A 115,343-nucleotide genomic window follows, 5' to 3' on the forward strand; every position below is an offset into this window, starting at 1 on the left:
CTCATCGTATAGGAACGGCCTGCCCACCCGAAGTGCTCCCCAGTGCCCCATGTCCCGGATGGTCACACCATACGCTCAAACCGCTCGGCGCGGGAACGCGAGGCACCGGCTATATCATGCCGGTTACTAACGGCACAGTTGTGCCGTTGAGCACAAGTTGTCCACCTGGACACGTTTCGCTTCAGCTTTATCGGAAATTGGCTGTACGTTTGAAGGTTTGGTTCGCGGTGGCAATCGACCGCGATTCGACGCGAAAAAGCCGACCCAGTGGGTCGGCTTTTTCGTTTCTGATAAATCGGCATGCCCAGTTCAGTCCGGGCACCTTCTAGCCCCTCTGACGTCTGTCCATGATGCCTCGGATGCCGGTCATGGCCTCACGGGCATCCGGGTTGAACGACTGCGCCGGCGACCGATCGACCGGCACGCAGCAGTTGCTCGACGATGGCCGTTTTCAGGGCGACGTTGTTCGGGTCGTACAGGCCTGCGACGGCGTGCACCCGCCAGCGCAATCGTAGACGCCCGTGTTGCCTTTGTCGGTCGACGAGCAGGTGGCCGTGTTGCACGAGCGGGCAAACGGCGGCATCGCGTGGCCGTTCAGGATTGAGGTGTTGCCTTCGCCGGTCAGCGGGATATGGCTGGCGTTGCGTGCACCGGCGCGCCGAAGTTCAGGCAGTCGACGGCGCCGTCCTTGGCGTAGTCGGCCGGGTTCGGACTAAAGAAGACCGTGCAGTTCGCGCTCAGGTGAAAAGTCGACGTTCGTCCGGTTGCGTATCGAAATCGTTGTCGGTCACTGCTGTCTCTGTCCTGGTCTTGTGATCGTGTCGATGAGGCGATACCATCGGCAGGATTGATGTTATACGATGACACGATGATATTATCGCTGAATGCACCAGCGTTCCCGCCAGTGTCTGGCAGAGAACAAGCCGTCATACTGCGCTTACACGCGGTATATAAGGTTATTTTGGTTGCAGGTGTACTTTTGGCTCGCCTCAAAAGGCAGGAATTTCCTATGGGGCAGCGCAAAAATCCTGTATAGAAAGTACGATGTCATACGTTAAAATGCGCGACCGATGCGTCGGGCGCCACGTAACACACTCAATCCGCCCAAAAATGCCCGGAACGTACAGGCCCGATGCCCGGGACGTCCCACGACATGCCGTCAAGCGGCCAATGACCAAGCAGAGACAGGAAAGCAAGATGCGCAACATGACGGTACGAGCCAGCCTGCTCGTGGCACTGACGATGTTTGGGGTGGTGATCGTGATTGGCGGCATCGCCGGCGTCGTGTCGCTGCGGATGGCCAATGCGAACGCGCAGCGCCTGCACGAGATTGCGCGGCAAACCATCCTCGTCAACGACGCCTACAAGGACAGCACCCGCACGCGTTCGGCGCTGGTGCGCGCCTATAGCGCGCTGAAAGAGCGTAACGACACGGCGACGCGCGATTCGGCCTTGCAGAGCGCGAACCGCACCTTGGAACGCTCCGCGAGCGAAACCCGCGCGTATCGCGACGCAAGTGCGTTCGACGGCATGGATGCGGAGCTCAAGCGCCGGCTCGTGGCGTCGTCGGACGGGCTCGCCGCGCTGCTCGCGCGCGCGGCCGACGCGCTGCGCAATAACGACACTGCCGCCTACGTGACCATCAATGACCGCGACGTCACCCGCGCGGGCATGGTGTACTCGCAAAACGTCGAGAAGCTGCAGACACTCGCGAACACCCTCACCGAACAGGCGCTCAACGACGGCAACGCGCGCTACCAGTGGATTGTGGGCTTCGTGGTGGTCGGCGTCGGGCTGGCGCTTGCGCTGGTGGTCGTCGCGCACGTCGCGCTCGCGCGCATCGTGACGCGCCCGCTCGGCGAAGCGGTGGCGGTGCTCGACCGCATCGCGTCGAACGATTTGACCGTGCGTGTGCCGGAGGCGGGCCGCAACGAAATCGGCCTGCTTTTCGCGGCCATGCGGCGCATGCTCGACGGACTCTCGCGCACCGTGAGCGGCGTGCGAGACAGCTGCGACGCGATCCACACTGCCGCGCGCGAGATCGCCGCCGGCAATCTCGATCTGTCGAGCCGCACGGAGCAGCAATCGGCGTCGCTCGAGGAAACCGCCGCGAGCATGGAGGAACTGACCTCGACGGTCAGACAGAACGCGGCGAACGCCACCGAGGCGAGCACGCTCGCGACCGGCACGGCGGACCTCGCGCGCCGGGGAGGCGACGTGGTCGGCCGCGTGGTCCGGACCATGCAGGACATCAGCGCAAGCGCGCTCAAGATCGCCGAGATCACGAACATGATCGACAGCATCGCGTTCCAGACCAACATTCTCGCGCTGAACGCGGCCGTCGAATCGGCGCGCGCGGGCGAACAGGGGCGTGGCTTCGCGGTGGTCGCGGGCGAGGTGCGAACGCTCGCGCAGCGCAGCGCGAACGCCGCGCGCGAGATCAAGGAACTGATCGGCGCCTCGATGAACGAGGTGCAAAACGGCAACGCGCTCGCGGCCGAAGCGGGCGCGGCGATGGAGGAGATCGTGGGCGCCGTGCGCAACGTGGCGACCATCTTGGTGGAAATGACGTCGGCCACGAGCGAGCAGAGCGCCGGCATACAGCAGGTGGGCATCGCCGTGAGCCAGATGGATCAAGTCACGCAGCAGAATGCGGCGCTCGTCGAGCAGGCCGCCGCCGCCGCGGATGCGCTGGAGCATCAGGCGCAATCGATGAAGGATGCCGTGGCGGTATTCCGCCTCGGCGAAGCTTGACGGGTTTTACCAACGATAAAAAAGGACGAACGGTGGAGCGCCGCCGCGTGGCGCTGGCACTCTCGGGCAACTGCTCGATGCAGCGGGCGAGCAGCCCGAACGCTGCATGCACGAGCATCGCTTTTGTCTCGTCGACGGAGGTGTGTCGACGGACGCTCTCATGTCGAATAGTGACAGTGCTTCCACCTCGACTTCACCTGCTGCGCTTGCTCCATGCCACCGCTTCTCGATTCCATGAAACAGCAGCTTCGTCCACCGATCACGCGCTCGTCGTGATCGCGCGTCCTGGATGGTCTGTGGCACCTCAGCATGTCGATGCCCGACGGAGTGCCCGATTCATTGGCCGCACGAATTCTGAAGGATGTGTTTGCGCCGATGTTGCGTCGCGGCGTCGCCTGACCGGTCTTCGCGACGAACGAGATGCCGATGCAGGCCCGCCGCCGATCGTCGCAGTATCCGTCCACATCTCTGCGAACCCCGGAAGCATCGCGGCGAGGCCTGACTATCGAGCCGCCATCGTCAGCGCCAGAATTGCTCCACCCATTGGCAAACACGCTGCCACTCGGCCGTGCGCATGTACGCCTGGGTTTCCTTCTCCAGCTCCGGCGCCTTATGCCAGTCGTCGAGGCCGATGAATTGACTGAGCACGAAATTGCCGCGCTGGTAGTTGGCGTTCAGGATCTGCCCGGCCTGTTGTGCGGCGACCATCGCCGTCGTATCCATCGTCAGCCCGAGCAGCGCGGCTGCCGGTACGTTCCCGCTTTCGGCCGGCCACAGCCATGTCGAAACGCCCCAGTCCAACGGGTTGCCGACCGCACTCGGCGGAATGCCCGCCGGGCTGGTTCCGGTGCCGAGCGACAGCAGGCGCATGTCGTCGAGACTGCCTGCGCGACGGCTGGCCAGCGCCTCGGCGATCGCCGACAAAGAAGGATTGTTGGCGAACACGCCGCCATCGGCGAAATAGCCGAGCCCGGCGATTTCGTACGGCGGGAAATAGGTCGGTGCAGCCGACGTGGCAAGAGCGGCATCGAACAGGCTGACATTGCGATAGGTGTTGCCGTTTCCGTTGGACAGCGTGCACGGCGCCCAGCTCTTGACTGACGGATCCCACAGGCGTGCCGAGTTGATTGCGACGAAGCGCGACAGATCGGCCAGCCTGCCGTTGCCCACCAGCGATCTGGCGATCTGCTGCAGCCCGGTGTTGACATACTGGCATTGGAAGAAGCCGGGTCCGGCGAAGACCGTGCCCTGTTCGACGGCTTGCTTTTGTGCGAGCCATGCGTCGTTTTCCTGAAAGATCACCGAACCCTTCGTCCTGTAGATGTCGACGATCTCGGAAATGGATACGCCGTTCGCGAGCCCGAGGGCGATCAGGCCGCCCGTCGAGGTGCCGGCAAAGCCGTCGGCGCGCGCGATGATCTGACTGCGCCGGTCGAGATCCTGGATGAGCAGGGCAGTGATCAATCCCCGGATACCGCCACCATCGCAACTGAGAATCTTGAAGGTCATGGTGTTGCCTTTTTCGATCGTGAGATGAATGTGAACGGCGCAACCCGGCGGGCGTCCCGCCCGTGTCGCCGGGCGGGCGCCTGCTTCCTGCGCTGGGTCGAAGCCGGAAATTCGAGCAAACGGACGAAGCGTTCTGCGTTATTGCTCGTCGAACTTCACATCGAGCACGGTGTACGCGTCCCACGCATATAAATACGCGTTGTCCTTCGAATAGATCGAGAGTTTCTGATGATTGAAATCGGAAATCAAAACCGAGCCTTGCCGCGTCCAGCCGCGCGCGCCGATCCAGTTATAAAAACCGACGTAGGCATTGTTGCTGACCGACATATACCGGCTGGTGCCGAGGATCCGGTAATACGTCACGCCGTTATAAGGGTACTGTTCGAGCGTCAGCGCTTTCGCGGCGGAATCGACCAGAATGGCCCATTCGCCGCTGTTTTGCCCCAGCCAGCCCAACTGCACGCCATCGTGATAGAGCGCCATTTTGAATGTATCGACGGCGCGGGCAGAAACAGGGACGGTATTGGCGAATTCGGCAAAGGTCCCGTGCGGCTGGTTTTCAATCGGATTGAGGTTCATTTTTTCACCTTGAAGAGGTTGGATGCTTCCCCGTGCCTTCGAGAACAGCTGCATGCGCCGCGGACGCATGCGCGCCGGCATCGTCAAAGGCCGCGATTCCGGCGAATTTCGTGGTGCTCCGATCTGGCTCGGCAATAGCGGATCGACCATGGCGGCGGACGACGCCGATGCTCACGTCCGCGACGGCGGGACATGCGGGAGCATGGCTTCATGGAAGGCCCAGGATTCGATTTCCTTCTGTGTGGTGGTCTCGGGTATCGCTGTTTTATTGTCGATCGATTTGATACCAGTGATTTATAGGAAATGAAATGCCGGATGACAAGGTGTGCAAAAGAGGAAAATCCAATCGAAATTAAAACAATGCCGATCGAATTGCGTATATCTGAAACATTCGAACCTGGCCGGCTTATCGGTGGTTGGGCATGCTTGGGATGATCGAGGTGCGATGAAATCGCTCGCGTTCGGAGGCGGACGGAATTCTGTCCGCTTGGCCTTAGCTATCCTGCTTGTGGTTCGAGGTGCAGACGAATCTCGGCCCCGAAATTCCCGTTTCAGAAATCGGTATCGCCCGATCAGTTTTCCCGATCGCGAACACAGGTGTTGCCCTGCGCGTGGAACGCGGGCGGACATTCGGGGGCGGCGAGCGTGCCGGTCCTGCCGTTGCATCCGAGGCGGTCGACGCCTGCGGGACAGGTGATCGCCGACGTGGCCGGCGCGGCCATCGCGGCGACGACCGCAACGGGCGCGCGCATCTCGTCCGCGCGCGTGCGCGCCGCTGTTGCCATATCGTTCGGCGAAGCCGACGCCACCGGTGCGCGCGATTCATGCGCGGCCTGCCGCACGGCACCGTGGCGCTCGCTGCGCGGCGCCTTCGCCGGCGCACGTGCCGTGTGTCCGACCGGCTGCGACGCCGCTGTGGGCGTCGCAGCGACGGTGGCGGCCCGATGCCGATGGGCGGCCGCATAGGCGATGGCGGCTGCGGCGATCGCCACCGACGCATAGCGCAGCACGGTGCGGCGCCGTTTCGGTCGCCGCGCGATTGCGTCGCCGGAGCCGAACGGCGTGTGTCCGCCGGTGCGCGCCGTCGCCAACGGCGCGTGCCGCGCGGTGTCCTGCGAGACGTGGCCGCGCTCGGCTGCCGGCCGCGGCGCGACGGTGAACGTTGTGTTTTCGTCGGCTGCCCGCGACGCGGGCCGCACCGGTGCAGGTGCGCGCGATGATGCCGGCTCAGCGGCTTCCACCACTTCGGCTGCCTTTACGATGCTCGCGACCGGCATCGCGACCACCTCCCAAGTCGGCGCGCTGGCGCGCTCGACGGTTCGCGCGGCCGTGGCGCCCGGTATCGCCCGCGGAATCAGCTCGCGCTCGTGCGCGAACGCACGCAGCCACGCCAGCGGCCACGGTTCGCGGCCGCGCGTCGACAGCAGGAGCTCGAGCGCGTCGGCGCCGCAGATCTCGACGCGCGGATCGACGCGAATGTGCAGATTCGATCCCGGCGGGATTTCCGGTTCGAACAACACCGCGCCTTTCGGATAGGAGACCGCTTCGCCGTCGGGCCGATGTTCCGACATCGCGTTGCGCAATGCCTGGTTGTTGCGCAGCGCCTGCAGGTAACCATTGCCCACGCGCCTGGTCGATCCGTCGGCATAGTTAAGCGTCCATTCGCCGTTTTCCTGACCGGTGACGGGCGCGCGGAAGCCTTTGACTTCGAGTTGCAACGTCGTCGTCTCGGTGCCGACGAGGATGTCGACCTGTCGCCCGTTGACCGAGATGTCGCAGAGGATGACCGCCGCCTGTTCGCGTTCCGCGAGCCAGCGAACGACGCGCTCGAGCGCCTGCTGCTCCGACGAATTCAGTTCCTCGGTGCTGCCGAAATAAAGTTCGATATTGTGCATTGTCGATTCGATCGCGCGGCAGCATTTGCTGCCGCTGAACGGTTGGCCCCGGACCGTATTCAAGCACGATTCGCGGGATCGGCGGCGGCTCGCCGCGCGCGGCCGCCACCGCATCCGCTGGCAACGTTTCCATCGAGAAATGTCGGGAGCGGCGCGATCGCAATCAAGTATCCTGTGACGCAGCCGGCGCCGCGTTTCATCCGTCAGCCGGAACAAACACAAACCGATTTCGCCCGACGGCGGGCGTCCATCATGACCATGCTGCGTTCGTGGGGTGCGATTCTCTCGTTGCTGATGCTTGCCGCGTGCGCGAGCCTGCCGCCGCAGGTCGACCGCACGCCGACGCATGCCTACACCGATACCGGCAACACGCGCCTCGGCGTCGCGTTCCGCGCGCAGGCCGCCACCCACCCTGGGCAGGACGCGTTTCATCTGCTCAGCGATCCGGTCGACGCACTCGATGCGCGCGTGCTGCTCGCCGATCGTGCCGATCGTTCGCTCGACCTTCAGTACTACATCTGGCACGACGATCTGACCGGTCACGCGCTCGCGGACGCGATCATCCGGGCCGCCGATCGCGGCGTGCGCGTGCGTGTGCTGCTCGACGATCTCGGCACCAACGCCGACGACCGCAAGCTGCTCGAAATCAGCTCGCATCCGCACATCGAGATCCGTCTGTTCAATCCGGTCGCGACGCGCGAGTTCAAGAAGATCGGCACGGTGCTCGAATTCTCGCGGGTCAACCGGCGCATGCACAACAAGGCGATGATCGCCGACAACCAGGCGGCGATCATCGGCGGCCGCAATATCGGCGACGAGTATTTCGGCGCGTCGTCGATGCTCGAGTTCGGCGATCTCGACGTGGTCGTGCATGGCCGCGTGGTCAACGACATCTCGACCGAGTTCGATACGTTCTGGAATTCGCCGTATGCGTATTCCGTCGGCGCGCTGGTCGGGCACGACGCGACGCCGGGCAGCCTCGATCGCGAGCGCGAGCGGCTGCGCGATTATCTGCGCGCGATGGAGGACAACCCGTACGTGCTCGAAGCGCGCGAGCGGCTCGACCGGATCGTGCATGGCGAAGGCACGGAGCTGTCGTGGGGACGCGCGACCGTGCTGTATGACGATCCGGCGAAGATCGCACGCGCGCCGAACGACAGCGAAGGGCACCTGCTGCCGCAGCTGCGCGCGCTGGCGCTGCGGCCCGAGCACGAGCTGTTGATCGTGTCGCCGTATCTGGTGCCGGGCGCGGCGATGATCGAACGGCTGCGCGCGCTCACCGCGCGCGGCGTCCGCGTGACGATCCTGACCAACTCGCTCGCATCGACCGACGTCGCGGCCGTACACGCCGGTTACCGGCGCTATCGACGCGAGCTGGTGGAAGCGGGCGTGCGGCTGTACGAGCGCCGGCCGTCAGGCGACAAGAGCATTTCGAAGCGGCTGATCATCGGCTCGTCGCGCGCGTCGCTGCATGCGAAGACCTATGTGTTCGATCGCAAGAGCGTGTTCATCGGCTCGATGAATCTCGACCCGCGCTCGCTGAGGCTCAATACCGAGATCGGCGTTTACTGCGAGAGCCCGGCGCTCGCGGCACAAGTCGCGGCGGACCTGGAGCCGCGGCTCGATCGCATCGCGTGGCGGGTCGAAGCGACGACCGATCCGTCCGGCACACGGCGCCTCGAGTGGATTCAGACCGACGAGGACGGCAAGGTGACCGAATTCGACCACGAGCCGGAAGTGTCGACGGCACGACGCGTCGAGGTGTGGTTTCTCGGCTTGTTCCCGATCGAATCGCAGCTGTGACGCGGCGTGCGTGAAACGTGCACGGACAGCCGGCTCGGCCAAGTGCCGGGCGGAACGGCGCGCATCCGGGCACGCGCGCGTCGCGCCCGGCGCGGATCACTGCGGTGCGGGCCGCGGCGGCGGATTGACCGCTGCCGATGGGGCGGCAGCCGTATCCGGGCCTTCGGCGCCTTCAGCGCCACCGTGTTGTGCGCCCGCGTCATACGCGACGACGCTGCGCTGCGGGTTCGCAATGCGGATGCCGCGTTCGCGGAACAGCACCGCGATGCGCCGGTTGAACTCGCGCTGCACGCCCCAGCGTGCCGAATCCTTGCACTGGATCTGCCCGGCGAGCGTGACGGTCGCGCCATCGACCTGATCGACGCCCCAGTAGCTGAAATCCGACAGAATGCCGTCCTTGTAGTTCGGATCGTCGCGCAGCGCGGCGCCGATCTCCTTCAGCGTCGCGATTGCCGGATCGATGTCCTGGCCGTACGCGATGCTGACCTTGACGGCCGCGTTGCCGAGCCCGCGATTCGTATTGTTGACGGTCGTGACCGAACTGAACGGGATCGTGTACAGCGAGCCGTCGCCGCCGCGCAGCCGCACGGTGCGGATCGACAGGTATTCGACCGTACCCGATACGCCGGCGAGCGTGACCCAGTCGCCCACCTGCATCGCGTTCTCCATCAGCAGAAAGATACCGGTGATGAAGTCCTGCACGAGCTTCTGCGAGCCGAAGCCGAGCGCGACGCCGAAGATGCTGGCGCCGGCGAGCAGCGGGCCGATGTTCACGCCGATCTGGCTGAGGCCGGTCAGCACGACGACCAGCGCGATCATGATCAACAGCAGCGAGCGCAGCATCGGCAGCAGCGTGCGCAGCCGCGCGGCGCGCACGAGATTGCCTTCCCGCGTCCACTGCTGCAGGCGGCGCTCGATCGCGATGTTGGCGGCCTCCCAGACGAACAGCGCGACGAGCGCCGCGATCGCGATCGTCATCAGCGCGGACGCCAGCCGATGGCCGATCGTGCCGGTCTTGAACGCATGGAAGATCGGCACGCCCCAGATCTGCAGCAGCAGCACGACGGTCACGATCGCAATCACCGTCGACACGATCCTGCGCAGCAGCGGGTAGTAGCGGTACGCGTGCAAATGGACGAGCGTACGGTCGTCGTCGCGGCGCTGGAACAGCCGCGCGAGCGCGCCGAACACGACGATCGATACGATCCGCATGCCGATCATCACCGCGATCGAGCGGCCGCCGAGCGCGATCAGCACGCGGTAGCCGTTGTGGACGTCGAGCGCCCACACGAACCACAGTGCCATCACGGCGAACACCGCGACGGGCGCCCACGCGTCGGCGAGCGCGTGGGAGAACATCGCGAACGCGCGGTGCTCGTCGCCGGTCGCACGGATGCGCGCGGCGACCGGCTGCCGGCATCGCAGGATCAGCGCGGAGATCATCAGGTGGCCGACGAGCGCGACCGCTTTCAGCAGCGCGACGTGGCCGGCCTCGCTGAGGCCGAAGCTCGCGGCGAGCTCGATCGCGGCCGTACAGATGCCGACGACGATCGCGATTCGCGCGATCGCGCGCTGCGCGTACGCGGCCCACGCGTCGCTGATGTGCAGCAGCCGCAGTTGTCGCGCATCGGGCTGGAAAAACAAGCGACTGACGATCGTCACGAGACGGCAGATCACGTAGATGTCGATCAGCGAGCCGAGCGCGGTGTCGGTCGGCGTGCCGTCGCCGTCGAGCACCGACATCGTCAGGCTCGCGACGCCGGCGAACACCAGCAGCGGCACCGCGCGCACCACCAGACTGACCAGCGCGCGCGGCATCCGGTGCAGCAGCGTCGTATGGCGCCGCGCGTGGCCGCGGCTTTGCGTCTCGGGCGTGGCGGACGTGCTCGATACGCTCGAGGCGCTCGGGGTGCCGGCCGCGAGCGGTGTCGACGCGGCGGGGTCGATCGACTCGGGCAACTCGGTCGACTCGGGCGGCTCCGTGTCGGACGGCGCGGCGTCGGCCCGTCGCGACGACTCCGCGCGACGCGCGCCCAATGCGCGCAGCGTGCGTCGCAGCAGCCTTCTCGCGAGCCATTCGGCGCCCAATGCCGGCACGAGCACGGCGACGATGGTCAGGAGCGCGTGCAGCAGGTCCGCACGTTCGTCGGCGCGTACCATCCGTTCGTGCCACCAGTTGCCGACCGAAGCGACGTCGAGCAGCGAGCGCAGCGATTCGTTCAGCGCGCCGCCGATTTCGCCGGCCCAGCGCGAGCCCTGGCGCACCAGCATCGACGCGAGCCCGTTGGTCGTGAGCGCGGCGGGCGCGGCCGCCGACGCAGCGCTGGCCGGCGCCGCCGCGCTCGCCGGCAACGCTGGCGTGCTCAGTACGCCGACGGCGGCGATCGCGCGCAGCGTCGTTTCGACCTGTTCGCGCTCGCGCGGGTTTTGCAGCACGGAGAGCGCCTGTTGCGCCTGTTGCGGCGTCAACGCAGGCACGGCGCCCGACGCGGCGGACGCGGCAGCGGGAGCCGAGGCCGGGGCGGCCGCATGGGCAATGGAGACGACGGCGGCGAGCAGCCAGCCGAGCAGGAAATGTCGCATGGATGGGCATGCGGGCGCGCATTCGGATGCGGCCCGGCGGTCTGGACGATGGACGGACGTTAACATGATCGCGACCGGAACCGAATAGTTCCATCGGCGGCGAGCGGGCGCGAATGGGGCAACCCAGGCGGCGCATGCGAGCGCATCGGCTCAGGCGATGAAAGCGTCGCGGTGCGGCCCGCGCGCTCGATCGTTGCGCGACCATGGGGTTCATCCGCCGGGAATGCAACGTGCTGCGCGGCACTTCCCGGATCACTGACGAATCATTCGCGACCGTCGTGAAAAACCGGCAGCACGTGTTCCGCGATTTCCTCGACGACTTCGCGCACCGGGCGCGCCGAGCCGAGGTTCAGCGTCACGTGATGCGTGCCGGCTGCGCGCATGCGTTGCAGGACCTCGATCAGCGCCGCGCGTCCGGTTGCGTAACCGAGCGGCAGGGCGGTGGCGGGCGCAGCGCGGTTCGCATCGAGATCGAGCCGCATCGCCACGCCGAACGCGCGAAACGCCGGTTGTGCCAGCCGCTCGACGGCCGCTCGCCACATCGAATGACGCGCATGCTGCGTCTCCGGATCGCGGTGATACGTCATCCAGCCGATCGCGTTGCGCGCGATCCAGTCCACGCTTTGTCCTCCCGAGCCGACCGCGAGCATCGGCACCGCGGCGTCGCCGTGCGGCAGCAGCGCGAACGCCGGCGCGCCGGGCGGCGTCTCGTCGGGCGGCACGCGCGACGGAACGTCGAGCCCCGCCGCGACGACTTCCCAATGGCGGCGATAGCGGTCGCGCCGCGTTTGCGCGTCGACGCCGAACGCCGCATATTCGGACGGCCGGTCGCCGGAGCCGAGGCCGAGGACGAAGCGCCCGCCGGACAGCGCGGCCACCGACAGCGTGCCCTTCGCGATGTGCAGAGGATGCCGCAGCGGCAGCACGATCGCACCGCTCGCAAGGACGATCCGGCGCGTGCGCGACGCGAGCGCGCCGAGCAGCACCCACGGGTCGAGATGTCCGACCGGGTCGGGATAGTCGGCACTGTTCAGCGGCACGTCGCGCACCCACAGCGCGCGAAAGCCGAGCGCGTCGGCCAGGGCGGCGAGTTCGAGTTGTTCGTTGAAATCCGCGACGCTGTCGCCGGCGCGCAGCAGCGGCAGCGTCAGGCCGATCGACAGCCGCTCGTCCGAGAAGACCCGGCTCGCGGCGCCGGTGCGGTCGGTAGCGGTCGGCGGCATGGTCATTCCTCGAATGAGTGGACGAAGCGGACACGCGTGCGGCCGTGTCCGGGGTTGGCGATGTACCGACGGGCATCGCGTTGAGCACGCATCGTGCATCGTGCGTCGGGCCGGCTGCGGAGCGCGCCGCGCGATTCGTGCTGCCGCGGCGACGATCGCAGGATTGTAAGCGGATCGTCGGTATCGCGTCGGCACCGGTGAACCGCGCCCGCCAACGCGAACGATCGCCACGACAGTGCGGTCACCGTCCGCCGCTCGCGCGGACGGCCTCGCTGTTTCATTTTCGAATCATTCACGCGTTGGCGTCGCTGCGCGCATTGCATCGCCGCGATATCGGGGCCCGTGCAGCCTTGCGCCGCGCAGCATGGTGCGCTCCTTGCATGTCTTGTGCACGCCAAAAGTGCGCGCGCCGCCGCCGTGGCGCGCGGCCTTCGCTTCAGCGGGTCGGACGCATCGAACACGGGGACAAGACAATGAGAACAGATCGAAGCGCAACCTGTCGTGTTGCAAACATGAATCGCAGTCCTGTCCGTGATCGTGCACGCGCGTCGCCGCTGCTGGTGGCGACGTAGGCGCGCGCCCGTCCGTTCCGTCCGGACGCACGCCGACAGCCAGTGTGCAGGCGTGACGCACGGGATCGACCGCTGCCGGCCGGCATGACCCGCGGCGGCATGCTGCGGGACGACCGACGGCAGCGAAGCGTCGTCGTGCCGCCCGCCGCGCGCAGCAGGCGCGAGCCGGACGCCACGCGCTCGCTGCGGCGCGGCGAATCGCCAAAAACCGCGAAGTGTGGACGCGCAGGCCGCCACGCCATACCGGGAAATCGCAGGTGCAGTTCAGGGGTAGGGTTCGCCGGCCGAGCAGCGGCGGATCCGACGAGTTTGTGCTGTCAGTTGATCCACTACCCCGATGGATCAATTGTTGGAGCGCCCATCGCCATGTGGCCGATGGGCGTCTTTTTTTGCGCCATCGCGGTCGTGTGCCGGCCTCCGGCCGGATCGCGCAGCGTTCTGTATCATGTGCTGGCGTGCTGGAGCGCCGCTGCGGGGCGCACGACGTTCCGGCGCGCCCCATCACGTTCGATCACGCTCGATCCCGCCCGCCGACATGAACGACACCCGCCTGCACGATCCCGACCAGCACGACCTGTACGACCCGCCATCTGCCGGCATCGACCCGGCCGCGCTCGATGCGCTGCATACCTTCGTCGAGCGCCATCCGCGGCTGCTCGTGCTGACCGGCGCGGGCATCAGCACCGATTCCGGCATTCCCGGCTATCGCGACCGCGACGGCAAATGGATGCGCTCGCCGCCGATCCAGCTGCAGGACTTTCTCGGCTCCGACGCCGCGCGCCGGCGCTACTGGGCGCGCAGCATGATCGGCTGGCCGGTGGTCGGCCGCGCGCAGCCGAACGCGTCGCATCGCGCGCTCGCGCGGCTCGGCGCAGCCGGCCGGATCGAGCGCCTCGTCACGCAGAACGTCGACGGCCTGCACCAGCGCGCGGGCAGCGCCGACGTGATCGAACTGCATGGCGGCATCAACGGCGTGATGTGTCTTGATTGCGGCGCCGATCATGCGCGCGCGACGATCCAGACCATCCTCGAAACGGACAACCCCGAACTGCTCGGCGCACGGGCGGAGCCGGCCGCCGACGGCGACGCGCATCTCGAATGGACCGCGCTCGATACGTTCCGCGTGCCGGCGTGCCCAGCGTGCGGCGGGCTGCTGAAGCCCGCGGTGGTGTTCTTCGGCGAAAACGTGCCGCGCGAGCGCGTCGCGCTGGCGTCGCAGGCGCTCGATGCGGCCGATGCGCTGCTCGTGGTCGGCTCGTCGCTGATGGTGTACTCGGGCTATCGCTTCTGCGTGTGGGCGCACGCGCAGCACAAGCCGGTAGCCGCGCTGAATCTCGGCCACACGCGTGCCGATCCGATGCTGACGCTGAAAGTCGAGGCGCATTGCGCGCCCGCGCTCGACGCGTTGAATACGCGGCTCGGCATTGCGGCCGGCGTGCCGGAGCGTGCAGCGTGAGCGGGCCGACGGCATCGCCCGATCCGGCCGAACGGTTGTCGGCGCCGGCCGCCGAGCGCAACCGCGGACCGATTCTCGACGTGCTGCGCCGCGTGCTGCCGGCGCACGGCAGCGTGCTGGAGATCGCGAGCGGCACGGGGCAGCATGCGGTGCATTTCGCGCAGGCGATGCCGGGGCTGCGCTGGCAGCCGAGCGATCCCGATCCACGGGCGCGCCGCTCGATCGCCGCGTGGGCCGCGCATGCGGGCGTCGCGAACCTCGCCGAGCCGCTCGCGTTCGACGTGCGCGACGCGTCGTGGCCGGCCGATGCGCTCGACGCCGTCGTCTGCATCAACATGATCCATATCTCGCCGTGGGCGTGCACCGCCGCGCTGTTCGCCGGCGCGGCGCGCGCGCTGCGCACGGGCGGCGTGCTGTTCCTGTACGGTCCGTATCGGCGCGAAGGCCGTCACACCGCGCCGTCCAACGAAGCGTTCGACCGGCAGCTGCGCGAGCGCGACGCGTCGTGGGGCGTGCGCGATCTGGAGGCCGTCGTCGCACTCGGGCTCGATTGCGGGCTCGACTGCGTCGAGGTCGTCGAAATGCCGGCGAACAATCTGAGCGTCGTGTTCCGGCGCTTGCCGCACGCGGAGCAATGACACGTCGTCGCGCATCGCGACCGGGTTTCCACTATCCTTTCGCCTGTGCGCGCGGCCCGATTCGGGCCGCGCACCGTTTTTTCCGGAGAATTGACTAATGGGCAAACAAGCAATCGGTGTGATCGGGCTCGCGGTGATGGGGCGCAATCTCGCACTCAATATCGAGAGCCGCGGTTACGCGGTGTCGGTGTACAACCGCAGCCGCGAGAAAACCGACGAACTGATCGCCGAATTCCCGGGTCGCAATCTGGTCCCGACCTATACGCTCGAGGAATTCGTCGCGTCGCTCGAAACGCCGCGCCGGATCCTGATGATGGTGAAGGCCGGCGAAGCAACCGATGCGACCATCGCGTCGCTCAAGCCGCTGCTCGAGAAGGGCGACGTGCTGATCGACGGCGGCAACACCCACTTCACCGACACGATCCGCCGCAACCAGGAGCTCGCGCAATCGGGCCTGCACTTCATCGGCACCGGCGTGTCGGGCGGCGAGGAGGGCGCGCTGCGCGGCCCGTCGATCATGCCGGGCGGCCAGCGCGACGCGTACGACCTGGTCGAGCCGATCCTCAAGCAGATCGCCGCGAAGGCGCCGTCGGACGGCGAGCCGTGCGTCGCGTACATGGGGCCGGACGGAGCGGGCCACTACGTGAAGATGGTTCACAACGGGATCGAATACGGCGACATGCAGCTGATCGCCGAGAGCTACGCGGTGCTGAAGGACGTCGCGGGCCTGACGAACGACGAGCTCGGCGCGGTGTACACCGAGTGGAACCAGGGCGAGCTCGACAGCTACCTGATCGAGATCACGTCGAAGATCTTCGGCAAGAAGGACGACGAAACCGGCAAGCAGCTCGTCGACGTGATCCTCGATCGCGCCGCGCAGAAGGGCACCGGCAAGTGGACGAGCCAGAACGCGCTGGATCTCGGCGTGCCGCTGCCGCTGATCACCGAGTCGGTGTTCGCGCGCGTGCTGTCGTCGCTGAAGACCGAGCGCGTCGCGGCCAGCAAGATCCTGTCGGGGCCGGCTGCCGCGCCGTTCGACGGCGATCGGGCCGCGTTCGTCGAAGCCGTGCGCCGCGCGCTGTACTTGAGCAAGGTGATCTCGTATGCGCAGGGCTTCGCGCAGCTGCGCACCGCATCCGAGGAGTACGGCTGGAATCTCGATCTCGGCACGATCGCGAAGATTTTCCGCGCGGGCTGCATCATCCGCGCGCGCTTCCTGCAGAAGATCACCGACGCCTACGCGAAGGATCCGGCGCTCGCGAACCTGTTGCTCGACCCGTACTTCAAGGACATCGCCGCCAACTACCAGACCGCGCTGCGCGACGTCGTGGTGGCCGCGGTGAAGGCCGGGGTGCCGGTGCCGGCGTTCGCGTCGGCGGTCGCGTACTTCGACAGCTATCGTTCCGAGCGGCTGCCGGCGAACCTCGTGCAGGCGCAGCGGGACTTCTTCGGCGCGCATACGTTCGAGCGGACCGACCGCCCCGGCAGCTTCCACGCGAACTGGTCCTGAGGGAGGCGGCGAGCCGCGATTGTTGCGAAATTCTATTCTTTGAGTAGGGTTTTTGGTTCCAGATCCCGGGATTGTTGGCGTCACGGAAACAGTGTTTTCGTTCTTTCATGGTTTTCCCTAGGTGCTCGCCGGACTAAACTTGGTTCCATCGCTGCAGACATGGTGTGTGCGGCGGAGCAAAAAAATTCCGGAGGTAATCATGAAATCGCTGATCGCAACGTTCGCTGCAGCTGCCGTTCTCGCCGTCCCCGCCGTGTCGTTCGCCCAACAGAATGCGCCGGTCACCCGTGCGCAAGTGAAGGCCGAGCTGGTCCAACTGCAACAGGCCGGCTACAAGCTGGGCAGCGACCGGACCGACTACCCGGTCGGCATCCAGGCAGCTGAAGCGCGTGTGAACCCGCAACAGAACGTCGCCGCTGCCGATACCAGCGGCTACGGCGCGCAACCGGCCGGCCAGCAAGAGTCGGGTGCACCGGTAGCCAAGACCGGCTGGCAAGTGAAGCGCGTGTCGGACGGCGCACCGATCTACAAGGGTCGTTGATCGCCGACGGTCGGCGGGCCGCTACCGCGGCCCGCGTTGACCGATCTCAGGCAGTACGAACAGCCCGCCGTTCCGCATCCCGGAACGGCGGGCTGTTTTCATGGGCTGCACCGGTCGCGAGCGGGCGGCGGCAGCCGCAAGATTGTTGCGGGATCGGCTACGGGTCGCGGGCATGGGCGCGACCAATGGTATCTTTGCCGGGCGGGACGACGCGAAAAAGGGGCCGATGAGCCCATTCGCGCCGACGTTCCGCAGTGGAAACTGCCGGCCGCGCCAGCGGTCGGATACTGGTTGGTCCGGCCGTGCGGCCGGACATCGTGCGTCGCATGCCGGAGGGCGGTGGGCGGCGCAACGACGCAAACCCCGGAGGACCCTTGAGAGAAACGATTCCGATCCACGAGGCGCTGACGCGCTGGCTGCCGCAGGCGGCGTTGGTCGTCGCGGCCGCGGCGCTGTCGGGCTGTACGATGACGCCGTGGACCGACAGCTGGCAGCCGATGCGATCGTCGACGCCGATGTCGGCCGCGACGCCCGGCGTGATCGCCGGCTATTACCGCGTCAACCCGGGCGACACGCTCGCGAGCGTCGCGGCTGCCTACGGGCAGCGCGTGCAGGACGTCGCGAGCTGGAACCACATGTCGCCCAACGACGCGCTGTCGCCCGGCCAGGTGCTGCGCGTCGCGCCGCCGCCGGCCGCGACGTCGCTCACGCAGGCGCCGTCCGCCTCCGCGCAGCCGGGCTCGCTGGCATGGCCGGCTACCGGCATCGTCGCGATGCCGTTCTCGGCCGGCAAGACGCGCGGCATCGTGATTGCCGCGTCGGGGCCCGATCATTCGGTGCGCGCCGCGGCGAACGGGCGCGTGGTTTATGCCGGGACGGGCGTCAAGGCATATGGGCCGCTCGTGATCCTGAAGCATGAAAACGGCCTGATCACCGCGTACGGGCACAACGGCAAGCTGCTCGTGAACGAAGGCGACGCGGTGCGCACGGGGCAGCCGATCGCCGAGATGGGCACCGATCCGAGCGGACGCGCGACGTTCGAGTTCGAAGTTCGCCAGAACGGCAAGGTCGCCGATCCGATGAACTTCCTGGCGCGCAACGGCGGCTGACGCCATCGCATGACGACGTGTGCGCCGCGCGGCGCACACGTTCCCGCCTTCACCCGTCCTCGAGCTGCGCGGCGCCGAGCCGCGCCGGACGATTGCCGAGCCAGCGAATCCCCAGCGCGAGCGCCGCGGCGCCGAGCGCGATCAGCGAACACTGAACGGCGACCGGCAGGTAGCCGTGCGGCCGCGGATCGACGAACGGATACGGGTACCAGTTTTCCAGTGCGCCGCGCACGAGCGTATAGCCGAGATAGACGACCGGAAAGCCGAGCCACGCGACTGTGCTGCGGCGCGGAATCGGCGAGCGCGGCCCCACGTACAGCCAGTCGCACAGCACGACGAGCGGCACGATCCGGTGCAGCACCCAGTTGTTCAGGGGTGGCGTGACGTGACGCAACGCATCGAGCCGCGCGAGCAGCAGCTCGTAGACGATCGCGGTGATCAGCACGTACAGCACCGCCGCGCCGCGCATCGACTCGTAGCGCGCGGAGCCCGTGCGCGGAATGCGCGACAGCCCCGCGATCAGCATCGCCGCCGCGTACAGACTGCTCAGTTGTGTGAAATAGCTGAGATAGTTGCCGAGATGAAAACTGGGCATGCCCCAGCGGCCGGCGACGCTGTGCAGCGTGGTGGACACCGCGAGCAGCGCGGCGACGAGCCGGTAGGCCGCAACGAAGAACGCTTTGCTCATGATGCCTGCGCAACGTCGCACCAAAGCTTCATCGTGCCACAGCCGCGCACGCGCGCGATGCGGACTTTCCATATGGCCGCCATGCCGCCGCGCCGCTCCGATTCGTCGGATATTTGATCCAGTCGTGCAACACCCGCTGCCCGCGACGCTACAATCGCGACAGCCGCCGCGCGCCGGGCAGCCGCGGCCCGTGCCGGCCGCGCATACTCCACGAGCAACATGAGAGCAACGATGAAAAACATAATCGCGAAACAGTCGCGCTACAGCACGCCGGCTATCTTTTTCCACTGGGCCGTGTTCCTGCTGGTGGCGCTGACTTATCTGGCGATCGAGGTTCGCGGCCCCAAAGGCAGCGACAGCCGCGCGTTCTGGATGAACGTGCATTTGACTGCGGGCACGTTCGTGCTCGTCCTGTCGGTGCTGCGCGTGGTGTGGCGCATGGTGAGCCGCGCGCCGGACGCGATCATGCAGGCGCCGTTGCTGAAGTGGCTGTCGACGCTCGCGCATCTGGCGCTGTACGTGTTCATCGTCGCGCAGCCGCTGCTCGGCATCATGATGGTCAACATGGGCGGCAAGCCGGTGTCGCTCGACTGGCTCGGCGTGTCGTTCACGCTGTTCGGCCCGGACAAGGCGCTGCGGCCCACGATCAAGGAAGCGCACGAGCTGATCGGCAACGCCTTCTACTTCGTGATCGGGCTGCATGCACTGGCAGCGCTTTATCATCATTTCGTCCGGCGTGACGACGTGCTGCGTCGCATGATGCCGTAATCCGCACAGGTTCGACGCGCGCACGCTGCAGGGGCGCATGGTTGTCGATACAACCATGCGCCCCTGCGTCGTTTACGGCCGCGCTCGGCTGGCCAGCGCGCTGAACATTCTGTAACATCGCGGCTGCTTTTACATTCCGTTTACGCACTGCCGCGCATGCTGCATCGACATCGTCATCTGACCGCCTGGCTCGGCGTGTTCGCGATCTGGCTCGCGATCGCCGCGCCGCTGGTATCGCAGTGGCGTATCGCGCAGGCCGCATCGCCCGATGCGGTCGTCTGCGGCACCGGGCACGGCGCACATCTGGCGCGGGCGGCGCAGCAGACGCACGATCACGCGGCGCATCTCGACGCCTGCGGCTATTGCGGCTTCTTCGCGCACGTTCCCGCGATCGGCGGCCCCGTCGCCGCGTCGATCGCCTTCATCCCCGCCGTGTTCGCGGGCGCTGCCGCACCGCGCACGCTTGCGGCTGCCACACGACGCTATCCGCGCGCGTATCCACGCGCACCGCCCGAGCGCGCCTGACGCGCAGTCTTCCGTCTCTTTCATCGCCGCTATCCGTGCAGTCCGTCGAGGCTGCGTGGAGGGCGTCACTCGGGCTTACTCATGACTAATTTTTCGTCGCGCGCGCCGAACGCGTCGCGCCATCCCGATGCACGGCGCGTGCCGCGCGTGCTCACTCTCACCGTTCCCGCGCTGGCCGTCAGCGCGATGACCGCCGCCGTCGCGGCCGAACCCGTGCGCGTCGCCGGCGCGCCGCCGGACGACGCAGCGTGGCTGTTGCCGCCCGTCGAAGTCGTCGCGTCGCCGCTGACGACGCCGCTCGTCGTCGTCACCGATCCGAAGACGCCGCGTCAGCCGCTCCCGGCAAGCGACGGCGCCGATTATCTGAAGACGATCCCCGGTTTCACGTCGATCCGCAGCGGCGGCACCAACGGCGACCCCGTGTTGCGCGGGATGTTCGGCTCGCGGTTGAACATCCTGGCGAACGGGCTGCCGACGCTCGGCGCCTGCCCGAACCGGATGGACGCGCCGACCTCGTACATCGCGCCGGAGAGCTATGACAAGGTCACCGTCGTGAAGGGGCCGCAGACGGTGCTGTACGGGCCGGGCGCGTCGGCCGGCACCGTGCTGTTCGAGCGCGTGACGCCGCGTTTCGAGCGGCCGGGCATGCGCTTCGACGGCAGCGTGGTCGGCGGCTCGTTCGGCCGCAACGACCAGAACGTCGACGTGACGGCCGGCACGCCGGACGTCTACGGCCGCGTGATCGCGAATCACGCGCACGCGCAGGACTACCAGGACGGCAACGGCAATACCGTGCCGTCGCAATGGGACAAGTGGAACGCGGACGCCGCGCTCGGCTGGACGCCCGACGACCATACGCGAGTCGAGCTGACGGCGGGCACCGGCGACGGCTACGCCCGCTACGCGGGGCGCGGAATGGACGGCGCGCATTTTCGCCGCGAAACGTTCGGCCTGTCGTTCGACAAGCGGCATCTCGGCGACGTGCTCGAGCGGATCGAGGCGCGGGTGTACTACAACGAAGCCGATCACGTGATGGACAACTACACGTTGCGTCAGCCGGATCCGACCAGCAGCATGCCGATGCGGATGGCCTCCGAGGTGCGGCGCCGCACGTTCGGCGCGCGCGCGGCGGCGACGCTCCGGTTCGGCGACGACTTCAAGCTCGTGACCGGCGTCGACGCGCAGTCGAACCGGCTCGATTCGCGCTCGGCGATGGGACGGCAGAACTACGGCGACCAGCCTTGGGACCCGCAGGCGACGATGTGGAATGCCGGCGCGTTCGGCGAGCTGACGTGGTTCGCGAGCGATGCGGCGCGCGTGATCGGCGGCGCGCGGATCGACTACGCGAGCGCGCGCGACAAGCGTGCGGCGACGAGCGGGATGATGACGAGCAAGCCGAATCCCACGTTCGACGACGACCGCGCACGCGTGCTGCCGAGCGTCTTCGTGCGCTATGAACGCGACCTCGCGTCGCTGCCGCTCACGTGGTACGCCGGTATCGGCCACGCGCAACGCTTCCCCGACTATTGGGAGCTGTTCTCCGCGACCCGCGGCCCGGCGGGCTCGATCAACGCGTTCTCGGCGGTGCGGCCGGAGAAGACCACGCAGCTCGACATCGGCGCGCAGTACAAGAGCGACCGGTTCGATGCGTGGGTGTCGGCCTACGCGGGCTACGTACAGGACTACATCCTGTTCGACTACTCGCCCGGAATGATGGGCGCGACCACGCGGGCGACCAACGTCAACGCGCAGATCATGGGCGGCGAAGCGGGCGTGTCGTGGCGGCCCGTCGCGCCGCTGCGCGTCGAGACGTCGCTCGCGTATGCATGGGGGCGCAACGCGACGAGCGGCGATCCGTTGCCGCAGATGCCGCCGCTCGACGCGCGCTTCGGGCTCGAATACACCCGTGGCGCCTGGTCGGCCGGTGGCCTGTGGCGAGTCGTTGCGGCGCAGCATCGCTATGCGTTGAACCAGGGCAACGTGGTCGGCAAGGACTTCGGTCCGAGCAGCGGGTTCGGCGTGCTGTCGCTCCATGCGCAATACAACGTCAGCAAGAAGGTGCAGATCTCGGTCGGCGTCGACAACGTGCTGAACAAGGCCTACACCGAGCATCTGAACCTCGCGGGCAACGCGGGCTTCGGTTATTCGGCGAACGCGCCGGTGATGGAGCCCGGGCGTACCGCGTGGGTGCGCGTCAGCGCGAAGCTGTAACGCGCAGCGCGTGTGCGATGCAGCATGCGCGCGCAGCGGCGCGCCCCCGCCCGAAGCGGCGGGGCGCGTCAAGCGATTAGAGAACCGTATCTAGTCGGGACCCAACGTTCGCCACTCGTGATTCACTCCCGCATTCGATGCACATGCCGGCTGCGTTCGAGGCAACGGGCAATGTGCATCGATCCGATCTTATTCGCACCAGAATCACAATAATCAGGAGAACATAGATGGTCAGATCGATGCGTTCCAGGGTGGTGGCAGCGGCAGTGGCATGCGCGATGAGCGGCGCGCAGTTCGCGGGGACGACCGCAGTGATGACGCTCGCGACGACGCACGCGGCGACCGCGGCAACCGCGGCCACGGACGACTACGCGGCGACGCGCTATCCGGTCATCCTCGTGCACGGCCTTACCGGCACCGACAAGTACGCAGGCGTGCTCGAGTACTGGTACGGCATCCAGGAGGATCTGCAGCGGCACGGCGCGACCGTCTATGTCGCGAATCTGTCCGGTTTCCAGAGCGACGACGGTCCGAACGGGCGCGGCGAGCAGCTGCTCGCTTACGTGAAGACGGTGCTCGCCGCGACCGGCGCGACCAAGGTGAACCTGATCGGTCACAGCCAGGGTGGCCTCACGTCGCGCTATGTCGCGGCGGTCGCGCCCGATCTGGTCGCATCGGTGACGACGATCGGCACGCCGCACCGCGGCTCCGAGTTCGCGGACTTCGTGCAGAGCGTGCTCGCCTACGACCCGACGGGGTTGTCGTCGTCGGTGATTGCAACCTTCTTCAACGTTTTTGGCATCCTGACGAGCAGCAGCAACAACACGAACCAGGACGCGCTCGCCGCGCTGAAAACGCTGACGACTTCGCAGGCCGCTGCATACAACCAGAACTATCCGAGCGCGGGTCTCGGCGCGCCGGGCAACTGCCAGACGGGTGCGCCGACGGAGACGGTCGGCGGCAATACGCACCTGCTGTACTCGTGGGCCGGCACCGCGATTCAGCCCACCGTGTCGATGTTCGGCGTCACCGGCGCGAAGGACGTCAGCACGATTCCGGTGATCGATCCAGCCAACGCGCTCGACCTGTCCACGCTTGCGCTGCTGGGCACCGGCACGGTGATGATCAACCGCGGCGCCGGGCAGAACGACGGCCTCGTGTCGAAGTGCAGCGCACTGTACGGGCAGGTGCTGGGCACGCGCTACAAGTGGAACCACCTCGACGAAATCAACCAGTTGCTCGGCGTGCGCGGCGCGTATGCGGAGGATCCGGTCGCGGTCATCCGCACGCATGCGAACCGGCTGAAACTCGCGGGTGTGTGACCTCCGCTCGCGCGCAACGCGACGCGCGTCGCGTTGCGTCGCGGGACGTGTCGACCACTCGGCGAACGGTCTCGCGGGGTGGTCAAACCTTCGCGGTTTGTGATTCACTCTCGGCCTCGACGCGCACGCCGGTACCGTTGTCTGCAACGGCGCGTGCGCGTCGCCGACGCGTGTTCGCAACGGCAACGCAATGGCCGGCGGCACGCCTTTGAGGACGATGAATTCGGGGGTGTACACATGACTAAATCGATGCGTTCCAGGGTGATGGCGGGTGCAGCGGCATGCGCGATGAGCGCTGCGCCGTTCGCGGGAGCGACTGCCGTGATGGCGCTCGCGACGACGCGCACGGCCGTGGCGGCAACCGCGCCATCGGACACTTACGCGGCGACGCGTTATCCGCTCGTTTTCGTGCACGGCATCAACGGCAACGAGAAAATCGGCGGCGCGATCGATCAGTGGTACGGCATACGTGGCGATCTGCAGCAGCACGGCGCGAGCGTCTATGTCGCGAATCTGTCGGCGTTCCAGAGCGACGACGGTCCGAACGGGCGCGGCGAACAGCTGCTCGCTTACGTCAAGCGGGTGCTCGCCGCGAGCGGTGCGACGCGGGTGAACCTGGTCGGTCACAGCCAGGGCGGCCTCACGTCGCGCTATGTCGCGGCGGTCGCGCCGGAACTCGTCGCATCGGTGACGACGATCGGCACGCCGCACCGCGGCTCCGAGTTCGCGGACTTCGTGCAGCGCGTGCTCGCCTACGACCCGACGGGGCTGTCGTCGGCGGTGATCGCGAAGTTCGTCAATCTGATGGCATTCCTGACGAGCACCAACTTCAACCTGAAGCAGGACGCATTGGCCGCGCTGCAGACGCTGACCACGTCGCAGGCCGCCGTCTACAACGTCAACTATCCGAGCGCGGGCCTCGGCGCGCCGGGCAGCTGCGAGACGGGCGCGTCGACCGAGACGATCGGCGGCCATACGCATCTGCTGTACTCGTGGACGGGCACCGCGATTCGGCCGGCCTTTTCGCTATCCGGCGTCATGCTCGCGAAGGATGTCAGCACGATTCCGTTGATCGATCCCGCGTACAAGGACGACTCTTCGACGCTTGCGATGCTCGCCACCGGCACGGTGATGATCAATCGCGGCTCGGGGCGCAACGACGGGCTCGTGTCGAAATGCAGCGCGCTGTACGGGCAGGTGCTGGGCACGCACTACAAGTGGAATCACGTCGACGAGATCAATCAGACGCTCGGCGTGCACGGTGCGTTTGCGGAGGACCCGGTCGCGGTCATCCGCACGCATGCGAACCGGCTGAAACTCGCGGGTGTGTGATCGATGAGTGCACAACAAACACGCGCACCGCTGCTGCGTCGGATCGCGCCATACGGTGCGGCGGGGCTGGCCGCGATCGTCGGCGTCGCGATCTGGAGCGGCACGGGATCGCAGAGCGGCGCTGATGCGTCGCGCACGCCAGCCAATGCGGTCGCGGCCGACGGCGCGAGCGCCGCAGTTCGTCAGGCCGCGCTGCCGGCGAGCGCCGCATTGCCGGCGCCACTGGTCGGCTCCAGCGCGCCGCGGTTGCCGCTCGATTCGGGCGGGCATCTCGCGAAGGTGCGCGCGGTGCGTGACTTCTTCGATTACTGCCTGACCGCGCGCAGCGAGCTCACTGCGGCCGCGCTCGACGCATTGGTCGCACGCGAGATCGCCGCGCAGCTCGATGCAACGCCCGCGCAGCCCGAGGCGCTCGACGTGTGGCGCCGCTACCGTGCGTATCTCGACGCGCTCGAGAAGCTGCCGGACGGCGGCGCGGTCGACAAGATCGATCCCGAGGCGCTGCAGCGCGCGCTCGACCAGCGCGCGTCGATCGCGCACCGGACGCTCGGCGACTGGAGCCAGCCGTTCTTCGGTGCCGAGCAATCGCAGCAGCGCTACGATCTCGCACGGCTCAGGATCGTGCAGGACCGCACGCTGACCGATGCGCAGAAAGCGGAGCGGCTCGCGGCGCTCGACCAGCAGATGCCGGCCGACGAGCGTGCCGCGCGCGCGCCGGCCGAGCGGCAGCGCGCGGCGCTCGACCAGATCGCGCAATTGCAGAAGAGCGGCGCGACGCCGGACGCGGTGCGCGCACAACTGACGCAGTCGCTCGGTGCGGACGTGGCCGCGCGCGTCGTGCAGATGCAGCAGGACGACGCGTCGTGGCAAAGCCGTTACGCGGATTATGCGGCGCAGCGCGCGCAGATCGATGCGGCCGGGTTGTCGCAGCAGGATCGCGATGCGCAGATCGCGGCGCTGCGGCAGCGGATCTTCACGAAGCCGGGCGAAGCGGTGCGCGCCGCGGCGTTCGATCGCAGCGCGGCCGGCACGCGGTAACCGCACGCGCCAACGCCACGCGCTGACGCCCGTGCGCTACGCCGCGTGCGTGAAATGCCGCGGCAGATGCTGTTCGATCGTTGCCGCGAGCGTATCGAACGCCGGCCCGATGCGCTCGTGCGCGACGCATGCATAGCCGAGCAGCAACCCGGGCCGTGCGGTGGCCTCGCTGCTGTAGTAACTGGTGAGCGGGCGCACGATCACTCCGGCGTCGAACGCGCTTTGCGTGACCGCGTGATCGTCGCATCCTTCGGGCAGACCGAGCACCAGATGCAGGCCGGCCTCGTCGCCCATCACCGGCAGCGCGTCGCCGAAGCGCGCATGGATCGCATCGATCAGCAATTGCCGACGCTCGCCGTACAGCGTGCGCATGCGCCGCACGTGCGACGTCAGGTGACCATCCATGATGAATTCCGCGAGCACGGCCTGCTGTATCAGCTGGCCTTCGCGGTACAGCTCCGACAGCCCGGTGCGAAACGTGTCGACGAGATGCTCGGGCACGACCATGTAGCCCATCCGCAAGCCGGGGAACAGCATCTTGCCGAGGCTGCCGACGTAGATCACGCGGCCGCCGTCGTCGAGGCCCTGCAGCGACGCGAGCGGCCGGCTGCCGTAGCGGAATTCGCTGTCGTAGTCGTCCTCGATGATCCAGCAGCGATGCTGACGCGCGTATTCGAGCAGCATCCGGCGCCGCGCGAGGCTCATCACCATCCCGAGCGGATACTGGTGCGACGGCGTGACGAGCACGAGCCGCGGCGGATGCTGCATGTCGCTCGTGCGCGGATCCAGCCCTTCCTGATCGACCGCCACCGGCGCGAGCGTCAGGCCGGCCGCCTGCAGCACGCTGCGCACGCCCCAGTAGCACGGCTCCTCGACCCATGCGCGATCGCCGATGTCCGACAGCAGCCGCACCGCGAGATCAATCGACTGATGAATGCCGGTCGTGATGATGACCTGGTCGGGCGAGCATTTGACCGAACGCGCGACGCGCAGGTAGTCGGCGAGCGCGCGGCGCAGCGGCCGGTAGCCGCCGCCCGGCGCATAGGTCAGCAGCTCCGGGTTGGCTTCCTTCCACAGCCGCGCCTGGAGGCGGCTCCAGGTCCGGCTCGGGAATTCCGCCACGTCCGGCACGCCGGGCATGAACGCGCCCCACTGGCGCCGCGACACGCCCGCATGCTCGATCAATTGCCGGCCGCGCATCGACAGGTCGCGGCGCGTGTCCTGCTGCGGCGCCGCATCGGCTTCGCACGACGGCTGCGCGGCGCCCGGCACGCGGATCGCCGCGGCGTCCGGTCGCGTGTCGGCCACGTAGGTGCCGCTGCCGGTGGTCGTCAGCACGTAGCCCTCGGCGGTGAGCTGATCGTATACGTGAAGCACCGTATTGCGCGCGATCGACAGATCGGCTGCGAGCGTGCGCGAGCTCGGCAGCTTGGTGCCCGGCGCCAGTTCCCCGGTGAGGATCGCCTGCTGCATCTGCTGCAGAAGCTGCCGGTACATCGGCTCGGACGAACTGCGGTCGAGGCGGGCGGACAGCCAGTCGGCCAGGATCACGGTATCCAAAGTGGTCCCACTAGGAATATTGAAATGGTTCCCTATTGTAGAACCGTACGCGCCGTATAGTAGTTCGCATGTCAAAAACATTTGTCGCGCAGCAAGGGGACCACCACGATGAAGTCCGATGATGTGATCGTCAGCTTTCGCGGCGTGCGAAAGACCTACGACGGCGAGACGCTGGTCGTCAAATCGCTCGACCTCGACATCAAGCGCGGGGAATTCCTGACGCTGCTCGGGCCGTCCGGATCGGGCAAGACCACCTGCCTGATGATGCTGGCGGGCTTCGAGTTCCCGACGGGCGGCGAGATCCGTCTCGACGGCGAGCTGCTGAACACCGTGCCGCCGCACAAGCGCAACATCGGCATGGTGTTCCAGAACTACGCGCTGTTTCCGCACCTCACGGTCGAACAGAACGTCGCGTATCCGCTGACGGTGCGCAAGCTCGGCGCCGCCGAGCGCGCCGAGCGCGTCGCGCATGCGCTGAAGATGGTGCAGATGGAGCGCTTCGCGAAGCGCTATCCCGCGCAGCTGTCGGGCGGCCAGCAGCAGCGTATCGCGCTGGCGCGTGCGCTCGTGTTCGAGCCGAAGCTCGTGCTGATGGACGAGCCGCTCGGCGCGCTCGACAAGCAGCTGCGCGAACACATGCAGTACGAACTGAAGGCGCTGCACGAGAAGCTCGGCGTCACGTTCGTCTACGTGACGCACGACCAGGGCGAGGCGCTGACGATGTCCGATCGCGTCGCCGTGTTCGACAAGGGCATCGTGCAGCAGCTCGACACCGTCGACCGCCTGTACGAATCGCCGTGCAACGAATTCGTCGCGAACTTCATCGGCGACAGCAACCGTCTGCGCGGCACCATCGCGCGCGTCGACGGCGAATTCTGCGAGTTCCGTCTCGACGACGGCACGCAACTCGTCGGCCGCCGCATCGGCGATGCGGTCGAAGGTGCGCCGGCCGTCGCTTGCATCCGCCCCGAGCGCATGAGCCTCGCGAACGGTCAGGCAAGCAGCCCGGCCAACTGCGTGACCGGCGAGGCGCGCAGCCTCATCTATTTCGGCGATCACGTGCGCATGCGCTGCGCGCTGCCGGGCCAGGACGAATGCTTCGTGAAGGTGCCGCTCGGAACGGGCGCGCTCGACACGTTCTCGCCCGGCGCGCCGATATCGCTCGCATTTGCACCCGAGCACCTGCGCGTGTTCGCGTGACGCCGGGTTCATCCGCTTTTCCGCAGTACGACGTCAACAACAACTGCCTCACTTCCACCACGAGAGGAACCATCATGAACGGAGCAAGCACTACCGCGCGTCGCACCGCGCTCGCCCTGGCACTCGCCGTCGTCGGCGCATCGGCCACCGCGGCCGAACTCACGGTCGTCAACTTCGGCGGCGCGAACGGCGACGCTCAGAAGGCCGCGTTCAACCAGCCGTTCGAGAAGGCGTCCGGCAACAAGGTCACGGCCGTCGAGTACAACGGCGAACAGGCCAAGGTCAAGGCGATGGTCGAGGCCAAGCACGTGAGCTGGGACGTCGTCGAAGTCGAATCGGGCGACCTGAACCGCGGCTGCGACGAAGGGCTGTACGAGAAGCTCGACTGGTCGAAGATCGCGAAGAAGTCCGATCTGATTCCGGAAGCACCGCAGACCTGCGGCGTCGGCTTCTTCGTGTGGTCGACGGCGCTGTCCTACAACGCGGACAAGCTGAAGAGCGCACCGACCGGCTGGGCCGATTTCTGGAACGTGAAGAAATTCCCGGGCAAGCGCGGGATGCGCAAGGGCGCGCGCTACAACCTCGAGTTCGCGCTGATGGCCGACGGCGTCCCGACCAAGGACGTGTACAAGGTGCTCAGCACGAAGGCGGGCCAGGATCGCGCGTTCAAGAAGCTCGACGAGCTCAAGCCGTACATCCAGTGGTGGGAAGCGGGCGCGCAGCCGCCGCAGTTCCTCGTGGCCGGCGACGTCGTGATGTCGACCGCGTACAACGGCCGCATCGACGCCGCGCAGAAGGAAGGCAAGAACCTGAAGGTCGTGTGGAACGGCAGCATCTACGACCTCGACTACTGGGCGATTCCGAAGGGCACGCCGAACAAGGCGCTGGCCGAGCAGTACATCGCGTACACGCTGACGCCGAAGGCGCAGCAGGCGTATGCGCAGCACATCGCGTACGGCCCGTCGAACGTCGTGGCGATCAAGTCTCTCGATGCGAAGACGCTCGCGAACCTGCCGAACTCGCCGGCCAACGGCAAGAACGCAGTGCTGGAAGACATCGGCTTCTGGACCGACCACAGCGACGAGCTCGAGCAGCGCTTCGCCGCATGGGCGACGAAGTAACGGCCGTTCAGCTGTCCTGATGCAACCCGCCGCGCGGCGCGTCGAGCGCGCCGCGCGGCATTCCACCGGATCGAGCCCGGCCGGAGAGAACCGTTGAACACGATGACGATCGCCCCCTCTTCACCGTCGACCGCCGCGCTCAAGCGCGAGCTGAAGTCCGCCGAGGCCCGCAAGCGCACGATGGCGTTGCTGCTGATCGCGCCGCTCGCGATTTTCCTGCTGCTCGTGTTCGTCGTGCCGATCGGCACGCTGCTCACGCGCGCGGTGCAGAACCCCGAGATCGCGACCGCGCTGCCGAACACGATCGCCGCGCTGTCGGCCTGGGACCGCAAGGCGCCGCCCGCCGATGCCGCCTACGTCGCACTCGCGGCCGACATGGCGAAGGTCGCCGACAGCGAGGCGATGGGCGCACTCGCACGGCGCCTGAACACCGAAATTCCCGGCTATCGCTCGCTGGTGGCGAAGACGGCCCGCGCGATGCCGCTGAAGGGCGACAACGATGCGGCGCTCACGCCTGCGCAAACGCGTGCGAAGCTGATCGAGCTCGACTCGCGCTGGGGCGAGCTGCCTTACTGGCAGTCGATCGCGAAGAACGGCAGCCAGTTGTCGCCGTTCTACCTGCTCGCGTCGCTCGACCACAAGCAGGACGGTTTCGGCAACATCGTGCAGGCCGACCCCGATCAGTCGATCTACCTCGCGATCTTCGGCCGCACGTTCGTGATCGGCGTCGCGGTCACGCTGTTCGCGCTGCTGCTCGGCTATCCGCTCGCCTACTGGATCTCGACGCTGTCCGAGCGTCGCGCGAACCTCGTGATGATCCTCGTGCTGATTCCGTTCTGGACCTCGGTGCTGGTGCGCGTCGCCGCGTGGATCGTGCTGCTGCAGAGCGAAGGGCTCATCAACAGCGCGCTGATCGGCAGCGGGCTGATCTCGCATCCGTTGAGCCTGCTGTTCAACCGCGTCGGCGTGTACATCTCGATGACGCACATCCTGCTGCCGTTCATGATCCTGCCGCTGTACAGCGTGATGAAGTCGATTCCGCCGACTTACCAGCGCGCGGCCGTGTCGCTCGGCAGCCATCCGTTCGCCGCGTTCTGGCGCGTGTACGTGCCGCAGACCTACCCGGGCATCGGCGCCGGCGCGCTGCTGGTGTTCATTCTCGCGATCGGCTACTACATCACGCCGGCGCTGCTCGGCGGGCCGAACGACCAGATGGTCAGCTACTACGTCGCGTACTTCACCAACGTGACGATCAACTGGGGCATGGCGTGTGCGCTCGGCGGGCTGCTGCTCGCGGCGACGCTGGTGCTGTATGCGGTATACGGGCGCTTCACGCGCACCAACGTGAGCCTCGGCTGAGCCGGGCACAGGGAAACGGGAAGGGAGTCCGACCATGAAACTCGCCAGGCCGCTGTTCGCGCCGCACATGTCGTTCGTCGAACGCGCGTGGTACGTCGCGCTGCGCGTACTCGTCGTGCTGACGCTGCTGTATTTGATCCTGCCGGTGCTCGCGATCGTGCCGCTGTCGTTTTCGTCGAGCACGTTCCTCGTCTATCCGATTCCGGGCTTCTCGATGCGCTGGTACGAGAACCTGCTCGCGTCGGACGAGTGGCGCATGGCCGCGAAGAACAGCTTCATCGTCGCGCCGGCGGCCACCATCGTCGCGACCGTGCTCGGCACGCTCGCCGCGATCGGCCTCACGAAGGCCGACTTCCGCGGCAAGGCGCTGCTGATGGCGATCCTGCTGTCGCCGATGATCGTGCCGGTGGTGGTGGTCGGCGTCGGCATGTACCTGTTCTTCGCGCCGCTCGGGCTCGCGAACACCTACACGGGGCTGATCGCCGCACACGCGGCGCTCGGCGTGCCGTTCGTCGTGACGACGGTGGCCGCGACGCTGCAGGGCTTCAACTACAACCTGGTGCGCGCGAGCCTGTCGCTCGGCGCGAATCCGGTCACGACGTTTTTCCGCGTGACGCTGCCGGTGATCGCGCCGGGCGTGATGTCGGGCGCGCTGTTCGCGTTCGCGACGTCGTTCGACGAAGTCGTGGTCACGCTGTTCCTCGCCGGCGCCGATCAGACGACGCTGCCGCGCCAGATGTTCACCGGCATCCGCGAGAACATCAGCCCGACGATCGCGGCGCTCGCGACGATCCTGATCATCTTCTCGACGAGCCTGCTGCTCGCGCTCGAATGGCTGCGCGGCCGCAATGCGCGGCGCGCGGTGTCCTGACGGCGAGCGCTTCGCCGGCCGGCGCGCCGCCATCGGCGCGCGCCGGCCTTCACGCGACGCTCAGAAGCCGCCCGACTGGATCAGCTTGTTGAGGTTCGTGACGTTCAGGCTGCCGAAGCCGGTCGGGTAATCCCAGCCGGTGCCTGCCGTGTAGCCATACCCCTGATAGCCGTTGTTGCCCGACACCACGTCGTAGCGCACCAGCGACGGATTCGACGGAATGCGCGCATAGAACCTGGCGGCCGGGAAGCCGAGCCCGGTGCCGTTTGCCGCGAGCAGCCGCGCCCAGAAGCCGGTGAAGATCGGCGCGGCGAGGCTGGTGCCGCCGATCTGCTGCAACTGGCCGTAGTTGTAGATGTACGCGCCGGTGCTCTGCGCGGCGTCGAACGACACGTCCGGCAAGCGGCGGTTGCTGCCCGACTGCCACGCCGGCGCCGGCAGGATCGTGCTGACGCCGCCGCCCGTCGCCCACAGCTTGCCGTTGCCGTCGAGGCCTTCGTTCCACACCGTCTCGTTCGAGAACGCACCGGCCGACGTCGTGTACAGCGTCGTGCCGCCGATCGCGAGCACGTGCGGCGACGCGGCCGGCCACGACACCGTGTAGTTCGAGCCGTCCGGATAGCCGCGGTTGTTGCATTCGTACACGCCTTCGTCGCCCGACGACACCGAGAACGTCTGGCCCTGCGCCGCGGCGGTCGTGAAGATCTGCTCCTCGGCGTCGAGCGTGCCGTCCGCGTTCGCGTCGGTCTCGCACCAGCCGAGCGACACGTTGATCACCTTCGCCGTGTTGTCCGACACCACGCGGTTGAACGCCTGCGTGAGCCCGGTGTTGCCGGCCGCGTTCAGGTCGGCCATGTAGAACACCAGCTTGCCGACCTGGCCGCCCGCCGAGCCGACGATCGACTGGCTGTCGAGATCCCATTCGCCCTGGCCGTCCTGGTCGTCGCTGTAGCTGCCCGACGTGCCGGTGCCGTTGGTCTTCACGGCCTGGGTCGTGACCGTGCCGTAGCCGTTGCTCGACGTGAACTGCTTCAGGTCCCGCAGCGTTTGCGACACGCCGCCGATCGTCACGATCCCCACCGTCACGCCGGCCGCCGTCGGCACGCCGGTCGCGTTGTAGAGGCCGGGGAATTCCTTCGGATAGTGGCCGGTAGCCGTGCCGGCCGCGAGCGTCTGCGGCTTCGCGACGTTGCCGATGCGCAGCATCGGGCGCGCGCGTGCGACGTTCTGCAAGCCGAGCACCGAGCCGACGACGTCGCCGAGCGCGCGCGGCACCTGCGCCGTCGACGCGTTCGCGAACCCGGCGCGGCCCGCGTACTGGAAGTGCACGAGCGACGTGTTGAACGCGGTCTTCACGGTGCCCGCCGTGCCGTGCGCCGACACCAGCAGCCGGTTCGGCGCGACCTCGATGTTCACGAACCCGCTCTTGCGCAGATAGTCGACGACCGACTTCACCTGCGCTTCGGTCGGCGCGTAGTCCGCGAGGAACTGCTCGTGCGTCAGGTACTGGCCGTAATGCGCGTTGCCGGGCCGGTTCACGTCGCGGGCGAGCTGCTTGAGCTGCGCCGCGTTGCGCAGCTTCAGGCTGACGACGATGTCGGCCGTCTCGCCGGCCGCGAGTTCGAGCGACGGCGCCGTGCTGCGCGCCATCAGCTGCGGGCCGGTCAGAAAGGCCTTCGTGTGGGTATCGACCCAGTCCGTGCTCGCATGCGCCGCACCGGCGGCGAACACGAGCGGCCACGCGCACGCGAGGCGGCGGGGCGACGGGAGGGATAGGGCGAACCGCGCGTTCCTTTTCATCGGGAATCCTTTTTCGGGAGAGACGACGTTGCTGGAAGCCGCAACCCTTGTGGGGCTGCGAGCGGTGACGAGCGTAGGGTGTCGGGGTCGTTCAGGTAGCTGGCAGTTTCCATAGCTGTCAGTTCTGACACCGACGTGCCGCGCGCGGGCACTGCGTTGGGTGCGCGCGCAACGGCATGCGCGGACGGACGGAACCGGTTTGCGGCGCGCCGGTGCGACCGTCCGCGCCGTTCGAGCGCATGACGCGTTCGTTGCGGTATCGGAATGTGCGCAATTGCGCGGCGCTGCCGTGCGCGCACGCGTCGTTCGCCTCCGCGCCGGAATGCGGCGCGCGTCGCACTATGTGGGCGCGCGACGGCGCGGGGCCGGGACGCGTGCAGCGCGAGCCGCGACGGCGGGAATTCTCGACCCGTTCGGACGTGCCGGTTTCCCGAACTGTGGAACGTCGCATCGCCGAGCCTTGCAGCGTCCTTTCGGTTCGCGAAGCGCGCGAGCCGATTAGAGGAATTGCTCGAACGCATCCGGATGCCGGGTTCGGCCGAGCGTCCGATGTCCACGGCGCGCCGGTGCGGCGGCGTTTGCGCGCATTCGGTCTACCCGGCTTGCGCGTGCCCCGCGCGACATCCGATCGCAACCAATGTTTGACGCGCGCCGTCCCCGAGCTATTCTCCAATCCATAACCACGAAGTTATTGATTCCAGCATGCAAAGCCCGCACGACCTGCTGTTCAGAACACTTGCCGATCCGACGCGCCGCGCGCTGTTCGAGCGACTGTGTGCGGAAGGCGAGCTGACGGTCGCCGCGCTGACGGCCCGCGCCGGCGTGTCGCAGCCGGCCGTGTCGAAGCATCTGGGTGTACTGAAGCAGGCCGGGCTCGTGAGCGACCGTCACGCGGGCCGGCAGACGCACTACAGCGCGCAGCCGCAGGCGCTGACTCCGTTGCTCGACTGGGCCGGCCAGATGACCGCCTTCTGGCAGAACCGGTTCGATGCGCTCGAAGATCTGCTCAGGAGAATGGACCAATGAACCCCAACCCCGCCGCAACCCGTACCGTCGTCGTCGAACGGGAGCTGTCGCATCCGCCCGAGAAGATCTGGCGTGCGCTCACGCAACCGCATCTGCTCGACGCGTGGCTGATGCAGAGCGATTTCGAACCGGTGGCGGGCCGCGCGTTCAGTTTTCGCGCCGACTGGGGTTCGGTCGACTGCACCGTGCTGACGATCGAGCCGCACCGCGCGCTGTCGTACACGTGGGCCGCTCATGGCCTCGAAAGCGTCGTCACATGGACGCTCACGCCCACGCCGCACGGCACGCTGCTGCGAATGGAGCAAAGCGGCTTCCGCACCGACCAGGAGCAGGCGTACCGTGGCGCGCAGCACGGCTGGCCGCAGTTCTTCGCGTCGCTCGAACAGCTGCTCGCGCGCCCGGACGAGGGCGGGGAGGCCGACGCATGAGCGCCGCCGGGCACGACCTGACGCCGTCCGCGCGCATCGACGCGCTGATCGCCGGAATCGCCGACTGGCGCCGCGACGTCTTTGCCGAGCTGCGCGCGACGATCCTCGCGGCCGACGCCGGCATCGTCGAGGAATGGAAGTGGATGGGCAGCCCCGTCTGGTCGTGCGACGGGATGATCGCGGTCGCGAACGCGCACAAGGGCAAGGTCAAGCTCACGTTCATGCACGGCGCGCAGCTGGCCGATCCCGATGGGCTGTTCAACGCGGGCCTCGACGGCAACGCGCGCCGCGCGATCGACTTCATGGAAGGCGACAAGCTCGACCGGCGCGCGCTGCAGCGCCTGATTCGCGCGGCGATCGACTACAACCGCGCGCATCTGAAGAAGAACGCACGCGCCGCTGCGGGTGCGAAGGCGCGCGGCGGCAAGCAAGCCTAGCGCCGCCGGCCGCTGCGTCGCGCGCCTTTGTACAGACGAAAAAAACCCGACACGAGGTCGGGTATCCAAATCGGCCGCAACCGCCGCGAGGCGGCTGCGGCACCTGCAAAAGCAGGGCGCTTACGCTGCGAGCAGCGAGCGCAGCACGAACGGCAGGATCCCGCCGTGCTTGTAGTAGTCGACTTCGATCGGCGTATCGATGCGCAGCAGCACCGGTACGCGGGTCGTTTCGCCGTTCTTGCGGTGGATCACCAGCGTGACGTCCTGCTGCGGCTTGAAGTCGTCGCCGAGGCCTTCGATGTCGTAGGTCTCTTCGCCGGTGATGCCGAGCGACTGCACGCTGTCCGCGCCCTTGAACTGCAGCGGCAGCACGCCCATGCCGACCAGGTTCGAGCGGTGGATGCGCTCGAAGCTGCGGGCGATCACGGCCTTCACGCCGAGCAGCTGGGTGCCCTTCGCGGCCCAGTCGCGCGACGAGCCCGTGCCGTACTCTTCGCCCGCGAACACGACGGTCGGCGTGCCGGCGCCGACGTACTTCATCGCCGCATCGTAGATCGACAGCTGTTCGCCGCTCGGCTGGTGGATCGTCAGACCGCCTTCGACGCGCGTGCCGTCGGCCTTCGCCGGGATCATCAGGTTCTTGATGCGGACGTTCGCGAACGTGCCGCGCATCATCACGTCATGGTTGCCGCGGCGCGAGCCGTAGCTGTTGAAGTCGGCCTTCTGCACGCCGTTCTCCTTCAGCCACTTGCCTGCCGGCGAGTCTTCCTTGATCGAGCCTGCCGGGCTGATGTGGTCGGTCGTCACCGAATCGCCGAAGATGCCCAGTGCGCGCGCGCCCTGGACGGTCGGGATCGACGCGGCCGGCTCCATCGAGAAGTCGTGGCCGAAGAACGGCGGCTCGGCGATGTAGGTCGACTTCGGCCAGTCGTAGACCTGGCCCGTTTCGCCCTCGATCTTGCTCCACAGGTCGCCCTTCTTCGTGAGCTTCGAGTAGTTGTCCTCGAACTTCTTCGGGTCCAGCGCGAACTTCAGCAGCGCGTGGATTTCGTCGCTGGTCGGCCAGATGTCGCCGAGGTAGATGTCGTAGCCGTCCTTGCCCTTGCCGACCGGCTCCGTCATCAGGTCGCGCGTGATGTTGCCGGCGATCGCGTAGGCGACGACGAGCGGCGGCGACGCGAGGAAGTTCGCGCGGATGTTCGGGTGGATGCGCGCCTCGAAGTTACGGTTGCCCGACAGCACGGCCGCCGCGACGATGTCGTTCTTCGTGATCGCTTCGTTCAGCTCCGGCGTCAGGTCGCCCGCGTTGCCGATGCAGGTCGTGCAGCCGTACGCGGCGACTTCGAAGCCGAGCTTCGCGAGGTACGGCAGCAGGCCCGTCTTCGTCAGGTATTCGGTGACGATGCGCGATCCCGGCGCGAGCGACGTCTTGATGTGCGGCGCGACCGTCAGGCCGGCTTCCACGGCCTTCTTCGCGAGCAGGCCGGCGGCCAGCAGCACGCTCGGGTTCGACGTGTTCGTGCACGACGTGATCGCGGCGATCAGCACGTCGCCGTTCTTCACGTCGACGCCGTTGCTCGTCGTGTACTGCGCGTTCAGGTCCTCGGCCTTCTTCGCGAAGCCGTTTTCGGCGACCGGCTTCGAGAACAGCTCGGTGAACGTCGACTTCACGTTGCCGATTTCGATGCGGTCCTGCGGGCGCTTCGGGCCGGCCAGCGACGGCGCGACCGTCGCGAGGTCGAGCGTGACCGTCTTCGTGTAGTCGATGTCGCCTGCCTTCGGGATGCCGAACAGCTTCTGCGCCTTGAAGTAGTTCTCGAACGCGGCGATTTCGGCCTTCGTGCGGCCCGTGCCTTCGAAGTACTCGATCGTCTTTTCGTCGACCGGGAAGAAGCCCATCGTCGCGCCGTATTCCGGCGCCATGTTGCCGATCGTCGCGCGGTCCGGCAACGACAGCGACTTCGTGCCTTCGCCGAAGAACTCGACGAACTTGCCGACGACCTTCTCCTTGCGCAGCATTTCGGTGATCGTCAGCACCAGGTCGGTGGCCGTCACGCCTTCGCGCAGCTTGCCCTTCAGCTCGACGCCGACGACGTCCGGCGTCAGGAAGTACACCGGCTGGCCGAGCATGCCGGCTTCCGCTTCGATGCCGCCCACGCCCCAGCCGACCACGCCGATGCCGTTGATCATCGTCGTGTGGCTGTCGGTGCCGACGAGGGTGTCCGGGTAGTACACGGTGTCGCCGCCGTCGGCCTTCTTGTGCACGCCGCGCGCGAGGTATTCCAGGTTCACCTGGTGGACGATGCCGACGCCCGGCGGCACGACCTTGAACGTGTCGAACGCCTGCATGCCCCACTTCATGAACTGGTAGCGCTCGTTGTTGCGCTGGAATTCCAGCTTCATGTTCAGGTCGAGCGCGTCCTTCTGACGGAAGTAGTCGATCTGCACCGAGTGGTCGACGACGAGATCGACCGGCACCAGCGGCTCGATCTTCTTCGGATCCTTGCCCGAACGCTGCGCGACACCGCGCATGGCCGCGATATCGGCGAGCAGCGGCACGCCGGTGAAGTCCTGCAGCACGACGCGCGACACCACGAACGGAATCTCGTCGACCCGCTTCGCGGTCGGCTGCCAGTTCGCGAGCTGCTCGATGTGTTCTTCGGTGATCTTCTTGCCGTCGTAGTTGCGCAGCACGGACTCGAGCACGATGCGGATCGACACCGGCAGGCGTTCGATCTTCGTCTTCAGTTCCTTGCCGAGCTGCGGCAGCGAGTAGAACTTGCCTTTGCCGGAACCGCTGTCGAATTCCTTGAGGGTCTTGTGGAGATTGTGGGCCATGGTGATTTTCCTGGGTTTAAGGCTAGGAAACAAAGAGTCCTGTATCTGACGGCTAGATCATATACAGATCGACGTACTCATTGACCGGCATCGCATCGAGCTTTGCCTGGTCCAGCGACACGTCGAGAATCGCTTGTTGCTGCTTTGCCGGGAAACGGCGGGCAAGGTTGGTCCGGAATTTCTCGATCAGCAGCGGGATGCCGTCGGCACGGCGTCGCTGATGGCCGATCGGATATTCGACCGTCACCTCGGCAAGCGTCGACCTGTCCGCGAATTCGATCGTCAGCGCGTTCGCGATCGAGCGCTTGGCCGGGTCGTGGTAGTCCTTCGTGAACTGCGGATCCTCGACGCACACGGTCTTCGCGCGCAGCGCGTCGATGCGCGGATCGGCGGCGGTCGCGTCTTCGTAGTCGGCCGCGCTCAGCCGGCCGAACAGCAGCGGCACGGCCACCATGTACTGGATGCAGTGGTCGCGGTCGGCCGGATTGGCGAGGGGCCCCTGCTTGTCGATGATGCGGATCGCGGCCGCGTGCGTGCGGATCGTGATGCGGCTGATCTCGTCGGTCGTGCGGCCGGCCGCGGCGAGCCGCGCGTGCAGCTGCAGCGCGGCCTCGACGGCCGTCTGCGCATGGAATTCGGCGGGGAACGCGATCTTGAACAGCACGTTCTCCATCACGTAGGTGCCGTACGGGCGCTGGAAGCGGAACGGCTGCCCGCGGAACAGCACGTCGTAGAAGCCCCAGGTCTTCGCGGTCAGCGCGGACGGGTAGCCCATCTCGCCGGTCTTCGCGATCAGCGCGAGGCGCACCGCGCGCGACGTCGCGTCGCCGGCCGCCCACGACTTGCGCGAGCCGGTGTTCGGCGCATGGCGGTAGGTGCGCAACGCGTGGCCGTCGACGAACGCGTTCGACACCGCATTGAGCAGCTCGTCGCGCGTGAGCCCGAGCAGGCGGCCGACCACGGCGGTCGACGCGACCTTGACCAGCAGCACGTGGTCGAGCCCGACGGCGTTGAAGGAATTCTCGAGTGCGAGGCAGCCCTGGATCTCGTGGGCCTGAATCATCGCGACGAGCACGTCGCGCATCGCGAGCGGCTTCCTGCCGGCCGCGACGGCCGTGCGGGACAGCCAGTCGGCCGTCGCCAGGATCCCGCCGAGGTTGTCGGACGGATGACCCCATTCGGCGGCGAGCCAGGTGTCGTTGAAGTCCAGCCAGCGGATCATCGCGCCGATGTCGAACGCGGCCTGTACGGGATCGAGCTGGAAGGACGTGCCGGGCACCTTCGCGCCGTTCGGCACGATCGTGCCCGGCACGACGGGGCCGAGCAGCTTGGTGCAGGCAGGGTAGGAGAGCGCCTCGAGTCCGCATCCGAGCGTGTCGATCAGGCAATGACGCGCCGTCTCCAGCGCGAGCGCGCTGTCGATGCCGGTGTCGAGCACGTAGTCGACGATGTCGACGAGTACCGAATCCGGCGCAGGGCGGACGTTGGAGACCGGGGCGGACATCGAGGGCCTGGGCGCGCTTAGTTCGTCGCCGGCTTCAGCTCGTTGGACTGCGTCGGTGCGGCGCCGCCTTGCGCCATTTCCGGCGTCACGCATTCGTCGGCGAGACGCTCGCCGCCGTTCGCGTCGCTGAACAGCATCGCCTTGGTCGGGATCACGACCAGCTTGAAGCCGGCGGCCGGATCGTAGAACGTGTCGGCGCCGGTCGTCGTGGCCTGACGCGGCAGCTTGTAGTTCTTCTTCGCCCAGTGGACCGTGACCAGCTGGTCGCGCTTCATGTCGCCGGCGAGGTCGAACGACAGGCCGTCCTTGCACGCCCACTTCACTGCGCCGTCCGGTACCGGATCGACCTTCGCCGCGGCACGCGCGAGGGACTTCTTGCTGCGCGGAATCAGGCGCTTGGCCGGTGCCGGGCGCTTGGCCGTCTTCTTCGCAGTCGTGGCCGTACCCTGGGCGAACGCGCTCGGCGCCGACACCAGCAGCGTGGCGGACAACGCGCCGATGGCGGTAGCGATCAGGAGTTTCTTCATGGAGTCAGAACCTTTCGATTATCAGTTGACAAGGGCCGGCTGCTGACGCCGCCGGCCGGTTTGAAACTGCACGCGCCCCCGGAAGCGCGCAGCGGCCGCTATTTTGACCTATTTGGCTGCGCATATTTCAGGTTTTCGGGCTCGGTTACGTTTTTTGTCGTTTCGCAAACCTGTGTCGCGTTCGCGCGCCGGAGATTCGATGAAATCCGCATGTCGGCGGCTCGGCCGGCTTAACCGGCGCCTGCGCCGGCCGGCCCGAACAGCGGCGCGGCTTCGCGCGGCACGGCCTGGCCAGTCGCCTTCGCGCGGCGCAGCACCGACCAGTAATAGCGGTAGCTCGCGCGGTCGTGCAGCGTGTCGCCGTGGCGCGTCGGGCCCCAGTCGGCGGCCTGCGCGGCCAGCAGGATCTCGGCGGCCAGCGCGACCTCGTCGGTGCGCGGCGCGAATGCGTCGACGATCGGACGGATCTGCGCCGGATGGATGCTCCACATCCGCGTGAAGGCGAATTCGTCGCGCGCGCGGCGCGCATCGCCGGCCACGACGCTCATGTCGCGCACGTCGGTCGTGACGTTGTGCGACGGCGTCTTGCCGTGCGCGTGGCAGGCCGCGGCGATCTCCAGCTTCGCGCGGCGCACGACCGGGTGATCGAACTGGCCCGGCGAGCGCATCGCCGCATCGGGAATCGCGCCGTGATGGGCGGACACGAAATCCATCAGCCCGAAGCTCAGCGTGCCGACCAGCGGCAGCGCGGCGAGCGTCGCGGCCTGCGCGAGCGCGCCGTGCGTCTCGACCAGCACGTCGACCGGAATCGGCTGCGCGAGCCCGAGCTCGCAGCGCGTGCCTTCGATGAACGCGATCATCTCGGCCGCATCGGCGGCGCCGGCGACCTTCGGCAGCGTGACGTAGGCGGGCGCGCGCGCGGCGCGCAGCACGATGCGCACGTCGTCGCGCCAGTGCGGATGGGAAAAGTCGTGAATGCGGACGCCGACGCGTCCGAAGCGGTTCTCGGCGCTGCCGAGGAATTCGGCGACGAGCTGTGCGTGGGCGGCTTCCTGGCCGACGGCCGCGCCGTCCTCGCAGTCGAGCGTGATGTCGAACACCGGGCCGAGTTCGGCCTGGAGCGCGAGCGATTTGCGCATCAGCTTCTCGCTGCCCGCGTAGTGATCGCAGCAGGGCAGGATCGCGGGCGGCGACGCCCCGTCGTACAGCACTTGTGCAGGAGTGAGCGCGGACATCTCTTCTACGCCAGGGAAGCGGATCATCGGGGAGAAATCGGATCCGGCCACGTTCTGGGCCGGCACGCGCTGCGCGCCGGCGGCAAAACGTGCCCGGATCGGATCGGGCGGCGCGGCTGGCTGCGCGCCGGCCGCCCGTGCCGTGGCCGGGCCGCCCGCGGGCGGCCCGGCCACGCAGCCTGCTTAGTTCTTCAGCAGGTGTGCGACGCCGTCGCGCTCTTCCAGCAGCTCGGCGAGCGTGCCGTCCATCTTCTCGCGCGAGAACGCATCGATCTCGAGGCCTTCGACGCGCTTGTATTCGCCGTTTTCGCAGGTGACCGGCACGCCGTAGATGATGTCTTCGGGGATGCCGTACGAGCCGTCCGACGGGATGCCCATCGTGACCCACTTGCCGTTCGTGCCGAGCACCCAGTCACGCACGTGGTCGATCGCCGCATTGGCTGCCGACGCTGCCGACGACAGGCCGCGCGCTTCGATGATCGCCGCGCCGCGCTTGCCGACGGTCGGGATGAACGTTTCGCGGTTCCACACGTCGTCGTTGACGAGCTTCAGCATCGACTCGCCTTCGGCGGTCGCGAAGCGGAAGTCGGGGTACATCGTCGGCGAGTGGTTGCCCCACACGGCGAGCTTCTCGATCGATGCGACCGGCTTGCCCGTCTTCGCTGCGAGTTGCGACAGCGCGCGGTTGTGGTCGAGGCGCAGCATGGCCGTGAAGTTCTTCTTCGGCAGATCCGGCGCCGACTTCATCGCGATGTAGGCGTTCGTGTTAGCCGGGTTGCCGACCACCAGCACCTTGACGTCGCGGCTCGCGACTTCGTTCAGCGCGGCGCCCTGGACCGTGAAGATCTCGGCGTTGGCCGACAGCAGGTCCTTGCGCTCCATGCCCTTCGAGCGCGGACGTGCGCCGACGAGCAGTGCGACGTCTGCATCCTTGAATGCAACCTTCGGATCGTCGGTGATCACGACGCCCGCGAGCAGCGGGAACGCGCAATCTTCGAGTTCCATCACGACGCCTTTGACGGCGGCTTGGGCTTGCGGGAGGTCGAGCAGTTGCAGGATGACCGGCTGGTCCTTGCCGAGCAGGTCGCCGTTCGCGATGCGGAACAGCAGGGAGTAAGCGATTTGACCTGCGGCGCCGGTGACGGCAACGCGCTTTGCGGGCTTAGCCATTGAAAATCTCCAGGACGGGATGAAGCGATGGACGCTAGGCAAAACGCCATTCTATGCGCGTTACGCGTAGCGTTGCAGTGAAGCAAGGCGGAGGACTCGCGAAAGGCAGACGCGGTGAACCTGGAGACGGCCGTGGCACGTAGCCGGGGACGCGTTTTGCACCCGCGAACCCTTGCTCGACCGGGAGTGTAGGAGCGGGCGTGGCCAAAGTCAAACGGTATCATATGTCTTATATAAGACAGATGTTTTGCTGAATTTGAGTGGACGGAAAAGCGCGGTTTGTGATGAAATGCGCGCCATGACATCGAACCAGGCGAACAACGCGAATCCGACCGGCGCAGGCAGCCCAGGGCAGCCGGGCGCGGGCGATTCCGTGCCGGCGCCTGCCGCGCCGTCGCCGACTTTCAGTCCGTTATATCAGCAGATCAAGTCGTTGATCACGCAGAGTCTGGAATCGGGCGAATGGAAGCCGGGCGAGATCATCCCGAGCGAGGTGGAGCTCGCGGCCCGTTACAAGGTCAGCCAGGGCACCGTGCGCAAGGCGATCGACGAACTGGCCGCCGAGAATCTCGTCGTCAGGCGGCAGGGCAAGGGTACGTTTGTTGCAACGCACAACGAAGACCGCGCGCAGTTCCGCTTTCTGCGGCTGCTCGCCGACGACGGCGCCGAGCATCCGCACGTGAGTCGCGTGCTCGAATGCCGGCGCTTGCGGGCGCCGGCCGAGATCGCGCGGCAGCTCGACCTGAAGCCGGCCGACCCGGTGGTGCAGGTGCGCCGGCTGCTGGCGTTCGAGGGCGACGCGACGGTGCTCGACGAGATCTGGCTGCCCGGCGCGATGTTCCGCGGGCTGTCGTTCGAGCGTTTGAGCGAATACAAGGGGCCGCTCTACGCGATGTTCGAGACGGAGTTCGGCACGCGCATGATTCGCGCGACGGAAAAGATCCGGGCGGTGGCGGCGGAGCCGGCGGTTGCCGATCTGCTGCGCGTGCCGGCGGGTTTTCCGTTGCTGTCGGTGGAGCGGGTGTCCTATACGTACGGCGATCGGCCGGTGGAAGTGCGGCGCGGCTGGTATGTCACAACCGGGTATTACTATCACAATGACTTGAGCTGACGACGTATCGGCCAAGCTGCGGGCGCGCGTTCTCCCCACGTTCGCGTAGCACGTATCGGGCCGCCTTTTGTTCGCGTTTGCGTAACGATCCAGAGCAGACTTTCGCTGCAGCGCGATATAAAAAGGCGCTAAAATCGCGGATTAGTGTGACAACATAGTAGGGGTCTAGCATGACTGACGCAGTAAGAAAGCCGAGGCCGGAATACCGGAACATCGGATTCGGCGACATCACGATGAAATATCGCATGCCTGCGGCAGCGATATTGTCGATTCTCCATCGAATCAGCGGCGCGCTGCTGTTCCTGTTCCTGCCGTTCCTGCTGTTCCTCTTCGATCAGAGCCTCACGTCGGAGCTCAGCTTCGAAGTCTTCAAGTCTTTCCTCTCCAACATCGTCGTCAAGCTGATCGTCCTCGCGTTGTCCTGGGCGTTCCTCCACCATTTCTGCGCCGGCATTCGCCACCTGTTGATGGACGTCAACCATGACGCCGTCTCGAAGGAAGGCGGCAAGCGTACGGCCGTGGTCGTGTTTGTCGTCTCGATCGCGCTGACGATCGCCATGGCACTCAAACTGTTCGGAGCATTCTAAGAAAATGGCAGCCAACAACCGAATCGGCTCGAAGCGCCTCGTCGTCGGCGCTCACTACGGCCTGCGCGACTGGCTCGCGCAGCGCGTCACCGCCACGATCATGGCGGTCTACACGGTCATTCTGCTCGTCCTGTTTTTCGGCGCGCATGACTTCTCGTACGAAGGCTGGGCATCGATCTTCTCCGCGCAATGGATGAAGCTCGCGACCTTCGTGACGCTGCTTTCCCTCTTCTACCACGCATGGGTCGGCGTGCGCGACATCTGGATGGACTACGTGAAGCCCGTCGGTGTGCGCCTGCTGCTGCAATCGCTGACCATCGTCTGGCTGCTCGCATGTGCGGGCTACGCCGCGCAGATTCTCTGGAGAGTGTAAAGAATGGCTGCAATCAAAACTTCCCTGCCGCGCCGCAAGTTCGACGTGGTGATCGTCGGCGCGGGCGGCTCGGGCTTGCGCGCAGCGCTGCAACTGTCGCGTGCGGGCCTGTCGGTCGGCGTGCTGTCGAAGGTGTTCCCGACCCGTTCGCACACGGTCGCGGCACAAGGCGGCATCGGCGCGTCGCTCGGCAACATGAGCGAAGACAACTGGCACTTCCATTTCTACGACACGATCAAGGGTTCCGACTGGCTCGGCGACCAGGACGCGATCGAGTTCATGTGCCGTGAAGCGCCGAACGTCGTGTACGAGCTCGAGCACTTCGGCATGCCGTTCGACCGCAACGCGGACGGCACGATCTACCAGCGCCCGTTCGGCGGCCACACCGCGAACTACGGCGAGAAGCCGGTGCAGCGCGCTTGCGCGGCCGCCGACCGTACCGGTCACGCGCTGCTGCACACACTGTACCAGCAGAACGTCGAGGCGAAGACGCAGTTCTTCGTCGAATGGATGGCGCTCGACCTGATCCGCGACGCGGACGGCGACGTGCTCGGCGTGACGGCCCTCGAGATGGAGACGGGCGACGTCTACATCATGGAAGGCAAGACGACGCTGTTCGCGACGGGCGGCGCTGGCCGGATCTTCGCGGCATCGACGAACGCGTTCATCAACACGGGCGACGGGCTGGGCATGGCCGCTCGCTCGGGCATCGCGCTGCAGGACATGGAGTTCTGGCAGTTCCACCCGACCGGCGTGGCCGGCGCGGGCGTGCTGATCACGGAAGGCGTGCGCGGCGAAGGCGGCATTCTGCGCAACTCGAACGGCGAGCGCTTCATGGAGCGCTATGCGCCGACGCTGAAGGATCTGGCGCCGCGTGACTTCGTGTCGCGCTCGATGGACCAGGAAATCAAGGAAGGCCGCGGCGTCGGTCCGAACAAGGACCACGTGCTGCTGGATCTGTCGCACATCGGCGCGGAGACGATCATGAAGCGTCTGCCGTCGATCCGCGAGATCGCGCTGCGGTTCGCGAACGTCGACTGCATCAAGGAACCGATCCCGGTCGTGCCGACGATCCACTACCAGATGGGCGGCATTCCGACCAACATCCACGGTCAGGTCGTGGGCACGTCGCGCGATCACAAGGAGCCGGTCAACGGCTTCTACGCGGTCGGCGAATGCTCGTGCGTGTCGGTGCACGGCGCGAACCGCCTGGGCACGAACTCGCTGCTCGACCTGGTGGTGTTCGGCCGCGCGGCCGGCAACCACATCGTCCAGCACGTGAAGAACCAGCGCGACCACAAGCCGCTGCCGGCCGACGCGGGCGAATACTCGCTGGCACGTCTGGCGAAGCTCGAGAAGTCGACGTCGGGCGAATACACCCAAGACGTCGCGAACGACATCCGCTCGACGATGCAGAAGCATGCGGGCGTGTTCCGTACCTCGGCGCTGCTGAAGGAAGGCGTGGACCAGATGGCCGGCCTGAAGGAGCGGGTGGAAAACATCCACCTGAAGGACAAGTCGAAGGTGTTCAACACCGCGCGCATCGAAGCGCTCGAGCTGGAGAACCTGATCGAAGTGGCCCGTGCGACGATGGTGTCGGCCGAAGCGCGCAAGGAAAGCCGCGGCGCACACGCGCACAGCGACTACGAGCACCGCGACGACGACAACTGGCTGCGCCACACGCTGTGGTACAGCGAAGGCGATCGCCTCGACTACAAGCCGGTTCAAATGAAGCCGCTGACGGTCGACTCCGTGCCGCCGAAGCCGCGCACGTTCTAAGCCGAGTCAAAGGAATCCGAAATGGCAAAACGCATTTTTGAACTCTATCGCTACGATCCGGACAAGGACGCGGCGCCGCGCATGCAGACGTACGAGCTCGAGATCCAGCATGAGCGCATGCTGCTCGACGCGCTGGTGAAGCTGAAGGCCGTGGACGAGACGCTGTCGTTCCGCCGCTCGTGCCGCGAAGGCGTGTGCGGCTCGGACGCGATGAACATCAACGGCAAGAACGGTCTCGCGTGCCTGACGAACCTGAACGATCTGCCGCAGAAGATCGTGCTGCGTCCGCTGCCGGGGCTGCCGGTGGTGCGCGACCTGATCGTCGACATGACGCACTTCTTCAACCAGTATCACTCGATCAAGCCGTACCTGATCAACGACGCGCCGCCGCCGGAGAAGGAACGCCTGCAGTCGCCGGAAGAGCGCGACGAGCTCGACGGCGTGTACGAGTGCATTCTGTGTGCGAGCTGCTCGACGTCGTGCCCGAGCTTCTGGTGGAACCCGGACAAGTTCGTGGGCCCGGCGGGCCTGCTGCAGGCTTACCGGTTCATCGCCGACAGCCGCGACACCGCCACCGGCGAGCGTCTCGACAATCTGGAAGATCCGTACCGTCTGTTCCGTTGCCATACGATCATGAACTGCGTCGACGTGTGCCCGAAGGGCCTGAATCCGACGAAGGCGATCGGCAAGATCAAGGAACTGATGGTTCGCCGCGCGGTTTAAGGTTGAAATGAGCGACGACTCGCATCAATCCGACCCGCACCGTCGCGCGCGCCTGCGTTGGCGCGCGCGGCGGGGTCTGCTGGAGAACGACATTCTGTTCGAGCGTTTCTTCAGCAGACACGAGCATGACCTCACCGATGCAGACGTAGGCGCGTTGTCGCGCCTGCTCGATCTGAGCGACAACGACCTGATGGACTTGCTCCTCGCGCGCAAGGAACCAGAGGGCGACCTAGACAGCCCGGATGTTCACCGGCTGTTGGAGATGCTGCGCAACGTTTAAAGCGTTACGCCCGTTATCGAATCCCGTTTCTTTATTTCGATTGAGGATGTGCCATGACTCCGTCTGATGTTAAAGCCACGCTATCGTTCAGCGACAACTCGCCGAGCGTCGAAATGCCGATTTACAAGGGGACGATGGGCCCGGACGTAATCGACATCCGCAAGCTGTACGGCCAAACCGGCAAGTTCACTTACGACCCGGGCTTCATGTCGACGGCTTCGTGCAACTCGGCGATCACGTACATCGACGGCGACAAGGGCGAACTGCTGTACCGCGGCTACCCGATCGACAACCTCGCGCAGAACGCGGACTTCCTCGAGTCCTGCTACCTGCTGCTGAAGGGCGAACTGCCGAACGCAGCACAGAAGAAGGAATTCGTCGACACCGTCACGAAGCACACGATGGTGCACGAGCAGATGCACTTCTTCTTCCGCGGCTTCCGCCGCGACGCGCACCCGATGGCGATCCTGGTCGCCGCAGTCGGCGCGCTGTCGGCGTTCTACCACGACTCGCTCGACATCAACGACCCGCGTCACCGCGAAGTGTCGGCGATCCGCATGATCGCCAAGCTGCCGACGCTCGTCGCGATGGCATACAAGTACAGCATCGGCCAGCCGTTCGTGTATCCGAAGAACTCGCTGTCGTACAGCGCGAACTTCATGCACATGATGTTCTCGAACCCGTGCGAAGAGTACAAGGTCAACGACGTGCTCGTCCGCGCGCTCGACCGTATCCTGATCCTGCACGCTGACCACGAGCAGAACGCATCGACGTCGACGGTCCGCCTGGCCGGCTCGTCGGGCGCGAACCCGTTCGCGTGTATCGCGGCCGGTATCGCGTGTCTGTGGGGCCCGGCGCACGGTGGTGCGAACGAAGCCGCGCTGAACATGCTCGAGCAGATCGGCTCGCCGGACAACATCCCCGAATTCATCAAGCAGGTGAAGGACAAGAATTCGGGCGTGAAGCTGATGGGCTTCGGTCACCGCGTGTACAAGAACTACGACCCGCGTGCGAAGCTGATGCGCGAAACGTGCTACGAAGTGCTGAACGAACTGGGCCTGCACGACGACCCGCTGTTCAAGCTCGCGATGCAGCTCGAGAAGATCGCGCTGGAAGACGAGTACTTCGTGTCGCGCAAGCTGTACCCGAACGTCGACTTCTACTCGGGTATCGTGCAGCGCGCGCTGGGCATCCCGACGTCGATGTTCACGTGTATCTTCGCGATGGCACGTACGGTCGGCTGGATCGCACAGTGGAACGAAATGATTGCGGATCCGGAGCAAAAGATCGGCCGTCCGCGTCAGCTGTTCATCGGCGACACGCCGCGCGAAGCGAAGCCGCTCAACGCACGTTAAGTCGTGCGCGGCGCGAACGGCCGCAACGCCGTTCGCGTCCGGCAAACGCAACGCCCCGACACCCCGGTGGGTCATCCCGCCGGGGTGTTTTCATTTGTGCGCGCGGCGCGGGCCGGTGCTGCGTTCCAGCGACGGTGGGCGTGTGTCGAGCGATGGCGCGTCGGCGGCCGAGGCATCGGCGCCCGGCAGGTCGACGCCCGACGCATGGCCGTGCTGCGCGAACAGGCGCCGGTATGCGCGCGGCGTCATGCCGCGTGCGGCGAGGAACTGACGGTTGAAGTTCGCGACGTTCGGAATGCCGCAGCGCGCGGCGACCGTCGCGATCGGCCAGTCGGTGCCGGCCAGATGGCGACACGCGTGCGCGAGCCGCAACCGCTGCAGGTAGCGGCCGACGCTTTCGCCGAGATGGCGCGCGAACAGCCGTTGCAGCGAGCGTTCGGACAGATGCGCGATGGCCGCGAGCGCGTCGATGCGCAGCGGCTCGTGGAACCGGCGGTCGATCGCATCGAGCACGCGCTCGACGCGTTCGGCTTCCGGAGCGGATGCGTCGACGGACGACGCGATCCGCTCGGACCGGCTATACGCGTGCGCGCCGGCCAGCGGCTCGCCGCCGGCTTCGGCGAGTTCCGCGAGCGTGTCGAGTACGGCGGCGAGCCGCACGCGCGGCGACGCATCGAGCAAGCGCGGCAGCCGGGCGCGCATCGCGCGCGCCGTATCGGCATCGAACGCGAGGCCCGACGCTGCGCGCCGCAGCAGCGAGCGCAGCGGCGTGTATTCGGCGCAGCAGTCGGCGACGCGGTGGGCCCAGTCTCCGTCGAACCACACGACGAGCGCGACTTCGGGCGCGGCGCGATCGATGCGCGCATTCGACGACCACGTGTGCGGCAGGTTCGGCGGGACGAGCACCAGGTCGTCGTCCGCATAGCGGGCGACGTGATCGCCGATGAAGCGCCGGCCGCGGCTGTTCAGCGTGAGCGTCAGTTCGTACTCAGGATGCCGATGCCATTCGAACGGAATGCGTGCGAGCTGGCGGTGATATACGCGGATCGAGCAGCCGGGAGCGTACGTCACGTGTTCGTATTGCGGCTTCATCGCGGCCTCCGGGCGACGGCGGCATCGCACCGTGGCATGATCGTGGTCGATCGTCACGACGGAGCGAAGCCATGTTTTCACATGTTTGCGTGGGCGTCAGCGATACCGCACGCGCGTACGATTTTTACGCGCCGCTGTTCGCGGAACTCGGGTTGCGCCTGAAGTTCCGCGAGCCGGACGGCTGGTCGGGCTGGATGCCGGCCGACACCGACCGGCCGCTGTTCTTCTTCGGGCGGCCGCTCGACGGCCGCCGGCCCGAGCCGGGCAACGGCCATACGATCGCGTTCGATGCGCATTCGCGCGCGCAGGTCGACCGCTGCCACGCGCTCGCGCTGCAGCACGGCGGCACCTGCGAGGGGCCGCCCGGCCTGCGGCCCCACTATCACCGCGACTACTACGGCGCGTACTTCCGCGATCCGGACGGCAACAAGCTGTGCGTCGTCTGCCATCGCCCTGGCTAGGTTGTCCGGATTGTATCGATTGTCGGCTGGATAGTATCGATCGCGGCGACGTATCGGCCGTACGCTGAGCGCTCATCACGACATGGTTCAGCGAGGCGACGACGATGCCCCTGACGATAGACGATCTGCCGTCCGCGATCCGCGCGGCGAAACGGGCGCTGCGTGCGGACCTGCCCGGCTATGCGACGACGTTCCTCGAGCTGGAAGGGGACATCGCGCGGCAGGTCGACGCGATCCGCCGCACGCACGCGCACGGCCGCGATGCGATTCCGGTGCTGCGGTTCGCGGAGATCGCGAACGGCGCGGTCGAGCCGCGCACGATCGACGCGATCCGTGCGCACGGCGCGGCGGTGATCCGCGGCGTGTTCGACGCGCGGCAGGCGCGCGACTGGAACGACGAGATCGGTGCGTATCTCGAGGCGAACCGCTTCGCCGAGCGGCTGCACGCGCGCGCCGACGATCGCTACTTCGGCAACCTCGCGTCCGGCAAGCCGCAGATCTACGGCGTCTACTGGTCGAAGCCGCAGGTGGCCGCGCGCCAGTCGCCGGCGCTGACGCAGGCGCGCGTGTTCCTGAACCGGCTGTGGCGTCATGCCGATGGCGCACGCCCGCATTTCGATCCCGACCGGGTTCCCGCGTACGCGGATCGCATCCGCCGCCGGCCGCCGGGTTCGACGACGCTCGGGCTGTCGCCGCACGTCGACGGCGGGTCGGTCGAACGCTGGCTCGGGCCGAATTTCCGGCACGTTTATCGGCACGTGCTCGCCGGCCGCTGGCGCGATTACGACCCGTTCGACGCGGCGTTCCGGCCCGACGTCGAGGAGATTGCGTCGCCAGCCGTGTGTTCGATGTTCCGTACGTTCCAGGGCTGGACCGCGCTGACGCCGCAAGGCCCCGGCGACGGCACGCTGCAGCTGATCCCGGTCGCGAACGCGATGGCGTATGTCGTGCTGCGCGCGCTGCAGGACGATGTCGCCGACGACGACCTGTGCGGCGCGCGGCCCGGCCGCGCGCTGTCGATCCTGCCCGAGTGGCATGCGCTGCTGCTCGATGCGCTGGTGCCGATTCCGCAGATGGAGCCGGGCGACGCGGTGTTCTGGCACGGCGACGTCGTGCATGCGGTCGAAGACGTGCATCGCGGCAGCGGCGACAGCAACGTGATGTACATCGCGGCCGCGCCCGGCTGCCCGAAGAACGATGCGTACCTGCAACGGCAGCGGCAGGCGTTCGTGCGCGGTGAGAGCCCGCCGGATTTTCCGGCCGATCATTTCGAGGTCGATTTCGACGGGCGCGCATGCGAGCGCGATCTGACGGGGCTGGGCCGCGAGCAGATGGGGTTCGAGCCGGGCGCTTGATGGACCGACGGCGCGCGCGCCGTCGGTCCATCGGCGGCATCAGCATCCACGGCATCCGAGGTATCCGCCGCATCCGCACCATGCCGCTTGCGATTCCATTCGGCCTCCAATTCGTCGTGCGCGCTCGCCGAAGGCCCGACCATTCCCAACCGCAAGCATGATGCCCCACGTGCGCCCGCGCGCGCGCCGGGCTACCATCGCGCTGCGCGCGGCATGCCGGACAGGGCCTTCGGTACGCCGCCCGTTTCCCGATCGATTCCGCGTCCAGCACACAACATGACAACACAGCCGAACCGCGTTTCTTCCTCTCCATTCGTTTCCGCCGCGAGCGTGCGTGGGCTTGCCGATGCGGTGCGCCACGGCGCGTGCCGTGCCGTCGACGTGGCCGATGATGCACTCGCGCGCCTCGCCGCCATTGCGCCGCTCAATGCGATGGTGCACGTCGATGCCGAACTCGCACGCCGCACGGCCGAGCGCATCGATGTGCGTATCGCACAAGGCGACGCGCTGCCGCTCGCCGGCGTGCCGTTCGTCATCAAGGACAACCTCGACACCGCCGACATGCCGACGCTCGGCGCGAGCCCGGCAGTGAACGGCTATCGCGCGACGCACGATGCGCTGACCGTCCGGCGCCTGCTCGACGCCGGCGCGGTGCCGCTCGGCAAGGCCAACATGCACGAGCTCGCGTTCGGCATCACGAGCGGCAACCGGCAGTTCGGTGCGGTCGGCAACCCGCACGACCCGCGCCGTATCGCGGGCGGCTCGAGCGGCGGTACGGCCGCGGCCGTCGCGGCCGGCATTCCGTTCGGCCTCGGCACCGACACCGGCGGGTCGGTGCGCATTCCCGCCGCATTTTGCGGCGTGTACGGCTTGCGGCCGTCCGCGCAGCGCTATTCGTCGCACGGCGTGCTGTCGCTGTCGCACACGCGCGATACGGTCGGGCCGATCGCCCGGCACATCGACGATCTGCTGCTGCTCGATGCGGTGCTGACGCGTGACGACGGCATTGCCGCCGCACCCGGCTGGTCGCAGCTGCGCATCGGCGTGCCGGCCGCGCCGTATTTCGACGAGCTGGATCCCGGCGTCGCGGCCTGCATCGAACGCGCGCTCGCGTCCTGCGCGGCGGCCGGCGCGACGCTCGTGCCGTTGCCCGCGCGGCAGCTGCACGACGCGAGCGAAGCGTGCGGCTTTCCGATTGCGGCATTCGAGGCCAGCCTGTACTGGCGCCGCTTCGCGACGCAACGGCTGGGCATCCCGTTCGACACGTTCGTCGAACGGATCGCGAGCGACGACGTCCGCGCGATCTTCCGTTCGTTCGTATCCGCGCCGATCGATGCACAGTCCTACGCCGATGCGCTCGACTGGCGTCGGCGCATCGTGCGCTGGTACGACGACGCATTCGGTACGCCGGTCGACTGCATCGCGATGCCGACGGTGCCGGGCGAGGCGCCGTTGCTCGACGCCACCGCCGCGATGACGGCCGCGCAGGACGCGGCGCTGTTCGCGCGCGTCGCGCGTCAGACCTCGCCCGCGTCGCTCGCCGGTGTACCGTCGGTGTCGCTGCCGGCCGGCCGCTCCGCGCAAACGGGGCTGCCGGTCGGGCTCATGCTCGAAGGCCCGTGGGGCGGCGACCGCCGCCTGCTGGCGATCGCGGCACGGGTCGACGCACGGCTGCGGGACGACGCGGCACGCGCGTAAGCCTGCGCATGCCGCGCCACTTCAGGCCAGATACGCCTTCATGAAGTCGACCCACGCGCGCACCTTCTGCGGCACGTGTGCGGTCGACGGGTACAGCGCATAGACGGCCTGCGGCGGAAACCGGTAGCCGGGCAGCGCATCGACCAGCGCGCCGCTCGCAAGGTCGTCGCGCACGAGCCACTCGGGCAGCAGCGCGACGCCGCTGCCTTGCCGCGCGAGCACGCGCAGCACCGACGCGTTGTCGACCACCACGCGCGGCTTCGCGCCCGGGCGAAACGCATGCGGGTTGCCGTCGCGATCGGTGAGCGTCCACGTGGCGATCCGCTCGAGCCGCGTATGGCCGAGTTGCGGCAGCCGGGCAAGCAGCTCCGGCGAGCCGATCTGCGACAGGCCGGCCTCGGCGAGCAGCGAAGGCGCGATCACCGGCCGCACCTCGTAGGTCGCGAGGCACGCGCCGCGGTAGGGCAGATCCTGGAACTGCTCGAGGCGGCCGAGCCGAATCGCGACGTCGACACGCTCGCGCACCAGATCGACCTGAGTCGCATGGGTCTCGAGCCGCACGCGTAGCGCCGGGTGGCGCTGCATGAACGCGTGCAGCGCCGGCGCGACGACCATCGTTCCGTACTCGACCGTCGACGTCACGCGCAGCACGCCGTGCATCCCGCCATGCTCGCTGCGCGCGTCGTCGATCGCGCTTTCGGCTTCCTCCAGCACGCGCACGCAGCGCGCGTAGAAGCGCTCGCCCGCGTCGGTCAGCTCGACGCGCCGCGTGGTGCGCGTGAGCAGCGTGACGCCAAGCTCGGCCTCCAGCTGCTTGATGTTGAAGCTGACGGCGGCGCGCGCCTGGTTCAGCTGGGCGGCGGCGGCCGTAAACGACCCCGTTTCCACGACGGCGCGGAAGACGGCGAAACGATCGAGACTCACCATGGCGTGTCGGATGCTGGGCGGAAAACCGACATGGTGCCTCGATTGTCAAAATTTTTCGACCGGTGTGGCCGCCCGGACGGTCTTATCGACGGCCGCGCCGAACCTTACACTGCGGCGTTCCGTACGTTTTCCGCCGTCATGACCGATCGCTCGAAAATCGCTGCCGTCTACCTGCTCGGGTTCGCGATCGACCTGGCGAACATGTTCGTCATCAACGCGGCCTATCCGACGATCCAGCGCGAGCTGCACGCGTCGGTCGCGCAGCTCGCGTGGATCGGCAACACGTACGTGCTCGGGCTCACGGTGGTGATTCCGCTCGGCACCTGGCTCGCGCGGCGCTTCGGCGAGCGCCGGCTGCTGATCGCGTCGCTGCTGCTGTTCGCATTGGGCAGCCTCGGCGTCGGCCTGTCGGCGTCGATCGGCGCCTTGCTGGCATGGCGGCTGGTGCAGGGCCTCGGCGGCGGCTTGCTGATCCCCGTCGGCCAGACGATGGCGTATCGCGCGTATCCGCCCGAGGCGCGCGCGCATCTGACGTCGATCGTGATGATGGTCGCGCTGCTCGTGCCCGCGTTGTCGCCAGCGCTCGGCGGCGTGGTCGTGGACCGCGCATCGTGGCGCGCGATCTTCTTCGGGATGCTGCCGCTCGCCGCGCTCACGAGCGTGCTCGCGTTCGCATGGCTGCCGGCCGACGCGCCGGACGGCAACCCGCCGGCGCTGGACTTTCGCGGCCTCGGGTTGAGCGCCACGGCGCTCGTCGCGCTGCTGCTCGGGCTCACGTTCGCGGGCCAGCCGGGTGCGGGCGGCGACGCGCTCGTGCCGCTCGCGATCGCGATCGCGGCCGGCGCCGCGTATGTCTTGCATGCGCGCCGCGCCGCGGCGCCGTTGCTCGATCTGCGCCTGGTCGCGCAGCCGCTGCTGCGCATCGGGCTGATCGTCTATCTGTGCGTGCCCGGCGTGTTCACGGGCGTGAACCTCGTCGCCGCGCTGTATCTGCAGAACGCGCTCGGGCTCAGTGCGACCCATACCGGCGCGCTGATGGTGCCGTGGGCGATCGCATCGTTCGCCGCGATCGCGACCACGCGCCGCTGCTTTCCGAAGTGGGGGCCGAAACCGCTGTTCGTCTGCGGGATCGCGATCGATGCGATCGGCATCGTGCTGCTCGCGACGCCGCTCGCCGCGCTCGAGGCCGGGCGCGTGCTCGCATTCGTCGCGATGGGGCTGGGCGCGAGCATGTGCACGAGCACGTCGCAAAGCGCGGCGTTCGTCGACGTGTCGGCCGCGCGGATGGGCGACGCGAGCGCGCTGTGGAACATCAATCGGCAACTGAGTTTCTGTCTCGGCGTCGCGGTGCTGGGCAGCGCGCTGAACCTGCTGCTGTCGCTGCAGGGCGGCGCCGCGCAGCTGCCTTACCAGCAATGCTTCGGGCTGGCCGCGCTGGCGACGCTGCTGCCGCTGCCGTTCGTCGCACGCCTCGCCACGCATCGTGCGCCTGCCGCGCGCGCGGCTTCCCAACGTTCGTGAGTTCCAGCATGAATCCGTCAAACCCGTATTTCCAGGAAGTGATCGATGCGCACGTCGACATCGAGCAATGGCTGTCCGGCCGCGCCACGCGCGACGCGCTCGCGCCGCTGCTCGCGCGCTTCTCGCGCGCGTTCTCGATGATCTCGCTGCAGGGCCATGCGCTCGACTACGCCGATATCGACATCCTGTTCTCGCGCGGCTACGGCGCGCGGCCCGGCCTGCGCATCGCGATCGACGAGCTGCACGAAGTGAGCGCATGGCAGCGCGGCGCGGCGATCGCGTATCGCGAGACGCAGACCGACGAAGCCGGCCGGCGTACCGTGCGCCGCTCGACCGTCGTGTTCGAACGCGATGCGGACGGCCGCATCGGCTGGCTGCGGCTGCACGAAACACCGGTGACGGGCTGACCGTTACCCGCAACGACGCGTGCCGCGCGGTGCGGCGGCACGCGCATGCGCTTCCGGGCGCCATATCAAGCAGAACCTGAGAGATGACAACAAAAGCAATCGACACCGCGCGCCGCGCCGGCGCGCGGCGTTCGCGCGTGCGCAGCCGGAGGCACGCATGACGGCGCAACCGTTCATCGACGAGCCGGCGTCGCTCGTGCGCGACACCGAGGTGCACAAGGACCTCTATCTGTCGCCGCGCATCTTCGAGCTGGAGATGCGCGAGCTGTTCCGCAACACGTGGGTCTACGTCGGCCACACGAGCCAGATTCCGCGGACGGGCGACTACGTGACGACGACGATCGGCGCGGAGCCGGTCGTGATGGTGCGCCACGACGACGGGTCGGTGCGGGTGCTCCACAATCGCTGCTCGCACAAGGGCACCCAGCTGGTGACGGACGCGTGCGGCAACACGGGCGCGTTCTTCCGCTGCCCGTATCACGCGTGGTCGTATCGGACCGACGGCAGCCTCTACGCGATCCCGCTGCGGCGCGGCTACGAGAACACGGGCTTCGCATCGTGCGAGGCGAGTAAGGGGATGCAGGCGGTCGGCGCGGTGCATGACCATCGCGGCTTCGTGTTCTGCCGGCTGAACCCGTCCGGCGTCGATTTTCACGCGTATTTCGGCGACGCGCTGTCGTCGCTCGACAATCTGGTCGACCGTTCGCCGGAAGGGCGCGTCGAAGTCGCCGGCGGCGTGTTCCGCTACGTGCACGGCTGCAACTGGAAAATGCTGGTCGAGAACCAGACCGACACCTGTCATCCGATGGTCGCGCACGAATCGTCGGCCGGCACGGCCGTGCGCGTGTGGGAGCGCGACGGCGCGCAGCACGCGAAGCCGATGGCGGTCGAACTGCTCGAGCCGTTCATCCAGCCGCACGCGTTCTTCGAGCAGATGGGGCTGCGCGTGTGGCCCAACGGGCACGGGCATACCGGCACCGCCGATTCGATCCATGCGCGCTATACGCCGATTCCCGGCTATCACGAGAAGATGGTCGCCGCCTATGGCGAAGCGCGCGCCGCGCGCATTCTCGGCGAGGTGCGTCACAACACCGTGCTGTTCCCGAATGCGATGGTGAAGGGGCCGATCCAGATCCTGCGCGTGTTCAAGCCGCTTGCCGTCGATCGCACGCTGGTCGAGTCGTGGTCGTTCCGGCTGGTCGGCGCACCGGACTCGCTGTTCGAGCGCACGCTCGCGTACAACCGCCTGATCAATGCGCCGACGTCGATCGTCGCGCACGACGATCTCGAGATGTACGAGCGCGCGCAGCGTGGGCTCGCGACGCAGTCGCGCGACTGGGTGCACGTCGGTCGTCTGTTCGATCCGCAGGAGTTCGCGCAGCCGACGTTCGTGACGAACGGCACCAGCGAGCAGCAGATCCGCAACCAGTTCCGCGCATGGCTGCGCTACATCGCGCCCGCGTCGACGCAGGAGGCCGCCGATGCGCGTATTCAGTGACGATGAGCTCGTCGCGTTCGTCTATCGCGAGGCGCGCCTGCTCGACGAGCGGCGCTACGACGAATGGCTCTCGATGTACGCGGACGATGCGCGCTACTGGATGCCGCTGTCGCCGGATCAGCCCGACACCGAGCTGCACGGCGCGCTGATGGACGAGGACCTGCTGCTGCTGCGCATCCGCATCGAGCGGCTCGGCGGGCGCCGCACGTTCTCGCAGCAGCCGGCGAGCCGCGGTCATCATCTGCTGCAGCGGCCGCAGGTCGATCGCGCTGAGCCCGATCACGGCGCGTACCTGCTGCGCACGCCGTTTCACTACGTCGAAACACGGCGCGACGAGCAGACCTTGTTCGCCGGCTGGTACACGCACGCGCTGGCGGTGCGCGACGACGCGTTGCGCATCCACGTGAAGCGCGTCGATCTCGTCAATGCCGACGCGCCGCTCGGCAGCATCCAGCTGCCGATGTGACCGCGTGCGCCGCGCACGCTCCTTACCGACCCCGATCCCATGAACGCTCCTGAATTTCTGTCGCGCACGCTGCCGTACATCGACACGCTGTACGACTACGGCGCCTTCCTGGCCCGCACCGGCGGACACCTCGGCACGCTGCCGGCGGATGGCGCGCGCGACGCGCGGATCGCGATCGTCGGCGCTGGCGTGGGCGGCCTCGTCGCCGCGTGCGAGCTGCTGCGCGCGGGTGCGCGGCAGCTCGTCGTGTTCGAGGCGAACCCGGCGCGCGTGGGCGGCCGGCTGCTGTCGCAGTCGATCAATCCCGACCATCCGCACCTGCTCGCCGAAATGGGCGCGATGCGTTTCCCGCCATCGCAGGCCGCGCTGTACCACTATCTCGAGCGGTTCGGCATCGACAGCTCGTCGACGTTTCCCGATCCGGGTGTCGTCGATACCGAGATCCATTACCAGGGGCACGCGTATCGCTGGCCCGCGGGCGAGCGCCCGCCTGCGCTGTTCGACCGCGTCGACCGCGGCTGGCGCGCGTTCATACGCGACGGCGTGCGGCTCGACGACGGCACGCAGCTGCCCGCGCCGGCCGAGCTGACGGCGCTGCTGCGCGCGCATTGCTACGACGACGCGCGTCGCGGCTGGCAGCAGTACATCGACCGGTTCGGCGACGAGTCGTTCTACTCGGCGATCGTCAAGATCTTCACGGGCGCGACGCCGCCCGGCGGCGTGCGCTGGCGCAGGAGCGAGGACCTGCGGCTGTTCGGCACGCTCGGGATCGGCTCGGGCGGTTTTCAGCCGGTCTATCGCGCGTCGTTCCTCGAAATCCTGCGGATCGTCGTCAACGAACTCGAAGTCGACCAGCGGCTGATTCCGGCCGGCATCTTCGCGCTCGCGCAGCGGTTGCTCGACGACGGCGGGCAAGCCGCGCGCGTACGCGACCGGGTGGTGCACGCGGCCGTGCGGCGCGTCGAGAAGCAGCCGGACGGCACCTTCGCGCTGACGCTCGACGATGGGACGACGCAGGTGTTCGACCGCGTGATCGTCGCGACGACGACGCGGGCGATGCAGGTCGGCATGGGCATCACCGGCATCGCGAACCTGTTCGCGCCCGAGGTCGTGCGCGCGATCAACGATACGCACATGGTCAGTTCGTCGAAGCTGTTCGTGCTGACCCGCGACAAGTTCTGGCTCAAGCACGGGCTGCCGCACAACATCCAGACCGACACGCTGGCGCGCGGCATCTACTGCCTCGACTACGCGCCCGACGATTGCGACGCGCACGGCGTCGTGCTGATCAGCTACACGTGGGAAGACGATTCGCACAAGATCCTGTCGCTCACGGACAAGGTCGAACGGTTCCAGCGCCTCGTGGCCGAGATCGGTGTCGTGTCGCCGGCGTTCGCCGCACACCTGCGTCCGCTCGACGACGATTACGCGCGCAACGTGACGAGCCACGACTGGCTGTCGGACCGCTATGCGCTCGGCGCGTTCAAGCTGAACTATCCGGGCGAGGACATCCATTCGCAGGCGCTGTTCTACCAGTTCCAGACGGCCGTCGAGCCTTCGACGGACCGTGGCATTTACTTGGCCGGCTGCTGCTGCTCGTTTACGGGCGGCTGGATCGAGGGCGCGGTGCAGACGGCGATCAATGCGGCGAGCGCGGTGATCCACAGCCTCGGCGGCGTGCTGGCCGACGGCAATCCGCTGGACGCGATGCGCAACCGCTATCGCTACGGCGACTGACGCGGCATGCGCCGCTAGCTGTCGAGCTCGGCGTAGTGCCGGAAGATCCCCATCTCGTTGAACGCGATGCGGCGCTCCGATGCCAGATAGCGCGCGACGCCCGGATGCTCGGCGACGCGGTCGTGCAGCGCGACGAGGCCGCCGACTTTGCGCGCTGCATGCTTCATCGCGTTCGGGAACGCGTAGCGCAGGCCTTCGATCAGCTGGAACATCGACAGATCCGCGTAGCTCAACGCATCGCCCGCGATGTAGCCGCTGTCGTGTGGATTCTGCGCGAGGACGCGGTCGAAGTAGCCGAGGAATTTAGGTAGCCGGTGGGCGATGAAATCGGCCGCGCGCTCGGCGGCCTCCGCCTTTTGATCTTCGTAGTACAGGCCGCTGCCGATCGGGTGATGCGTGTCGTGGATTTCGGTGACGAAATCGGCGACCGTCAACTGCAACTGGTGAACCCACAGCCGGCCGGCTTCGTCGTCGGGCGCGAGCCCGAGCCGCGGGCCGAGGAACAGCAGGATGTTCGCGGTCTGCCCGACGACTACGTCGCCGGCTTTCAGGAACGGCGGCGCGAACGGCACGCATTCGGCCTTCGTGCTGTCCATCATCCGCGTCATCGCGGACACGCCCATGCCGCGGCCCGTTTCGCGCGCGACGTCGACGTAGTCGGCGTCGGCCGCTTCGAGCGCGAGCCGCACGTATTCGCCGCGGCCCTGGATTTCGGGCCAGTAATAGAGTTCGTATCGCATCCGGTGCTCCTGTCGGGCGATGCGCCGCGTGACGTGCGCATCGCGATGGCGGGAAGGGCGGCCGTGCGCCGCTCGTCGGGAATAGACAGTGTAGGAGATTGGGGGGAATGCGGCGTGAGGCGCGGGTGGTAGGGGGTGGGTATGTCGCGTGTGTCGCCGTTCGGGCCGTCGATTGACACCCACGTCGAGCGATCGTTGGAGAAGCCGATGAAACGGTGCGGCGCGAACGCGCGGACGAATAGCACGTCGCTGGCGTGCCACTGCACATTCTCGCCGGTCGCACAATGAAGCGCGACGCGTCCGCCGTGATCGCGTAGATCTCGTCGCACGTAAGCGGCGTTTGGCGGTCGTCGCCGCGCGCGGTACAGCTCGATATCGAGCGTGCCGTGGCGTAACAGCGTCGTGAATGGCGCGCCTTCGGTGTCGAGGCGGGGCGAGCGAGGTGCGGATGCCGAGCTTCATCGCGGCGGGCTCCCGGTTCGGCGAGACGGGACGTGCCGAACTGCGTGAATCGGTCGTATGCGCGAATCGCGCGCAGGCAGACCGGGGCGTTCCGGTGCGTCGCGATCCGGGCGTGGGCGGGTTTGGCTGGTAATCCCGATACAGGTATTGCCACTACCAGCCAAACCACTGTTTTTAATGGGTTTTTCGCGCCCGCACTGCGCGGCGGCGCGTTGCGCGTGGCATAATCGACCGCACCCGCAAGGCTTGTAGTCATCACGACCCCGCATACCCATGGCACAGACTCTCTACGACAAACTGTGGAATACCCACGTCGTCCACACCGAAGACGACGGCACGGCATTGCTCTACATCGACCGTCAACTGCTGCACGAAGTCACGAGCCCGCAGGCGTTCGAAGGGCTGAACGTCGCGCACCGCCCGGTGTGGCGCATCAGCGCGAACCTGGCCGTGTCGGACCACAACGTCCCCACCACCGATCGCAGCCACGGCATCGCCGATCCGGTCTCGAAGCTGCAGGTCGACACGCTCGACGCGAACTGCGACGCCTTCGGCATCACGCAGTTCAAGATGAACGACCTGCGTCAGGGCATCGTGCACATCATCGGGCCGGAGCAGGGCGCGACGCTGCCGGGCATGACGATCGTCTGCGGCGATTCGCACACGTCGACGCACGGCGCGTTCGGCGCGCTCGCGCACGGCATCGGCACGTCGGAAGTCGAACACGTACTCGCGACGCAGACGCTGCTGCAGAAAAAGAGCAAGAACATGCTCGTGAAGGTCGAAGGCACGCTGCCGCGCGGTTGTACCGCGAAGGACATCGTGCTCGCGATCATCGGCAAGATCGGCACCGCGGGCGGCACCGGCTACGCGATCGAATTCGGCGGCTCGACGATCCGCGCGCTGACGATGGAAGGCCGGATGACCGTGTGCAACATGGCGATCGAAGCCGGCGCCCGCGCCGGCATGGTCGCCGTCGACGACACGACGATCGACTACCTGAAAGGCCGTCCGTTCGTGCCGACCGGCGCGGAATGGGATCAGGCGGTCGAATACTGGCGCGAATTCAAGTCCGACGAAGGCGCGCAGTTCGACCGCGTGGTCGAGCTGAACGCAGCCGAGATCGTCCCGCAGGTCACGTGGGGCACGTCGCCGGAAATGGTCACGTCGATCGACGCGCGCGTACCCGATCCCGAGCGCGAGAAGGATCCGGTCAAGCGCGACGCGATGGAGCGCGCGCTCGCCTACATGGCGCTCGAGCCGAACACGCCGATGGAGTCGATCAACGTCGACAAGATCTTCATCGGTTCATGCACGAACGCGCGCATCGAGGACATCCGCGCGGCCGCGTACGTCGTGAAGAAGCTGAACCGCCGCATCGCACCGAACGTGCGCCTCGCGATGGTCGTGCCGGGCTCGGGCCTCGTGAAGGCGCAGGCCGAGCGCGAAGGGCTCGACAAGGTGTTCACCGACGCGGGCTTCGAATGGCGCGAGCCCGGCTGCTCGATGTGCCTCGCGATGAACGCCGACCGGCTCGAGCCGGGCGAGCGCTGCGCGTCGACGTCGAACCGCAACTTCGAAGGCCGGCAGGGCGCGGGCGGCCGCACGCACCTCGTGAGCCCCGCGATGGCGGCGGCGGCGGCGATCGAAGGCCATTTCGTCGACATTCGCAAGCTGGGGTAACGCGTGAAGGCATCGCAACGTATCGTGCGCGTGCTTGCCGCGCTGGCGCTCGTCGGGCTCGGCTTCGGCCTGACGGGCTGCAACACCGTCCGAGGCTTCGGCCAGGACGTCAACGCCGCCGGCAACGCGCTGCAGCGCGCCGCGGACTGACGCCCGCCGAAATATTGTCGATGTGCGCCGGCCAGGCATGCCGGCCCTTCAACCGGATAGACGGATCATGGAAAAATTCAATGTGCATACCGGCGTCGTGGCGCCGCTCGATCGCGAGAACGTCGACACCGACGCGATCATCCCGAAGCAGTTCCTGAAGTCGATCAAGCGCACGGGCTTCGGCCCGAACGCGTTCGACGAATGGCGTTACCTCGACCACGGCGAGCCCGGCCAGGACAACTCGAAGCGCCCGCTGAACCCCGACTTCGTGCTGAACCAGCCGCGCTACCAGGGTGCGTCGGTGCTGCTGGCCCGCAAGAACTTTGGCTGCGGCAGCTCGCGCGAGCACGCGCCGTGGGCGCTCCAGCAGTACGGCTTCCGCGCGATCATCGCGCCGAGCTTCGCCGACATCTTCTTCAACAACTGCTACAAGAACGGGCTGCTGCCGATCGTGCTGACCGAGCAGCAGGTCGATCACCTGTTCAACGACACGTACGCGTTCAACGGCTATCAGCTGACGATCGACCTCGAGGCGCAGGTCGTGCGCACGGGCGACGGCCGCGAGTATCCGTTCGAGATCGCCGCGTTCCGCAAGTACTGTCTGCTGAACGGCTATGACGACATCGGCCTGACGCTGCGTCACGCGGACAAGATCCGCCAGTTCGAAGCCGAGCGGCTCGCGAAGCAGCCGTGGCTCAACAACAAGCTGGTCGGCTGATTTCGGCCGCGGGCGGGCGCGCGTGACGCGCTCGCCGACCTGCCACCCACATTACCCAGTCCAGGAATAACGCATGAAGATTGCAGTGCTGCCCGGCGACGGCATCGGTCCGGAAATCGTCAACGAAGCGGTCAAGGTGCTGAACGCCCTCGACGAGAAGTTCGAGCTCGAGCACGCGCCGGTGGGCGGCGCCGGCTACGAGGCGAGCGGTCATCCGCTGCCCGATGCGACGCTGAAGCTGGCGAAGGACGCCGACGCGATCCTGTTCGGCGCGGTCGGCGACTGGAAGTACGACTCGCTCGAGCGCGCGCTGCGCCCCGAGCAGGCGATCCTCGGGCTGCGCAAGCACCTCGAGCTGTTCGCGAACTTCCGCCCGGCGATCTGCTATCCGCAGCTCGTCGATGCGTCGCCGCTGAAGCCGGAGCTGGTCGCGGGCCTCGACATCCTGATCGTGCGCGAGCTGAACGGCGACATCTACTTCGGCCAGCCGCGCGGCGTGCGCGCCGCACCGGACGGCCCGTTCGCCGGCGCGCGCGAAGGTTTCGACACGATGCGCTACTCGGAACCCGAAGTGCGCCGCATTGCACACGTCGCGTTCCAGGCCGCGCAAAAGCGCGCGAAGAAGCTGCTGTCGGTCGACAAGTCGAACGTGCTCGAAACGTCGCAATTCTGGCGCGACGTGATGATCGACGTGTCTAAGGAATACGCGGACGTCGAGTTGTCGCACATGTACGTCGACAACGCGGCGATGCAGCTCGCGAAGGCGCCGAAGCAGTTCGACGTGATCGTGACGGGCAACATGTTCGGCGACATCCTGTCGGATGAAGCGTCGATGCTGACGGGCTCGATCGGCATGCTGCCGTCGGCCTCGCTCGACAAGAACAACAAGGGCCTGTACGAGCCGTCGCACGGCTCGGCGCCGGACATCGCCGGCAAGGGCATCGCGAACCCGCTGGCGACGATCCTGTCGGCCGCGATGTTGCTGCGCTATTCGCTGAATCGCGCGGAGCAGGCCGACCGGATCGAGCGCGCGGTGAAAACGGTGCTCGAACAAGGTTATCGCACCGGCGACATCGCGACGCCGGGCTGCCAGCAGGTCGGCACCTCGGCGATGGGCGATGCGGTGGTGGCGGCGCTGTAAGCCGCGTTGCACGCATATGGCCGGCCGGTACGGCGGCCGGGATGAAAAACACGTGAATCGGCCGCGAAATCGGCCGGTCCACGCACGGTTGGCCGTTGTGCGGGCAACCGGCTTTGTGTAGACTCGAACGATGGCGCTGATTTCCCTGATCTCCCCGGTCTTGAAATCCCACGGCAACATTGCCCGTGCGGATGCGCGCGCCATCGTCATCGCGAAAACCATTACCACGAAAACGATCATTAAACGCTGATCGTCCGTCGTGCCCGCCTGTTTCCCCGCGCGGTCACGCCGGGGGCGGAAATGGCGGGGAAGCTCCATTCAAAGGGTTAGTCATGAACGTAGGTCTCGTAGGTTGGCGCGGCATGGTCGGCAGCGTGCTGATGCAACGCATGCAGGAAGAAGGCGATTTCGACCTGATCGAACCGGTGTTTTTCAGCACCAGCAACACGGGCGGCAAAGCGCCGTCGTTCGCGAAAAACGAGACCACGCTCAAGGACGCGACCAACGTCGACGAGCTGAAGAAGTGCGACGTGATCATCACGTGCCAGGGCGGCGACTACACGAACGAAGTGTTCCCGAAGCTGCGCGCGGCCGGCTGGAGCGGCTACTGGATCGACGCGGCGTCGTCGCTGCGGATGAACGACGATGCGGTCATCATCCTCGATCCGGTGAACCTCGACGTGATCAAGGACGCGCTCGTCAAGGGCACGAAGAACTTCGTCGGCGGCAACTGCACGGTCAGCCTGATGCTGATGGCGCTCGGCGGCCTGTTCCGCGAGAACCTCGTCGACTGGATGACGGCCATGACGTACCAGGCCGCGTCGGGCGCGGGCGCGCAGAACATGCGCGAACTGCTGTCGCAGATGGGCGCGCTGCACGGCTCGGTCGAGCAGCAACTGGCCGATCCGGCTTCGGCGATCCTCGACATCGACCGCCGCGTGCTCGCGACGATGAACAGCGACGCCATGCCGACGAGCCAGTTCGGCGTGCCGCTCGCCGGCTCGCTGATTCCGTGGATCGACAAGGATCTCGGCAACGGGATGTCGAAGGAAGAGTGGAAGGGCGGCGCGGAAACCAACAAGATCCTCGGCAAGCCGGCGATGGGCCAGCCGGGTTCGATCCCGGTCGACGGGCTGTGCGTGCGTATCGGCGCGATGCGCTGCCACTCGCAGGCGCTGACGATCAAGCTGAAGAAGGACGTGCCGCTCGACGAGATCAACGGCATCCTCGCGTCGGCGAACGACTGGGTGAAGGTCGTCCCGAACGAGCGTGAAGCGTCGATGCGCGATCTGTCGCCGGCGAAGATCACCGGGACGCTGACGGTGCCGGTCGGCCGCCTGCGCAAGCTGGCGATGGGCGGCGAGTACCTGTCGGCATTCACGGTCGGCGACCAGCTGCTGTGGGGCGCGGCCGAGCCGCTGCGCCGCATGCTGCGCATCCTGCTCGACAAGTAAGCATCGGGCCGCGCACGCGCGCCGCCGGCGCGCGAAGCGAGACGCCTGCCAGCCCGTTCGCGGGCGGCAGGCGTTTTTGTTGATGTCCGGCGCTGGATGCGCCCATGAGCAGGCCGGGGCCGCGCCGCCGATACCGCGGCTTCGCGGCCGGCGCGGACGTGGACGTGGATGTCGATGGCGGCCGCGTTCGTTCCCGCCAGAACGCCGCCGGCGACATTCAGGCTGACGAATGGCACGTGCTCGATCATGCGCGCCGCGCGCGATCCCGCGATCCATTGGCGAATCGGTCGGTCGGCCGTATCGGCCGGCGACGAATTCGGCCGGAATCGGATCGCGTGAAGTAAACTATGCGGTTACGACGCGCAGAGCCGCCGAAAGCGTCGCGTTCCGCGCGACGCTTTTGCATTTCTGCGGCGAGTTTATAGACGCTTCCCTACGCGAATCCGAGCCGCGCCCTCGCGCGGCGATAGAGCCCACGATGTCCCGAAATTCCCTGTTTCCGCGTCAGTCCCGCCTGTCGCGCGCCGTGTGCGGCGCACTGGCGGTCCTGGCGCTCGGCGCGGCCGCTTCGGCCGGTGCGGCCAGCCCCGGCGAACAGCCGGCGTCGGCCGCCGGCGGCGCCGTTCCGCTCACCGTGACGGTCCAGCCGGGCCAGTCGCTGAACGATCTGGCGAAGGCCGCCACGCAGTCGCATGACCCGGGCGTGCTCGCGCGTGCCGGTCGCGCGCTGTTCGACGCGAATCCACAGGCGTTCATGAAGCGCGACCCGAGTCGGCTGAAAGTCGGCGCGACGCTGACCGTGCCGGCGCTGGACGCCACCGGCGCCGCGCTCGTGCCGGCCGGTGCCGGCGCGGCATCGGGCGCATCGGCCGGGTCCGCGGCAGGTGGGGGCTCCGCCACGGTGGCGGGTGCGCAGCACGGCGCGTCGGCTGCCCATCCCGGCTCGGCCGCCGTGGCCGCGCCGACGGCATCGGCCGCGTCGAGCGCCCCGATCGCACCCGCAGCGCCGGCCGCTCCCACGAGCAGCACGAACGCCCCGGCCGCCAACGGTGCATCGACTTCGGCCGGCGCATCGGCGACGCATGGTGCATCGTCGGCCGCAACCGCTCAACCGGCGGCGCCGGTCGGCGGCGCCAGCGGGCCGCACGTCTGGAATGGCGCGATCCAGTCCGCACCGTCGTCCGCGAGCGAGGCTGCGGCGCAGCCCGCCGCGGGTGGTGCGGCTCAGCACGCACAGCAGCAGCCCGCAGCGGCGCCTGCTGCGGGTGCGTCGCAGCCGCGGCCGTCGAGCCTTCAGCAACTGCTCGCGCTGAAGAACCGCGTGCTGATGGAGTTGCAGAAGCACGGCATCGGCAAGCCGGCGCCATCCGGCAACGTCGCGCCCGCGCCGGCCGCTGTGCGTCCGGTTCAGGGCGATGTCGCGGCATCCGGTGCTGCGTCGTCGGCGGTCGCGGGCGACGCGGCGTCCGGTGCGGCGTCCGGTGCCGCCGCCAGCGCAGTGGCGCCGGCGTCGGCCCCCGTGCCGCCGGTCGTGACGAGCGTTGCGCCGCCGTCGTCGCCTCGCGCGACCGGTCAGATGGACTGGCGTCCGGCCGCAGCAGCCGGCGCGGCCGTTGTCGTCCTCATTGCGGGGTTTGCATGGCGCAAGCGCAGGAAAGCGCGCGCCGCGGACGCCGCTGCGGCGTCGTCCGCCGACGTGCCGCCGGCGCAATCCCGTGATACGGCACCCGTCGACACCGACCTTGACGCATCGCCGCGTGCCGTCGAGCCCGTGCCGCCGACGCTGCCCGCCACACCGTTTTCCCGCGATGCGGCGACCGACGTGAGCCTCGTGACGGCCGCCGCGGTCGCGGCAGAGACGGCCGACGTGCGGGAGGCCGATGTCGCGCCGCCGCCGGAAGAGGCGTCGACGCACGACGATCACGCCGAAGCCGAAGCCGAAGCCGAAGCCGAAGCCGAAGCGCCCGCAGCAGCGCTCCCGCCCGACGTGCCTGCTGCTGCGCCCGCCGCTGCAGACGCGCCGGCTGAAACGGCGCCCGCGGCTCCTACACCGACCGACACGCAGCACGAGGCGCTGATGCAGAACGCGATCAACGCGTTGAATAGCCTCGACATGCCGTTGCCGCCGCGCATCGGCGACGAGCACGCCGTGCCGCAAGCGCCGCAAGCCCCAACCGAAAGCGAGCAATCAGCAACTAACGGTCAAGCCGCGCCGCGCCCGCCGCTGGGCGCGACCGAAGCGTCGGATGAACGATCCGTCGAGCACGACGACGAGTTCGATTGGGACCCGGATGCGACCACGCCTGCCGAGCAGGCGGGAGGCGCGTCCACGGTGCCCACGCCGTCACCGCTGCCGCCGCTCGGCGCCCGGTTCGGTGCATTGAAGCTCGATTTCGATCTCGATCTGCCGTCCGCCCCCGATGCCGAGCTGCCCGCACTGACGCCGGAGGAGCTTGCGCGCATTGCCCGCAACAAGCTGGATCTGGCGTTGGAATACGTGGAGCTTGGCGACCTGTCGGGCGCGCGCACGCTGCTGCAGGAGGTGGTCGACGCAAACGACGCCGCCACGCGCGACGATGCGCGCGCACTGCTCGCGAAACTGGCGGCCGACGCGTGATGCGGATCGCGCTCGGGGTTCAGTACGACGGCGCCGCGTTCTGCGGCTGGCAGGCGCAGCCGCACGGCAAGACCGTGCAGGATGCGCTCGAGCGCGCGCTCGGCGAGTTCGCGTGCGTGCCGTTGCACACGACGGTCGCGGGACGGACCGACACGGGCGTGCACGGGCTCGGCCAGGTCGTCCACTTCGACACGGCGCTCGATCGCGCGGAATTCTCGTGGGTGCGCGGCACCAACGCGTTCCTGCCGCCGACCGTGTCCGTGCAGTGGGCGAAGGCGATGCCCGACACGTTCCACGCGCGCTTCTCGGCGTTCGAGCGCACCTACTACTACGCGCTGTACGTGCATCCGGTGCGCTCGCCGATGCTGGCCGGCCGGGCCGGCTGGATCCACACGCCGCTCGACGACGACGCGATGCGCGCCGCCGCCGCGCACCTGATCGGCGAGCACGACTTCTCGTCGTTCCGTTCGTCGGAATGCCAGTCGAAGACGCCGGTCAAACACCTGTATCAGATCGACGTGCGACGTGCGGGGCACTTCATCCATTTCCGCTTCCGCGCGAACGCGTTCCTGCACCACATGGTGCGCAACCTGATGGGCTGCCTCGTCGCGGTCGGGCGCGGCCGCTACCCGGCCGACTGGCTCGCCGACGTGCTCGCGGGCCGCGATCGCAATCTCGCCGCGCCGACGTTCATGGCGGACGGGCTGTACCTCGCCCACGTCGGCTATCCGGCGGAATTCGCCGTCCCGCCCGCGCAGCTCGGCAGCGTGCCGTGGAGCAGCGTCTGGGCCGATCTGGACCCTCAACCATGACGGAGCTGGCCGTGTTTCCTTCGACTTCCGCGTCCGGCGTCGCGCCGCGCACGCGCATCAAGCTTTGCGGGCTGTCGCGCGTCGACGACGTGCTGCACGCCGCCGCGCTCGGCGCCGACGCGATCGGCCTCGTGTTCTACCCGAGCAGCCCGCGCGCGGTGTCGATCGCGCAGGCGGCCGAGCTGGCGCGCGCCGCGCCGCCGTTCGTATCGGTGGTGGGGCTGTTCGTCAACGCGACCGAGGCCGAAATCGATGCGGTGGTGCGCGACGTGCCGCTGACGATGCTGCAGTTCCACGGCGACGAGACGCCGCAGCAGTGCGAGGCCCTCGGCCGCGCGGCGCGGCTGCCGTGGTTGCGCGCGGTGCGCGTCGGCCCCTCGACGCAGCCGGCCGATTTGGTAGAATCGGATCTTCATTATTCGAAAGCGCGCGGCCTCCTGTTCGACACCCTGGTGCCGGACTACGGCGGTAGCGGCAAGGTCTTCGATTGGTCACTTATTCCCGCAGAGCTCGCGCATCGGGCCGTTTTGAGTGGTGGCTTGAACGCGCAAAACGTCGGTGATGCGATCCGCCGGTTGCGTCCGTTTGCTGTCGATGTCTCGAGCGGCATCGAAGTGGCGGGCGCAAAGGGCGTGAAGGATCACGCCCGGATGGCGGCGTTCGTACGCGCGGTGCGCGACGCGGACGCCGGGTGATGCAAGCCGGTGCGGCCCCCACAGTGCGGCGCACCGACCGATCGAGAGTGACACCATGTACAACCTCCCTGATGATCACGGCCACTTCGGTCCGTATGGCGGCGTATTCGTCGCCGAAACGCTGATTCACGCGCTGGACGAACTGCGCGCGGCGTACGAAAAATTCCGCAATGACCCCGAATTTGTCGCCGAGTATGAGCGCGAGCTCAAGTACTTCGTCGGCCGGCCGTCGCCGATCTATCACGCGCAGCGCTGGAGCGAGATGCTCGGCGGCGCGCAGATCTACCTGAAGCGCGAAGACCTGAACCACACCGGCGCGCACAAGATCAACAACGTGATCGGCCAGGCGCTGCTCGCGAAGCGCATGGGCAAGAAACGCGTGATCGCCGAGACGGGCGCCGGCCAGCACGGCGTCGCGACCGCGACGATCTGCGCGCGCTTCGGGATGGAGTGCGTCGTCTACATGGGCGCGGAAGACGTGCGCCGCCAGGCCGCCAACGTCTACCGGATGAAGCTGCTCGGCGCGACGGTCGTGCCGGTCGAATCGGGTTCGCGCACGCTGAAGGACGCGCTCAACGAGGCGATGCGCGACTGGGTCACGAACATCGAAAGCACGTTCTACATCATCGGCACGGTCGCGGGCCCGCATCCGTATCCGGCGATGGTGCGCGACTTCCAGCGCGTGATCGGCGACGAGTGCCGCGTGCAGATGCCGGAGCTGGCCGGCCGTCAACCGGACGCGGTGATCGCGTGCGTGGGCGGCGGCTCGAACGCGATGGGCATCTTCTATCCGTACATCGACGACACGTCGGTGCAGCTGATCGGCGTCGAAGCGGCCGGCGAGGGCCTCGCGTCGGGCCATCACGCGGCATCGCTGATCGCCGGCAGCCCCGGCGTGCTGCACGGCAACCGCACGTACCTGCTGCAGGACGAGAATGGCCAGATCATCGAGACGCATTCGGTGTCGGCCGGCCTCGACTATCCGGGCGTCGGCCCCGAGCACGCATGGCTGAAGGACAGCGGCCGCGCGCAGTACGTGGCGATCACCGACGACGAAGCGCTGAAGGCGTTCCACGACTGCTGCCGGATCGAAGGGATCATTCCGGCGCTGGAGTCGAGCCATGCGCTTGCATATGCCGTGAAGCTCGCGCCGACGTTGCCGAAGGACAAGATCCTGCTCGTCAACCTGTCGGGCCGCGGCGACAAGGACATGCACACCGTCGCCGAGCGAACGGGCATCGCGCTCTGACCGCCCGATGCGTGACCTGATCGAACAACCGGGCGGCGGCGCCGCGAGCGAAGCGGAGGCCGCGCAGCCGGCCGCCGCCGCGCCGCGCGCGCTGCCGCTCGGGATCGAGCTGTACAACCGCGATTTCATGACCGAAGCCGCGCGCCTGCCGGATGCGTCGATCGACCTGATCGTCGCCGATCCGCCGTACGGGCTCGGCAAGGACTACGGCAACGACTCGGACAAGCGTTCGGGCGACGCGTTTCTCGCGTGGACGCGCGAGTGGCTCGATCTCGCGATTCCGAAGCTCAAGCCGAGCGGGTCGATGTACATCTTCTGCACGTGGCAGTACGCGCCGGAAATCTTCAGCTTCCTGAAGACGAAGCTCACGATGGTCAACGAGATCATCTGGGATCGGCGCGTGCCGAGCATGGGCGGCACGACGCGCCGTTTCACGTCGGTGCACGACAACATCGGCTTTTTCGCGGTTTCGAAAGCGTATTACTTCGATCTCGATCCGGTCCGCATCCCTTACGACGCCGACACGAAGAAGGCCCGCTCGCGCAAGCTGTTCGAAGGCAGCAAGTGGCTGGAGATGGGCTACAACCCGAAGGACGTCTGGTCGGTCTCGCGCCTGCATCGGCAGCACGCGGAGCGCGTCGATCATCCGACCCAGAAGCCGCTGGAAATCATCGAGCGGATGGTGCTCGCAAGCTGCCCGCCGGGCGGCCGCGTGCTCGATCCGTTCATGGGCAGCGGCACGACCGCGGTGGCCTGCGCGCGGCAGGGGCGCGACTTCGTCGGCTACGAGATCAACGAAAGTTATTGCGCGATCGCGCATGAGCGCGTGAACGCGCTCGCCGCGCAGGCGTGCGCGTGAGCCGCGCCGCCGCCGTGCCGATCGCTCGCTTTGCATGGGATCGGAGTTGAGCGCTGAAGCGCCCGCTCCGGTCGACACAAGGAAAATTGCCATGTCCAACCGTATCCAGCAGACCTTCGCGGCGCTCGCCGAACAAGGCCGCAAGGGCCTGATCCCGTTCATCACGGCCGGCGATCCCGATCCCGCGAAGACCGTCGAGTTCATGCACGCGCTCGCCGCGGGCGGCGCCGACGTGATCGAGCTCGGCGTGCCGTTCTCGGACCCGATGGCCGACGGCCCGGTGATCCAGCGCTCGTCGGAGCGCGCGCTCGCGCGCGGCGTCACGCTCAAGACCGTGCTCGCCGACGTGAAGCGCTTTCGCGAGACCGACCAGAAAACCCCCGTCGTGCTCATGGGTTATGCGAACCCGATCGAGCGGATGGGTGTCGACGCGTTCGCGACCGAAGCCCACGCGGCCGGCGTCGACGGCGTGCTCGTGGTCGACTATCCGCCCGAGGAAGCCGGCGTGTTCGCCGAGAAAATGCGCGCCGCGCAGATCGATCCGATCTTCCTGCTCGCGCCGACGTCGACCGACGAACGCATCGCGGACGTGGGCAAGATCGCGAGCGGCTACGTGTACTACGTGTCGCTGAAGGGCGTGACCGGCGCCGGAAATCTGGATGTTTCGAGCATTGCGGGTAAAATCCCGGCCATCAAGTCGCGCGTGCCGGTACCGGTGGGCGTCGGCTTCGGCATCCGCGACGCCGAAACGGCGCGCGCGGTGGCCGAAGTGTCGGACGCCGTCGTGATCGGCAGCCGTCTGGTGCAATTGCTCGAAAGCGCCGCACCGGAAGGCGCCGCCGCCGCGCTGAAGTCGTTCATCGCCGAGCTGCGCGCCGCGCTGGACGGCGCCGGCAAGACGGCGCGATAAACACAACACAGGAAGCGGGAACGGCCGCAAGGCCCGCCCCGCCACGGAACAGGAAACCATACGATGAGCTGGCTCGACAAACTGTTGCCGCCGAAGATCAAGCAGACCGACCCGAAAAGCCGCAAGGGCATTCCGGAAGGGCTGTGGGTCAAATGCCCGTCCTGCGAGGCCGTGCTGTACCGCAACGACGTGGACGCGAACCTCCACGTGTGCCCGAAGTGCGATCACCACATGCGCATCGGCGCGCGCGAGCGTCTCGACGCGCTGCTCGATCCGGAAGGCCGCTACGAGATCGGCCAGGAAATCGTGCCGGTCGACTCGCTGAAGTTCAAGGACAGCCGCAAGTACCCCGATCGTCTGAAGGAAGCGATGGACGACACGGGCGAGACCGACGCGATGGTGGTGATGGGCGGCGCGATCCACACGCTGCCGGTGGTCGCGGCCTGCTTCGAATTCTCGTTCATGGGCGGCTCGATGGGCTCGGTCGTCGGCGAGCGCTTCACGCGCGGCGCGCAGAACGCGCTCGAGCAGCAGGTGCCGTTCATCTGTTTCACGGCATCGGGCGGCGCGCGCATGCAGGAAAGCCTGCTGTCGCTGATGCAGATGGCCAAGACCACCGCGATGCTGACGAAGCTGGCCGAAGCCAAGCTGCCGTTCATCTCGGTGCTGACCGATCCGACGATGGGCGGCGTGTCCGCGAGCTTCGCGTTCCTCGGCGACGTCGTGATTGCCGAGCCGAAGGCGCTGATCGGCTTCGCCGGCCCGCGCGTGATCGAGCAGACGGTGCGCGAGAAGCTGCCGGAAGGCTTCCAGCGTGCGGAATTCCTGCTGAAGACGGGCGCGATCGACATGATCGTCGACCGCCGCAAGCTGCGCGACGAGATTGCGCAATTGCTCGCGCTGTTGCAGCGGCAGCCGGCCGACGCGCTGGCCTGATTGGCGCGACGTTGTGAACTGCGCGCGTCGCCCGGCTGATCCGCCGGGCGGCGCGCTTCGTTTTTTGGCGTAGTGGCCGTACCGATTCAGATTTGATCCGATGAGCACTTTCCCCACTCTCGACGCTTGGCTTTCGCATCTCGAGCGCGCACACCCGGTCGGCATCGACATGGGTCTGACCCGCATCGCGCAGGTCAAGGCCGCGCTGCAGCTCGAATTCGCGTGCCCGGTCATCACGGTCGGCGGCACGAACGGCAAGGGCTCGACCTGCGCGTTCCTCGAGGCGATCCTGGTTCACGCGGGCTACAAGGTCGGCTGCCACACGTCGCCGCACCTGCTCGAATTCGCCGAGCGCGCGCGCGTGAACGGGCAGCAGGTCGCCGACGCCGAACTGCTGCCGCATTTCGAAGCGGTCGAAGCCGCCCGCGCGTCGCTGCCCGAGCCGGTCTCGCTCACGTACTTCGAGTTCACGACGCTCGCGATCCTGCATCTGTTCGCATCGCGCGGGCTCGACGCGGTGATCCTCGAAGTCGGCCTCGGCGGCCGCCTCGATGCGGTGAACGTGATCGACACCGATTGCGCGGTCGTCACGAGCATCGACATCGACCACACCGAATACCTCGGCGACACGCGCGAAAAGATCGCGTTCGAGAAGGCGGGCATCTTCCGCGCGGGCAAGCCGGCGATCTGCGGCGACCCGGCGGCGCCGCATACGCTCGTCGACCACGCCGCTGCGATCGGCGCGGACCTCTGGCTGGTCGGCCGCGATTTCCGCTACGAGGCGCAGCCGGGCGCGGAGCGCCAGCAATGGAGCTACCTCGGCCGCGACAAGCGCTATCCGGCGCTGGCCTATCCGGCGCTGCGCGGCGCGAATCAGCTGATCAACGCGTCGGCCGCGCTCGCCGCGCTCGAAGCGCTGCGCCCGGTGCTGCCGGTGTCGGCGCAGGACATCCGCCTCGGGCTCGCGAACGTCGAGCTGCCCGGCCGCTTCCAGGTGCTGCCCGGCAAGCCGGCGATCGTGCTCGACGTCGCGCACAACCCGCACGCGGCCGCGGTGCTCGAGCAGAACCTCGGCAACATGGGCTTCTTCCCGTACACGTACGCGGTGTTCGGCGCGATGCACGACAAGGACATCGACGGCGTGCTGCGGCACCTGAAGGGCGAGATCGACCACTGGTGTGTCACCGATCTGCCGCTGCCGCGCGCGGCGAGCGCGGAGCAGCTCGAAGCGGCGCTGCGCCATGCCGGCGTGCAGGACGGCCCCGATTCGAGCGTCACGCGGTTCGCGTCGCCGGCCGATGCGTTTCGCGATGCACTAAAAAGAGCATCCGAGAATGATAGAATCGTGGTTTTCGGCAGTTTCCATACGGTGGCCGGTGTGATGGCCTACCGGAAATCGCAGCAACACTGACTGTCGGGCAGTTTCGGACTCAGCCATTCATGGGAATTTTCTCGTTCGGCAAGAAAGACGACGACGCGCCCCCGCGGCGCGGCGGTCGTACCGGGGCCTCCCGGAACGTGCGCACCGAGCGCGCGGAGCGCGTCGAGCGACGTACGCGCCGCACCGAGCGGCCGGAATCGGACGCGCTGCTCCTCGATCCGACCCTTCCTGAAAAGCAACGCGCGCGCCGGCGCCTCGTCGGCGCGATCTCGCTCGTCGTCGCCGCGGTGATCGTGCTGCCGATGGTCCTCGACTCGCATCCGAAGCCGGTGACGGACGACATCGCGATCGACATTCCGAATCGCCCCGCACATCAAGCGGTCGCGCCGCGCGACGACGACGCGGCCGACGTGCAGGCGGGCGTCGCGCACGACGAGCCGCCGGCATCCGATGCGGCGGTCGCCGCCGCTGCGCAAGACACGAAGGACGCGAAGGACGCGGCCAAGCCGGCTGCCAAACCCGATACCACGACGGCCACGGCCAGCGTGACGCCGCCGAAAGCCGCCGCAAAGCCGGCCGCCAAACCGGCCGCGAAGCCCGCTGCGCCCGCGCCGAAGCCGGCGCCCGCAGCAGTGGCGGCAGTCAATACCGACGTCGCGGCCGACGCCGGCGACGCCTCTTCGCCTGCCTCGCCGGCCGGCGCACGCTTCGCGGTGCAGCTCGGGTCGTTCAAGGACGACGCAACGGCGCGTTCGTGGGCGACGAAGTTGAAATCGGCGGGCGTGCCCGCATATGTCGAGCATCGCAAGCAGGCGGACGGCAGCACGGCTACACTGCTGCGTGCCGGCCCGTTCGCGGATCGCGCGGCGGCGTCCGCCGCGATCGCGAAGGTGCGCGAAGCCGGGCTCACGCAGTAACGTGCGATGCTGACTGCTTTCGACTACGCTGTATTGGCGGTGATCGCGTTGTCTGCGCTGCGTGGCGCATGGCGCGGTTTCGTCTCGGAGATTTTCGGGCTGATCGGCTGGATCGCGGCGGTCGTGATCGCGGCCCGCTATGTCGGACTCGTGGAGCCGTACATACCGGCGAACTGGCCGGGCGGCGCTCTGACACAGTGGGTGCTGGCGTTCGCGTTGATCGTGATCGGCGTCGTGTTCGTCGCCGGCGTCGCGAATGCGCTGTTGTCGCGCATCGCGCAGGTGACGGGCCTCGGCGGTGTCGATCGCTCGCTGGGCATGATGTTCGGCCTCGTGCGCGGCTGCGTGCTGGTGGTGCTGCTGGTCGCGGCGGCCGGGCTGACCGAGTTGCCCAAACAGGATTTCTGGCGCAATGCGCTATTGCGTCCTTTCGCCGAGCAGGGCGTGCACGAGCTGAAGCAGCTCCTGCCCGACGGCATGGCCCAGTACGTACGCGTGTGACGACGCGGCCGGGCAGGACGTAACCGATTTTGTCATCTTGAAGGACATGCCATGTGCGGCATCGTAGGTGTTATTTCCCAATCCCCTGTCAACCAGCTGATCTATGACAGCTTGCTGTTGCTGCAGCATCGCGGTCAGGACGCAGCGGGCATCGCGACGGCGGACGGCAGCAATTTCCACATGTACAAGGCGAACGGCATGGTGCGCGACGTGTTCCGCACGCGCAACATGCGCAGCCTGCCCGGCACCTTCGGCATCGGCCAGGTCCGCTATCCGACGGCCGGTTCGGCGTCGAGCGAAGCCGAGGCACAGCCGTTCTACGTGAACGCGCCGTTCGGGATCATCCTCGCGCACAACGGCAACCTGACGAACTGGCAACAGCTGAAGGACGAGATGTTCCGGATCGACCGCCGGCACATCAACACCAATTCCGACAGCGAAGTGTTGCTGAACGTGTTCGCGCACGAGCTGCAACTGTCGACCACCGGCCTGGAGCTCGATCCGGCCTCGCTGTTCAAGGCAGTCGCGGGCGTGCACCGCCGTCTGCAGGGCTCGTACGCGATCGTGTCGCTGATCGCCGGCTACGGCCTCGTCGCGTTCCGCGATCCGTTCGGCATCCGCCCGCTCTGCATCGGCAAGCTCGAAACCGAACACGGCACCGAATGGATGGTCGCGTCGGAGTCGGTGGCCGTCGAAGGCATCGGCTTCGAATTCGTGCGCGACGTGGAGCCGGGCGAAGCGATCTTCATCGACAAGGCCGGCAACTTCCACAGCCAGCAGTGCGCTGAAAATCCGACGCTCAACCCGTGCATGTTCGAATACGTGTACCTCGCGCGTCCGGATTCGTGCCTCGACGGCGTGCCCGTCTACAACGTGCGCCTGCGCATGGGCGATTACCTCGCCGAGAAGATCCGCCGCGAGCTGCCGAACGTGCCGATCGACGTCGTGATGCCGATCCCCGATTCGTCGCGTCCGGCGGCGATGCAGGTCGCGGCGAAGCTGGGCGTCGAGTATCGCGAAGGCTTCTTCAAGAACCGCTACGTCGGCCGCACGTTCATCATGCCGGGCCAGGCCGTGCGCAAGAAGTCGGTGCGCCAGAAGCTCAACGCGATGAGCATCGAGTTCAAGGACAAGCACGTGCTGATCGTCGACGATTCGATCGTGCGCGGCACCACGTCGCACGAGATCGTGCAGATGGCGCGCGATGCGGGCGCGAAGTCGGTGATCTTCGCGTCGGCCGCGCCGCCCGTGAAGTTCCCGAACGTGTACGGCATCGACATGCCGACGCGCGGCGAGCTGGTCGCTCACGGCCGCACCGATGAGGAGGTCGCGAAGATCATCGGCGCCGACCACCTGATCTATCAGGACGTCGACGACCTGCGCCGCGCGGTGCGCGACATCAACCCGAAGCTGGAAGGCTTCGAGGCGTCGTGCTTCGACGGCAACTACATCACCGGCGCCGTGACGCCCGAGTACCTCGACGCGATCGAGCGCGCGCGCCTCGCACCGGCATCGCAGGCCGATCGCGACACCGCGAGCGACACCGCGCGTTCGCAGATGAACCTGCAGCTGTCGGTGGAGTGACGCCGGCGCACGCTTGCGACGAAGCGTGATAGGATGGCGCCTTGCGTCGATTTGATTCAGCTTGCGGACGCGGGGCGATCTCCCAAAACAGCTAAAGCGAAGGCCGGCGGCAGCCGGCCCGAGTCGACCGCTGTCGTACCGCACCGAAGCCCGCTGATGCCGACGCATAGCGGGCTTTTTGTTTTGGCCTGATTTGTGGCTGGGCGCGCGCGATGCGCGGCCCTCGAATACGGAAAACGGAACATGGACGACTCCCTCAACTTCGACACGCTCGCCGTGCGCGCGGGCACGCAGCGCAGCGACTACAACGAGCACTCGGAAGCGCTGTTCCTCACGTCGAGCTTCTGCTTCAAGAGCGCAGCCGACGCAGCGGAGCGCTTCGCGAATTCGGAAGACTATTTCACCTATTCGCGCTTCACGAACCCGACGGTCTCCATGTTCCAGGATCGTCTCGCGGCGCTCGAAGGCGGCGAGGCGTGCATCGCGACGGCATCCGGGATGGCCGCGATCATGTCGGTCGTGATGTCGGCGCTGCAGGCGGGCGATCACCTCGTCAGCTCGCGCAGCCTGTTCGGTTCGACGCTCGGGATGTTCTCGCAAATCTTCAGCAAGTTCGGCATCACGACGACCTTCGTCGATCCGACCGACCTGAACGCATGGCGCGAAGCGGTGCGGCCCGAGACGAAGATGTTCTTCCTCGAAACGCCGTCGAACCCGCTGACCGAACTCGCCGACATCGAAGCGATCGGCAAGATCGCGAAGGCCGCGAACGCGCTGTTCGTCGTCGACAACTGTTTCTGCAGCCCGGTGCTGCAGCAGCCGCTGAAACTCGGCGCGGACGTCGTGATGCACTCGGCGACCAAGTTCCTCGACGGCCAGGGCCGCGTGCTCGGCGGCGCGCTGGTCGGCTCGAAGGAATTCATCATGGGCAAGGTGTTCCCGTTCGTGCGCAGCGCGGGCCCGACGTTGTCGGCGTTCAACGCATGGGTGCTGCTGAAGGGGATGGAGACGCTGTCGCTGCGCGTCGAGAAGCAGTCGGCGAATGCGCTCGAAATCGCGCGCTGGCTCGACGCGCATCCGGCCGTGGCGCGCGTGTTCTATCCGGGGCTCGAATCGCATCCGCAGTACGAGCTCGCGAAGCGGCAACAGAAGGCGGGCGGTGCGATCGTGTCGTTCGAGCTGAAGGGCGACACGCCCGAGCAGCAGCGCGCGAACGCATGGCGCGTGATCGACGGCACGCAGCTGATCTCGATCACCGGCAACCTCGGCGATACGCGCACGACGATCACGCATCCGGCGACGACCACGCACGCGCGCGTCACGCCGGAAGCGCGCGCGGCCGCCGGGATCACCGAGGGGCTGATCCGCCTCGCGGTCGGCCTCGAGTACGCGGGCGATCTGCGCAACGATCTCGCGCGCGGCCTCGGCGGCTGAGCGCGACAGCACGGCGTTCTGCGCCGGTCATGCAACGGGCCGCTCGACATCGAGCGGCCCGTTTTTTTTTGCCTGCCGTGTTTCTGCCGGCGACGCACGCACGCGCACGCGCCGCGCGAATCAGCCGGCGTGCGTGGCCTGCCGCGGCGCGTCGCGCATCGCGTCCATCATCCAGCGCAGCGTGTCGTCGAGCGGCGTCACCGGCAATTCGCCAACCGCGCGCCGCAGCTTGTCGCGCGAGCCGCTCAGGCGCTTCACTTCGTTGTGCCGCACGAAGCGCGGATCGATCGTCACGTCGATCACGTAGCCGGCGATGCGCGACAGCATCGCGAGCACTTCCTTCAGCGAATACGCGCGCTCCGAGCACACGTTGAACGTCTCGCCGGCCGGCGCGGCTTCGAGCAGCTTCAGATACGCGGCCGTCACGTCGCGCACGTCGGAAAAATCGCGGCTCACGTCGAGATTGCCCAGAGAGATGCGCGGCGCGCGGCTCGCATAGTGCGACACGAGCTTCGGCAGCAGGTAGGCATCGTCCTGGCCCACGCCCGTGTAGTTGAACGGCCGTGCGATCACGATCGGCAGGCGATCGGCCCACAGCTTCGCCGCGTATTCCATCGCGAGCTTGCTGACCGCATAGTCGTTCGCCGGCGCGGGCGCGACCGTTTCGTCGATCACGCCGGCCGTCGAGTTGCCGTAGATGTTCGCGCTGCTCGCGAGCAGCACCGCCGACGGACGGCGGTCGAGGCCCGCGAGCGCGGCCAGCAGGTTGCGCGTGCCGACGATGTTGACCGCGTAGGTCTGCGACGGCTCGTCGCGTGCGACGTGCGCGCGGGCCGCGAGGTGCACGACGGCATCGGGGCGCGCATCGGCGACCGCCGCGCGCATCGCGTCGGCGTCGAGCAGATCGACCGGCAGCAGCGTGCAATTTGCGAACGCCGGGTCGTCCGGGCGCGCCGTGCCGGGCGCGACCGTGCCCCACACGTCGTAGCCGGCCGCGGCGAGGCGCTGCGCTATGTAGCGGCCGGTGAAGCCGGTCACACCCGTGACGAACGCACGGCGCGACGGGCGGCCGGCCTCAGTACGTGTCATGTTGACGATTCCGCGTCAGGTCCGCCTCGACCATCATCTGGCAGAGTTGCTCCAGCGTCGTCTGCGGCGCCCAGCCGAGCTTGGACTTCGCCTTGTCCGCGCTGCCGATCAGCAGATCGACCTCGGCAGGGCGGTAGAACTTCGGATTCACTTCGACGAGCACGTTGCCGTTCGATGCGTCGAGCCCGCGTTCCTTCTCGCCCTTGCCGGTCCATTCGATCTGGTAGCCGGCCGCCGCGAACGCCATCTGCACGAAGTCGCGCACGGTCTCGGTGCGGTTGGTCGCGAGCACGTAGGTGTCGGGCTCGTCGACCTGCAGCATCCGCCACATCCCTTCGACGTATTCGAGCGCAAAGCCCCAGTCGCGCTTCGCGTCGAGGTTGCCGAGCTCGAGCTTGTTCGCGTGGCCGAGCGTGATCTTCGCGACGGTGTCGGTGATCTTGCGCGTGACGAACTCGCGGCCGCGCAGCGGCGATTCGTGATTGAACAGGATGCCGCTGCAGCCGAACAGCCCGTACGACTCGCGATAGTTGACCGTCATCCAGTGCGCGTACAGCTTCGCGACGCCGTACGGGCTACGCGGATAGAACGCGGTCGTTTCCGTCTGCGGAATCGCCTGCACCTTGCCGAACATCTCGGACGTCGACGCCTGATAGAAGCGCGTCTTCGGGCTCACCACGCGGATCGCCTCGAGCAGGTTCAGCGGGCCGATGCCGGTCACCTCGGCGGTCGTCGCGGGCTGATCGAACGACACGCCGACGAAGCTCTGCGCAGCGAGGTTGTACAGCTCGTCCGGCTGCGTGCGTTCGAGCAGCCGCAGGCTCGAGCCGGCATCGGTCAGATCGTGTTCGACGAGCGTCAGGTTCGGATGCGTGGCGACGCCCAGTTCCGCGATGCGCCAGAAGTTCACCGAGCTCGTGCGACGGTAGGTGCCCGTTACTTCGTAGCCCTTGTCGAGCAGCAGCTTGGCCAGATAGGCGCCGTCCTGCCCGGTGATCCCCGTGATGATGGCCTTCTTGCGAGTTTGGCTCATGGCAATGTCCTGGTCGAAACGATGGATTGAGAAAGTCAGGCGGTCGTGCGCGCGGCGGCCGGCAATGCGCTGCGAGCGGGGCCGCGGGTCAGGCGTCGCTCGAAGCCGTACCAGCTCAGCGTCGCGTAGGCGAGCGTGATCGCGAGCGCGAGCGCGGCCGTGACGAAGCGGTTCAGGTGCAGCGGCCACAGCGCGTACAGCACGCTCAGGTGGATCAGGTAGACCGTGTAGCTGACGGTGCCGACGTAGACGAGCAACGGGTTCGTCAGCACGCGCTGCACGATGCCGCGGCCGCGCAGTGCGATCACGACGATCGACGTGCAGAGCAGCAGCGAGATGCTGTAGAGCGCGGCGTTCGACAGCGGCGTGTTGGCCGCGCGAAAGCGCGGGAACGACAGGTGCAGCCAGCCGAGGATCGCCAGCGCGACGAGCGCGCCGACGATCGCGAGCGGATAGAACGGCTCGAGCGCGCGACGGTCGCGGCGCAGCAGGATGGCGAGCAGCGCGCCGGCGGCGAGCAGGTCCATCCGGAACGGCGTCAGGTAGTAGATCGGCCAGAACGAATCGAACCACGGCGTCGCGATCGCGCGCAGCACGGGCGCCGCGACGACGAGCGCGGCGGCCACCCACAGCAGCGCGCGCTCCGAACACCACAGCACGATGAACGGCCAGAAGATGTAGAACTGCTCCTCGACGGCGAGCGACCACAGCACGTTCAGGCTGTCGTGACCGATGCTGCCGAGCGACAGCCCGATGTTGGTCGAGAAGAACGCGAACCACGGCCAGTGCGGCAGCCAGCTCGCGCCGAACAGCAGCGTCGACACGACCAGCAGCAACACGTACGGCGGCAGGATGCGCCGCACGCGGCGTGCGTAGAAGTGGCCGAAATACGACTGCCCGCGCGCCTTGCGCTCCAGCAGGATGCCGGTGATCAGCAGCCCGCTCAACACGAAGAACAGATCGACGCCCATCCATAGCGGCGCCTTCAGCGCGTGCTGCAGGAACACGGCGCCGACCGCGATCGCGCGCAGCCCGTCGAGCTGCACGATGCGGCCGTGTTGCGGCGGCGCGCCAGCGGCCTGGTGCGACAGGTTCGTCATCGCGCCGCTCCTTCGCGACGCGCGGCCAATGCGCCGCCGTGCCGCGCATTCGATGCGTGAACGTAATCCATGCGTTTAAATGAAATATCGAATCGAAATCGATTCTAGGGAAAAGAAATCGGCAAAAAAACGCAGCCCATTTATTCGCCTGGAAAGATTCGAATTGCGCGCAATTCGTGCGCTGCATGAAAGGTTTGCAGGCCGTGTGCCCCGTGTGGCGGGCCGATGCGGCATTTTCTACGGGACGCCGAACCAACACGCGGTCGTTATTGCCGCATTCCCGCCATTTCTTTGCTGCGCGTCGCGAGATATTTCATACGGAAACATCCCCAAATATTTCCAAATTTCTTGTGATTATTTTTGCTTGTAACCTGCATCGCGACGTTTGAAACCCATTTAGTGACAGGGCGTTTGCACGGGCCTTTTTGCCGCGCCGCCGGTCGCTTTTGCATCGAGTCTGGAGAGCGCATTGCGACGTGTGATTCTGGTTGGCATGGCCGTATGCGCGGCGCTCGCGGCGAGCGCCGCCCCGGCCGAAAACGTGTTGCCCGCGACCACGTCGTGGATCGGCAATACGTTCGGCTATGGCGACGGCAGCTGGACGCAGATCGATATCCGCGCGATCGCGGTCACGCCCGACGGCAAGGTGTATACGAACGCGCCGTGGGACGAGAGCGGCGCTGAAGCGAGCGTCTATCAGGACGGCAAGATGCTCGGCTTCGCCGGCGGCACGCACGGCTGGGGCAACCTCGGCGGCAGCGCGGTCGCGGTCAACGGCAAGTACGCGTACGTCGCGATCGGCGTCGGCAACGAGCGCGGCCATCTGCAGTCGCCCGGCATCTGGCCGGACAAGGGCAAGCAGTGGTTCGGCATTTCACGGCGCACGCTCGGCGACATGAAACAGCCCGCGCCGTTTCGCGCGGCGCCGCAGGTCGCGCCCGGCGGGCGCGCCGATGCGGGCCGCGCACGGATGGCCGCGAGCTTCATGGTGATGAACGAGGTGGCGGCGCCGGCACGCTCGGAGGTGGGCGAGTCGAAGGCCGAAGTGGGCGGCCTCGCCGCGGACGACAAGACCCTGTTCGCAACGAACCCGACGCACGACGAAGTCGACGTGTACGACGCCGACACGATGCAGAAGAAGGCCACCTGGAGCGCGCACGAGCCGGGCCGCATCGCGCTGGCCGGCGACGGCACGCTGTGGCTGCTGACCGACACGCTCACCGGCCCCGCGCGGCTCGCGCACGTGCGCGCCGACGGCCGCAAGCTCGACGACGCGCCCGCGCTGCCCGAAGGCACCGCGGCGGTGGACGTGGCGGTCGATGCGAAAGGGCGCGTGCTGATCGCGGACAACGGCCCGCGCCAGCAGGTGCTGATTTTTTCGAAGGGCGGCCACGGCTATGCGCCGTCCGGCACGCTCGGCGAGCGCGGCGGCATCTTTGCCGGCCCGGTGCCGGGGCGTCCGGGGCCGCAGCGCTTCAACGGCTTGACCGGTGTCGGCGTCGATCGCGCCGGCAACGTGTACGTGTCGATGAACGGCATCGGGCCGCGCCACGACACGATCGGCGCCGGGCTCGGCGCGGTGCTCGAAAGCTACACGCCCGACGGCAAGCTGCGCTGGCAGGTGCAGGGGCTGCTGTTCGTCGACGGCGCGTGGCTCGATCCCGCGCGGCCGAACAGCGTGTACACGGGCAACAAGCGCTTCGAGCTCGACCTGTCGAAGCCGCCTGGGCAGGACTGGAAATACGTCGGGTTCCTGTCGAACCGCTTCAAGTATCCGGACGACCCGGTGTTCCACACGGACCAGTATCCGGGCATGCCGTTCGCGCGCCGCCTCGACGGCCGCACGTTCCTGTACCTGACCGACATGTACGCCGATCACCTGAAGATCTACCGCTTCGACGCCAAGCGCGACGGCGAGGTCGCGATTCCGTCGGGGCTGATCGCGGGCCGCGCGCGGCCGGTCGACAAGGTGCCGAACAAGCCGCCGGGCGGCGACTGGATCTGGCGCGATGCGAACGGCAACGGCCGGCTCGACGCCGACGAATTCACGATCAACACGACCGGCAAGGCGAAGGCGGGCGGCTGGGGCTGGTGGGTCGACACGAAGGGCGACATCTGGCGCACGAGCGACGTGCGCGGCATCCATCGCTTCGCGTACGGCGGCGTCGACAAGGCCGGCAACCCGATCTATTCGTACGACAAGGTCACGACCTATCCGATGCCGCAGCCGTTCACGCAGCTGCGCCGCGCGCTCTACGAGCCGCAGACCGACACGCTGTACGTGACCGGCTATACCGCGGACGCGCCGCCGCAACCGGGCATCAACAAGGAGGTCGGCCGCGTGCTGGTGCGCTTCGACAAATGGTCGAGCGGCTCGCCGGTGCTGCGCTACCAGGTCGCGTTGCCGTGGCAGCTCGACGCGAAGCCGATCTTCGATCTGATCGGGATCACCGTCGAGGGCCGCTACCTCTTCACGGTCGAGCCGGTCGGGAAGATCCACGTGTACGACAAGGAAACCGGCAAGGAAGTGGGCGTGATGAGCCCCGGTGCGGAGGTCGGCCGCGCGTCGGGCTGGGTCGACGTGCCGTTCGGCATCAGCGCGTTCCGGCGCGAGAACGGCGAATACCTGGTGTTCGTCGAGGAAGACGCGCGCGGCAAGGTGCTGATGTACCGCTGGAAACCGTAACGGCCGATAGGCAAGAGCATGGACAAAGGCATACTCAAGAACGTTTCGATCAACTTCATCGGGCTGATCCTGCCGACCTTCGTGTCGCTGGTCACGGTGCCTGCGTACATCCATGCACTCGGCGTGGAGCGCTACGGCGTCGTCAGCCTCGTGTGGACGCTGATCGGTTATTTCGGGATCCTCGATCTCGGGATGAGCATGGCCGCGCAGAACCACATCTCGAAGGCGCTCGCGAGCGGCGATGCGGCCGAAAGCGCGCGCGTGTTCTGGAGCGCGTTCTGGCTCAATCTCGGCACCGGCATCGCGGGCGGCCTGCTGATCTACTTCGGCGCGTTCGTCTATACCGCGTACTTCACGAAGGTGTCGGCGGCGATGCAGCACGAGGTGTATCTCGCGCTGCCGTGGCTCGCGCTCGCGATTCCGCTCGCGAACGTGTCGTGGGTGTTCGCCGGCGCGATCAACGGCGCGGAACGCTTCGGCGTGTTCAACACGAACCAGACGATCGGCACGTTCCTGTTCCAGCTGTTGCCGCTCGGCGCCGCGTGGTGGATCGCGCCGAACCTGCAGACGGTGCTCGCCGCGGCGGTGGTCGCGCGGCTGATCGCGGCGGTGATGCTCGGCCACGCGAGCATCAAGGTGCTCGGCATCCGCCGCATCGATCCGCCGCAGTGGGGCACCGCGAAAGGGCTGTTCAACTTCGGCGGCTGGATGCTGATCGCGAGCATGGCCAGCATGATCGCCGACACGCTCGACCGCGTGATGCTCGGCGCCGGCATGGGCGCGAAGTTCGTCACCTACTACACCGTGCCGCAGAACCTCGTCACGCGGCTCAACATGCTGCCGAACGCGCTGGTGCGCACGCTGTTTCCGCGCCTGTCGGCGGTCGGCCGCGATCACGCCGACACGCTCGCGCGCCAGTCGCTCGAATTCCTGAACGGCGTGTTCACGCCGGTCGGCATCGTCGCGATCTTCGCGCTCGCGCCGTTCCTGACGCTGTGGGTCGGCGCCGATCTCGCCGCGCATTCGGCGCCGGTCGGGCGCGTGCTGGTGATCAGCGTGTGGCTCGTCGGGCAGGCGAGCGTCACGCGCATCCTGATCCAGTCGCAGGTCAATCCGGCGCGCGCCGCGTTCGCGGGGCTCGTCGAAATGCCGTTCTTCGTCGGCGCGCTGTGGTTCGGCATTCATCACTTCGGGCTGATCGGCGCGGCGGTGGTCGTCGCCGTGCGCGCGCTGGTCGACTACGGCGTGCTGCTCTACCTGTCGGCGATCCGGATGCGCGCGATCGTGCTCGACATGCTCGCGCATCTCGCCTTCCTGCTCGCGAGCCTGCTGCTCGCGCAAGCATGGTCGGGGCTCGGCGAGTCGATCGGCCTGTGCGCCGTCGTGCTCGTGCTGAACCTGGCGTGGTCGCTCACGATGACTCCTGGGCTGCGCGCGCTCGTGCGCGACCTGTTCGTCCGTCTCAATGCGAGGAAAACCGTATGAATCGCGATCTGGCGGAACACGCCTTGAACTTCGCCACGGCCGACGCGGCCGCGGCCGGCGATGCCGTACTGCGCCGCACCGAAGCGCCCGCTCGCGCGAGCGCACGCGATGCGTCGCGTCCGCTGCGCGTCGCGATCGTCCACGACTGGCTCGTCACGTATGCGGGCGCCGAGCGCGTGCTCGAACAGATCATCGCGTGCTTTCCCGACGCGGACCTGTTCAGCCTCGTCGATTTCCTCGACGACCGCGCGTTCGTGCGCGGCAAGCCCGTGACGACTTCGTTCATCCAGAAGCTGCCGTTCGCGCGCACCAAGTACCGCAGCTACCTGCCGCTGATGCCGCTCGCGATCGAGCAGCTCGACGTGTCCGACTACGACCTCGTGATCTCCAGCAGCCATGCGGTCGCGAAGGGCGTGCTGACCGGCCCGGACCAGCTGCACATCAGCTACGTGCATTCGCCGATCCGCTATGCGTGGGACCTGCAGCATCAGTATCTGGAGCAATCGAATCTGACGCACGGGCCGAAGTCGCTGCTCGCGCGGATGATCCTGCATTACATCCGCAACTGGGACACGCGCACCGCGAACGCGGTGGACGGCTTCATCGCGAACTCCGCGTTCATCGCGCGGCGCATCCGCAAGGTGTACCACCGCGACGCGGCGGTGATCTTTCCGCCGGTGGACGTCGACGGCTTCTCGCTGAACGACGTGAAGGACGACTTCTACCTGACCGCGTCGCGGATGGTGCCGTACAAGAAGATCGACCTGATCGTCGAAGCGTTTTCGCGCACGCCGGAGCGCAAGCTCGTCGTGATCGGCGACGGCCCCGAGATGCAGAAGATCCGCGCGAAGGCCGGCCCGAACGTCGAGATCATGGGTTACCAGCCGTTCGCGGTGCTGCACGACCGGATGCGGCGCGCGAAGGCGTTCGTGTTCGCGGCCGAGGAGGATTTCGGAATCTCGGTGGTCGAGGCGCAGGCGTGCGGCACGCCGGTCATCGCGTACGGCAAGGGCGGCGCGCTCGAAACGGTGCTCGAGCCGACCTCGCACGCGCATCCGACCGGGTTGTTCTTCGACGAACAGACGCCGCATGCGATCGTCGCGGCGGTCGACGAGTTCGAGCGGGCGCCGCAGCGCTTCGCGCCGCGTGCGTGCCGCGCGAACGCCGAGCGCTTCTCCGCCGACACGTTCAGGCAGCGCTTTCTCGACTACGTCGAGGCGGCGCTGCCGGGCTCGACCGCGCAGCGCAGTACGGCCGTCGCGCCGCTGCCGGTCGCGCGCGGCCCGGCGACGCTCGTGCTGGACCAGAGCGGCGTGCTCGGCGGCGCGGAGCTGTCGCTGCTGGAGATCATGAAGCACATGCGCGCGAACGCCGACGTGCTGCTGTTCGACGACGGCCCGTTTCGCGCGGCGCTAGGCGAGATCGGCGCGCGCGTCGACGTGCTCGACCAGGGCGCGCTCGCCGGCGTGCGCAAGCAGGGCGGCGTGTCGGCCGGCGCGTTGAAGCAGCTCGTCGCGCTCGTGCGCAACGTGGCGCGGCGCGCGCGCCGTGCGGAAGTGATCTACGCGAACACGCAGCGCGCGATGGTGGTCGCGGCGCTGGCCGGGCGGCTCGCGCGCAAGCCGGTGGTCTGGCATCTGCGCGACATCGTCAGCGGCGACCATTTCGGCGGCAAGCAGCTGAAAGCGATCAAGTATTGCGCGCGGTTCGGCATCACGCGCGTGATCGCGAACTCGGACGCGTCCGCGCAGGCGTTCCGTGCGTTGACCGGCTTCACGCCGCAGCACGTCGACGTGGTGTTCAACGGCATCTCGGCCGGACCGTTCGACGCGCTGGAGAACGTCAGCCAGGCCGCGTTGCGCGCACGCTTCGGGCTGCCGGAGCACGCGTGGCTGGTGGGCTCGTTCAGCCGGCTCGCGCACTGGAAGGGGCAGCATCTGCTGCTGGAAGCCGCGACGCGCCATCCCGACATGCACGTCGTGCTGGTCGGCGCGCCGCTGTTCGGCGAGGACGAGTACGCGGCGCAGCTGCACGAGACGGTCGCGCGGCACCGGATGGGCGATCGCGTGCACTTCCTCGGGTTCCAGCGCGACGTGGCCGCATGCATGAAGGCGGTCGACATGGTCGCGCACACGTCGATCACGCCGGAGCCGTTCGGGCGCGTGATCGTCGAGGGGATGCTGGCGCGGCGGCCGGTGGTCGCGGCGCGGGCGGGCGGCGTCGTCGAGATCATCGAGGACGGCGAGAACGGGCTGCTGTGCGAGCCCGGCAACGCGGCCGCGCTGGCCGATGCGCTCGGCAGGCTCAAGCACGACGGCGCGCTGCGCGAGCGGCTGGTCGCGAGCGGGCGGGCGACCGCGGTGCGGCGGTTCGGCACCGAAACCTATGTCGAGCGGGTCGAGAAGATCCTCGCCGATACGGCGAAGGCCGCGAAGGCGAAGAAGCGCTAGGCGCGAGGCGTCGAGGCGTGTCGATTCTTGTCGGCACGAGGCGGCGAGGAGGGGCCCTCATGCAGTGGTGCGCTGCATGAGGGCCTCTTGTTGTTTGGCGCGCACGATGCGGCGCGCGGGGCGTCATCGTAGCCGTAGTCGAAGATGCGCAACGCCGGCTCGTCGATCGGTGCTCTCTCGGCGGGTGCGGTTTTGCTTCTGGTTCCGCTTTGGTTTCTATGTGCCGCGTCGGGGCAGCCGACGCGTGGCTGTGGGCGGGAGCGAGTGGTCGTTTGCGGGGTAGCACGAGACGCGGCCGGAAGGCGGCGCTGATGCAGAGCCGGCTCGGTCCGCCTCTGGGGCAACTGCGGCAACTGCGGCAACTGCGGCAACAGCGGCAACAGCGGCAACAGCGGCAACAGCGGCAACAGCGGCAACAGCGGCAACAGCGGCAACCCCGGCAACCCCGGCAACCCCGGCAACCCCGGCAACCCCGGCAACTGCCGTGCAGCGGTCCGGCCGGCGTCGCGGCGGTTCCGCGTGGCGCCTGCATGCACGTGCGTGGAGCTTGCGCGCCGGCGTGTGCATGCTATCCAAGCGTACGCAGGACAGCATCCCATCCAAGCCCAGCGCTTCGCCGACGCTGCAAGCGCCAACTGTCCGCCCCATCGCGACGCACCTTGGCGGGCGGATCGCCGCGCTGCCGCTGAAACGGCGCCGCCCGGCCGAAGTCGGGCCGAGCGGGAGTGCCGCGTTCAGGCAGCCTGTTCGGGCGTCGGCGCGACGGCGCGCGCCGTACGCGCGGGCTTGAGGCTCGCCGACCACGTCATCGCCGGGCGTTCGAACAGCCGGTAGAACAGATACGCGACCGGAATCGCGGCGGCCATGAAGCCGAACGACGGCCAGATCGACAGCTGCAATTCCGAGTGGAACAGCACCGAGCCGAGGCACACGAACAGCGGCAGGTGGATCAGATACAGCGAATAGCTGAAGTCGCCGAACCAGCCGAGCAGCCGCAGCAGCGGCGTCGGGCGCGGCGGGCACGCGAGCGCGCGGTACAGGAAGCACGCGAAGCCGGCCGCCCACAGCTGGAACGCGCCGTACTGGCCGAAGTGGAACGCGCCGCAACCGGCGGCGAGCAACAGCGCGGCCGCGCCGTACCACCAGCGTGACGGCACGGCGGTCGCGCCGCGCGCGGGCTGGGCGCGCACGTCGGCGATCCACGCGCCGACCGTCCACGACAGCCAGTACGACGTGAAGAACTGCAGATCGTGCCGCTCGAGCAGCCACGCCGACGCGACGTTCACCAGCGCGACGGCCGCCACGATCGCCGGCATCCCGACGCGCCGGCGCAGCGCGAACAGCAGCGGATAGATCACATAGAACTGCACCTCGAGCGACAGCGTCCACAGCGCGCCGTTCGAGCCGTACGTGTAGCCCGCGACGCCCTGCAGCGACAGCAGGTTCACGACGAATGCGCTGAGCCCGATGTCGCGGATCTTGTGGCTGACCGGCGCGATCTGCAGGCTGATCGCATCCATCGCGAGCGTGAACAGCAGCGCGGCGAGCAGCACCGGATAGATGCGCGCGAAGCGGCGCGCCCAGAAGTTCGGCGCATCGAGCCGGTACGCCGGGTTGGCCGCGAGCTTGAGCGCCGCGTTGCGGTGTATGCAGTAGCCGCTGATCACGAAGAAGATCGGCACGCCGGCCGACCCCCACGCGAACGGGAACGTCAGATAGCCGACGATCACGCTCGGGTCGAGCGCGTGGCCGTAAGCGCGATGGAAGCCTTGCATGCCGACCCAGACGACCTGCCGGCAATGAAAATAGGCGACGAGCAGCGCCGCGAACCCGCGCATCGCGTCGATCACGTGTTCCTTGTGATCGGCGACGGGCGGCGCAGTCAAAGGCGATCCGCTGAATGCTTGCATGCGATTCGAATCCTTGCGACGGATGAAGGGGATGGTCCGATCGTAATGCGCAAGAATTCGAGCGAATCAATAAAAAAATCCCGCCGGCGAATAACCGTATTTCGGATCGTGGTTTTATATCGGGGTGAAAGCGGGTTCGGACGGGGTGCAATTATTTGCGGATTTTTTTCTGATAGTTTGAAGATCCGGATGATTGATGCAAAGGAGCGGCAAGATGGATATGCATTGGATCGCGAGCGCAGCGGTACTGCTGGTCATGGCCGTGCTGTCGGCCTACCGCGAGGCGCTGAAGAACGAGCCGATTCGCCCCGGCGTCGAACGGGGCGGCGTCCCGTATATCGAGGAATTCGAATCGTAACTATTTGTATCCGAAGAATCGGTAATTTGTTTCCGTAGCGATGCCGTATGCGGCAATATCGACCGGATTATGAATTATCTGTTTTCCGGATGGTCGGATAATCGGTCCATATCGAAAACATGCGGATTGGAATTGGCTGCGCCGCCGGTTCCCGATAAACCGCCCGCAAAACATTCGCGCCGGGTCGCTGGGCGACGCGGCGCATTCAACGCAATCAGGATGCGAACATGTTGAAAGTCACCAAGGCCGTGTTCCCCGTTGCCGGTCTCGGCACGCGGTTCCTCCCAGCAACGAAGGCGAGCCCGAAGGAAATGCTGCCTGTCGTGGACAAGCCGCTGATCCAGTACGCGGTCGAGGAAGCGATCAACGCAGGTATCACGGAGATGATCTTCGTGACGGGGCGCAGCAAGCGCGCGATCGAGGATCATTTCGACAAGTCATACGAAATCGAGGCCGAACTCGAGGCGCGCGGCAAGGAAAAGCTGCTCGAGCTCGTGCGCGGCATCAAGCCGAGCAACGTGGACTGCTTCTACGTGCGTCAGCCGGAAGCGCTTGGGCTCGGCCATGCGGTGCTGTGCGCGGAAAAGCTCGTGCACGGCGAGCCGTTCGCGGTGATTCTCGCGGACGATCTGCTGCACGGCGAGCAGCCGGTGCTCAAGCAGCTCGTCGACGTGTTCGACCACTACCACAGCTCGGTGATCGGGGTCGAGACGATCGCGCGCGAGGACAGCCGCTCGTACGGCGTCGTCGAGGGCCGCGAATGGGAAGAGGACATCATCAAGCTGGCGGGCATCATCGAGAAGCCGGCGCCGGAAGATGCGCCGTCGAACCTCGGCGTGGTCGGCCGCTACGTGTTCATGCCGACGATCTTCGATCATCTGCGCCGGATCAAGCCGGGCGCGGGCGGCGAGCTGCAGCTCACCGACGCCGTGCAGTCGCTGCTCGCGAACGAACAGGTGCTCGCGTACCGCTACTACGGCACGCGTTTCGATTGCGGCAGCAAGCTCGGCTACCTGAAGGCAACCGTCGAGTTCGCGCTTCAGCATCCGGAAGTGAGCCGCGAATTCGAGGCGTATCTGCGTACCTGTCTGCCGGCGCTCGCTGCCGTCGCATAAGTAGCCCCGCTCCTTTCGCTGTTTCAGGTGGTGGTTGTTCCGTTGGCCCCGGCCGCTTCGCGCGCCGGGGCATTTTTGCGTGCGTACGTGCGATGCGGTGGCAACGGTGGGGTGGTGGGCGCGTCATGCGCGCGGTCGATCGGCCGCTGTCCGGGGGAGTGGGCTACGCGTGCGGCTGCCGGGCCGCTGCGTTGCGTGTCGCGACCGGCTGCGCGCGCGGGGTGGGGTGCGTGGCGGGTGCGCGCGTCGGGACGCGCACATGGGGGCACACACGTCCGCACGGACATGTCGGGACGCATATGTCGGGAGACACACGTTGGGGCGGCCACGTCGGGACACGCACGCCGGAGCGTACCCGGCGGGACACACGCGCCGGGACGCATATGTCGGAACCCACCTGTCGGGTCGGCCGTGTCGGGACGCACACATCGGGACGAGCACGTAGGCGCGCGTGTAGGGATGCACCCGTCAGGGCCTCTATGTTGGGATACGCACATCGGGACGCACCGGTCGGTCGCATATGCCAGGACGCACATCTCGCGATGCACCCATCGAAGCGCGCACGTCGAGCCGCATCGGCCAGCGCTTACGGTTGGATGCGCGTGGCGGTTCGAGCACGTCGGCACGGAACGCGTATGCAACAAATCCATCGCGGCAACGTTAGCCGGGCTCGCAATCAACCACCCAACCCGCCGCGCGAACGTCGCCGGCCATAGCGCCGTCGTCGCTAAGATCCGCCGTTCCGTCAGCGCGCAGACGCGCTCGGCCGCGCCACGAAGTACCGCGCGAGCATCGCGGCGATCGGCTTCTTGAAGTCGAGCAGGCGCTTTTCGAGGTAGCGCCACGACAGATGAGCGAGCAGCACGGCGAGCGCGAACTGCAGCAGCTCGGGCAGCGCGTCGCGCACGAACGCGGGCATCGGCACGCGCGCGAACAGCGCGGGCATCGTGCCGAAGCGCGCCGGCACCAGGTTGTGGAACAGGTAGAAGCCGTAGCTGATCGTGCCGAGGTAGACGAGCGGCGCCCAGTCGAGCAGCGCGACGGCCGGATGGTCCGGCTCGGTGACGATCCACAGCATCAGCGAGCCGAGCGACGCCGACAGGCCGAGATCCGCGAGCCCCGTGACGACGTCCGGCAGCGGCGTGAGCGCGGGCAGCGCGAGAAAGAACACGACGCCCGCCGCGCCGACCCATCCCGGCGGCACGCGACGCAGGACGCCGCGGCCGTGATCCGCGAGCGCCATCGCACCCACGCCGCCCAGTGCGATCAGCGCGAAATTCCACGGCGAAAACGCGTAGATCAGCACCGGCGATGCATCGACCGCATACAGCGCGAGATGCGCGAGCGCACACAGCGCGACGGCCGCGATGCCGAGCGCGACATGGCGCGCGGCCGGCACCGCGAGCAGCGTGAGCGGCGCGATCAGATAGAACTGCTGCTCGACCGCGAGGCTCCAGAAGTGCGACGTGGAGCCCGGCCAGCCGTCCTTGACGACGCCGATCCAGTAATTGGACAGGAACGTCGCGTGCCACGCGAGGCCGAGTTTGACGCCGCGCTGGTAGAACAGCGCGTGCGCGATCGCGAGCGCGGCGAGCAGCAGGTAGTAGACGGGAAAGATCCGCAGCGCGCGCTTCGCGAGGAACAGCGCGAGCGCATGACGGCGCGTCATCGTGCCGCATTCGATCGCCTGACGGTTGCGATGCAGTTCGCCGACGATCAGGAATCCGCTGATGAAGAAGAACGTCCACACACCGAGCTTGCCCACGTCGACGGCGAGGACGTGGCCCTTGTGGGACAGGAAAACGAGAATGACGGCGATGGCTCGCAGGCCGTCGAGTCCTTTGACGTATCTGACTTCGCGCATGAAGGCATCCGGGGCACTGAGCGAGGCCAGTATAGGTGCGCAAATATCGAACGTAATTCGCGTTCGGCTGCGTTCGAGCACTGCGTTCGACGCATACGTGCAGGCGTTTTTCGATGCTCGAACGTCGGCGAAGTCGGTCGAGCGCAACAAAACCTGCGGGAAACCCCGCGAAAACGCACAAAAGTACTCCACGAAGCGTCGACGCGCTTGTAGAATCCGGCGTTGAAGCGCGCGCGTTGCACGCTTCGTGTATCCAACGACCACACCTGGTAGGAGAAACATGGCGACTTCCGCAAAAAAGGTGGCCAAGAAGGCTGCCGCACCGGCCACCAAGAAAGTGGCTGCCAAAAAGGCTGCGCCCGCGAAGAAAGTAGTGGCCAAGAAGGCTGCCGCGAAGGCAGCACCGGCCGCTCCGACGCCGCTGAAGGACAAGTTCACGAAGGCATCGCTCGCAACGCACATCGCTGAGCGCGCAGCTGTCGAAGTGAAGGCGGTCAAGGCAGTGCTCGTCGCACTCGAGAACGTCGTGCTGGGCTCGATCCACAAGAAGGGCGCGGGCGAATTCACGCTGCCGGGTCTGCTGAAGATCACGGCGCAAGTCGTGCCGGCGAAGAAGAAGCGCTTCGGCAAGGATCCGTTCTCGGGCGAAGAGCGCTGGTTCCCGGCGAAGCCGGCCAGCGTGCGCGTCAAGGCACGTGCGCTGAAGAAGCTGAAGGACGCCGCTGCGTAATGCAGCGTGACGGTCGCCGCGTCCACGCCGGCGACCGTTGCAACGTCCGACGATCCCCGTACGCGAAAGCGTGCGGGGATTTTTCATTGATGGCGTCGGCCGCCCGGCCGATCGTGTGCGGCACGACGCGATGTGCTCGCGCCGACCGATGCGCTCACGCGTGCAGCGCACGCGGCAAACGTGGCGAACGCGGCGCGCTGCAGCATGCAGTAGCCGGCGGCACGCGCGTGGCGGCTGGCGTCAGCTCGCGGTCCCGGCGTACGCAGCCTGCAACGCGGCAACGTCGAACTTCGTCATCTGCATCATCGCGGCGGCCACGCGCGCGGCCTTGACCGTGTCGCGATCGGCCATCATCGGGATCAGCGCGTCCGGCACGATCTGCCACGACACGCCGAACCGGTCGCGCAGCCAGCCGCAGCCGTCGGCGGTGCCGCCGTTGTCGAGCAGCGCGCTCCAGTAGCGGTCGAGCTCGGCCTGGTCCGCGCAGCTGACCATCAGCGAAACCGTGTGGTTGAACGTCTCGGTGCGCGGATGGCTCATCGCGATGAACGGCTGGCCGAACAGTTCGAATTCGACCATCCGCGTGCCGGCGGTCCCCGGTGCCGCGGTGACGCGCACGACCCGCGAGTTCGGGAAAATGCCCGCATAGAACGCCGCGGCGTCTTCGGCTTCGGTCGTATACCAGAGGAAGGGCGTGATCTTCTGAATCGTCATCGAGCGTCTCCTGTCAGGTGTCGGGGAAGGCTGGCAATGCGCCTCCCGCCATCGTTACGACGCACGACGTACGTCGAAATCGACAGCTGGCAGCATACGCGGTTCAGGTTCGGGCGGACGCCGGCAACACGTAGTGCCGGGCACGGGTTCGGCATGCGCTCCGGCATGCGACAGAGGGCCCGAGCGCCGCTGTCGAACGCCGCCGATACTGTCCGTCACTGGACGCGCATCGGGCGGCCGACATCGCGCCGCCACGCACGGGACGAAAAAAAACCAGCCGCGGCCGAAGCCGGGGCTGGTTTTGCAGTTCGGCGACATGGCGTCGAAGACGCCATGCACACCGGAAACGTACTTCTTAGAACTTGTGGCGCAGGCCGAGTGCGACGATTTCCTGCGAGCTCGTGCCGGCGACGCCGTACGAACCGATCGCTGCTTGCGCATCGGTGCCGTCCGCGTTCTTGCCGCTGGCGTGCTGATACGCGCCAACCAGGTAGACGTCCGTGCGCTTCGACAGCGAGTAGTCGGCGCCGAGCGAAACCTGATGGTACTTGCCGTTGTTGTTGCCGCTACCCTTCGTGTAGATGTAGCCGAGGCCCAGCAGCAGCGGTGCCGACGCCTGGTACGTGACGAACCCGCGACCCGTGTTGTACTTCTGGTTCGTACCGAACGTCGAGTTCGCGTCTGCCTTGTACTGCGCGTTGCTGTAGCCGGCGCCAACCGTGACCGGGCCGAACGCGTACTGCGCGGCAACCTGAGCGATGCCGATCGACGCCGCCGACGTGAACGCGTTGTTGATGAACGTGGTGCCCGAATCGCCGTCGAAGATCGAGTCCGACGTGCCTGCCCAGCCGGTGCGCTGGCCAGCCGCATTCAGTGCCGACGCGTTGCTTGCGTGGAAGTAGCCTGCAGCCACGCCGAGCGGGCCGTTGTTGTAGGCTGCTGCCGCTGCCCACGTCTGGCCCTTGCCGGTTGCGCCAGCGACGCCGCCGAGTGCGTACATGCCTTCGAATTGCAGACCGCCCCAGACCGGCGACGTGTACTTGATCGCGTTGCTGACGCGCAGGCTGTTGTCGTTGTTGTCGACGTCGCCCGGCGTAGCGAACACGCTGCCGAAGTAGTTGTCAGCCGTCACTGCCTGAACCAGGTCGACCAGCGGGTCGTACTGGCGGCCGAGCGTCAGCGTACCGTACTGGTCGCTCTGCAGGCCGACGAATGCCTGGCGGCCGAACATGCGCTGGCCTTGGCCCAGTGCGCCGTTCGTCGAGTTGAAGCCGTTTTCCACCTGGAAGATTGCCTTCAGGCCGCCACCGAGGTCTTCGGTACCCTTCAGGCCCCAGCGGGCACCTTGCAGGTTGCCGCTGCCCATCGACCACGAATTGTTGCCTTGACCAGCGTTACCGTGAATGTAGGTGATCGACGTGTCGATCACGCCGTACAGCGTGACGCTCGATTGAGCGTGAGCGGCGCCGGCTGCGCCCAGCAGGGCCAGCGACAGGGTCGAGAGAGCAAGTTTCTTCATCGTTGAGTATCTCCACGCAAGTGATTCGTGATTCGTTATTTGTTGCGGATTGGAGAATAGCTCAGTGCAATACGGGCAAGAAAGCCCAAAAAATAAAGTGTCTCCAAAAGGTAACAGAGCGAAAAAATCCATATATATCAAGCACATCAACAACTGTTCCTGTTTTTGAAACAGTTGACAAGTTGTGCGCTGCGATTGTTGCAACAGTTGATGCGCCGTGCAGCAACAGCACGTATTTCGCCGTTGTGTGCACAGAAATCGAAGTGTGCAAACGTTTGCCGATGCAGATGGCGGCGGCACGCGATGCAAACGGCATCTCAACGCGTCACGAAAGGGGCGACGGCGCGGGGCTTGCGAAACGCTGCGCGTTCGCGTAATGGCACGCGGCCGCTACGGCGTCAGTTGCCGGGCGCGCGCTTGGCGGGAGGCTGCGGCTGCGCCGATGCAGCGGGCAGCGGGTCGCCGCGGCGATGCGCATCGCCGCGCGCGGCCGCGAATTCCGCGCCGAGCAGCAGCACGGCCGCCGAGAAGTACAGCCACATCAGCAGCACGGCGAACGACCCGGCCGCACCGAACGCGCTCGCCGTGCCGGCCCGCGCCAGATACAGCGCGAACAGCTTCTTGCCGCCAGAGAACAGGATGGCCGACACGACTCCGCCGACCATGGCGTCGCGCCACGCGACGCGCGCGTCGGGCAGGAACTTCATCAACGCGGCGAACGCGCCGGCCAGCACCGCGATGCCGACGAAGAACTGCAGCACGTTGGTGATGAATACGTATGGCGAATCGCCGAGCAGCCAGGTGCCGACGAACGTGATCGCCGTGTCGAGCACCAGCGACACGATCAGCAGGAAGGCGACGCCGAGCACCAGCCCGAACGACACCAGCCGCACGCGCACGAGCCCGAGCATGCTCGACCAGCGGTTTTCGGTGCTCGGCCAGATCACGCTCAGCGCGGTGTTCAGCGACGCGAACGTCGCCGACGCGCCGATCGCGAGCGCCGCGAACGAAATCAGCGTGGCGATGCCGCCGCTGCTGCCCGCGCGATGCGCGTTCTGCACGATCGTCTGGATGCTGGCCGCCGCATCGTCGCCGATCAGCTGGTGCGCCTGCTCGAACACCTGGCCGCGCGCGGCGTCGTCGCCGAAGAACCAGCCGGCCACCGCGATCACCATCACGAGCGTCGGCGCGAGCGAGAACGCCGAGAAGAACGCGATGCTGGCGGCCATCGCCGAGCAGCGGTCGGAGGAGAAGCGCTTGAACGCGTTGAGTGCCCAGTTCGCCTGCTGCTGCGCGAGACGGGTGGCTTCGGACGTGATCGGTCGTTTCATGACGGTTCGGTCTGTTGATGAACGCGGGGCGTCGGTGGAGCGGGCATATCGGTATTGATCCGAGGATTCGATCATAGTTGCCTGAACTGTCTATAATTCCTTTCAGCTTCACCCCAACCCCACAAAAACGCCCGAGACCACCATGCTACAAATGTCCCGGCGCCAGTTCCTGAAGGTGACGGCCACGTCGCTTGCCGGATCGAGTCTTGCCCTGCTGGGCTTTTCTCCGACGCAAGCGCTCGCCGAAGTCCGACAGTACAAGCTGGCGCGCACAGTCGAAACGCGCAACACCTGTCCGTATTGCTCAGTCGGTTGCGGCATCCTGATGTACGGCCTCGGCGATGGCGCGAAGAACGCGCAGTCGAGCATCATCCACATCGAAGGCGACCCCGACCATCCGGTCAATCGCGGCACGCTGTGCCCGAAGGGTGCGAGCCTGATCGACTTCATCCACAGCCCGAACCGCCTGACGCGTCCCGAGTATCGCGCGCCGGGCTCGGACACGTGGCAGCCCATCTCGTGGGGCGACGCGCTCGACCGCATCGCGAAGCTGATGAAGGCCGACCGCGACGCGAATTTCGTCGAGACGACCGACGACGGCGCCAGGGTCAACCGCTGGCTGACCACCGGCATGCTGGCCGCATCGGCGGGCAGCAACGAAGTCGGCTACCTGACGCACAAGGCTGTGCGCAGCCTCGGAATGCTCGTATTCGATAATCAGGCGCGTGTCTGACATGGCCCGACGGTGGCAGGTCTTGCCCCGACGTTTGGCCGTGGAGCGATGACGAACCATTGGGTCGACATCAAGAACGCGGACGTGATTCTCGTGATGGGCGGCAATGCAGCCGAGGCCCATCCGTGCGGTTTCAAGTGGGTGACGGAGGCGAAGGCGCACCGCAAGGCGCGACTGATCGTCGTCGACCCGCGCTTTACGCGTACGGCGTCGGTCGCCGACTATTACGCGCCGATCCGCACCGGCACCGACATCGTCTTTCTGGGCGGCGTCATCAACTATCTGCTGACGAACGACAAGATCCAGCATGAGTACGTGAAGAACTACACGGACTTCTCGTTCATCGTGCGCGAGGATTTCGCGTTCAACGACGGCATCTATTCCGGCTACGACGCCGAGAAGCACGCGTACCCCGACAAGTCCAGCTGGGACTACGAGCGCGGCGACGACGGCTTCGTGAAGGTCGACCCGACGCTGCAGCATCCGCGCTGCGTCTACAACCTGCTGAAGCAGCACTACGGGCGCTATACGGCCGAGCTCGTCCAGCAGGTGTGCGGCACGCCGAAGGAGAAATTCCTGAAGGTGTGCGAGATGCTCGCGACCACGGCCGTGCCCGGCCGCGCCGGCACGGTGCTGTACGCGCTCGGCTGGACCCACCATTCGATCGGCGCGCAGATCATCCGCACCGGCGCGATGGTGCAGCTGCTGCTCGGCAACATCGGCATCGCCGGCGGCGGGATGAACGCGCTGCGCGGCCACTCGAACATCCAGGGGCTGACGGATCTCGGGTTGATGTCGAACCTCCTGCCCGGTTACATGACGCTCCCGATGCAGGCCGAGCAGGACTTCGACGGCTATATCAAGAAGCGCGCGCAGCAGCCGCTGCGGCCGAACCAGCTCAGCTACTGGAAGAACTACAAGGCGTTCCACGTCAGTTTCATGAAGTCGTGGTGGGGCGACGCGGCCAGCGCCGACAACAACTGGGCGTACGACTACCTGCCGAAGCTCGACAAGCAGTACGATCTGCTGCAGGCAATCGAGCTGATGAGTGCCGGCAAGATGAACGGCTACATCTGCCAGGGCTTCAACCCGCTCGCGGCCGCGCCGTCGAAGGCGAAGACGGCCGCCGGGCTCGCCAGGCTGAAGTGGCTGGTGGTGATGGACCCGCTCGCGACCGAGACGTCCGAATTCTGGAAGCCGCACGGCGATTTCAACGACGTCGACGCGTCGAAGATCCAGACCGAGGTGTTCCGGCTGCCGACCACGTGCTTCGCCGAGGAGAACGGCTCGCTCGTCAGTTCGAGCCGCGTGCTCCAATGGCACTGGAAGGGCGCGGAGCCGCCGGGCGAGGCGCGCAGCGATCTCGAGATCATGTCGGGGCTGTTCCTGCGGATGCGCAAGATGTACCAGGCGGAGGGCGGCAAGTACCCGGACCCGATCGTGAACCTCACGTGGCCGTACGCGAACCCCGAGAGCCCGACGCCCGAAGAACTGGCGATGGAGTTCAACGGCCGTGCGCTCGCCGACTTGCCCGACCCGAAGGATCCGACGAAGACGCTCGTGAAGAAGGGCGAGCAGCTCGCCGCGTTCGCGCAGCTGAAGGACGACGGCACGACCGCGAGCGGCTGCTGGATCTTCTGCGGCGCGTGGACGCAGGCCGGCAACCAGATGGCGCGACGCGACAACGCCGATCCGACCGGCATCGGCCAGACGTTGAACTGGGCGTGGGCGTGGCCGGCCAACCGGCGGATCCTGTACAACCGCGCGTCGTGCGACGTGAGCGGCAAGCCGTTCGACCCGACCCGCAAGCTGATCGGCTGGAACGGCAGCGCGTGGAAGGGCGCCGACGTGCCGGACTTCAAGGCCGACGAGCCGCCGGAGAACGGGATGGGGCCGTTCATCATGAATCCGGAAGGCGTCGCGCGCTTCTTTGCGCGCGCGGCGATGAACGAAGGCCCGTTCCCCGAGCACTACGAGCCGTTCGAGACGCCGCTCGCCGCGAACCCGCTGCACCCCGACAACCCGCAGGCGCTGAACAACCCGGCCGCCCGCGTGTTCGCGGACGACCGCGCGTCGTTCGGCAAGGTGTCGGAGTTCCCGCACGTCGCGACGACGTACCGCCTCACCGAGCATTTCCATTACTGGACCAAGCATGCGCGGCTGAACGCGATCATCCAGCCCGAGCAATTCGTCGAGATCGGCGAAGACCTCGCGAAGGAAGTCGGCGTCGCGCACGGCGATCGCGTGAAGGTGTCGTCCAAGCGCGGCTACATCGTCGCGGTCGCGCTCGTCACGAAGCGGATCAAACCGCTGACGATCGACGGCAAGAAGGTCCAGACGGTCGGCGTGCCGTTGCACTGGGGCTTCAAGGGAGTTGCGAAGCCCGGCTATCTCGCGAACACCCTGACTCCGTCCGTCGGCGACGGCAACTCGTACACACCGGAATTCAAGTCGTTCCTGGTGAAGGTCGAAAAGGCGTAAGGGGAAAGAGATGGCATTGCAATCGCTGGATATCAAGCGCGTCTCCGCCACCACGACGCCGCCGCCCACGGCGCGCGAACCGGTGACCGGGAGCGTCGCGAAGCTGATCGACGTATCGAAGTGCATCGGCTGCAAGGCATGCCAGACGGCGTGCATGGAGTGGAACGACCTGCGCGACGAGGTCGGCACCAACGTCGGCGTCTACGACAATCCGGCCGACCTGTCGGAGCACTCGTGGACGGTGATGCGGTTCGCCGAATACGAGAACCCGGCCGGCGACCTCGAGTGGCTGATCCGCAAGGACGGCTGCATGCACTGCGAGGACCCGGGCTGCCTGAAGGCGTGCCCGTCGCCGGGCGCGATCGTGCAGTACAACAACGGGATCGTCGATTTCCACGAGGAGAACTGCATCGGTTGCGGCTATTGCGTGACCGGCTGCCCGTTCAACGTTCCGCGGATCTCGAAGAAGGACCATCGCGCGTACAAGTGCACGCTGTGTTCCGATCGCGTCGCGGTCGGCCAGGAGCCGGCGTGCGTGAAGACCTGCCCGACCGGCGCGATCGTGTTCGGCACCAAGGAGGACATGAAGCAGCACGCGGCCGAGCGCATCGAGGACCTCAAGGAGCGCGGCTTCGAGCATGCGGGGCTGTACGACCCGCAGGGCGTCGGCGGTACGCACGTGATGTACGTGCTGCACCACGCGGACAAGCCGTCGCTGTACCACGGGCTGCCCGACAATCCGTCGATCAGCCCGATGGTGAAGCTCTGGAAGGGCATCGCGAAGCCGCTCGCGGTCGCCGGGCTCGCGCTCACCGCGCTGGCCGGGTTCTTCCATTACACGCGGGTCGGTCCGAACGAGGTCAGCGACGACGAGGAAGCCTCCGCCCGCGACGAGGCGCGACGCATCAAGGAGGACGCGAAATGAAGCACGACGACCCCAACCTGATCGTCCGCTACACGCCGAACGAGCGGAGCAACCACTGGATCACCGCGATCACGTTCGTGCTGCTCGCGCTGTCCGGGCTCGCGCTGTTCCATCCGTCGATGTTCTGGCTCACCGCGCTGTTCGGCGGCGGCCAGTGGACGCGGATTCTGCATCCGTTCGTCGGCGTCGTGATGTTCGTGTCGTTCGCGATTCTCGTGGTGCGCTTCTGGCATCACAACGTGCTCGACGCGGACGATCGGCAATGGCTGAAGCAGATCGGCGACGTGGTGAACAACCGGGAGGACCGGCTGCCGCCGGTGGGGCGCTATAACGCCGGACAGAAGCTGCTATTCTTCACGCTGGTGGCTTGCCTGCTGCTGCTCCTGCTGTCCGGGATCGTGATCTGGCGTCGCTATTTCTCGTTCTACTTCCCGATCGGCGTGATCCGCGCGGCGGCCGTCGTGCATGCGGCGGCGGCGTTCGTGCTGATTGCGAGCATCATCGTGCACATTTACGCGGCGTTGTGGGTGAAAGGCTCGATCGGCGCGATGGTGCGCGGCACCGTCACGCTGGGCTGGGCCCGCAAGCATCACCCGAAGTGGTTCCGTGAGAGCGTGAAGTAGCGCATCGGCGCGCACGCCACGCCGGCTTCGGCGTGGCGTTGCGCGAACCGCAGGAATCGCCCCCGAAGCGCCGATTCGTCGGCGCTTGTTTTTTGGAAGACATACTCGTGACACAACGCATTCTCGAGCCGACCGAGATCTCGGCACTCGATCATTCGGCCATTCCGCGCTTTCGTCTGCCGGAGCGCGGCTCCGTGTTTGCGGCGCGCGCCGCGCGGCTGCGCAAGCTCGCCGACCTGAACCCGATCAGCGGCTATCTGCGGCTGATGGCGACCGTGGCCGACGCGCAGCACGCGACGCTGCAGGCGCTGAACCTGCCGCTGCCGTCGCCCGAGGCGATCGCACGCGCGCAGCAGCATTCGATGCCGCTCGTGCCGGCGCTCGACGGCGAACGCAATCCGCAGTGGCGAGCCGTGCTGTACGAGCTGCTCGATCGCGTCGAAAGCGCCGGGCTCGTCAATCCGTCGCTCGCGAAGCTGCTCGACCGGCTGCGCCTGACGGCGCCCGCCGAACTCGACGCGCAGGCCGACGCGATCCTCGCGCTGCGCTTCGCCGAAGTCGACCCGGCCACCGCGCCGTTCCTGATGGCCGCGCTGCAGGTCGTGTGGACCGACCTCGCGAGCCGCGTCGCGCCGGCCGACGTGCCGTATCTCGACCAGCCCGGCTTGTGCCCGGTGTGCGGCACGCACCCGGTCGCGAGCGTCGTGCGCGTCGGCGGCCAGTTCCAGGGCTACCGCTTCCTGCAATGCGGGCTGTGCACGACCGAGTGGCACATGGTGCGCACCAAGTGCTCGCACTGCGATTCGACCAAGGGCATCGCGTACCACGGGATCGAAGGCGGCAGCGAAGCGGTGAAGGCCGAATCGTGCGACGAATGCAAGACCTATCGCAAGATCGGCTATCAGGAGAAGGACTACGAATTCGAGCCGCTCGCCGACGATCTCGCGAGCCTCACGCTCGACCTTCTGATGAACGAAGCCGGCTACCAGCGCAGTTCGCCGAACCCGCTGCTGTGGCCCGACGTGTCGCGCGAAGCGGACGCCGACCGAGCAGACTGAGCGCGTGACACCGCAGCCCGCCGCGCGCCGGCTGCGGGCCGCGCATCGAAATGGAGCCACTTCGACGTGACCGAACCCGGTTTGAATGAACTGAATGCCGTCCTCGCGCGCGTGCCGTCGGTGGAGCGCGTGTTGTCGTCGGCGCCGCTGCAGCCGCTGCTCGCCGACTACGGCCGCACGCGCGTGCTGAACGCGGTGCGCGCCGAGCTCGAACGCTGGCGCAGCGACGCTCGCACCGATCCTGCCGCGGCCGAGCCGCTCGACGAGGCGCGCATCGCCGCCGCCGTCGCGCGCACGCTCGCCGCGCAGAGCGCGAGCGCGGTGCGGCCGGTATTCAATCTGACCGGCACCGTGCTGCACACGAACCTCGGGCGCGCGCTGTTGCCGGACGACGCGGTGCGCGCGGTGGTCGACGCGCTCACGCAGCCCGTCAACCTCGAATTCGATCTCGCGACCGGCCGTCGCGGCGACCGCGACGACCTGATCGACGCGCTGCTGTGCGAGCTGACCGGCGCGGAAGCCGCGACCGTCGTCAACAACAATGCCGCAGCGGTGCTGCTCGCGTTGTCGGCGCTGGCCCCGAAGCGCGAAGTGATCGTGTCGCGCGGCGAGCTGGTCGAGATCGGCGGCGCGTTCCGGATTCCCGACATCATGAGCCGCGCGGGCGCGAAGCTGCGCGAGGTCGGCACGACCAACCGCACGCATCTGCGCGATTACGCGGACGCGATCGGCCCTCGCACCGCGCTGCTGATGAAGGTGCATTGCAGCAACTATGCGATCAGCGGCTTCACGCGCGAAGTGGCGCTCGCCGAACTCGCGCCGCTCGCGCGCGAGCACGGGCTGCCGGTCGCGGTCGATCTCGGCAGCGGTACGCTGGCCGATCTGACGCAATGGGGCTTGCCGCACGAGACCACCGTGCAGGAGACGATCGCGGCCGGCGCGAACCTCGTCACGTTCAGCGGCGACAAGCTGCTCGGCGGTCCGCAGGCCGGCCTGATCGCCGGCGACCGCGCGCTGATCGCGAAGATCAAGAAGCATCCGCTCAAGCGTGCGCTGCGCGTCGGCAAGCTGACGCTCGCCGCGCTCGAACCGGTGCTGCGGCTCTACCAGGCGCCCGAATTCCTGCGCGAGCGGCTCACGACGCTGCGCCTGCTGACGCGGCCGCAGCGCGACATCGCCGCCGCTGCCGAGCGCCTGCGCGCGCCGCTGCAGGCGGCGCTCGGCAGCGGCTACGACGTGCAGGTCGAGCCGATGTTCAGCCAGATCGGCAGCGGTGCGCTGCCGGTCGACCAGTTGCCGAGCGCCGGGCTCGTCGTGCGCACGCCGGACGGCAAGCGCGGCGGCCGGGCGCTCGCGCAGCTGGAGAAGCGGCTGCGCGAATGGCCGCGGCCGGTGATCGGCCGGATCGCCGACAACGCGCTGCGGCTCGACCTGCGCTGCGTCGAAGCCGCCGACGAAGCGGCCCTCGTCGCGCAATGCGTGCAGATCGCGGGGCCGGCTGCATGATCGTCGGCACTGCGGGACATATCGACCACGGCAAGACAACGCTCGTGCGCGCGCTCACGGGCGTCGACACCGACCGGCTGAAGGAGGAGAAGGCGCGCGGCATCTCGATCGAGCTCGGCTATGCGTACACGCCGCTCGAGAACGGCGACGTGCTCGGCCTGATCGACGTGCCCGGCCACGAGAAGCTGATCCACACGATGGCGGCCGGCGCGTGCGGGATCGATTTCGCGCTCGTCGTGATCGCCGCCGACGACGGCGTGATGCCGCAGACCCGCGAGCATCTCGCGATCCTGCAATTGCTCGGCGTCACGCATGGCGCGGTCGCGCTGACGAAGTGCGATCGTGTCGACGCCGCGCGCGTGGGCGCCGTGCGCGACGAGATCGCCGCGTGGCTGCATGGTTCGACGCTCGACGGCGCGCCGGTGTTCGACACGTGCGCGACGCGCGCGGACGACGCCGGCGTCGCCGCATTGAAACGTCACCTCGCCGACGCGGCGCTCGCGTGGCGCGCGCGCCGCGACGACGGGCTGTTCCGGCTCGCCGTCGATCGCGTGTTCACGCTCGCCGGGCAGGGCACCGTCGTGACGGGCACCGCGTTCGCGGGCCGCGTGACGACCGGCGACACGCTTGCGATCGTGCGCACCGGCCGCGCGGCGCGCGTGCGCAGCATCCATGCGCAGAACCGGCCGGTGGACACCGGCCATGCGGGCGAGCGCTGCGCGCTGAACCTGGCCGGCGTCGAGAAGGCGGACGTCGAGCGCGGCGATACCGTCGCCGATGCGCGGCTGGTCGCAACGTCGCCGCGGCTCGACGTCGAATTGACGCTGCTCGCCGATGCGGGATTGACGCTGACGCACTGGGCGCCGCTGCACGTGCATCTCGGCACGCTGCATCGCGTCGCGCATGTCGCGCTGCTCGACGGCGACATGCTCGCGGCCGGGCAGCGGATGCGCGTGCAACTGGTGTTCGACGAGCCGGTGTTTGCGCTGCCGGGCGACCGCTTCATCGTTCGCAACCCGCAGGCGACGCGCACGGTCGGCGGCGGCCGCATGCTCGACCCGTTCGGCCCGGCGCGCAAGCGGCGCACGCCGGCGCGCCGCGCGTGGCTCGATGCGCTCGCGACGTGGCTCGACGAAGGGCGGCTCGATGCATTGCTCGCACAGGCGCCGCTCGGGATCGCGCGCGCGACGCTCACGCACCTGACGGGCTTCGCGCCTGACGCATTGGCGTTGCCGACGGACGCGCTGTCGATCGGTCAGCGCGAGCGCGGTGCGTCGAACGACGGCACCGTGATCGCGCGTGCGCACTGGCAGGCGTTGCAGGCGCGCGCGATCGACACGCTGCGCGCGTATCACGAGCGCGTGCCGGACGAGCAGGGGCTCGATGCGGCGCGGCTGCGGCGCATGGCTGCGCCGCTGGTCGGCGATGCGCTGTGGCGTGCGCTGGTCGATGCGCTGGTGGACGGCGGCGACGTGACGCGCAGCGGGCCGTGGCTGCATTTGCCGACGCATGCGGTGAGCTTCGATGCCCGCGAGGACGCACTGGCGCAGCAACTGTTGCCGCCGATTCATGCGGGGCGTTTCGATCCGCCATGGGTGCGCGATCTCGCGCGCGAGACGGGCACGGCCGAGGACGCCGTGCGCGCGCTGTTGCGCAAGCTCGCGCGGCGCGGCGACGTGCATCAGGTCGTGCGCGATCTGTTCTATCACGCGGAGGTCGTGCGCGAGCTGGCTGCGCTCGTTGCGGAACTCGCGCCGATGCACGGCGGCGGCCTCGACGCGGCGACGTTTCGCGATGCGACCGGGCTCGGCCGCAAGCGTGCGATCCAGATTCTCGAGTTCTTCGACCGGGTTGGGTATACTCGCTTCCACCGCGATCTGCACTTCCTGCGGCCCGATAGCGGTTGGGCCGGTATTCAGGCGTAGGCGCTCGTCGGTTTTCCTGATTTTTCCCGCACGGAAGGCATTCGTATCCGGTGGTACGGCCGGACTTCAAATCCGGTTGGGGGTGTCAGACGCTCCCGGGTCAGTTCGACTCTGGCTGCCTTCCGCCAGTCAACGCTTGTCGCGCATTCCGCGCGACTTCCGTAAATGCGCCTCAGGCCGCTAATGCCGCTCAGTTGAGCAACTGAACGGCATTTTCGTTTTACGAAGAGCGCGGTAGTAGAGGCTGCCCTGAGAGGTCGACTTTTCGGCACGATGCTGAGCTTGCGAATATGCCATCACCGCGCCGGCGACATCATCAGAGCGTCATTTCGACTGGAACGTCGGTGCGCGCTTGTCGAGAAAAGCCGCCGTACCTTCGGCCTTGTCCTCCGTCGCCGCGCACACCGCGAACAGCGCACGCTCGAGGCTCAAGGCCTGCTCGAGGCTCGCCTCGACCCCCTGGTTGACGGCCGTGATGGCGAGCCGCGTTGCGATGGGAGCATTCGCGGCGATCTGATTCAGAATCTGCTCCGCGCGCGCGATCAACTTGTCCGCTTCCACCACCTCGTTGACGAGGCCGATGCGATGCGCTTCGTTGGCGTCGATGAGCGCCGCGGTCAGGATCAACTGCATCGCGATTCCCTTTCCGACGAGCCGCGGAAGCCGCTGGGTACCGCCGAAGCCCGGAATGATGCCGAGCTTGACCTCCGGCTGTCCGAACTTGGCATGTTCGGACGCGATGCGCATGGTGCAGGCCATGGCCAGCTCGCAGCCGCCGCCCAGCGCGAATCCGTTCACAGCGGCGATGACCGGCTTGCCGAGCGTCTCGATCAGATTCATGGTCGAATGCCCGAGCCCTGCAAATTTCTCCGCGGCGACGGCCGACAGTGCGGCGATCTCGGAGATGTCAGCCCCTGCGACGAACGCCTTGTTTCCCGAGCCCGTTACGATCACGCCATGAACGGCATCGTCGTCGCGTGCGTCCTCGAACGCCGCGGTGATTTCAGTGAGCGTCTGGAAATTCAGTGCGTTCAACGATTTGGGGCGATCGACGGTGACGTACGCAATACCCGACTTCTTTTCGTATTGGATGTTCTGGAAATTCGACATGTTCGAAGAGCTCGACTTGAGTGTATGAGGATGCGTGTGCGTGCAATGCAATGCGGCCGTTGCGGTCCGCGATGCAGACGTCGCGAACGCATGAATGTGACGGCCGCCATCTCGTCGGTGCGACACGTGCGCCTGACGCGTTCATGAACGTAAGCGGGCGGCCATCGGATTCAGGTGTCGAGACATCCTAACTCGGTGGAGTCGATATGTTCATGTCCAAGCCTGCCGTTTCTATGGCAAAACCGGTCAAACGGCAGGCCGTAACCCAGCCAGACATCCGGCAGCGACGATCGCACGGCTGCTCCGAGTGATAGGAGTCGTCGCCGGCTCGGACGATGGCCGTCACTGCGGCGAACGACAACGCGTCATGGACGCACTCACGCAGGCAACGCGCAAGCCCCGTCGCGCAACTTCAGTGCGATTTCGAGCTTGGCGATCCATCGCGCGTCGTCCAGCTTCGCGCCGAGAATGCTCTCCACCCGTTCGAGCCGATGGTCGAGCGTATTCGGATGGATGTCGAGCGCGGCCGCCGTCACTTTCCGACGCCGTCTGTTGGTGAAGAACGCCTCGATCGTGCGGGTCGCGCCCGACTCGACCGACAGTTCGTTCAGCAGCGAAAGAAAGTAATTCAGCGCGCTGTCGTTCCCTCGGATGCATTCCTCGATGACGATGTCCGAGTAGCGATGCACCTTCTGATCCGGCGCGAAGCGATTGCCGAAATCCAGCGCGCGTATCGCCTCGTCGGCCGATGCGGCCCAGCCTTGTGCGCCGACGCCGGCGAGGCCGATCCCGATCGACGTGACGGACGGCAATCGTTCCTGCAGTGTCGCCATGTATTCCGCGACACGTCTGTCGCTCGCGCTCGCGGATTCCTGCTGTATCGACGGAACCCAGATGACGAGGCGATCGTGATGGCGGGCGTCGACCAGCGTATCTCGCGAGGTCTTGAGGATGCCCGCCGTCACTTGCACGATCTGATCCAGTGCGCGATCGGCCTGAATCGGCTCGCCGTCCAGCGCCGACGACGCCAACGCAACCGCGATTCTCGGCACGGCATGATCGAGGCCCAGCGCCTTGGTGATCTTGCGAAACGCATCGTCGTCGCGCGATCTGCTGAAGACCACGTCGTGCAACTGGTATCGCAACGATTCCTGCCAGCGCGCCTGCCGGTACTGCTCATCCAGATAGGCGGAGGAGATCAGTTGCGACATGTGGTCGAAGTAGTCCATCAGGTACGGCGAAATCTCGAACAGCAGTTCGTCGCGCAAGATGTCGTGCTTGCTGCCCAGATCGGCGCATGCGCGCCAAACCTCTCTAAGCGCCATCCGGAAGGCTCGCAGCAGCGACTGCAGAGAAATGCCCTGATGAACTCTTCGTCGTCCGAAGTCCTGAAACGTCTTCAGACTTTCATTGTCGGGAAACTCGCCATCGACGATCGATTGGAACCACAGGCGCTCCGAAATCGATATGGAGTCGACGATGTCTTTCTTCACAGAGATGGGGAGATCCTCGTAGCCGTCGATATCGCCTAATGCTGCATAAGTGCGCTCGATCACCGTCGACAGATCGTCGGAGATTGTCTTGATCTGTTGCCGCAATAACGCAGACGGCGACGGAACATGTATCACTCTCATTGTGGCCAATCGTTCTCTAGGGTGGTGCCGGACCAGAAATTCTCGGGTGCCTCGGTCTCGATGGCACATACGCATTGCGCGACGCCACGTGCAAATTCCATTGCATGTGTCGTTTGCGCTGAGCTTTGCGTTCACGGGCCGAAGACTATCACCGATCGAAAAATTGCTCTCTGAAGCGCAGGGCATCGTGCGGCGAAAGTCGGCGTTCGAGTTGGCGGATTGTGACAAACCACATGCGGGTCGGAGACATCTCCCATGTCGGTCGTCTGCGCACCGGGATAAGGTATCGGCAGTTGGCGAGCACCAAAAGTCCGAGTCACCCATACAACACGCAGAGTACCTGCTACAGACATCATGCAGAACCCCGACAGCATTTTTTCTGAAGTCAAAGTCGTTGATTTCGCAAGCTATATCGCCGGTCCCGCGGCAACCACGATACTGTCCGATTTCGGTGCGACGGTTATCAAGGTAGAGCCGCCCGGCACCGGCGACCCCTATCGAAACCTCTACAAGCTGGCGCCGAACCCCGTCTGCGACACCAACTATCCCTGGCAGCTCACCAACCGCAACAAGCAGAGTCTTGCACTCGATCTCAAGTCTCCCGCAGCAAAAGACATTGTCGAAAAACTGGTCAAATGGGCCGATGTCGTCGTGGTCAATTTCCCGCTCAGCGTCCGCGACAAACTCGGCATCTCCTACGAAGCGCTCGCGCCGCTGAACGACCGTCTCATCTACGCGGACATCACCGGTTATGGCTTGAAAGGCCCCGAGGCCAACCGTCCCGGCTTCGACGTGACGACCTATTGGGCGCGCTCCGGGCTGATGGAAGTGACGCGCGACGGCGATAGCCCGCCCGCCGTTCCCATCCCCGGGATTGGCGATCACGCGACGGCCAGCACGCTGTTCTCGGCGATCGTGACGGGCCTTTATCATCGCGAGAAGACGGGCAAAGGCTCGCGCGTCTCCACCTCGCTCATTGCCGAAGGCGCATGGGCCTCGGCGCTCTGGACCGAGGGCGCGCTCAACGGCGCGAAGTTCTACGGCGCGCATACGCGCAATGCGCCGCTCAACGCGCTGTTCAATCCGTACCGCACCGCGGACAACCGCTGGCTGCTGCTGATGTTGCTCCAGGCGAACAAGGAATTCCCCGGCCTGTGCAAGGCAATGGATCTGCCGTCGCTGCTCGAAGACCCGCGCTTCGCGGACTCCGAGGGCCGCACCAAGCACGCCACCGAACTCGTCGGCATTCTCGACAAGGCATTCGCCGGCCATTCGCTCGAATACTGGAAAAAGACCTTTGACGAGGCGCGGGTCATTTACGGTGTCGTGCAAGTCGCCGACGAAGTCGTCAAGGACGAGCAGATGTATGCGAACGAGGTGTTCGTCCCGCTGGGCGAAGCCGGCGAGAAGACGACCTATACGGTCAATAGCCCGATGCAGATCTCTGGTGTCGACAAGGTGAAGCCGCGCCGCGCGCCGGATCTCGGCGAGCACAGCCGGGACGTGCTCGCAACGCTGGGCTACGACGCGAACGAGATCGAGCGGCTGATCAACGACAAGGTCGTCGCGCAACTGGATCAGGCCGCGCAATCGAAGTGATGCCGCATGCGGCACGGCGGTAGACGCTCGACGCACAGGCGTCCGGCGTCACTGTCGTGGTCGCTTCAAGTCGGGCCAATCGATGGCTCGGCAAGATGTAGATCTAACTGAATGGAGAAGTACGATGAGTTTTGTCGCACCGGTAAAAGATATTCTGTTCGTGGTCAACGAACTCGCCCAACTCGATCGAATCAGCGCACTCCCGGGGTGTGAGGACGCCACGGCCGAGACTGCACAGGCGGTTATCGAAGAGGCAGCGAAGTTCAGCAACGAGGTCGTCGCGCCGCTGAACGTGCTCGGCGACAAGCATGGCAATACGTGGAAGGACGGTGTGGTGAACGCGTGTCCCGGTTTCTCGGACGCCTTCAAGCTGTTCGCCGCCGGCGGCTGGCAGGGCGTCAAGCATCCGGTCGATTACGAAGGACAGGGGCTGCCCAAACTGATCGCGACGCCCTGCGCCGAAATGCTGAACGCGGCCAGCGTAGCGTTCGCGTTGTGCCCGATGCTCACCGACGGTGCGATCGAAGCGCTGCTCACGGCGGGCAGCGACGAACAGAAGGCGCGTTACGTGCCGAAGATGATCTCCGGCGAATGGACCGGCACGATGAACCTGACCGAGCCGCAGGCCGGCTCGGATCTGTCGATGGTGCGTTCGCGCGCCGAGCCGCAGCAGGACGGGTCGTACAAGGTGTTCGGCACCAAGATCTTCATCACCTGGGGCGAGCACGACATGACGGAGAACATCATTCATTTGGTGTTGGCCCGTACGCCCGGCGCACCGGAAGGGGTGAAGGGCATTTCGCTGTTCGTCGTGCCGAAGTTCCTCGTCAACGAAGACGGCTCGCTCGGCGCGCGCAACGACGTCCAGTGCGTGTCGATCGAACACAAGCTCGGCATCAAGGGCAGCCCGACCGCCGTGCTTCAGTTCGGCGATCATGGCGGCGCGACCGGCTATCTCGTCGGCGAGGAGAACCGCGGCCTCGAATACATGTTCATCATGATGAACGCCGCGCGTTTCGCCGTCGGCCTGCAAGGCGTGGGCATTTCCGAGGCCGCGTACCAGAAGGCCGTCGAATATGCGAAGGAGCGTGTCCAGAGCCGGCCGGTCGATGGCTCGGCGAAGGAGGCGGTGACGATCATCCATCACCCCGACGTGCGCCGCATGCTCGGGACGATGCGCGCGTTGACCGACGCGTCGCGTGCCATCGCATACGTGGCGGCCGCTCACAACGACATCGCGCATCAGCACGAGGATGCTGCCACCCGTGCGCATCATCAGGCGATTTACGAGTTCCTGGTTCCGATCGTCAAGGGCTGGAGCACCGAACTGTCGCTCGAAGTGACGAGCCTCGGCGTGCAGGTTCACGGCGGGATGGGTTTCATCGAGGAGACGGGCGCGGCACAGTTCTACCGCGACTCGCGCATTCTGACCATTTACGAAGGCACGACGGCGATCCAGGCGAACGATTTCGTCGGCCGCAAGACGTTCCGCGACGGCGGTGTCGTGGCGAAGTTCCTGCTGGGTGAAATCGCGAAGACGGTCGAGGAACTGTCGGCACACGACGGTGCGGCGTTCGCGTCGATGCGCAAGCATCTCGAGCAAGGCGCACGCTCGTTCGA

Annotated in this window: 97 protein-coding genes, 1 tRNA gene and 1 pseudogene (1 of these 99 running past the window's edge); 71 read left to right on the forward strand and 28 right to left on the reverse strand. The window is 67.0% G+C overall.

The window, feature by feature from the left end; genetic code table 11:
• Positions 1-511: 511 nt before the first annotated feature.
• Positions 512-747, reverse strand: a pseudogene (locus tag C3Y15_RS32195) (endopolygalacturonase); the annotation flags it as partial.
• Positions 748-1,197: 450 nt separating this feature from the next.
• Between C3Y15_RS32195 and C3Y15_RS08110 the strand changes: the two are divergent.
• Positions 1,198-2,754 carry a methyl-accepting chemotaxis protein gene (locus C3Y15_RS08110; protein WP_069240603.1) on the forward strand — a complete coding sequence of 519 codons (1,557 nt, stop codon included), beginning with the start codon at positions 1,198-1,200 and terminating at the stop codon, positions 2,752-2,754.
• 519 nt (positions 2,755-3,273) lie between these two features.
• On the opposite strand, the gene C3Y15_RS08115 is transcribed toward C3Y15_RS08110, so the two are convergent.
• Positions 3,274-4,263, reverse strand: coding sequence for a patatin-like phospholipase family protein (locus C3Y15_RS08115; protein WP_034194994.1), 990 nt, complete (start codon positions 4,261-4,263; stop codon positions 3,274-3,276).
• Between the two features lie 138 nt (positions 4,264-4,401).
• On the reverse strand, positions 4,402-4,842 hold the full coding sequence (locus tag C3Y15_RS08120) for a hypothetical protein (protein WP_041494097.1): 441 nt from the start codon (positions 4,840-4,842) through the stop codon (positions 4,402-4,404).
• A 22-nt stretch (positions 4,843-4,864) separates the two neighbouring features.
• On the opposite strand from C3Y15_RS08120, the gene C3Y15_RS08125 reads away from it, so the two are divergent.
• Positions 4,865-5,149: a hypothetical protein gene (locus tag C3Y15_RS08125; protein ID WP_043292103.1), complete on the forward strand. Its 285-nt coding sequence runs from the start codon at positions 4,865-4,867 to the stop codon at positions 5,147-5,149.
• 265 nt (positions 5,150-5,414) lie between these two features.
• Here the strand turns inward: C3Y15_RS08125 and C3Y15_RS08130 are convergent, their stop codons facing one another.
• Entirely contained in the window at positions 5,415-7,085 is a 1,671-nt protein-coding gene (locus tag C3Y15_RS08130; protein WP_311732193.1) for an NERD domain-containing protein, read from the reverse strand.
• On the opposite strand from C3Y15_RS08130, the gene C3Y15_RS08135 reads away from it, so the two are divergent.
• Positions 6,990-8,540, forward strand: coding sequence for a phospholipase D family protein (locus tag C3Y15_RS08135; protein WP_011881684.1), 1,551 nt, complete (start codon positions 6,990-6,992; stop codon positions 8,538-8,540). The two genes, C3Y15_RS08130 and C3Y15_RS08135, sit on opposite strands and share 96 nt — an antisense overlap.
• Before the next feature lie 96 nt (positions 8,541-8,636).
• On the opposite strand, the gene C3Y15_RS08140 is transcribed toward C3Y15_RS08135, so the two are convergent.
• Positions 8,637-11,123: a mechanosensitive ion channel domain-containing protein gene (locus C3Y15_RS08140; protein WP_034194998.1), complete on the reverse strand. Its 2,487-nt coding sequence runs from the start codon at positions 11,121-11,123 to the stop codon at positions 8,637-8,639.
• Between the two features lie 263 nt (positions 11,124-11,386).
• Complete coding sequence (locus C3Y15_RS08145) at positions 11,387-12,346, reverse strand: TIGR03571 family LLM class oxidoreductase (RefSeq protein WP_069240604.1); 960 nt, start codon at positions 12,344-12,346, stop codon at positions 11,387-11,389.
• Between the two features lie 1,107 nt (positions 12,347-13,453).
• Between C3Y15_RS08145 and C3Y15_RS08150 the strand changes: the two genes are divergently transcribed.
• The 5 genes from C3Y15_RS08150 to C3Y15_RS08170 all read left to right on the forward strand — a co-directional run bounded on the left by C3Y15_RS08150 (position 13,454) and on the right by C3Y15_RS08170 (position 18,172).
• Positions 13,454-14,374, forward strand: coding sequence for an NAD-dependent protein deacetylase (locus C3Y15_RS08150; protein ID WP_059623981.1), 921 nt, complete (start codon positions 13,454-13,456; stop codon positions 14,372-14,374).
• Entirely contained in the window at positions 14,371-15,012 is a 642-nt protein-coding gene (locus C3Y15_RS08155; protein ID WP_059695968.1) for a DUF938 domain-containing protein, read from the forward strand. Before C3Y15_RS08150 ends, C3Y15_RS08155 begins: the two co-directional genes overlap by 4 nt.
• A 97-nt stretch (positions 15,013-15,109) precedes the next feature.
• Positions 15,110-16,522 (forward strand): NADP-dependent phosphogluconate dehydrogenase, encoded by a 1,413-nt coding sequence (gndA, locus tag C3Y15_RS08160; protein ID WP_011881690.1) that lies wholly within the window; start codon positions 15,110-15,112, stop codon positions 16,520-16,522.
• Between the two features lie 199 nt (positions 16,523-16,721).
• Positions 16,722-17,063 (forward strand): DUF4148 domain-containing protein, encoded by a 342-nt coding sequence (locus C3Y15_RS08165; RefSeq protein WP_011881691.1) that lies wholly within the window; start codon positions 16,722-16,724, stop codon positions 17,061-17,063.
• A 374-nt stretch (positions 17,064-17,437) separates the two neighbouring features.
• On the forward strand, positions 17,438-18,172 hold the full coding sequence (locus C3Y15_RS08170; RefSeq protein WP_034195002.1) for a M23 family metallopeptidase: 735 nt from the start codon (positions 17,438-17,440) through the stop codon (positions 18,170-18,172).
• A 49-nt stretch (positions 18,173-18,221) separates the two neighbouring features.
• On the opposite strand, the gene C3Y15_RS08175 is transcribed toward C3Y15_RS08170, so the two are convergent.
• Positions 18,222-18,860 (reverse strand): Pr6Pr family membrane protein, encoded by a 639-nt coding sequence (locus tag C3Y15_RS08175; protein WP_034195059.1) that lies wholly within the window; start codon positions 18,858-18,860, stop codon positions 18,222-18,224.
• Positions 18,861-19,091: 231 nt separating this feature from the next.
• On the opposite strand from C3Y15_RS08175, the gene C3Y15_RS08180 reads away from it, so the two are divergent.
• From C3Y15_RS08180 to C3Y15_RS08205, 6 genes are all read left to right on the forward strand, one after another.
• Positions 19,092-19,628, forward strand: a complete 537-nt coding sequence (locus tag C3Y15_RS08180; RefSeq protein WP_034195003.1) for a cytochrome b — start codon at positions 19,092-19,094, stop codon at positions 19,626-19,628.
• Positions 19,629-19,784: 156 nt separating this feature from the next.
• Positions 19,785-20,153 carry a DUF2946 domain-containing protein gene (locus tag C3Y15_RS08185; RefSeq protein WP_011881695.1) on the forward strand — a complete coding sequence of 123 codons (369 nt, stop codon included), beginning with the start codon at positions 19,785-19,787 and terminating at the stop codon, positions 20,151-20,153.
• 81 nt (positions 20,154-20,234) lie between these two features.
• Positions 20,235-22,364: a TonB-dependent copper receptor gene (locus C3Y15_RS08190; protein ID WP_059895546.1), complete on the forward strand. Its 2,130-nt coding sequence runs from the start codon at positions 20,235-20,237 to the stop codon at positions 22,362-22,364.
• A gap of 227 nt (positions 22,365-22,591) precedes the next feature.
• A complete protein-coding gene (locus C3Y15_RS08195; protein WP_069246540.1) occupies positions 22,592-23,686 on the forward strand; it encodes a triacylglycerol lipase in 1,095 nt (364 codons plus the stop codon).
• A 237-nt stretch (positions 23,687-23,923) separates the two neighbouring features.
• Entirely contained in the window at positions 23,924-25,018 is a 1,095-nt protein-coding gene (locus C3Y15_RS08200; RefSeq protein ID WP_011881698.1) for a triacylglycerol lipase, read from the forward strand.
• Positions 25,019-25,021: 3 nt separating this feature from the next.
• The gene (locus tag C3Y15_RS08205; RefSeq protein ID WP_011881699.1) at positions 25,022-26,056 is read left to right on the forward strand and encodes a lipase secretion chaperone; all 1,035 of its coding nucleotides are present in this window, start codon (positions 25,022-25,024) and stop codon (positions 26,054-26,056) included.
• Between the two features lie 36 nt (positions 26,057-26,092).
• Here the strand turns inward: C3Y15_RS08205 and C3Y15_RS08210 are convergent, their stop codons facing one another.
• The gene (locus C3Y15_RS08210; RefSeq protein WP_069246539.1) at positions 26,093-27,616 is read right to left on the reverse strand and encodes a PLP-dependent aminotransferase family protein; all 1,524 of its coding nucleotides are present in this window, start codon (positions 27,614-27,616) and stop codon (positions 26,093-26,095) included.
• Between the two features lie 108 nt (positions 27,617-27,724).
• On the opposite strand from C3Y15_RS08210, the gene C3Y15_RS08215 reads away from it, so the two are divergent.
• The 4 genes from C3Y15_RS08215 to C3Y15_RS08230 all read left to right on the forward strand — a co-directional run bounded on the left by C3Y15_RS08215 (position 27,725) and on the right by C3Y15_RS08230 (position 32,167).
• Entirely contained in the window at positions 27,725-28,816 is a 1,092-nt protein-coding gene (locus C3Y15_RS08215; protein ID WP_011881701.1) for an ABC transporter ATP-binding protein, read from the forward strand.
• Between the two features lie 74 nt (positions 28,817-28,890).
• The gene (locus C3Y15_RS08220) at positions 28,891-29,937 is read left to right on the forward strand and encodes an ABC transporter substrate-binding protein (protein WP_069246538.1); all 1,047 of its coding nucleotides are present in this window, start codon (positions 28,891-28,893) and stop codon (positions 29,935-29,937) included.
• A gap of 102 nt (positions 29,938-30,039) precedes the next feature.
• Positions 30,040-31,296, forward strand: a complete 1,257-nt coding sequence (locus tag C3Y15_RS08225) for an ABC transporter permease (protein ID WP_011881703.1) — start codon at positions 30,040-30,042, stop codon at positions 31,294-31,296.
• A gap of 34 nt (positions 31,297-31,330) precedes the next feature.
• Positions 31,331-32,167: an ABC transporter permease gene (locus C3Y15_RS08230; protein ID WP_011881704.1), complete on the forward strand. Its 837-nt coding sequence runs from the start codon at positions 31,331-31,333 to the stop codon at positions 32,165-32,167.
• A 60-nt stretch (positions 32,168-32,227) separates the two neighbouring features.
• Here the strand turns inward: C3Y15_RS08230 and C3Y15_RS08235 are convergent, their stop codons facing one another.
• Positions 32,228-33,967 carry a S53 family peptidase gene (locus C3Y15_RS08235; RefSeq protein ID WP_059668967.1) on the reverse strand — a complete coding sequence of 580 codons (1,740 nt, stop codon included), beginning with the start codon at positions 33,965-33,967 and terminating at the stop codon, positions 32,228-32,230.
• Between the two features lie 702 nt (positions 33,968-34,669).
• Here C3Y15_RS08235 and C3Y15_RS08240 point away from each other — a divergent pair.
• From C3Y15_RS08240 to C3Y15_RS08250, 3 genes are read left to right on the forward strand one after another with little or no spacing between them, the layout of a single operon-like run.
• Positions 34,670-34,993, forward strand: a complete 324-nt coding sequence (locus tag C3Y15_RS08240) for a metalloregulator ArsR/SmtB family transcription factor (RefSeq protein ID WP_014724723.1) — start codon at positions 34,670-34,672, stop codon at positions 34,991-34,993.
• Positions 34,990-35,421 carry an SRPBCC domain-containing protein gene (locus C3Y15_RS08245; RefSeq protein WP_046424693.1) on the forward strand — a complete coding sequence of 144 codons (432 nt, stop codon included), beginning with the start codon at positions 34,990-34,992 and terminating at the stop codon, positions 35,419-35,421. The genes C3Y15_RS08240 and C3Y15_RS08245 overlap by 4 nt, the downstream gene beginning before the upstream one ends.
• Entirely contained in the window at positions 35,418-35,858 is a 441-nt protein-coding gene (locus C3Y15_RS08250) for a DUF1801 domain-containing protein (protein WP_011881709.1), read from the forward strand. Before C3Y15_RS08245 ends, C3Y15_RS08250 begins: the two co-directional genes overlap by 4 nt.
• Positions 35,859-35,978: 120 nt before the next feature.
• On the opposite strand, the gene acnA is transcribed toward C3Y15_RS08250, so the two are convergent.
• The 5 genes from acnA to C3Y15_RS08275 form a co-directional block, all read right to left on the reverse strand.
• The gene (gene acnA, locus C3Y15_RS08255) at positions 35,979-38,696 is read right to left on the reverse strand and encodes an aconitate hydratase AcnA (RefSeq protein WP_011881710.1); all 2,718 of its coding nucleotides are present in this window, start codon (positions 38,694-38,696) and stop codon (positions 35,979-35,981) included.
• A gap of 52 nt (positions 38,697-38,748) precedes the next feature.
• Positions 38,749-40,200: a bifunctional 2-methylcitrate dehydratase/aconitate hydratase gene (locus C3Y15_RS08260; RefSeq protein ID WP_045578164.1), complete on the reverse strand. Its 1,452-nt coding sequence runs from the start codon at positions 40,198-40,200 to the stop codon at positions 38,749-38,751.
• Between the two features lie 17 nt (positions 40,201-40,217).
• The gene (locus tag C3Y15_RS08265; protein ID WP_011881712.1) at positions 40,218-40,727 is read right to left on the reverse strand and encodes a hypothetical protein; all 510 of its coding nucleotides are present in this window, start codon (positions 40,725-40,727) and stop codon (positions 40,218-40,220) included.
• A 230-nt stretch (positions 40,728-40,957) separates the two neighbouring features.
• Entirely contained in the window at positions 40,958-41,962 is a 1,005-nt protein-coding gene (locus C3Y15_RS08270) for an aldolase/citrate lyase family protein (protein WP_069246537.1), read from the reverse strand.
• Between the two features lie 183 nt (positions 41,963-42,145).
• The gene (locus C3Y15_RS08275; protein ID WP_011881714.1) at positions 42,146-43,132 is read right to left on the reverse strand and encodes a malate dehydrogenase; all 987 of its coding nucleotides are present in this window, start codon (positions 43,130-43,132) and stop codon (positions 42,146-42,148) included.
• Positions 43,133-43,430: 298 nt separating this feature from the next.
• Between C3Y15_RS08275 and C3Y15_RS08280 the strand changes: the two genes are divergently transcribed.
• The 7 genes from C3Y15_RS08280 to gltA all read left to right on the forward strand — a co-directional run bounded on the left by C3Y15_RS08280 (position 43,431) and on the right by gltA (position 49,340).
• The gene (locus tag C3Y15_RS08280; protein ID WP_193043975.1) at positions 43,431-44,243 is read left to right on the forward strand and encodes a GntR family transcriptional regulator; all 813 of its coding nucleotides are present in this window, start codon (positions 43,431-43,433) and stop codon (positions 44,241-44,243) included.
• A 170-nt stretch (positions 44,244-44,413) separates the two neighbouring features.
• A complete protein-coding gene (gene sdhC, locus C3Y15_RS08285; protein WP_011881716.1) occupies positions 44,414-44,830 on the forward strand; it encodes a succinate dehydrogenase, cytochrome b556 subunit in 417 nt (138 codons plus the stop codon).
• 4 nt (positions 44,831-44,834) lie between these two features.
• A complete protein-coding gene (gene sdhD, locus C3Y15_RS08290; protein WP_006399546.1) occupies positions 44,835-45,203 on the forward strand; it encodes a succinate dehydrogenase, hydrophobic membrane anchor protein in 369 nt (122 codons plus the stop codon).
• A gap of 3 nt (positions 45,204-45,206) precedes the next feature.
• Positions 45,207-46,982: a succinate dehydrogenase flavoprotein subunit gene (gene sdhA / locus C3Y15_RS08295; protein WP_011881717.1), complete on the forward strand. Its 1,776-nt coding sequence runs from the start codon at positions 45,207-45,209 to the stop codon at positions 46,980-46,982.
• 21 nt (positions 46,983-47,003) lie between these two features.
• Positions 47,004-47,705, forward strand: coding sequence for a succinate dehydrogenase iron-sulfur subunit (locus C3Y15_RS08300; protein WP_011881718.1), 702 nt, complete (start codon positions 47,004-47,006; stop codon positions 47,703-47,705).
• 7 nt (positions 47,706-47,712) lie between these two features.
• Entirely contained in the window at positions 47,713-47,985 is a 273-nt protein-coding gene (locus tag C3Y15_RS08305; protein WP_011881719.1) for a succinate dehydrogenase assembly factor 2, read from the forward strand.
• A 53-nt stretch (positions 47,986-48,038) separates the two neighbouring features.
• Positions 48,039-49,340 (forward strand): citrate synthase, encoded by a 1,302-nt coding sequence (gltA, locus tag C3Y15_RS08310; RefSeq protein ID WP_011881720.1) that lies wholly within the window; start codon positions 48,039-48,041, stop codon positions 49,338-49,340.
• Between the two features lie 90 nt (positions 49,341-49,430).
• Here gltA and C3Y15_RS08315 read toward each other — a convergent pair whose 3' ends face one another.
• Positions 49,431-50,432, reverse strand: coding sequence for an AraC family transcriptional regulator (locus tag C3Y15_RS08315; protein ID WP_069246605.1), 1,002 nt, complete (start codon positions 50,430-50,432; stop codon positions 49,431-49,433).
• A 71-nt stretch (positions 50,433-50,503) separates the two neighbouring features.
• Between C3Y15_RS08315 and C3Y15_RS08320 the strand changes: the two genes are divergently transcribed.
• From C3Y15_RS08320 to iaaH, 3 genes are all read left to right on the forward strand, one after another.
• On the forward strand, positions 50,504-50,893 hold the full coding sequence (locus C3Y15_RS08320; RefSeq protein WP_034195013.1) for a VOC family protein: 390 nt from the start codon (positions 50,504-50,506) through the stop codon (positions 50,891-50,893).
• A 104-nt stretch (positions 50,894-50,997) separates the two neighbouring features.
• Positions 50,998-52,248: a DUF1479 domain-containing protein gene (locus C3Y15_RS08325; protein ID WP_059668969.1), complete on the forward strand. Its 1,251-nt coding sequence runs from the start codon at positions 50,998-51,000 to the stop codon at positions 52,246-52,248.
• A 276-nt stretch (positions 52,249-52,524) separates the two neighbouring features.
• Positions 52,525-53,946 (forward strand): indoleacetamide hydrolase, encoded by a 1,422-nt coding sequence (gene iaaH, locus C3Y15_RS08330; RefSeq protein ID WP_080484416.1) that lies wholly within the window; start codon positions 52,525-52,527, stop codon positions 53,944-53,946.
• 21 nt (positions 53,947-53,967) lie between these two features.
• Here the strand turns inward: iaaH and C3Y15_RS08335 are convergent, their stop codons facing one another.
• On the reverse strand, positions 53,968-54,873 hold the full coding sequence (locus tag C3Y15_RS08335; RefSeq protein ID WP_011881725.1) for a LysR family transcriptional regulator: 906 nt from the start codon (positions 54,871-54,873) through the stop codon (positions 53,968-53,970).
• A gap of 138 nt (positions 54,874-55,011) precedes the next feature.
• On the opposite strand from C3Y15_RS08335, the gene C3Y15_RS08340 reads away from it, so the two are divergent.
• The 5 genes from C3Y15_RS08340 to C3Y15_RS08360 all read left to right on the forward strand — a co-directional run bounded on the left by C3Y15_RS08340 (position 55,012) and on the right by C3Y15_RS08360 (position 60,502).
• Positions 55,012-56,394, forward strand: coding sequence for an MFS transporter (locus tag C3Y15_RS08340; RefSeq protein WP_011881726.1), 1,383 nt, complete (start codon positions 55,012-55,014; stop codon positions 56,392-56,394).
• Between the two features lie 8 nt (positions 56,395-56,402).
• Complete coding sequence (locus tag C3Y15_RS08345; RefSeq protein WP_011881727.1) at positions 56,403-56,801, forward strand: hypothetical protein; 399 nt, start codon at positions 56,403-56,405, stop codon at positions 56,799-56,801.
• A gap of 157 nt (positions 56,802-56,958) precedes the next feature.
• The gene (locus C3Y15_RS08350; protein WP_041494102.1) at positions 56,959-58,299 is read left to right on the forward strand and encodes a Rieske 2Fe-2S domain-containing protein; all 1,341 of its coding nucleotides are present in this window, start codon (positions 56,959-56,961) and stop codon (positions 58,297-58,299) included.
• Positions 58,283-58,765 (forward strand): aromatic-ring-hydroxylating dioxygenase subunit beta, encoded by a 483-nt coding sequence (locus C3Y15_RS08355; protein WP_011881729.1) that lies wholly within the window; start codon positions 58,283-58,285, stop codon positions 58,763-58,765. Before C3Y15_RS08350 ends, C3Y15_RS08355 begins: the two co-directional genes overlap by 17 nt.
• A 39-nt stretch (positions 58,766-58,804) precedes the next feature.
• Positions 58,805-60,502: an NAD(P)/FAD-dependent oxidoreductase gene (locus C3Y15_RS08360; protein WP_069240053.1), complete on the forward strand. Its 1,698-nt coding sequence runs from the start codon at positions 58,805-58,807 to the stop codon at positions 60,500-60,502.
• A 14-nt stretch (positions 60,503-60,516) separates the two neighbouring features.
• Here the strand turns inward: C3Y15_RS08360 and C3Y15_RS08365 are convergent, their stop codons facing one another.
• Positions 60,517-61,242: a glutathione S-transferase gene (locus tag C3Y15_RS08365; protein ID WP_034195017.1), complete on the reverse strand. Its 726-nt coding sequence runs from the start codon at positions 61,240-61,242 to the stop codon at positions 60,517-60,519.
• Positions 61,243-61,977: 735 nt separating this feature from the next.
• Here C3Y15_RS08365 and leuC point away from each other — a divergent pair.
• The 19 genes from leuC to C3Y15_RS08470 all read left to right on the forward strand — a co-directional run bounded on the left by leuC (position 61,978) and on the right by C3Y15_RS08470 (position 80,745).
• Positions 61,978-63,387, forward strand: coding sequence for a 3-isopropylmalate dehydratase large subunit (gene leuC, locus C3Y15_RS08375; RefSeq protein WP_014725194.1), 1,410 nt, complete (start codon positions 61,978-61,980; stop codon positions 63,385-63,387).
• 3 nt (positions 63,388-63,390) lie between these two features.
• Complete coding sequence (locus C3Y15_RS08380; RefSeq protein WP_011881754.1) at positions 63,391-63,537, forward strand: entericidin A/B family lipoprotein; 147 nt, start codon at positions 63,391-63,393, stop codon at positions 63,535-63,537.
• Positions 63,538-63,604: 67 nt separating this feature from the next.
• Positions 63,605-64,255: a 3-isopropylmalate dehydratase small subunit gene (gene leuD, locus C3Y15_RS08385; RefSeq protein ID WP_011881755.1), complete on the forward strand. Its 651-nt coding sequence runs from the start codon at positions 63,605-63,607 to the stop codon at positions 64,253-64,255.
• A 73-nt stretch (positions 64,256-64,328) separates the two neighbouring features.
• A complete protein-coding gene (gene leuB / locus C3Y15_RS08390; protein WP_014725192.1) occupies positions 64,329-65,396 on the forward strand; it encodes a 3-isopropylmalate dehydrogenase in 1,068 nt (355 codons plus the stop codon).
• A gap of 130 nt (positions 65,397-65,526) precedes the next feature.
• The gene (locus C3Y15_RS32200) at positions 65,527-65,646 is read left to right on the forward strand and encodes a 3-isopropylmalate dehydrogenase (RefSeq protein WP_069246535.1); all 120 of its coding nucleotides are present in this window, start codon (positions 65,527-65,529) and stop codon (positions 65,644-65,646) included.
• Positions 65,647-65,728: 82 nt separating this feature from the next.
• Positions 65,729-66,850: an aspartate-semialdehyde dehydrogenase gene (asd, locus tag C3Y15_RS08400; RefSeq protein ID WP_045578157.1), complete on the forward strand. Its 1,122-nt coding sequence runs from the start codon at positions 65,729-65,731 to the stop codon at positions 66,848-66,850.
• A 104-nt stretch (positions 66,851-66,954) separates the two neighbouring features.
• Positions 66,955-67,194 (forward strand): hypothetical protein, encoded by a 240-nt coding sequence (locus C3Y15_RS31660; RefSeq protein ID WP_166677046.1) that lies wholly within the window; start codon positions 66,955-66,957, stop codon positions 67,192-67,194.
• 134 nt (positions 67,195-67,328) lie between these two features.
• Complete coding sequence (locus C3Y15_RS08410; RefSeq protein WP_069246534.1) at positions 67,329-69,467, forward strand: FimV/HubP family polar landmark protein; 2,139 nt, start codon at positions 67,329-67,331, stop codon at positions 69,465-69,467.
• Positions 69,467-70,279 (forward strand): tRNA pseudouridine(38-40) synthase TruA, encoded by an 813-nt coding sequence (gene truA, locus C3Y15_RS08415; protein WP_034195022.1) that lies wholly within the window; start codon positions 69,467-69,469, stop codon positions 70,277-70,279. Before C3Y15_RS08410 ends, truA begins: the two co-directional genes overlap by 1 nt.
• Entirely contained in the window at positions 70,276-70,974 is a 699-nt protein-coding gene (locus C3Y15_RS08420; protein ID WP_034195023.1) for a phosphoribosylanthranilate isomerase, read from the forward strand. The genes truA and C3Y15_RS08420 overlap by 4 nt, the downstream gene beginning before the upstream one ends.
• Before the next feature lie 55 nt (positions 70,975-71,029).
• Positions 71,030-72,223 carry a tryptophan synthase subunit beta gene (gene trpB / locus C3Y15_RS08425; protein ID WP_011881761.1) on the forward strand — a complete coding sequence of 398 codons (1,194 nt, stop codon included), beginning with the start codon at positions 71,030-71,032 and terminating at the stop codon, positions 72,221-72,223.
• A gap of 7 nt (positions 72,224-72,230) precedes the next feature.
• Positions 72,231-73,082, forward strand: a complete 852-nt coding sequence (locus C3Y15_RS08430) for a site-specific DNA-methyltransferase (protein ID WP_011881762.1) — start codon at positions 72,231-72,233, stop codon at positions 73,080-73,082.
• A 91-nt stretch (positions 73,083-73,173) separates the two neighbouring features.
• Positions 73,174-73,992, forward strand: a complete 819-nt coding sequence (trpA, locus tag C3Y15_RS08435) for a tryptophan synthase subunit alpha (protein ID WP_011881763.1) — start codon at positions 73,174-73,176, stop codon at positions 73,990-73,992.
• A 63-nt stretch (positions 73,993-74,055) separates the two neighbouring features.
• Positions 74,056-74,928 carry an acetyl-CoA carboxylase, carboxyltransferase subunit beta gene (gene accD, locus C3Y15_RS08440; protein ID WP_011881764.1) on the forward strand — a complete coding sequence of 291 codons (873 nt, stop codon included), beginning with the start codon at positions 74,056-74,058 and terminating at the stop codon, positions 74,926-74,928.
• Positions 74,929-75,028: 100 nt separating this feature from the next.
• Entirely contained in the window at positions 75,029-76,339 is a 1,311-nt protein-coding gene (folC, locus tag C3Y15_RS08445; protein WP_011881765.1) for a bifunctional tetrahydrofolate synthase/dihydrofolate synthase, read from the forward strand.
• A gap of 29 nt (positions 76,340-76,368) precedes the next feature.
• Positions 76,369-77,226: an SPOR domain-containing protein gene (locus C3Y15_RS08450; RefSeq protein WP_069246533.1), complete on the forward strand. Its 858-nt coding sequence runs from the start codon at positions 76,369-76,371 to the stop codon at positions 77,224-77,226.
• Between the two features lie 6 nt (positions 77,227-77,232).
• Positions 77,233-77,727 (forward strand): CvpA family protein, encoded by a 495-nt coding sequence (locus C3Y15_RS08455; protein WP_011881767.1) that lies wholly within the window; start codon positions 77,233-77,235, stop codon positions 77,725-77,727.
• A gap of 51 nt (positions 77,728-77,778) precedes the next feature.
• Complete coding sequence (gene purF, locus C3Y15_RS08460; protein WP_011881768.1) at positions 77,779-79,311, forward strand: amidophosphoribosyltransferase; 1,533 nt, start codon at positions 77,779-77,781, stop codon at positions 79,309-79,311.
• 243 nt (positions 79,312-79,554) lie between these two features.
• Positions 79,555-80,745, forward strand: a complete 1,191-nt coding sequence (locus C3Y15_RS08470) for an O-succinylhomoserine sulfhydrylase (protein ID WP_069246532.1) — start codon at positions 79,555-79,557, stop codon at positions 80,743-80,745.
• 120 nt (positions 80,746-80,865) lie between these two features.
• Here the strand turns inward: C3Y15_RS08470 and C3Y15_RS08475 are convergent, their stop codons facing one another.
• From C3Y15_RS08475 to C3Y15_RS08485, 3 genes are read right to left on the reverse strand one after another with little or no spacing between them, the layout of a single operon-like run.
• Positions 80,866-81,834 (reverse strand): NAD-dependent epimerase/dehydratase family protein, encoded by a 969-nt coding sequence (locus C3Y15_RS08475; RefSeq protein ID WP_069246531.1) that lies wholly within the window; start codon positions 81,832-81,834, stop codon positions 80,866-80,868.
• Positions 81,821-82,867 (reverse strand): GDP-mannose 4,6-dehydratase, encoded by a 1,047-nt coding sequence (gmd, locus tag C3Y15_RS08480; RefSeq protein WP_011881771.1) that lies wholly within the window; start codon positions 82,865-82,867, stop codon positions 81,821-81,823. The genes C3Y15_RS08475 and gmd overlap by 14 nt, the downstream gene beginning before the upstream one ends.
• Positions 82,868-82,902: 35 nt before the next feature.
• Positions 82,903-83,967, reverse strand: coding sequence for an acyltransferase (locus C3Y15_RS08485; protein WP_011881772.1), 1,065 nt, complete (start codon positions 83,965-83,967; stop codon positions 82,903-82,905).
• A 79-nt stretch (positions 83,968-84,046) separates the two neighbouring features.
• Here C3Y15_RS08485 and C3Y15_RS31665 point away from each other — a divergent pair, with 79 nt between their 5' ends.
• The 4 genes from C3Y15_RS31665 (at position 84,047) to C3Y15_RS08500 (ending at position 90,588) form a co-directional block, all read left to right on the forward strand.
• Positions 84,047-84,337: a hypothetical protein gene (locus C3Y15_RS31665; protein ID WP_155624534.1), complete on the forward strand. Its 291-nt coding sequence runs from the start codon at positions 84,047-84,049 to the stop codon at positions 84,335-84,337.
• Between the two features lie 123 nt (positions 84,338-84,460).
• Entirely contained in the window at positions 84,461-86,653 is a 2,193-nt protein-coding gene (locus C3Y15_RS08490; RefSeq protein ID WP_014725182.1) for a hypothetical protein, read from the forward strand.
• 18 nt (positions 86,654-86,671) lie between these two features.
• The gene (locus C3Y15_RS08495) at positions 86,672-88,138 is read left to right on the forward strand and encodes a flippase (RefSeq protein ID WP_014725181.1); all 1,467 of its coding nucleotides are present in this window, start codon (positions 86,672-86,674) and stop codon (positions 88,136-88,138) included.
• Entirely contained in the window at positions 88,135-90,588 is a 2,454-nt protein-coding gene (locus tag C3Y15_RS08500; protein WP_011881775.1) for a glycosyltransferase family 4 protein, read from the forward strand. The genes C3Y15_RS08495 and C3Y15_RS08500 overlap by 4 nt, the downstream gene beginning before the upstream one ends.
• A gap of 734 nt (positions 90,589-91,322) precedes the next feature.
• Here C3Y15_RS08500 and C3Y15_RS08505 read toward each other — a convergent pair.
• Positions 91,323-92,498, reverse strand: coding sequence for an acyltransferase (locus C3Y15_RS08505; RefSeq protein ID WP_011881776.1), 1,176 nt, complete (start codon positions 92,496-92,498; stop codon positions 91,323-91,325).
• Between the two features lie 214 nt (positions 92,499-92,712).
• Between C3Y15_RS08505 and C3Y15_RS31675 the strand changes: the two genes are divergently transcribed.
• Together C3Y15_RS31675 and galU are read left to right on the forward strand one after the other, a co-directional pair.
• Positions 92,713-92,856, forward strand: coding sequence for a hypothetical protein (locus C3Y15_RS31675; protein WP_011881777.1), 144 nt, complete (start codon positions 92,713-92,715; stop codon positions 92,854-92,856).
• A 227-nt stretch (positions 92,857-93,083) separates the two neighbouring features.
• Positions 93,084-93,971: a UTP--glucose-1-phosphate uridylyltransferase GalU gene (gene galU / locus C3Y15_RS08510; protein WP_011881778.1), complete on the forward strand. Its 888-nt coding sequence runs from the start codon at positions 93,084-93,086 to the stop codon at positions 93,969-93,971.
• A gap of 745 nt (positions 93,972-94,716) precedes the next feature.
• Here the strand turns inward: galU and C3Y15_RS08515 are convergent.
• Positions 94,717-95,835, reverse strand: coding sequence for an acyltransferase (locus tag C3Y15_RS08515; RefSeq protein ID WP_059476013.1), 1,119 nt, complete (start codon positions 95,833-95,835; stop codon positions 94,717-94,719).
• A gap of 280 nt (positions 95,836-96,115) precedes the next feature.
• Here C3Y15_RS08515 and C3Y15_RS08525 point away from each other — a divergent pair, with 280 nt between their 5' ends.
• Positions 96,116-96,565: an HU family DNA-binding protein gene (locus tag C3Y15_RS08525; RefSeq protein ID WP_011881780.1), complete on the forward strand. Its 450-nt coding sequence runs from the start codon at positions 96,116-96,118 to the stop codon at positions 96,563-96,565.
• 240 nt (positions 96,566-96,805) lie between these two features.
• Here C3Y15_RS08525 and C3Y15_RS08530 read toward each other — a convergent pair whose 3' ends face one another.
• From C3Y15_RS08530 to C3Y15_RS08545, 4 genes are all read right to left on the reverse strand, one after another.
• Positions 96,806-97,279 carry a VOC family protein gene (locus C3Y15_RS08530; protein ID WP_069246530.1) on the reverse strand — a complete coding sequence of 158 codons (474 nt, stop codon included), beginning with the start codon at positions 97,277-97,279 and terminating at the stop codon, positions 96,806-96,808.
• A 355-nt stretch (positions 97,280-97,634) separates the two neighbouring features.
• Positions 97,635-98,798 (reverse strand): porin, encoded by a 1,164-nt coding sequence (locus C3Y15_RS08535; RefSeq protein ID WP_011881782.1) that lies wholly within the window; start codon positions 98,796-98,798, stop codon positions 97,635-97,637.
• Positions 98,799-98,859: 61 nt separating this feature from the next.
• Positions 98,860-99,114: a hypothetical protein gene (locus C3Y15_RS08540; protein ID WP_124260004.1), complete on the reverse strand. Its 255-nt coding sequence runs from the start codon at positions 99,112-99,114 to the stop codon at positions 98,860-98,862.
• An 82-nt stretch (positions 99,115-99,196) separates the two neighbouring features.
• Positions 99,197-100,129 (reverse strand): YihY/virulence factor BrkB family protein, encoded by a 933-nt coding sequence (locus C3Y15_RS08545; protein WP_043292131.1) that lies wholly within the window; start codon positions 100,127-100,129, stop codon positions 99,197-99,199.
• Positions 100,130-100,271: 142 nt separating this feature from the next.
• Between C3Y15_RS08545 and fdnG the strand changes: the two genes are divergently transcribed.
• From fdnG to C3Y15_RS08585, 7 genes are all read left to right on the forward strand, one after another.
• Complete coding sequence (gene fdnG, locus C3Y15_RS08555) at positions 100,272-103,343, forward strand: formate dehydrogenase-N subunit alpha (protein WP_080957658.1); 3,072 nt, start codon at positions 100,272-100,274, stop codon at positions 103,341-103,343.
• Positions 103,344-103,353: 10 nt separating this feature from the next.
• Entirely contained in the window at positions 103,354-104,268 is a 915-nt protein-coding gene (gene fdxH, locus C3Y15_RS08560) for a formate dehydrogenase subunit beta (protein WP_059734955.1), read from the forward strand.
• A complete protein-coding gene (locus C3Y15_RS08565) occupies positions 104,265-104,891 on the forward strand; it encodes a formate dehydrogenase subunit gamma (protein ID WP_011881787.1) in 627 nt (208 codons plus the stop codon). Before fdxH ends, C3Y15_RS08565 begins: the two co-directional genes overlap by 4 nt.
• A 107-nt stretch (positions 104,892-104,998) precedes the next feature.
• On the forward strand, positions 104,999-105,949 hold the full coding sequence (gene fdhE / locus C3Y15_RS08570; protein WP_014725170.1) for a formate dehydrogenase accessory protein FdhE: 951 nt from the start codon (positions 104,999-105,001) through the stop codon (positions 105,947-105,949).
• 66 nt (positions 105,950-106,015) lie between these two features.
• The gene (gene selA / locus C3Y15_RS08575; RefSeq protein WP_011881789.1) at positions 106,016-107,455 is read left to right on the forward strand and encodes an L-seryl-tRNA(Sec) selenium transferase; all 1,440 of its coding nucleotides are present in this window, start codon (positions 106,016-106,018) and stop codon (positions 107,453-107,455) included.
• Entirely contained in the window at positions 107,452-109,380 is a 1,929-nt protein-coding gene (selB, locus tag C3Y15_RS08580) for a selenocysteine-specific translation elongation factor (protein ID WP_124260005.1), read from the forward strand. Before selA ends, selB begins: the two co-directional genes overlap by 4 nt.
• A 32-nt stretch (positions 109,381-109,412) precedes the next feature.
• Positions 109,413-109,508 (forward strand) — tRNA-Sec (locus C3Y15_RS08585).
• 196 nt (positions 109,509-109,704) lie between these two features.
• Here the strand turns inward: C3Y15_RS08585 and C3Y15_RS08590 are convergent.
• Complete coding sequence (locus C3Y15_RS08590; RefSeq protein WP_011881868.1) at positions 109,705-110,490, reverse strand: enoyl-CoA hydratase-related protein; 786 nt, start codon at positions 110,488-110,490, stop codon at positions 109,705-109,707.
• Between the two features lie 377 nt (positions 110,491-110,867).
• Entirely contained in the window at positions 110,868-112,124 is a 1,257-nt protein-coding gene (locus C3Y15_RS08595; protein ID WP_014725167.1) for a helix-turn-helix domain-containing protein, read from the reverse strand.
• Between the two features lie 354 nt (positions 112,125-112,478).
• Between C3Y15_RS08595 and C3Y15_RS08600 the strand changes: the two genes are divergently transcribed.
• Both C3Y15_RS08600 and C3Y15_RS08605 read left to right on the forward strand, forming a co-directional pair.
• Positions 112,479-113,723, forward strand: coding sequence for a CoA transferase (locus C3Y15_RS08600; protein ID WP_011881870.1), 1,245 nt, complete (start codon positions 112,479-112,481; stop codon positions 113,721-113,723).
• A 124-nt stretch (positions 113,724-113,847) separates the two neighbouring features.
• A protein-coding gene (locus tag C3Y15_RS08605) for an acyl-CoA dehydrogenase (protein ID WP_011881871.1) crosses the window boundary here: on the forward strand, positions 113,848-115,343 show its 5' portion. 295 nt of this gene lie beyond the right edge of the window; the window shows 1,496 of its 1,791 coding nt (coding positions 1-1,496); its start codon is at positions 113,848-113,850; the stop codon falls past the right edge of the window.

The organism is Burkholderia sp. B10, from assembly GCF_004368385.1.
GTDB lineage: Bacteria > Pseudomonadota > Gammaproteobacteria > Burkholderiales > Burkholderiaceae > Burkholderia > Burkholderia vietnamiensis.

Bases quoted from the DNA above. Each gene is read 5' to 3' on its own strand.
- C3Y15_RS08110 (WP_069240603.1), top strand. From the start codon at position 1,198: ATGCGCAACATGACGGTACGAGCCAGCCTGCTCGTGGCACTGACGATG.
- C3Y15_RS08115 (WP_034194994.1), bottom strand. From the start codon at position 4,263: ATGACCTTCAAGATTCTCAGTTGCGATGGTGGCGGTATCCGGGGATTG.
- C3Y15_RS08120 (WP_041494097.1), bottom strand. From the start codon at position 4,842: ATGAACCTCAATCCGATTGAAAACCAGCCGCACGGGACCTTTGCCGAA.
- C3Y15_RS08125 (WP_043292103.1), top strand. From the start codon at position 4,865: ATGCTTCCCCGTGCCTTCGAGAACAGCTGCATGCGCCGCGGACGCATG.
- C3Y15_RS08135 (WP_011881684.1), top strand. From the start codon at position 6,990: ATGACCATGCTGCGTTCGTGGGGTGCGATTCTCTCGTTGCTGATGCTT.
- C3Y15_RS08130 (WP_311732193.1), bottom strand. From the start codon at position 7,085: ATGCGTCGGCGTGCGGTCGACCTGCGGCGGCAGGCTCGCGCACGCGGC.
- C3Y15_RS08140 (WP_034194998.1), bottom strand. From the start codon at position 11,123: ATGCGACATTTCCTGCTCGGCTGGCTGCTCGCCGCCGTCGTCTCCATT.
- C3Y15_RS08145 (WP_069240604.1), bottom strand. From the start codon at position 12,346: ATGCCGCCGACCGCTACCGACCGCACCGGCGCCGCGAGCCGGGTCTTC.
- C3Y15_RS08150 (WP_059623981.1), top strand. From the start codon at position 13,454: ATGAACGACACCCGCCTGCACGATCCCGACCAGCACGACCTGTACGAC.
- gndA (WP_011881690.1), top strand. From the start codon at position 15,110: ATGGGCAAACAAGCAATCGGTGTGATCGGGCTCGCGGTGATGGGGCGC.
- C3Y15_RS08165 (WP_011881691.1), top strand. From the start codon at position 16,722: ATGAAATCGCTGATCGCAACGTTCGCTGCAGCTGCCGTTCTCGCCGTC.
- C3Y15_RS08175 (WP_034195059.1), bottom strand. From the start codon at position 18,860: ATGAGCAAAGCGTTCTTCGTTGCGGCCTACCGGCTCGTCGCCGCGCTG.
- C3Y15_RS08180 (WP_034195003.1), top strand. From the start codon at position 19,092: ATGAAAAACATAATCGCGAAACAGTCGCGCTACAGCACGCCGGCTATC.
- C3Y15_RS08185 (WP_011881695.1), top strand. From the start codon at position 19,785: ATGCTGCATCGACATCGTCATCTGACCGCCTGGCTCGGCGTGTTCGCG.
- C3Y15_RS08190 (WP_059895546.1), top strand. From the start codon at position 20,235: ATGACTAATTTTTCGTCGCGCGCGCCGAACGCGTCGCGCCATCCCGAT.
- C3Y15_RS08195 (WP_069246540.1), top strand. From the start codon at position 22,592: ATGGTCAGATCGATGCGTTCCAGGGTGGTGGCAGCGGCAGTGGCATGC.
- C3Y15_RS08200 (WP_011881698.1), top strand. From the start codon at position 23,924: ATGACTAAATCGATGCGTTCCAGGGTGATGGCGGGTGCAGCGGCATGC.
- C3Y15_RS08205 (WP_011881699.1), top strand. From the start codon at position 25,022: ATGAGTGCACAACAAACACGCGCACCGCTGCTGCGTCGGATCGCGCCA.
- C3Y15_RS08215 (WP_011881701.1), top strand. From the start codon at position 27,725: ATGAAGTCCGATGATGTGATCGTCAGCTTTCGCGGCGTGCGAAAGACC.
- C3Y15_RS08220 (WP_069246538.1), top strand. From the start codon at position 28,891: ATGAACGGAGCAAGCACTACCGCGCGTCGCACCGCGCTCGCCCTGGCA.
- C3Y15_RS08225 (WP_011881703.1), top strand. From the start codon at position 30,040: ATGACGATCGCCCCCTCTTCACCGTCGACCGCCGCGCTCAAGCGCGAG.
- C3Y15_RS08230 (WP_011881704.1), top strand. From the start codon at position 31,331: ATGAAACTCGCCAGGCCGCTGTTCGCGCCGCACATGTCGTTCGTCGAA.
- C3Y15_RS08235 (WP_059668967.1), bottom strand. From the start codon at position 33,967: ATGAAAAGGAACGCGCGGTTCGCCCTATCCCTCCCGTCGCCCCGCCGC.
- C3Y15_RS08240 (WP_014724723.1), top strand. From the start codon at position 34,670: ATGCAAAGCCCGCACGACCTGCTGTTCAGAACACTTGCCGATCCGACG.
- C3Y15_RS08245 (WP_046424693.1), top strand. From the start codon at position 34,990: ATGAACCCCAACCCCGCCGCAACCCGTACCGTCGTCGTCGAACGGGAG.
- C3Y15_RS08250 (WP_011881709.1), top strand. From the start codon at position 35,418: ATGAGCGCCGCCGGGCACGACCTGACGCCGTCCGCGCGCATCGACGCG.
- acnA (WP_011881710.1), bottom strand. From the start codon at position 38,696: ATGGCCCACAATCTCCACAAGACCCTCAAGGAATTCGACAGCGGTTCC.
- C3Y15_RS08260 (WP_045578164.1), bottom strand. From the start codon at position 40,200: ATGTCCGCCCCGGTCTCCAACGTCCGCCCTGCGCCGGATTCGGTACTC.
- C3Y15_RS08265 (WP_011881712.1), bottom strand. From the start codon at position 40,727: ATGAAGAAACTCCTGATCGCTACCGCCATCGGCGCGTTGTCCGCCACG.
- C3Y15_RS08270 (WP_069246537.1), bottom strand. From the start codon at position 41,962: ATGTCCGCGCTCACTCCTGCACAAGTGCTGTACGACGGGGCGTCGCCG.
- C3Y15_RS08275 (WP_011881714.1), bottom strand. From the start codon at position 43,132: ATGGCTAAGCCCGCAAAGCGCGTTGCCGTCACCGGCGCCGCAGGTCAA.
- C3Y15_RS08280 (WP_193043975.1), top strand. From the start codon at position 43,431: ATGACATCGAACCAGGCGAACAACGCGAATCCGACCGGCGCAGGCAGC.
- sdhC (WP_011881716.1), top strand. From the start codon at position 44,414: ATGACTGACGCAGTAAGAAAGCCGAGGCCGGAATACCGGAACATCGGA.
- sdhD (WP_006399546.1), top strand. From the start codon at position 44,835: ATGGCAGCCAACAACCGAATCGGCTCGAAGCGCCTCGTCGTCGGCGCT.
- sdhA (WP_011881717.1), top strand. From the start codon at position 45,207: ATGGCTGCAATCAAAACTTCCCTGCCGCGCCGCAAGTTCGACGTGGTG.
- C3Y15_RS08300 (WP_011881718.1), top strand. From the start codon at position 47,004: ATGGCAAAACGCATTTTTGAACTCTATCGCTACGATCCGGACAAGGAC.
- C3Y15_RS08305 (WP_011881719.1), top strand. From the start codon at position 47,713: ATGAGCGACGACTCGCATCAATCCGACCCGCACCGTCGCGCGCGCCTG.
- gltA (WP_011881720.1), top strand. From the start codon at position 48,039: ATGACTCCGTCTGATGTTAAAGCCACGCTATCGTTCAGCGACAACTCG.
- C3Y15_RS08315 (WP_069246605.1), bottom strand. From the start codon at position 50,432: ATGAAGCCGCAATACGAACACGTGACGTACGCTCCCGGCTGCTCGATC.
- C3Y15_RS08320 (WP_034195013.1), top strand. From the start codon at position 50,504: ATGTTTTCACATGTTTGCGTGGGCGTCAGCGATACCGCACGCGCGTAC.
- C3Y15_RS08325 (WP_059668969.1), top strand. From the start codon at position 50,998: ATGCCCCTGACGATAGACGATCTGCCGTCCGCGATCCGCGCGGCGAAA.
- iaaH (WP_080484416.1), top strand. From the start codon at position 52,525: ATGACAACACAGCCGAACCGCGTTTCTTCCTCTCCATTCGTTTCCGCC.
- C3Y15_RS08335 (WP_011881725.1), bottom strand. From the start codon at position 54,873: ATGGTGAGTCTCGATCGTTTCGCCGTCTTCCGCGCCGTCGTGGAAACG.
- C3Y15_RS08340 (WP_011881726.1), top strand. From the start codon at position 55,012: ATGACCGATCGCTCGAAAATCGCTGCCGTCTACCTGCTCGGGTTCGCG.
- C3Y15_RS08345 (WP_011881727.1), top strand. From the start codon at position 56,403: ATGAATCCGTCAAACCCGTATTTCCAGGAAGTGATCGATGCGCACGTC.
- C3Y15_RS08350 (WP_041494102.1), top strand. From the start codon at position 56,959: ATGACGGCGCAACCGTTCATCGACGAGCCGGCGTCGCTCGTGCGCGAC.
- C3Y15_RS08355 (WP_011881729.1), top strand. From the start codon at position 58,283: ATGCGCGTATTCAGTGACGATGAGCTCGTCGCGTTCGTCTATCGCGAG.
- C3Y15_RS08360 (WP_069240053.1), top strand. From the start codon at position 58,805: ATGAACGCTCCTGAATTTCTGTCGCGCACGCTGCCGTACATCGACACG.
- C3Y15_RS08365 (WP_034195017.1), bottom strand. From the start codon at position 61,242: ATGCGATACGAACTCTATTACTGGCCCGAAATCCAGGGCCGCGGCGAA.
- leuC (WP_014725194.1), top strand. From the start codon at position 61,978: ATGGCACAGACTCTCTACGACAAACTGTGGAATACCCACGTCGTCCAC.
- leuD (WP_011881755.1), top strand. From the start codon at position 63,605: ATGGAAAAATTCAATGTGCATACCGGCGTCGTGGCGCCGCTCGATCGC.
- leuB (WP_014725192.1), top strand. From the start codon at position 64,329: ATGAAGATTGCAGTGCTGCCCGGCGACGGCATCGGTCCGGAAATCGTC.
- C3Y15_RS32200 (WP_069246535.1), top strand. From the start codon at position 65,527: ATGGCGCTGATTTCCCTGATCTCCCCGGTCTTGAAATCCCACGGCAAC.
- asd (WP_045578157.1), top strand. From the start codon at position 65,729: ATGAACGTAGGTCTCGTAGGTTGGCGCGGCATGGTCGGCAGCGTGCTG.
- C3Y15_RS31660 (WP_166677046.1), top strand. From the start codon at position 66,955: ATGAGCAGGCCGGGGCCGCGCCGCCGATACCGCGGCTTCGCGGCCGGC.
- C3Y15_RS08410 (WP_069246534.1), top strand. From the start codon at position 67,329: ATGTCCCGAAATTCCCTGTTTCCGCGTCAGTCCCGCCTGTCGCGCGCC.
- truA (WP_034195022.1), top strand. From the start codon at position 69,467: ATGCGGATCGCGCTCGGGGTTCAGTACGACGGCGCCGCGTTCTGCGGC.
- C3Y15_RS08420 (WP_034195023.1), top strand. From the start codon at position 70,276: ATGACGGAGCTGGCCGTGTTTCCTTCGACTTCCGCGTCCGGCGTCGCG.
- trpB (WP_011881761.1), top strand. From the start codon at position 71,030: ATGTACAACCTCCCTGATGATCACGGCCACTTCGGTCCGTATGGCGGC.
- C3Y15_RS08430 (WP_011881762.1), top strand. From the start codon at position 72,231: ATGCGTGACCTGATCGAACAACCGGGCGGCGGCGCCGCGAGCGAAGCG.
- trpA (WP_011881763.1), top strand. From the start codon at position 73,174: ATGTCCAACCGTATCCAGCAGACCTTCGCGGCGCTCGCCGAACAAGGC.
- accD (WP_011881764.1), top strand. From the start codon at position 74,056: ATGAGCTGGCTCGACAAACTGTTGCCGCCGAAGATCAAGCAGACCGAC.
- folC (WP_011881765.1), top strand. From the start codon at position 75,029: ATGAGCACTTTCCCCACTCTCGACGCTTGGCTTTCGCATCTCGAGCGC.
- C3Y15_RS08450 (WP_069246533.1), top strand. From the start codon at position 76,369: ATGGGAATTTTCTCGTTCGGCAAGAAAGACGACGACGCGCCCCCGCGG.
- C3Y15_RS08455 (WP_011881767.1), top strand. From the start codon at position 77,233: ATGCTGACTGCTTTCGACTACGCTGTATTGGCGGTGATCGCGTTGTCT.
- purF (WP_011881768.1), top strand. From the start codon at position 77,779: ATGTGCGGCATCGTAGGTGTTATTTCCCAATCCCCTGTCAACCAGCTG.
- C3Y15_RS08470 (WP_069246532.1), top strand. From the start codon at position 79,555: ATGGACGACTCCCTCAACTTCGACACGCTCGCCGTGCGCGCGGGCACG.
- C3Y15_RS08475 (WP_069246531.1), bottom strand. From the start codon at position 81,834: ATGACACGTACTGAGGCCGGCCGCCCGTCGCGCCGTGCGTTCGTCACG.
- gmd (WP_011881771.1), bottom strand. From the start codon at position 82,867: ATGAGCCAAACTCGCAAGAAGGCCATCATCACGGGGATCACCGGGCAG.
- C3Y15_RS08485 (WP_011881772.1), bottom strand. From the start codon at position 83,967: ATGACGAACCTGTCGCACCAGGCCGCTGGCGCGCCGCCGCAACACGGC.
- C3Y15_RS31665 (WP_155624534.1), top strand. From the start codon at position 84,047: ATGAAATATCGAATCGAAATCGATTCTAGGGAAAAGAAATCGGCAAAA.
- C3Y15_RS08490 (WP_014725182.1), top strand. From the start codon at position 84,461: ATGGCCGTATGCGCGGCGCTCGCGGCGAGCGCCGCCCCGGCCGAAAAC.
- C3Y15_RS08495 (WP_014725181.1), top strand. From the start codon at position 86,672: ATGGACAAAGGCATACTCAAGAACGTTTCGATCAACTTCATCGGGCTG.
- C3Y15_RS08500 (WP_011881775.1), top strand. From the start codon at position 88,135: ATGAATCGCGATCTGGCGGAACACGCCTTGAACTTCGCCACGGCCGAC.
- C3Y15_RS08505 (WP_011881776.1), bottom strand. From the start codon at position 92,498: ATGCAAGCATTCAGCGGATCGCCTTTGACTGCGCCGCCCGTCGCCGAT.
- C3Y15_RS31675 (WP_011881777.1), top strand. From the start codon at position 92,713: ATGGATATGCATTGGATCGCGAGCGCAGCGGTACTGCTGGTCATGGCC.
- galU (WP_011881778.1), top strand. From the start codon at position 93,084: ATGTTGAAAGTCACCAAGGCCGTGTTCCCCGTTGCCGGTCTCGGCACG.
- C3Y15_RS08515 (WP_059476013.1), bottom strand. From the start codon at position 95,835: ATGCGCGAAGTCAGATACGTCAAAGGACTCGACGGCCTGCGAGCCATC.
- C3Y15_RS08525 (WP_011881780.1), top strand. From the start codon at position 96,116: ATGGCGACTTCCGCAAAAAAGGTGGCCAAGAAGGCTGCCGCACCGGCC.
- C3Y15_RS08530 (WP_069246530.1), bottom strand. From the start codon at position 97,279: ATGACGATTCAGAAGATCACGCCCTTCCTCTGGTATACGACCGAAGCC.
- C3Y15_RS08535 (WP_011881782.1), bottom strand. From the start codon at position 98,798: ATGAAGAAACTTGCTCTCTCGACCCTGTCGCTGGCCCTGCTGGGCGCA.
- C3Y15_RS08540 (WP_124260004.1), bottom strand. From the start codon at position 99,114: ATGCCGTTTGCATCGCGTGCCGCCGCCATCTGCATCGGCAAACGTTTG.
- C3Y15_RS08545 (WP_043292131.1), bottom strand. From the start codon at position 100,129: ATGAAACGACCGATCACGTCCGAAGCCACCCGTCTCGCGCAGCAGCAG.
- fdxH (WP_059734955.1), top strand. From the start codon at position 103,354: ATGGCATTGCAATCGCTGGATATCAAGCGCGTCTCCGCCACCACGACG.
- C3Y15_RS08565 (WP_011881787.1), top strand. From the start codon at position 104,265: ATGAAGCACGACGACCCCAACCTGATCGTCCGCTACACGCCGAACGAG.
- selB (WP_124260005.1), top strand. From the start codon at position 107,452: ATGATCGTCGGCACTGCGGGACATATCGACCACGGCAAGACAACGCTC.
- C3Y15_RS08590 (WP_011881868.1), bottom strand. From the start codon at position 110,490: ATGTCGAATTTCCAGAACATCCAATACGAAAAGAAGTCGGGTATTGCG.
- C3Y15_RS08595 (WP_014725167.1), bottom strand. From the start codon at position 112,124: ATGAGAGTGATACATGTTCCGTCGCCGTCTGCGTTATTGCGGCAACAG.
- C3Y15_RS08600 (WP_011881870.1), top strand. From the start codon at position 112,479: ATGCAGAACCCCGACAGCATTTTTTCTGAAGTCAAAGTCGTTGATTTC.